Source organism: uncultured Gilvimarinus sp., from assembly GCF_963975215.1.
In the GTDB taxonomy this organism is placed as follows: domain Bacteria; phylum Pseudomonadota; class Gammaproteobacteria; order Pseudomonadales; family Cellvibrionaceae; genus Gilvimarinus.
In genome coordinates, this window is sequence record NZ_CAXBFW010000001.1 from 287,703 (window position 1) to 403,045 (window position 115,343).

At 54.7% G+C, this 115,343-nt stretch carries 99 protein-coding genes, 2 tRNA genes and 2 pseudogenes (2 of these 103 cut by a window edge); 74 read left to right on the forward strand and 29 right to left on the reverse strand.

Translation table 11 applies throughout. The features are described 5' to 3' along the window. From AAC019_RS01150 to AAC019_RS01165, 4 genes are all read left to right on the forward strand, one after another. On the forward strand, positions 1–927 hold the 3' portion of the coding sequence (locus tag AAC019_RS01150; protein ID WP_339896722.1) for an ABC transporter ATP-binding protein. It extends 87 nt beyond the left edge of the window; only the last 927 of its 1,014 coding nucleotides appear in the window; the start codon falls outside the window, past its left edge; it ends in the stop codon at positions 925–927. A 31-nt stretch (positions 928–958) separates the two neighbouring features. Further along, on the forward strand, positions 959–1,411 hold the full coding sequence (gene azu, locus AAC019_RS01155; RefSeq protein ID WP_339896723.1) for an azurin: 453 nt from the start codon (positions 959–961) through the stop codon (positions 1,409–1,411). A 153-nt stretch (positions 1,412–1,564) separates the two neighbouring features. Then, positions 1,565–2,476, forward strand: coding sequence for an ROK family protein (locus AAC019_RS01160; RefSeq protein ID WP_339896724.1), 912 nt, complete (start codon positions 1,565–1,567; stop codon positions 2,474–2,476). After that, the gene (locus tag AAC019_RS01165) at positions 2,477–3,205 is read left to right on the forward strand and encodes a copper homeostasis protein CutC (protein WP_339896725.1); all 729 of its coding nucleotides are present in this window, start codon (positions 2,477–2,479) and stop codon (positions 3,203–3,205) included. 299 nt (positions 3,206–3,504) lie between these two features. Here the strand turns inward: AAC019_RS01165 and AAC019_RS01170 are convergent. Beyond that, positions 3,505–3,591 (reverse strand) — tRNA-Leu (locus AAC019_RS01170). A 373-nt stretch (positions 3,592–3,964) separates the two neighbouring features. Between AAC019_RS01170 and AAC019_RS01175 the strand changes: the two genes are divergently transcribed. The 4 genes from AAC019_RS01175 to yjfF are packed head-to-tail and all read left to right on the forward strand — an operon-like array spanning position 3,965 to position 8,422. After that, positions 3,965–4,909 (forward strand): ABC transporter substrate-binding protein, encoded by a 945-nt coding sequence (locus tag AAC019_RS01175; RefSeq protein ID WP_339896726.1) that lies wholly within the window; start codon positions 3,965–3,967, stop codon positions 4,907–4,909. 49 nt (positions 4,910–4,958) lie between these two features. Further along, entirely contained in the window at positions 4,959–6,458 is a 1,500-nt protein-coding gene (locus AAC019_RS01180) for a sugar ABC transporter ATP-binding protein (protein WP_339896727.1), read from the forward strand. Between the two features lie 13 nt (positions 6,459–6,471). Then, entirely contained in the window at positions 6,472–7,485 is a 1,014-nt protein-coding gene (locus tag AAC019_RS01185) for an ABC transporter permease (RefSeq protein WP_339896728.1), read from the forward strand. After that, positions 7,478–8,422, forward strand: a complete 945-nt coding sequence (yjfF, locus tag AAC019_RS01190) for a galactofuranose ABC transporter, permease protein YjfF (protein WP_339896729.1) — start codon at positions 7,478–7,480, stop codon at positions 8,420–8,422. Before AAC019_RS01185 ends, yjfF begins: the two co-directional genes overlap by 8 nt. 97 nt (positions 8,423–8,519) lie before the next feature. On the opposite strand, the gene AAC019_RS01195 is transcribed toward yjfF, so the two are convergent. Next, on the reverse strand, positions 8,520–9,848 hold the full coding sequence (locus AAC019_RS01195) for a hypothetical protein (protein WP_339896730.1): 1,329 nt from the start codon (positions 9,846–9,848) through the stop codon (positions 8,520–8,522). Between the two features lie 231 nt (positions 9,849–10,079). Between AAC019_RS01195 and AAC019_RS01200 the strand changes: the two genes are divergently transcribed. Continuing rightward, positions 10,080–10,679: an HAD-IA family hydrolase gene (locus tag AAC019_RS01200; protein WP_339896731.1), complete on the forward strand. Its 600-nt coding sequence runs from the start codon at positions 10,080–10,082 to the stop codon at positions 10,677–10,679. Positions 10,680–10,699: 20 nt separating this feature from the next. Here the strand turns inward: AAC019_RS01200 and AAC019_RS01205 are convergent, their stop codons facing one another. Further along, positions 10,700–11,143 carry a CBS domain-containing protein gene (locus AAC019_RS01205; protein WP_339896732.1) on the reverse strand — a complete coding sequence of 148 codons (444 nt, stop codon included), beginning with the start codon at positions 11,141–11,143 and terminating at the stop codon, positions 10,700–10,702. A 343-nt stretch (positions 11,144–11,486) separates the two neighbouring features. Here AAC019_RS01205 and AAC019_RS01210 point away from each other — a divergent pair, with 343 nt between their 5' ends. The 6 genes from AAC019_RS01210 (at position 11,487) to AAC019_RS01235 (ending at position 20,250) form a co-directional block, all read left to right on the forward strand. After that, positions 11,487–13,154, forward strand: coding sequence for a ribulokinase (locus AAC019_RS01210; RefSeq protein ID WP_339896733.1), 1,668 nt, complete (start codon positions 11,487–11,489; stop codon positions 13,152–13,154). Further along, the gene (locus AAC019_RS01215) at positions 13,151–13,846 is read left to right on the forward strand and encodes an L-ribulose-5-phosphate 4-epimerase (protein ID WP_339896734.1); all 696 of its coding nucleotides are present in this window, start codon (positions 13,151–13,153) and stop codon (positions 13,844–13,846) included. The genes AAC019_RS01210 and AAC019_RS01215 overlap by 4 nt, the downstream gene beginning before the upstream one ends. Positions 13,847–13,872: 26 nt before the next feature. After that, on the forward strand, positions 13,873–15,375 hold the full coding sequence (gene araA, locus AAC019_RS01220) for an L-arabinose isomerase (RefSeq protein ID WP_339896735.1): 1,503 nt from the start codon (positions 13,873–13,875) through the stop codon (positions 15,373–15,375). 86 nt (positions 15,376–15,461) lie between these two features. After that, a complete protein-coding gene (locus AAC019_RS01225) occupies positions 15,462–16,835 on the forward strand; it encodes an MFS transporter (protein ID WP_339896736.1) in 1,374 nt (457 codons plus the stop codon). Positions 16,836–16,850: 15 nt separating this feature from the next. After that, entirely contained in the window at positions 16,851–17,798 is a 948-nt protein-coding gene (locus tag AAC019_RS01230; protein WP_339896737.1) for a glycoside hydrolase family 43 protein, read from the forward strand. Positions 17,799–17,889: 91 nt separating this feature from the next. Next, positions 17,890–20,250: a glycoside hydrolase family 127 protein gene (locus AAC019_RS01235; protein ID WP_339896738.1), complete on the forward strand. Its 2,361-nt coding sequence runs from the start codon at positions 17,890–17,892 to the stop codon at positions 20,248–20,250. A 79-nt stretch (positions 20,251–20,329) separates the two neighbouring features. Here AAC019_RS01235 and AAC019_RS01240 read toward each other — a convergent pair whose 3' ends face one another. Further along, positions 20,330–20,779, reverse strand: coding sequence for a MarR family transcriptional regulator (locus AAC019_RS01240; RefSeq protein WP_339896739.1), 450 nt, complete (start codon positions 20,777–20,779; stop codon positions 20,330–20,332). An 83-nt stretch (positions 20,780–20,862) separates the two neighbouring features. Between AAC019_RS01240 and AAC019_RS01245 the strand changes: the two genes are divergently transcribed. Next, entirely contained in the window at positions 20,863–21,636 is a 774-nt protein-coding gene (locus tag AAC019_RS01245; protein WP_339896740.1) for a siderophore-interacting protein, read from the forward strand. Positions 21,637–21,754: 118 nt separating this feature from the next. Here the strand turns inward: AAC019_RS01245 and AAC019_RS01250 are convergent. Both AAC019_RS01250 and AAC019_RS01255 read right to left on the reverse strand, forming a co-directional pair. Continuing rightward, positions 21,755–22,714 (reverse strand): annotated as a pseudogene (locus AAC019_RS01250) (glycoside hydrolase family 11 protein); the annotation flags it as partial. Between the two features lie 523 nt (positions 22,715–23,237). Beyond that, on the reverse strand, positions 23,238–25,349 hold the full coding sequence (locus AAC019_RS01255) for a glycoside hydrolase family 11 protein (protein ID WP_339896863.1): 2,112 nt from the start codon (positions 25,347–25,349) through the stop codon (positions 23,238–23,240). 431 nt (positions 25,350–25,780) lie between these two features. Between AAC019_RS01255 and AAC019_RS01260 the strand changes: the two genes are divergently transcribed. The 3 genes from AAC019_RS01260 (at position 25,781) to AAC019_RS01270 (ending at position 28,165) form a co-directional block, all read left to right on the forward strand. After that, the gene (locus AAC019_RS01260; protein ID WP_339896741.1) at positions 25,781–26,032 is read left to right on the forward strand and encodes a DUF1244 domain-containing protein; all 252 of its coding nucleotides are present in this window, start codon (positions 25,781–25,783) and stop codon (positions 26,030–26,032) included. 88 nt (positions 26,033–26,120) lie between these two features. Then, entirely contained in the window at positions 26,121–27,281 is a 1,161-nt protein-coding gene (gene pelA / locus AAC019_RS01265) for a pectate lyase (RefSeq protein ID WP_339896742.1), read from the forward strand. A gap of 152 nt (positions 27,282–27,433) precedes the next feature. Further along, on the forward strand, positions 27,434–28,165 hold the full coding sequence (locus tag AAC019_RS01270; protein ID WP_339896743.1) for a MauE/DoxX family redox-associated membrane protein: 732 nt from the start codon (positions 27,434–27,436) through the stop codon (positions 28,163–28,165). Between the two features lie 31 nt (positions 28,166–28,196). Here AAC019_RS01270 and AAC019_RS01275 read toward each other — a convergent pair whose 3' ends face one another. Then, complete coding sequence (locus AAC019_RS01275; protein WP_339896744.1) at positions 28,197–28,481, reverse strand: hypothetical protein; 285 nt, start codon at positions 28,479–28,481, stop codon at positions 28,197–28,199. 133 nt (positions 28,482–28,614) lie between these two features. Next, positions 28,615–29,658, reverse strand: a complete 1,044-nt coding sequence (locus AAC019_RS01280) for an arabinan endo-1,5-alpha-L-arabinosidase (RefSeq protein WP_339896745.1) — start codon at positions 29,656–29,658, stop codon at positions 28,615–28,617. Between the two features lie 165 nt (positions 29,659–29,823). Here AAC019_RS01280 and AAC019_RS01285 point away from each other — a divergent pair, with 165 nt between their 5' ends. The 7 genes from AAC019_RS01285 to AAC019_RS01315 all read left to right on the forward strand — a co-directional run bounded on the left by AAC019_RS01285 (position 29,824) and on the right by AAC019_RS01315 (position 39,503). Beyond that, a complete protein-coding gene (locus AAC019_RS01285; RefSeq protein ID WP_339896746.1) occupies positions 29,824–30,828 on the forward strand; it encodes a family 43 glycosylhydrolase in 1,005 nt (334 codons plus the stop codon). A 37-nt stretch (positions 30,829–30,865) separates the two neighbouring features. Then, a complete protein-coding gene (locus AAC019_RS01290; protein WP_339896747.1) occupies positions 30,866–31,936 on the forward strand; it encodes an aldose epimerase family protein in 1,071 nt (356 codons plus the stop codon). A gap of 53 nt (positions 31,937–31,989) precedes the next feature. Then, entirely contained in the window at positions 31,990–33,906 is a 1,917-nt protein-coding gene (locus tag AAC019_RS01295; protein WP_339896748.1) for a glycoside hydrolase family 97 catalytic domain-containing protein, read from the forward strand. A 20-nt stretch (positions 33,907–33,926) separates the two neighbouring features. Next, positions 33,927–35,714, forward strand: a complete 1,788-nt coding sequence (locus AAC019_RS01300; RefSeq protein ID WP_339896749.1) for a family 43 glycosylhydrolase — start codon at positions 33,927–33,929, stop codon at positions 35,712–35,714. A 91-nt stretch (positions 35,715–35,805) separates the two neighbouring features. After that, on the forward strand, positions 35,806–37,338 hold the full coding sequence (locus AAC019_RS01305) for an alpha-L-arabinofuranosidase C-terminal domain-containing protein (RefSeq protein WP_339896750.1): 1,533 nt from the start codon (positions 35,806–35,808) through the stop codon (positions 37,336–37,338). A gap of 226 nt (positions 37,339–37,564) precedes the next feature. Next, entirely contained in the window at positions 37,565–38,086 is a 522-nt protein-coding gene (locus AAC019_RS01310) for an RDD family protein (RefSeq protein WP_339896751.1), read from the forward strand. 43 nt (positions 38,087–38,129) lie between these two features. Next, the gene (locus tag AAC019_RS01315; RefSeq protein ID WP_339896752.1) at positions 38,130–39,503 is read left to right on the forward strand and encodes an ADP-ribosylglycohydrolase family protein; all 1,374 of its coding nucleotides are present in this window, start codon (positions 38,130–38,132) and stop codon (positions 39,501–39,503) included. Positions 39,504–39,561: 58 nt separating this feature from the next. On the opposite strand, the gene AAC019_RS01320 is transcribed toward AAC019_RS01315, so the two are convergent. Next, positions 39,562–41,412, reverse strand: coding sequence for a lytic polysaccharide monooxygenase (locus AAC019_RS01320; RefSeq protein ID WP_339896753.1), 1,851 nt, complete (start codon positions 41,410–41,412; stop codon positions 39,562–39,564). A 711-nt stretch (positions 41,413–42,123) separates the two neighbouring features. On the opposite strand from AAC019_RS01320, the gene AAC019_RS01325 reads away from it, so the two are divergent. Beyond that, a complete protein-coding gene (locus AAC019_RS01325; protein ID WP_339896754.1) occupies positions 42,124–42,399 on the forward strand; it encodes a hypothetical protein in 276 nt (91 codons plus the stop codon). Between the two features lie 14 nt (positions 42,400–42,413). Here the strand turns inward: AAC019_RS01325 and AAC019_RS01330 are convergent, their stop codons facing one another. Continuing rightward, complete coding sequence (locus AAC019_RS01330; RefSeq protein WP_339896755.1) at positions 42,414–43,568, reverse strand: MFS transporter; 1,155 nt, start codon at positions 43,566–43,568, stop codon at positions 42,414–42,416. Positions 43,569–43,823: 255 nt separating this feature from the next. Here AAC019_RS01330 and AAC019_RS01335 point away from each other — a divergent pair, with 255 nt between their 5' ends. After that, complete coding sequence (locus tag AAC019_RS01335; protein WP_339896756.1) at positions 43,824–45,629, forward strand: adenylyl cyclase; 1,806 nt, start codon at positions 43,824–43,826, stop codon at positions 45,627–45,629. Between the two features lie 129 nt (positions 45,630–45,758). On the opposite strand, the gene AAC019_RS01340 is transcribed toward AAC019_RS01335, so the two are convergent. After that, positions 45,759–47,063: a PAS domain-containing methyl-accepting chemotaxis protein gene (locus tag AAC019_RS01340; RefSeq protein ID WP_339896757.1), complete on the reverse strand. Its 1,305-nt coding sequence runs from the start codon at positions 47,061–47,063 to the stop codon at positions 45,759–45,761. A 441-nt stretch (positions 47,064–47,504) separates the two neighbouring features. On the opposite strand from AAC019_RS01340, the pseudogene AAC019_RS01345 reads away from it, so the two are divergent. After that, positions 47,505–48,500 (forward strand): annotated as a pseudogene (locus AAC019_RS01345) (sialidase family protein); the annotation flags it as partial. A gap of 81 nt (positions 48,501–48,581) precedes the next feature. Here the strand turns inward: AAC019_RS01345 and AAC019_RS01350 are convergent. The 9 genes from AAC019_RS01350 to AAC019_RS01390 form a co-directional block, all read right to left on the reverse strand. Then, positions 48,582–49,931, reverse strand: coding sequence for a DUF418 domain-containing protein (locus AAC019_RS01350; RefSeq protein WP_339896758.1), 1,350 nt, complete (start codon positions 49,929–49,931; stop codon positions 48,582–48,584). Then, positions 49,919–50,752 (reverse strand): sugar phosphate isomerase/epimerase, encoded by an 834-nt coding sequence (locus AAC019_RS01355; RefSeq protein ID WP_339896759.1) that lies wholly within the window; start codon positions 50,750–50,752, stop codon positions 49,919–49,921. Before AAC019_RS01355 ends, AAC019_RS01350 begins: the two co-directional genes overlap by 13 nt. Beyond that, positions 50,749–52,011 carry a DUF6005 family protein gene (locus tag AAC019_RS01360; RefSeq protein ID WP_339896760.1) on the reverse strand — a complete coding sequence of 421 codons (1,263 nt, stop codon included), beginning with the start codon at positions 52,009–52,011 and terminating at the stop codon, positions 50,749–50,751. Before AAC019_RS01360 ends, AAC019_RS01355 begins: the two co-directional genes overlap by 4 nt. Then, complete coding sequence (locus AAC019_RS01365) at positions 52,008–53,297, reverse strand: AMP-binding protein (protein WP_339896761.1); 1,290 nt, start codon at positions 53,295–53,297, stop codon at positions 52,008–52,010. The genes AAC019_RS01360 and AAC019_RS01365 overlap by 4 nt, the downstream gene beginning before the upstream one ends. Then, positions 53,278–55,164 (reverse strand): IucA/IucC family protein, encoded by a 1,887-nt coding sequence (locus AAC019_RS01370; protein ID WP_339896762.1) that lies wholly within the window; start codon positions 55,162–55,164, stop codon positions 53,278–53,280. Before AAC019_RS01370 ends, AAC019_RS01365 begins: the two co-directional genes overlap by 20 nt. Further along, positions 55,157–56,986, reverse strand: coding sequence for an IucA/IucC family protein (locus AAC019_RS01375; protein ID WP_339896763.1), 1,830 nt, complete (start codon positions 56,984–56,986; stop codon positions 55,157–55,159). The genes AAC019_RS01370 and AAC019_RS01375 overlap by 8 nt, the downstream gene beginning before the upstream one ends. Positions 56,987–57,094: 108 nt before the next feature. Continuing rightward, positions 57,095–58,441, reverse strand: coding sequence for an MATE family efflux transporter (locus AAC019_RS01380; protein WP_339896764.1), 1,347 nt, complete (start codon positions 58,439–58,441; stop codon positions 57,095–57,097). Beyond that, entirely contained in the window at positions 58,438–58,722 is a 285-nt protein-coding gene (locus tag AAC019_RS01385; protein WP_339896864.1) for a DUF2218 domain-containing protein, read from the reverse strand. The genes AAC019_RS01380 and AAC019_RS01385 overlap by 4 nt, the downstream gene beginning before the upstream one ends. Positions 58,723–58,784: 62 nt before the next feature. After that, a complete protein-coding gene (locus tag AAC019_RS01390; protein ID WP_339896765.1) occupies positions 58,785–59,528 on the reverse strand; it encodes a response regulator transcription factor in 744 nt (247 codons plus the stop codon). Positions 59,529–59,851: 323 nt separating this feature from the next. Here AAC019_RS01390 and AAC019_RS01395 point away from each other — a divergent pair, with 323 nt between their 5' ends. After that, on the forward strand, positions 59,852–61,831 hold the full coding sequence (locus AAC019_RS01395) for a TonB-dependent receptor (protein ID WP_339896766.1): 1,980 nt from the start codon (positions 59,852–59,854) through the stop codon (positions 61,829–61,831). Between the two features lie 234 nt (positions 61,832–62,065). Further along, positions 62,066–62,692, forward strand: coding sequence for a hemolysin III family protein (locus tag AAC019_RS01400; RefSeq protein WP_339896767.1), 627 nt, complete (start codon positions 62,066–62,068; stop codon positions 62,690–62,692). 9 nt (positions 62,693–62,701) lie between these two features. Here AAC019_RS01400 and glpK read toward each other — a convergent pair whose 3' ends face one another. After that, the gene (glpK, locus tag AAC019_RS01405; RefSeq protein ID WP_339896865.1) at positions 62,702–64,198 is read right to left on the reverse strand and encodes a glycerol kinase GlpK; all 1,497 of its coding nucleotides are present in this window, start codon (positions 64,196–64,198) and stop codon (positions 62,702–62,704) included. Between the two features lie 110 nt (positions 64,199–64,308). Here glpK and AAC019_RS01410 point away from each other — a divergent pair, with 110 nt between their 5' ends. Next, a complete protein-coding gene (locus tag AAC019_RS01410) occupies positions 64,309–64,623 on the forward strand; it encodes an antibiotic biosynthesis monooxygenase (RefSeq protein ID WP_339896768.1) in 315 nt (104 codons plus the stop codon). Between the two features lie 41 nt (positions 64,624–64,664). Next, positions 64,665–64,931: a hypothetical protein gene (locus AAC019_RS01415; protein WP_339896769.1), complete on the forward strand. Its 267-nt coding sequence runs from the start codon at positions 64,665–64,667 to the stop codon at positions 64,929–64,931. A gap of 26 nt (positions 64,932–64,957) precedes the next feature. On the opposite strand, the gene AAC019_RS01420 is transcribed toward AAC019_RS01415, so the two are convergent. Beyond that, positions 64,958–66,589, reverse strand: coding sequence for a sodium:solute symporter (locus tag AAC019_RS01420; protein ID WP_339896770.1), 1,632 nt, complete (start codon positions 66,587–66,589; stop codon positions 64,958–64,960). A gap of 473 nt (positions 66,590–67,062) precedes the next feature. Here AAC019_RS01420 and AAC019_RS01425 point away from each other — a divergent pair, with 473 nt between their 5' ends. The 16 genes from AAC019_RS01425 to AAC019_RS01500 all read left to right on the forward strand — a co-directional run bounded on the left by AAC019_RS01425 (position 67,063) and on the right by AAC019_RS01500 (position 85,095). Continuing rightward, positions 67,063–69,864 (forward strand): TonB-dependent receptor, encoded by a 2,802-nt coding sequence (locus AAC019_RS01425; protein WP_339896771.1) that lies wholly within the window; start codon positions 67,063–67,065, stop codon positions 69,862–69,864. A gap of 430 nt (positions 69,865–70,294) precedes the next feature. Further along, positions 70,295–71,014, forward strand: a complete 720-nt coding sequence (locus AAC019_RS01430; RefSeq protein ID WP_339896772.1) for a FadR/GntR family transcriptional regulator — start codon at positions 70,295–70,297, stop codon at positions 71,012–71,014. A 96-nt stretch (positions 71,015–71,110) separates the two neighbouring features. Beyond that, positions 71,111–73,702, forward strand: a complete 2,592-nt coding sequence (rnr, locus tag AAC019_RS01435) for a ribonuclease R (protein WP_339896773.1) — start codon at positions 71,111–71,113, stop codon at positions 73,700–73,702. 72 nt (positions 73,703–73,774) lie between these two features. Beyond that, positions 73,775–74,518: a 23S rRNA (guanosine(2251)-2'-O)-methyltransferase RlmB gene (rlmB, locus tag AAC019_RS01440; protein WP_339896774.1), complete on the forward strand. Its 744-nt coding sequence runs from the start codon at positions 73,775–73,777 to the stop codon at positions 74,516–74,518. A 75-nt stretch (positions 74,519–74,593) separates the two neighbouring features. Continuing rightward, on the forward strand, positions 74,594–75,070 hold the full coding sequence (nrdR, locus tag AAC019_RS01445; protein ID WP_339896775.1) for a transcriptional regulator NrdR: 477 nt from the start codon (positions 74,594–74,596) through the stop codon (positions 75,068–75,070). A gap of 43 nt (positions 75,071–75,113) precedes the next feature. Then, positions 75,114–76,259 carry a bifunctional diaminohydroxyphosphoribosylaminopyrimidine deaminase/5-amino-6-(5-phosphoribosylamino)uracil reductase RibD gene (ribD, locus tag AAC019_RS01450; protein WP_339896776.1) on the forward strand — a complete coding sequence of 382 codons (1,146 nt, stop codon included), beginning with the start codon at positions 75,114–75,116 and terminating at the stop codon, positions 76,257–76,259. 10 nt (positions 76,260–76,269) lie between these two features. Next, positions 76,270–76,926: a riboflavin synthase gene (locus tag AAC019_RS01455; RefSeq protein WP_339896777.1), complete on the forward strand. Its 657-nt coding sequence runs from the start codon at positions 76,270–76,272 to the stop codon at positions 76,924–76,926. Further along, the gene (gene ribBA, locus AAC019_RS01460) at positions 76,926–78,062 is read left to right on the forward strand and encodes a bifunctional 3,4-dihydroxy-2-butanone-4-phosphate synthase/GTP cyclohydrolase II (protein ID WP_339896866.1); all 1,137 of its coding nucleotides are present in this window, start codon (positions 76,926–76,928) and stop codon (positions 78,060–78,062) included. The genes AAC019_RS01455 and ribBA overlap by 1 nt, the downstream gene beginning before the upstream one ends. An 11-nt stretch (positions 78,063–78,073) precedes the next feature. Continuing rightward, on the forward strand, positions 78,074–78,541 hold the full coding sequence (ribE, locus tag AAC019_RS01465; protein ID WP_339896778.1) for a 6,7-dimethyl-8-ribityllumazine synthase: 468 nt from the start codon (positions 78,074–78,076) through the stop codon (positions 78,539–78,541). Beyond that, positions 78,541–79,008 (forward strand): transcription antitermination factor NusB, encoded by a 468-nt coding sequence (gene nusB, locus AAC019_RS01470; protein ID WP_041524105.1) that lies wholly within the window; start codon positions 78,541–78,543, stop codon positions 79,006–79,008. Before ribE ends, nusB begins: the two co-directional genes overlap by 1 nt. A gap of 17 nt (positions 79,009–79,025) precedes the next feature. After that, complete coding sequence (thiL, locus tag AAC019_RS01475) at positions 79,026–80,015, forward strand: thiamine-phosphate kinase (protein ID WP_339896779.1); 990 nt, start codon at positions 79,026–79,028, stop codon at positions 80,013–80,015. Positions 80,016–80,040: 25 nt separating this feature from the next. Beyond that, positions 80,041–80,514, forward strand: coding sequence for a phosphatidylglycerophosphatase A (locus tag AAC019_RS01480; protein WP_339896867.1), 474 nt, complete (start codon positions 80,041–80,043; stop codon positions 80,512–80,514). A 40-nt stretch (positions 80,515–80,554) separates the two neighbouring features. Beyond that, entirely contained in the window at positions 80,555–81,196 is a 642-nt protein-coding gene (locus AAC019_RS01485; RefSeq protein ID WP_339896780.1) for a TIGR02281 family clan AA aspartic protease, read from the forward strand. A 203-nt stretch (positions 81,197–81,399) separates the two neighbouring features. After that, a complete protein-coding gene (gene ribA, locus AAC019_RS01490) occupies positions 81,400–82,005 on the forward strand; it encodes a GTP cyclohydrolase II (RefSeq protein WP_339896781.1) in 606 nt (201 codons plus the stop codon). Between the two features lie 18 nt (positions 82,006–82,023). Then, on the forward strand, positions 82,024–82,830 hold the full coding sequence (dapB, locus tag AAC019_RS01495) for a 4-hydroxy-tetrahydrodipicolinate reductase (RefSeq protein WP_339896782.1): 807 nt from the start codon (positions 82,024–82,026) through the stop codon (positions 82,828–82,830). A gap of 63 nt (positions 82,831–82,893) precedes the next feature. After that, positions 82,894–85,095: a hypothetical protein gene (locus AAC019_RS01500; protein WP_339896783.1), complete on the forward strand. Its 2,202-nt coding sequence runs from the start codon at positions 82,894–82,896 to the stop codon at positions 85,093–85,095. A 25-nt stretch (positions 85,096–85,120) separates the two neighbouring features. Here the strand turns inward: AAC019_RS01500 and AAC019_RS01505 are convergent, their stop codons facing one another. The 3 genes from AAC019_RS01505 to AAC019_RS01515 form a co-directional block, all read right to left on the reverse strand. After that, a complete protein-coding gene (locus AAC019_RS01505) occupies positions 85,121–86,233 on the reverse strand; it encodes a hypothetical protein (protein WP_339896784.1) in 1,113 nt (370 codons plus the stop codon). Then, positions 86,230–87,702, reverse strand: coding sequence for a GMC family oxidoreductase (locus tag AAC019_RS01510; RefSeq protein ID WP_339896785.1), 1,473 nt, complete (start codon positions 87,700–87,702; stop codon positions 86,230–86,232). The genes AAC019_RS01505 and AAC019_RS01510 overlap by 4 nt, the downstream gene beginning before the upstream one ends. 392 nt (positions 87,703–88,094) lie before the next feature. Next, positions 88,095–89,855, reverse strand: a complete 1,761-nt coding sequence (locus tag AAC019_RS01515) for an LTA synthase family protein (RefSeq protein ID WP_339896786.1) — start codon at positions 89,853–89,855, stop codon at positions 88,095–88,097. Positions 89,856–90,002: 147 nt separating this feature from the next. On the opposite strand from AAC019_RS01515, the gene AAC019_RS01520 reads away from it, so the two are divergent. From AAC019_RS01520 to greA, 4 genes are all read left to right on the forward strand, one after another. Beyond that, entirely contained in the window at positions 90,003–91,043 is a 1,041-nt protein-coding gene (locus tag AAC019_RS01520) for an alpha/beta hydrolase (protein WP_339896787.1), read from the forward strand. 239 nt (positions 91,044–91,282) lie between these two features. Next, positions 91,283–92,446: a glutamine-hydrolyzing carbamoyl-phosphate synthase small subunit gene (gene carA, locus AAC019_RS01525; RefSeq protein WP_339896868.1), complete on the forward strand. Its 1,164-nt coding sequence runs from the start codon at positions 91,283–91,285 to the stop codon at positions 92,444–92,446. Between the two features lie 34 nt (positions 92,447–92,480). After that, positions 92,481–95,702, forward strand: a complete 3,222-nt coding sequence (gene carB, locus AAC019_RS01530; RefSeq protein WP_339896788.1) for a carbamoyl-phosphate synthase large subunit — start codon at positions 92,481–92,483, stop codon at positions 95,700–95,702. Then, complete coding sequence (greA, locus tag AAC019_RS01535) at positions 95,699–96,175, forward strand: transcription elongation factor GreA (protein ID WP_339896789.1); 477 nt, start codon at positions 95,699–95,701, stop codon at positions 96,173–96,175. Before carB ends, greA begins: the two co-directional genes overlap by 4 nt. 55 nt (positions 96,176–96,230) lie before the next feature. On the opposite strand, the gene yhbY is transcribed toward greA, so the two are convergent. Next, positions 96,231–96,533 (reverse strand): ribosome assembly RNA-binding protein YhbY, encoded by a 303-nt coding sequence (yhbY, locus tag AAC019_RS01540; protein ID WP_041524086.1) that lies wholly within the window; start codon positions 96,531–96,533, stop codon positions 96,231–96,233. Between the two features lie 216 nt (positions 96,534–96,749). On the opposite strand from yhbY, the gene AAC019_RS01545 reads away from it, so the two are divergent. The 7 genes from AAC019_RS01545 (at position 96,750) to AAC019_RS01575 (ending at position 102,809) form a co-directional block, all read left to right on the forward strand. Next, the gene (locus AAC019_RS01545; RefSeq protein ID WP_339896790.1) at positions 96,750–96,878 is read left to right on the forward strand and encodes an SAM-dependent methyltransferase; all 129 of its coding nucleotides are present in this window, start codon (positions 96,750–96,752) and stop codon (positions 96,876–96,878) included. A 287-nt stretch (positions 96,879–97,165) separates the two neighbouring features. Further along, positions 97,166–99,088 carry an ATP-dependent zinc metalloprotease FtsH gene (gene ftsH, locus AAC019_RS01550; protein ID WP_339896869.1) on the forward strand — a complete coding sequence of 641 codons (1,923 nt, stop codon included), beginning with the start codon at positions 97,166–97,168 and terminating at the stop codon, positions 99,086–99,088. 95 nt (positions 99,089–99,183) lie between these two features. Further along, the gene (gene folP / locus AAC019_RS01555) at positions 99,184–100,077 is read left to right on the forward strand and encodes a dihydropteroate synthase (RefSeq protein WP_339896791.1); all 894 of its coding nucleotides are present in this window, start codon (positions 99,184–99,186) and stop codon (positions 100,075–100,077) included. Then, positions 100,074–101,411: a phosphoglucosamine mutase gene (gene glmM / locus AAC019_RS01560; protein WP_339896792.1), complete on the forward strand. Its 1,338-nt coding sequence runs from the start codon at positions 100,074–100,076 to the stop codon at positions 101,409–101,411. The genes folP and glmM overlap by 4 nt, the downstream gene beginning before the upstream one ends. A 91-nt stretch (positions 101,412–101,502) precedes the next feature. Continuing rightward, positions 101,503–102,288: a triose-phosphate isomerase gene (tpiA, locus tag AAC019_RS01565; protein ID WP_339896793.1), complete on the forward strand. Its 786-nt coding sequence runs from the start codon at positions 101,503–101,505 to the stop codon at positions 102,286–102,288. A 21-nt stretch (positions 102,289–102,309) separates the two neighbouring features. Next, positions 102,310–102,711, forward strand: a complete 402-nt coding sequence (gene secG / locus AAC019_RS01570; protein WP_339896794.1) for a preprotein translocase subunit SecG — start codon at positions 102,310–102,312, stop codon at positions 102,709–102,711. A 13-nt stretch (positions 102,712–102,724) separates the two neighbouring features. Continuing rightward, a tRNA-Leu gene (locus AAC019_RS01575) sits at positions 102,725–102,809 on the forward strand. 367 nt (positions 102,810–103,176) lie between these two features. Here the strand turns inward: AAC019_RS01575 and AAC019_RS01580 are convergent. The 3 genes from AAC019_RS01580 to AAC019_RS01590 form a co-directional block, all read right to left on the reverse strand. Further along, positions 103,177–104,103 carry a hypothetical protein gene (locus AAC019_RS01580; RefSeq protein WP_339896795.1) on the reverse strand — a complete coding sequence of 309 codons (927 nt, stop codon included), beginning with the start codon at positions 104,101–104,103 and terminating at the stop codon, positions 103,177–103,179. Positions 104,104–104,177: 74 nt separating this feature from the next. Continuing rightward, positions 104,178–104,891: a 4'-phosphopantetheinyl transferase superfamily protein gene (locus tag AAC019_RS01585; RefSeq protein ID WP_339896796.1), complete on the reverse strand. Its 714-nt coding sequence runs from the start codon at positions 104,889–104,891 to the stop codon at positions 104,178–104,180. Between the two features lie 4 nt (positions 104,892–104,895). Further along, positions 104,896–105,327 (reverse strand): hypothetical protein, encoded by a 432-nt coding sequence (locus tag AAC019_RS01590; protein WP_339896797.1) that lies wholly within the window; start codon positions 105,325–105,327, stop codon positions 104,896–104,898. 40 nt (positions 105,328–105,367) lie between these two features. Between AAC019_RS01590 and AAC019_RS01595 the strand changes: the two genes are divergently transcribed. The 14 genes from AAC019_RS01595 to AAC019_RS01660 form a co-directional block, all read left to right on the forward strand. After that, on the forward strand, positions 105,368–105,661 hold the full coding sequence (locus AAC019_RS01595; protein ID WP_339896798.1) for a hypothetical protein: 294 nt from the start codon (positions 105,368–105,370) through the stop codon (positions 105,659–105,661). A 102-nt stretch (positions 105,662–105,763) separates the two neighbouring features. Beyond that, positions 105,764–106,510 (forward strand): beta-ketoacyl synthase chain length factor, encoded by a 747-nt coding sequence (locus AAC019_RS01600; RefSeq protein WP_339896799.1) that lies wholly within the window; start codon positions 105,764–105,766, stop codon positions 106,508–106,510. Continuing rightward, complete coding sequence (locus AAC019_RS01605; protein WP_339896800.1) at positions 106,500–107,282, forward strand: lysophospholipid acyltransferase family protein; 783 nt, start codon at positions 106,500–106,502, stop codon at positions 107,280–107,282. The genes AAC019_RS01600 and AAC019_RS01605 overlap by 11 nt, the downstream gene beginning before the upstream one ends. After that, entirely contained in the window at positions 107,275–107,532 is a 258-nt protein-coding gene (locus AAC019_RS01610; protein ID WP_339896801.1) for a phosphopantetheine-binding protein, read from the forward strand. Before AAC019_RS01605 ends, AAC019_RS01610 begins: the two co-directional genes overlap by 8 nt. 11 nt (positions 107,533–107,543) lie before the next feature. Next, the gene (locus AAC019_RS01615) at positions 107,544–107,792 is read left to right on the forward strand and encodes an acyl carrier protein (RefSeq protein WP_339896802.1); all 249 of its coding nucleotides are present in this window, start codon (positions 107,544–107,546) and stop codon (positions 107,790–107,792) included. Next, on the forward strand, positions 107,789–108,349 hold the full coding sequence (locus AAC019_RS01620) for a hypothetical protein (protein WP_339896803.1): 561 nt from the start codon (positions 107,789–107,791) through the stop codon (positions 108,347–108,349). The genes AAC019_RS01615 and AAC019_RS01620 overlap by 4 nt, the downstream gene beginning before the upstream one ends. Then, entirely contained in the window at positions 108,346–109,731 is a 1,386-nt protein-coding gene (locus AAC019_RS01625) for an AMP-binding protein (protein WP_339896804.1), read from the forward strand. The genes AAC019_RS01620 and AAC019_RS01625 overlap by 4 nt, the downstream gene beginning before the upstream one ends. Further along, complete coding sequence (locus AAC019_RS01630; protein ID WP_339896805.1) at positions 109,731–110,078, forward strand: hypothetical protein; 348 nt, start codon at positions 109,731–109,733, stop codon at positions 110,076–110,078. The genes AAC019_RS01625 and AAC019_RS01630 overlap by 1 nt, the downstream gene beginning before the upstream one ends. Then, on the forward strand, positions 110,075–110,842 hold the full coding sequence (locus AAC019_RS01635) for a glycosyltransferase family 2 protein (RefSeq protein WP_339896806.1): 768 nt from the start codon (positions 110,075–110,077) through the stop codon (positions 110,840–110,842). The genes AAC019_RS01630 and AAC019_RS01635 overlap by 4 nt, the downstream gene beginning before the upstream one ends. Further along, complete coding sequence (locus AAC019_RS01640) at positions 110,835–111,785, forward strand: hypothetical protein (RefSeq protein ID WP_339896807.1); 951 nt, start codon at positions 110,835–110,837, stop codon at positions 111,783–111,785. The genes AAC019_RS01635 and AAC019_RS01640 overlap by 8 nt, the downstream gene beginning before the upstream one ends. After that, positions 111,775–113,334 (forward strand): aromatic amino acid ammonia-lyase, encoded by a 1,560-nt coding sequence (locus AAC019_RS01645; protein ID WP_339896808.1) that lies wholly within the window; start codon positions 111,775–111,777, stop codon positions 113,332–113,334. Before AAC019_RS01640 ends, AAC019_RS01645 begins: the two co-directional genes overlap by 11 nt. After that, positions 113,324–113,773, forward strand: a complete 450-nt coding sequence (locus tag AAC019_RS01650; protein WP_339896809.1) for a thioesterase family protein — start codon at positions 113,324–113,326, stop codon at positions 113,771–113,773. The genes AAC019_RS01645 and AAC019_RS01650 overlap by 11 nt, the downstream gene beginning before the upstream one ends. A gap of 104 nt (positions 113,774–113,877) precedes the next feature. Beyond that, positions 113,878–114,441: an outer membrane lipoprotein carrier protein LolA gene (locus AAC019_RS01655; RefSeq protein ID WP_339896810.1), complete on the forward strand. Its 564-nt coding sequence runs from the start codon at positions 113,878–113,880 to the stop codon at positions 114,439–114,441. 4 nt (positions 114,442–114,445) lie between these two features. Continuing rightward, a protein-coding gene (locus tag AAC019_RS01660) for an MMPL family transporter (protein WP_339896811.1) crosses the window boundary here: on the forward strand, positions 114,446–115,343 show its 5' end (the start). 1,436 nt of this gene lie beyond the right edge of the window; the window shows 898 of its 2,334 coding nt (coding positions 1–898); its start codon is at positions 114,446–114,448; the stop codon falls past the right edge of the window.

The following is a 115,343-nucleotide window of genomic DNA, read 5'->3' on the forward strand; positions in this document are numbered from 1 at the left end:
CTAATGCTGGTGGGCCCCACCGGTTGTGGTAAAACCACAATTTTGCAAGCGTTGGCCGGCTTAATCCCCATCACCGAAGGCGAAATCACTTTGGGTGCCTGGAGCGCCAGCGCCAAAAACCAAGTCCCGCCAGAGAAGCGCAATGTGGGTATGGTGTTTCAGGACTTTGCGCTTTTCCCGCATTTAACGGTGCAGCAAAATGTTTGCTTTCGCTTAAAAGACCCGGCCCTGGCCGATCACTGGATTGATTTGCTGGGGTTAAGCAGCTTGCGCAATGCCAAGCCCGACCGGCTCTCGGGCGGACAAAAACAGCGGGTGGCATTGGCGCGTACTCTGGCTCACGAGCCGGTGTTTATTCTGCTGGACGAGCCCTTGTCTAACCTCGATGCCGCGCTTAAAGATAGCCTGCGCTGGGAAATTCGCAGCGCCCTGAAAACCGCCGGCGTGCCCGCCATTTGGGTGACACACGATCAAGAAGAGGCGTTGTCGGTGGGTGACCGGGTCGGTATTTTAAACGGCGGAAAACTGGAACAATTGGACACACCAGAAACCTGCTTTTGTGAGCCATCAAGCCGCTTTGTGGCGCGCTTTTTGGGCGAGGCCAGTTTTATTCCCGGCCGTTTAGAGCAGGGTAAAGTGGTAACCGCTATTGGCGATGCGCCGGGTACGCCGGTCGATGGCGCCAACGGCGAGGTTGACCTTTTGCTGCGGCCGGACGATGTGGCGTTGGCGCCGGTATTTGAGGGCGGTAACGGCGAAATTAGCTGGGTGCGCTACGAAGGCGGCGCCCGTCTTTTTGCCGTAAACTTAGACGATGGTACGCAAGTTAAGGTGCGCGTCAGTCACGAGGTGCGCGCCGAGCCCGGTAGCCGGGTGCAGTTAAACGTCATCACCACCCATCCATTGGCCGTCTTTAACCGGAAGTAATATTGCTTCCTAATCCTTGAAGGAGATGTTTATGAACGCGGTAAAACAAGTGTTTTCAATTGGTTTTCTTGCGCTGCTAGGCTCAGCGGTTCAGGCCGAGGAGTGTTCAATTACCATCGACAGTACCGACCAAATGCGTTTTGATACCGACGCTATGACCATTCCATCCTCCTGCGAAGAGTACACCGTTAACCTGACGCACTCCGGCAACATGGCTAAAAATGTCATGGGTCACAACTGGGTGCTGTCAAAAACGTCCGACCTGCAAGGCGTCGCGATGGACGGTATGAGCGCAGGCCTGGAAAACGACTATATCAAGCCCGGCGACGAGCGGGTGATTGCCCACACCAAAATCATTGGTGCCGGCGAGACCACCTCAGTCACCTTTGATCCATCGGTACTAGAGGCGGGCGGTGACTACAGCTTTTTCTGCTCATTCGCCGGTCACTATGCGCTGATGAAAGGTTCGGTTACGGTTGAGTAACCCTTTTTAACCGCGCACAATTAAAAGCCCCGGCCGCAAGGTTGGGGCTTTTTTGTTGGCTCGGTTACGGTTGTTGTTAAAACAAGCCTTATCGTTGGTTAGTGTCATCCCAACCAGCCCGGAGCTTAATTAGCGCCCAAGAGGAAAACATTAATGCCCGTTTGTTTTGATATTGGCGGCACCAATATTCGCTCTGGCTGGCCCGACCGGGACGGTATTGTGCAGATTGCCGGAAAGTGTGCCACGCCAGGTGATTCTTTGGCGGCATTTTTAGACGCTGTGGTGGCAATGGTGCAGTGCGCCCCTCCAGAGCAACAAGATTTTGTTGCCATCTCGATTACCGGTTTTGTTAATCCGCAAACGGGCCTACTCACCATAGCCAATATCCCGTGTTTAAAGGATAAAAACCTTACCGAGCTGTTAGCGGCACGTGTTCAGGTGCCGGTATTGGTGGCCAATGATGCAGATTGTTTGGCGCTTGCCGAGGCTCATGTGGGCGCCGCGAAAGGTGAGAGTAATGTTTTTGCCATTATTTTGGGTACCGGCGTGGGCGGCGGTTTGGTGTTAAATGGTCAGCTGGTGACCGGCTTTGGCGGTATATCCGGTGAGTGGGGGCACGGCCCCATTGTCGACCCAAGCGCCGGGGCTCTGGTAGAGCCTATGGGGTATTTTCAGTGCGGCTGCGGTCAAAAAGGTTGCCTCGATACCGTTGGCGGGGCGCGCGGCATAGAGCGCGTACACAAAGCGCTAAACGGGACCGCGCTGGCGGCGCCGCACATTTTAAATCACTGGCGCAATAACGATGCTGCCGCCATAAAAACGGTAGACGTTTGCACTGAAATTGTCGCTCGTGCGCTTAGCGTTGTGGTGAATACTTTTGGCCCGGGTTTGGTGCCCGTGGGTGGCGGCCTGGCCAACGAGCAAGATTTAATCGCGCTCATCGATGCCAAAGTGCGTTCCATGGTATTGCCGCACTATAGCCGCCCGCTGGTTGTGCCGGCGCACTACGTTAAAAATGCGGGGCTCGTTGGCGCTGCCTTTCTAAGCCCGGGCGGGGTGAGGTAAATGCCAAAGGTCACGTTCGAAGTCTGTGTTGATACCCCGCCGTCACTCGTTAATGCCCAACAAGGCGGGGCTGACCGGGTCGAGCTTTGTTCTGCGCTTAGGCTCGGCGGGCTTACGCCAACACGCTCATTGATGCGCTTTGCGGCGGCTCAAACAATGCCTGCCCATGTGATGATCCGCCCGCGCGACGGCGATTTTTGCTTTGATGCGGCTGAGGTGCAGCTTATGCTTGATGATATAGCACTGGCGCAAGACGAGGATATGCAGGGTGTGGTGCTGGGAGCGACACGCCAAGATGGCTCGCCCGATCTGGAAGTGCTGGAAAAGTTGGTGTCTGCCGCTAAAGGTATGGACATCACCCTGCATCGCGCCTTTGATGTGGCGCCTGACCCATTTGCGGCGCTAGAGGCGGCCATTGCGTTGGGATTCAACCGGGTTTTAAGCAGCGGACAACAACAAACTGCCCTGCAGGGCAAAGACTTACTGGTAAAGTTCGTCGCCAAAGCCGGTGGCCGCATAGAGGTAATGCCAGGCAGTGGTATCAATGGTGCAAACGTGCATCAACTGACAGCGCTAATGCCGTTAACCTGCGTGCACGCCTCTTGCGCTGAGCCTATACCGCAAGCACCCGAAACGGTATCTAGCCTTGGATTTTGCGTGCCCGAAGGGCGCCGGGAGACCAGCTTAGCGATGGTGCGGCAAATGGCGCAAGCCTTGGCGCAGTTGTAAAGCGCGCGGCCGCTCACAGCCCATAAAAGGGTTTGGTTTGGTGGCTGTACTGTTTTTTTGGGAGGGGGTGCGAATTTCCGGTGTTGATCGCTGTGTTTCGAGCCGCACACAAAAAAAGCCCCGATCATCGATCGAGGCCTTTTAATGTATGGTGCCCAGGACGACGTACATGGATGTACTAGTGTCGCGGGAGGCAGGATGCCGGGAGCGATGCAGGACGTAGTCCTCGACGACGGGTAAGGGATGGCAGCTGACCAATAAAAAAGGCTGAACCCTGCGGATTCAGCCTTTTTCAAATATGGTGCCCAGGAGAGGACTTGAACCTCCACGGCCGTGAGGCCACTAGCACCTGAAGCTAGCGTGTCTACCAATTTCACCACCTGGGCAGATGGTTAGCGGTGTTTTAAGCCCGATTGGTTTCGCGCTGTGAGCGGTCTTGCCGACACGCTACACGTGGTCACTTACAGCGTCCTGCTTTTCGTGACACTTGTACATCCTGTACGCCGTTTACCAATTTACCACCTGGGCAGTGCTTTTGAAACGGGTCAAAAGCTAAGGAGGCGCACTATACGGTTCGCCTAAATGCTTGTCAATGTTTGATTTAAGAAAAGTGTAAAAAATAGTGTAATTCTCCAAGTTGATGATTTCGTAAACATTTTTCTTGTTTTTGGGGCGGGATTGCAGCTAATGACGTATTATAATACAATTAATTTAATGCGATACTTTGCTTAATAAAGACAATAGACAGAAGAGGCAGATATGAATAAGAAATTAATGGGCCTGGCGTTCGCGTCTTTGCTGGGCGCTTCTCAAGTGGCTTCGGCGTTAACCGTGGGCTTTTCGCAGGTTGGCTCGGAGAGCGGGTGGCGTACTACCTTCTCGGAGTCGGTCAAAGCTGAGGCGGAAAAGCGCGGTATCGATCTGAAGTTCTCCGATGCGCAGCAAAAGCAGGAAAATCAAATCAAGGCGGTGCGCAGCTTTATTGCTCAGGGCGTCGATGCCATCGTTATTGCCCCGGTGGTGGAAACCGGCTGGCGCCCGGTGCTGATGGAGGCGCGTCGCGCGCGCATTCCGGTGGTTATCGTGGACCGTAACGTAGCGGTGGAAGATAGTCGTTTGTACATCACCCGTATCGCCCCGGATTTTACCGACGAGGGCCGCAAAGCCGCCAATTGGTTAATGGATGCCACTGACGGTGACTGCGATATTGTTGAGTTGCAGGGTACTGTTGGCTCAAGTGCTGCTATTGGCCGTATGGAAGGCTTTAATGAGGTGATTGGCGAGCACCCGGAAGCCGAGATTATTCGCTCGCAAACCGCCGAGTTCACCCGTGCCAAAGGCAAAGAGGTGATGGAGAGTATTCTTAAAGCTGAGGGCGGTGGCAAGCAGGTCTGCGCGCTGTGGTCGCACAATGACGAAATGGCGCTGGGTGCGATTCAGGCTATCAAAGAGGCGGGCTTAAAGCCCGGAGAAGATATTCTGGTGGTGTCGGTTGATGCCGTTGATGATATGTTCCCGGCGCTGGCGGCCGGCGAGGTCAATGCCACGATCGAGATGAGCCCTCATATGGGCGGCCCGGCGTTTGACGTTATTGAGTCTTATCTTGACGGTAAGCGCGACTTTGAGAAATGGAAGGTGATGGACGGTCGCATCTTTACTCAAGAGAACTACCAGGCCGAGTACGAAGTACGTAAAGCTAATTAATAAAAAACAGCACCGGCGCATCCACGGCGCCGGTTTCGCGGATGATTCTATGACTACTGACGATACCCTTCTGGCGCTGCGGGGCGTAGATAAAGTATTCCCCGGTGTTAAGGCGCTGAATGGGGTGGACTTTACCCTGCGCAAAGGCGAGATTCACGCGCTTTTGGGTGAAAACGGCGCGGGAAAATCTACCCTGATTAAAGTCATGACCGGTGTCTACCGCCGTGATGGTGGCCAGATTGTGCTGGATGGCGCAGAGATCTCGCCCGCTAACACTGGCGAGGCGCAAGATCTTGGCATTAGTACGGTTTATCAAGAGGTAAACCTGCTGCCCAACCTGAGCGTGGCGCAAAACCTGTATCTGGGGCGCGAGCCCATGCGCTTTGGCTTGATTCACTGGCGCAAAATGAACCGCGATGCCCGCGAACTGTTGGCCGGGTACGATCTGGATATCGATGTTACCGCGCCGTTAACCACTTACTCGGTAGCGATTCAGCAGCTTATTGCGATTGCCCGGGGTGTGGCGATGTCGGCCAAAGTGTTGATTCTGGATGAGCCCACGGCGAGCCTGGATGCCGATGAAGTGGCCTCGCTGTTTAACATTATGCGAGAGCTGCGCGATAAAGGCATTGGTATTGTTTTTGTGACGCACTTTCTCGATCAGGTGTACGCCGTGTGCGACCGGATTACGATTTTGCGTAACGGCACTTTGGTGGGCGAGTACGAGGCGGCCACCTTGACTCAACAGCAGCTGGTGAGCCATATGCTGGGTAAAGAGTTAGAGAAAGCCGTGCACGCAAAAGTCGATCACGCCGAAGAGCAAAACCGCGAAAAACTGTTGGAAGTTAACTCGGCCTCAAGCGAGGTGCTGCAGCCGCTGAATGTGTCGGTCAGCGCCGGCCAGGTGGTTGGCTTGGCAGGTTTGCTGGGGTCTGGGCGAACCGAGCTGTGCCGTTTGGTGTTTGGCCTGGATGCAGTAAAAGAAGGTGAAGTTAAATTATCGGGTAACCCGGTTAAGTTTACCAATACCCGTCAGGCCGTGTTGGCCGGTATGGGCCTGTGCCCGGAAGACCGTAAACGCGACGGTATTTTTGGTCCCATGTCGATTCGCGAAAACATGGTTATGGCGCTGCAAAACAAGCGAGGCTGGTGGCGTTATATCCCCATGAAAAAACAACGCGAATTGGCCGAGCACTACGTTAAAGCGTTAAAAATTGCCACCAGTGATATCGAAAAGCCGATCAACCAGTTGAGCGGTGGCAACCAGCAAAAAGTGATTTTGGCGCGCTGGCTGGCAGCTGAGCCACGGCTGCTGTTACTTGATGAACCTACCCGCGGTATCGATGTGGGCGCTCACGCCGAGATTATTCAGCTGATTCGCAAGCTGTGTGAAGACGGGTTGGGTTTGTTGGTGGCCAGCTCGGAGCTCGAAGAGCTGGTTGAATTTGCCGATAAGGTTGTGGTGATGCGCGATCGGCGCAAGGTGGCTGAGGTAAGCGGTAGCGACATCTCTCAGCAAAACATTATGCAGGCCATCGCGGGCCAATAAGTTAGGTTTCCTCATGCGTTATAAAGATTTATCGCCGCAGGTGCGGCGCAGCATTTGGCCGTTACTGGGCCTTGCAGTATTGCTGTTGGCAAACGTGCTTATCGCACCGGAGTTTTTCAGTGTCGAGATAAAAGACGGGCGCCTGTACGGCAGCTTAATTGATGTACTGAACCGTGCCGCGCCTGTGGCCTTACTGGCAATCGGTATGACTCTGGTGATCGCCACCGGCGGCATTGATTTGTCGGTGGGCTCGGTGATGGCCATTGCCGGTGCGGTGAGTGCGGGCTTGATTGTCAGCGGCGTGGACAATATTGCCCTGGTTGTTGGCGGTGGCCTGCTCGCCGGTGTTGCGGCGGGTTTCGTCAACGGCTTTTTAGTGGGGTACTTTGGCATTCAGCCTATTGTCGCCACTTTGATTCTTATGGTTGCCGGCCGGGGTATTGCTCAGCTGATTAACTCGGGGCAAATTGTGACTTTCCATCACGATGCGTTTGAGTTTCTCGGCGTTGGCTATTTCTTTGGTTTGCCGTTCCCTATCATTCTGGTGATTATTGCTTTTGTGTTGGTGCAACTGTTAATGCGCCGCACGGCGTTAGGTATGTTTGTGGAGGGCGTGGGTGCCAACGCTAGCGCCAGTCATCACATTGGCATTAATGACAAATTAATTAAATTGATGGTCTATTGCGTATCGGGCCTGTGCGCCGCTTTGGCGGGTATGATAGCGGCGGCCGATATCGGTGGCAGTGACGCCAATAACGCCGGTCTGTGGCTTGAGCTTGACGCAATTTTGGCGGTGGTGATTGGCGGTGCTTCGTTAATGGGTGGACGCTTTTCGGTATTTTTGTCGATTATCGGTGCGCTGATTATCCAAACGCTGACCATTACGATTATTTTAAGTGGGGTACCGCCTAAGTTTAATTTGCTGATTAAGGCGGCCGCGATTGTCATTATTCTGTTGTTGCAGTCCCCTGAGTTTCATCGTCAAGTGGCGCGCCTGAAAAAAATGCGGGGGCCTAAGCATGTTTAATAAAAAGTTTTTGCCTCTGTACGTTACCAGCTTACTGTTTGCGCTGCTGTTTTTGGCGGGCTCTATTCAGTTTGAAAACTTCGGTACGCTGCGCGTATTTATGAACCTGTTTACCGATAACGCGTTCTTGATAATCGTCGCTATCGGTATGACGTTTGTTATCTTGTCCGGCGGTATTGATTTGTCGGTAGGCTCAACCATTGCGTTAAGTGGCGTTATTATCGGTGTGTTGCTGGAGGCCGGCTGGCACCCGTTACCGGCTTTTGCGGTTGTACTGGTGTTAGGCACGCTGTTTGGTGCGGTGATGGGGGCTATTATTCACTACTACCAGCTGCAGCCCTTTATCGTTACCTTGGCGGGGATGTTTTTTGCCCGTGGCTTAAGCTCGGTGATCAGTGAAGAGTCCATTCCCATCATGCACGAGTTTTACGACGATGTGGCCATGTTTGGTTTTCAGTTGCCCGGGGGCGCCTGGTTGGGAAGCTCGACCATTATTGCCCTAACCGTGCTCGTGCTGGCGGTGGTGCTGGCTAACTTTACCCGCTTTGGTGGCCGGGTGTATGGCCTGGGTGGCGATACCCAGTCGGCGGCGCTGATGGGTGTGCCTATTGCCCGCACCACCATTGCGGTATACGCCTTAAGCTCATTTTTGGCCGCTTTGGCAGGTATTGTGTTTAGCTTTTATACCTTCTCGGGTTATTCGCTGGCTGCGGTTGGTGTCGAGCTGGACGCGATTGCCGCGGTGGTGATTGGCGGCACTTTGCTGACTGGTGGCTACGGTTATGTGGTGGGCACCTTGTTTGGTGTGCTGATCATGGGTGTGGTGCAAACTTATATCTCGTTCGATGGCACCTTAAGCAGTTGGTGGACGAAAATTGTGATTGGTTTGTTGTTGTTTATTTTTATCGCTATGCAGCGCTTTTTGGTGCGCCGTTAATTCGGCGCATTCAAGCTGGTTGTGGTTACTTAAGCAACCCTCGATACTGAGTAACAAAGGCGCCGGGCGGCGCCTTTGTTACATCTGGCGCCCTGATTTACCAGTGGTCAGCCCCTTGCAACGTCAGTAGCTTTTGCTTGTGTTCGCGTTTTAGCGTGATGTTGATTAGCAGGGTTCGGTTTGCCACAAATAGGGTTTTAATGCTCTGGTGGTTTAACTCCAGGTGGCCGGCCAGAGTTTTCTCGTGATGTAAATCTGGCATAGCCGATAAGCTAATGCGCAGGTTCTCGCCTTTCTCGTTAATCATTGCGTGCAGTTGAGTGCAGTTAATCATAAAGCTGCGGTAGGATGCGTTGTCTTGGTAGGCGTGGACTTTAGCAATGGCTTTGGCATTTAGCTCGCGGGTTTTTTGGTTGAGCACGCCCCGGTGAGTTTTTTGATAAAACTCAATCACGTAATCAGTCGCCTCATTGCCTTGATCGTCGCGTACCCGAAACACGGTGTTTTGATAGCCGTGTTTATAGTCATCGCGCCGCTTGGCGTACTTATCCATCAGTGCGTCGGTACGTGACTGGCACTGCTTAACCCAGGCGCGGTAGTCGGTGCCATTGCGAATCGCCAGGGCTGTTGCAATGGCGTCAATAAGCTCGGGGTTGCCTTTGTGGCGCGGTTCTTTTAGTGCGATAGAGCTGTGGTCATGCTTATCTAACACTAAAAAGGCGCACTCGTCGGCTGGGGTTGCCATTGTGCGTAGCGTGGGCTGCTGCGGGTTGCTGGCAAAATCGGCCTCTACCCGGGCGCAGTTTAAGCTGGCGCCCGCAAGATAAATGGTTCCGTCCGAGCCGCGTTCATTGGCGATGGAGCTAATGCCATCGTAGCCGCAGTTGCCGATGATAACGGTGGTGCGCACTTGGGTTGGGTTGTATACGGTGTGTGTTATGCGATCGGCTTCGGCCAGTTGCCAGCTAAAAGGGCTGGCGATCTCCAGCGCTTTAAGTATGTGCTCGCCGGTTTCAAGAGGTTTGTCAGAGCCAAAGCCTTTGAGTACCCGTCCGTAAAAAGCCCGGCCTTTATGCGCCAGAGGCGAGCCAAAGTTGGCCGGTGCCAGCATCACTAAGTTATTGATGGGGGGTGTTAGCCCAATGCCGGTATATTGTTTGGCAATCCAGCTGCGCAGTATTAGGCCGCCGGTGGAGTGGACAATGACATCGACCGATTTGGCTTTGTCGGGCAGCTGGCTGCTAACCCAGGCGCGGCCGAGCGCTGCGACTAAATCACTGATGTGCACATCGTCATCCAGCGATGTGTAATTGCCCAGCCAAATGTGTTCGACTTTGCGCCCGGTGTGTTGCAGCAGCGCGTTGGCGAGGGCCGTAAATGATTTTGCCTCATCGTTCCAGCCGTGAATGATGACCAGTGGTTTCATGTCCTTAGCTCCTGGGCGCAGGCCCATCGTCAATCCTTGTGCGAAGGGGTGCTATTAATAGTAAATCAGCTTGCTTGAGATGCAAGGCGCGGCTTCATAGGCGACGGCTAAAGGAAGGTAAAGCGCGCGCCATTAGGTTTAATCATTAAGGGCGCAATGGTATTCTTTTGGTCGTTACGCGCGTTACCGTACTTTCTTAATCACCCACCTCTAACCTAAATAGGCACTCCTTTGTACGATCAGTATCAAGCCATCATCTTTGATATGGATGGCACCCTGGTAGATAGCGGCCAACTGCACGAAGTGGCCTGGACCGAAACCCTAAATAAGTTTGCCATCCCAATTGATCGGCCGTTAATGCGCTCGCTGGCCGGTGTGCCCACCAAAGGCACCATCGAGATACTGCTTAAGCATTTTGACTGTAAGGTCGAGGCGTCGCTGGATGTGATGAATGATTTTAAAGAGGCCGTGGTACGGGACAAGATTAACGATTACGTTAAACCCACCGCCCTGGTCGAGCTGGCGGAGCGCTACTATGGTAAAAAGCCCATGAGCGTGGGTACCGGTGCCTATACCGATGAAGCCAAAAGTATTATTGCGCAGTGCGGCATTAGCCACCTGATTGACCATGTGGTGGGCGCCGATTTGGTGGCCGCTCCCAAGCCTGCGCCGGATACCTTTTTGCGTTGCGCCGAGTTGATGGGCGTGGCGCCCGAGCACTGTGTGGTGTTTGAGGACGCCAAGCTGGGCTTGGAGGCGGCGCGCCGCGCTGGTATGGCGGCGGTGGATGTGCTGGATGTATTAGGTATCGAGAACGACTACTTTCTTTAATAGTAGGGTGCGGCGGCCTGTTAGGTGGTGGCCGCCAGAATATCCAGCGCTGTCACAACCCCCACCAATAGGCCGGCCTCCGTCAGATAAATAGCGTGGGTTTGCTCCTGCAGGGCAAGCGCGCGCAAAGCCTCGATGCTGGTGTCGGCCTCGGCACTGACGGGGTTGGTACGCATAATCTGGTGCGCCGTACAGTACACCTGGGCGCGCCTGACCCACTGGGTGAGCTCATCGAGGTTCTCTATCTCGGTGCCTGTCGCCCGCCGGAAGCTGTCGTTAACCGCCTGGGCGCGGTAGGTCTCATCGCTGTTTAAGAAGCCGGCGATCCGGGCGCTGCTTAATACCCCAACCAGTTGGTGGTCGGAGGCAATAACGGGGGCCTGGCTGAGGTTGTGGCGCGCCAAAAAATGCCGGGCGCGGTCGATCGACCAGCCCTCGTAAATACAGGCTACCTGTGTGTTCATGATGGCTCTGGCGGGAGCGGCTAGTGCGGGATTGGGCATAGCTATTCCGGTGTCGCTATTATTTTCATCCCCGAATGTTATCCCAATTCTTGCTGTAAACGAACTATGTCAGCGCTGTCTTTTTTATTGTAATATAAAACTATGAACCGATCGGCGGGGGCTGGCGTACTCTTTCTGTGGTAGGTAGCCTAAGCATTGGATAAGGCGGCGTGCTTTGTGGCGGTTGCCAGCGATTCCCGGTGAGGTAGGGGAAAAGTGTTTGACAAGCGCGCCGGCGGTTAGGATAATATTATAATACAAAATAAAGATGCGCTCGAAATCCGTGCGCTTGGGATGATGTCTTATGAATTCTTATGCCTTGGGCCTGGATTACGGCTCAGATTCAGTTAGAGCACTGTTGGTAGATACCGTCACCGGTGCAGAGGTGGCCTCGCATGTTGTTCATTACCCCCGCTGGGCCAAGGGTCTTTACTGCGAGCCGGCAGCGGATCAGTTTCGTCAGCACCCGCTCGACTACCTGGAGAGCCTGGAGCAGGTGTTGGACGGGCTTTGGCAGCAGGCTCCGCAAGGCGCCGCGCAGTCGGTGGTGGGGCTGAGTTTTGATACTACCGGCTCGACCCCGATTGCGGTTGATGCCGAGGGTACCGCGCTGGCGCTTAAGCCGGAGTTTGCCGAAAACCCCAACGCCATGTTTGTGCTGTGGAAGGATCACACCGCTGTGCGCGAGGCGGCCGAGTTTACCGCTGCCGCCGGGCAAGCGCCCGAGAACTACCTTAAATACGAGGGCGGTATTTACTCGTCCGAGTGGTACTGGTCTAAGGCGCTGCACGTTATGCGCGTGGACAAAGCCGTGGCCGAGGCCGCTTATATGTGGGTTGAGCACTGCGACTGGATGTCGGCCATGTTAACCGGCACGACTCATCCGGACGTATTCCGCATGGGGCGCTGCGCAGCGGGCCACAAGGTGATGTGGCACGAAAGCTGGGGCGGGTACCCACCTAACGAGTTTTTTACCGGAGTTGACCCGCTGTTGGATGGCTTTAGCCAGCGCCTGCCCGCCGAGACTTTTTGCTCTGACGAGCGTGTGGGCGGCTTAACCGCCGAGTGGGCTGAGCGTTTAGGCCTGCCCGAGGGCATCGCTGTCGGCTTTAGCGCCTTCGACTGTCATATGGGCGCGGTTGCCGCCAATGTGCAGCCGGGTGTTTTGACTAAAATTATGGGTACGTCTACCTGCGATATCACCATCGCCAGCCACGAGGCGATTGGCGATAACTGCGTGCGCGGTATTTGCGGTCAGGTTGATGGTTCGGTGATTCCCGGCATGGTTGGCCTGGAGGCGGGGCAATCGGCGTTTGGCGATTTGTACGCCTGGTTTAAGCGCTTGGTTAACGGCCCGGCGATTCAGGTTATTGAGCAGTCCGAGCACTTAGATGCCGCTACCCGCGAGCGCCTGCTGGCCGAGCTCGAAGATAAAAGTTTGATTGCCATGAGCGCGGCGGCGGCCAAACTGGAGCCGGGCAAAAGTGGCGTTACCGCACTCGATTGGGTTAATGGTCGCCGTACCCCCGATGCCGATCAAACCGTGTCGGGCGCCATTACCGGGTTAAAAATGGGTAGCACCAGCGCCGAAGTATTCCGTGCACTGGTTGAGGCAACCGCCTTTGGTGCGCGCGCTATTATCGAGCGCTTTCGTGCCGAGGGCGTTGCAGTAGATAGCGTTGTGGCGATTGGCGGCATCTCGAAAAAGTCTGACTTTGTGATGCAAACCTGTGCTGACGTGTGGAACTGCCCGATTGATGTGCTGGAAAGTGAGCAAAGCTGTGCGCTCGGTGCCGCGATTTTTGCCGCCACCGTCGGTGGTGCTCACCCGAATGTGGCCAGCGCGCAAAAGGCGATGGGCTCCAGCGTCACTCAAACCTATCAACCCAACGCGCAAGCGGCGGCTATTTTTGATGAGCTGTACCAACAGTATCAGGCGCTGGGTCACTATGTGGAGGCAGGCAAATCGTGAGTAAGTATCTCGAGCTAAAACGTCAGGCCTTTGAGGCCAATATGGAGCTAAACGCTCGCGGCCTGGTGGTGTACACCTGGGGCAACGTGTCGCAAATCGATCGCGCCGAGGGCGTGATCGCGATCAAACCCAGCGGTGTCTCTTATGCCGATATGAAAGTCGATGACATTGTGGTGGTCGATTTGGAAAACAACGTGGTCGAAGGGGCTATGCGGCCGTCATCGGATACCCGCACCCACACCCACTTGTATCGCCACTTTGACAGCATCGGTGGGGTTACGCACACCCACTCGACCTACGCCACAGCGTGGGCACAGGCGCAGGAGTCGATTCCCTGTCTGGGCACGACTCACGCTGATTACGCCTACGGCTCGATTCCTTGCACGGCGGTTATGACCGACGCGCAAATCGAGCGCGACTACGAAGAAGAAACCGGTGTGCAAATTACCGACTGCTACAAAGATCGCAACCCGGTTGAGTCACCGATGGTGATTATCGCCGGGCACGCGCCTTTTACCTGGGGCAAAGATGCCGCCCAGTCGGTTGCCCATGCCGTTATTCTGGAAGAAATTGCCAAAATGGCCTATTTAACCCGCACGTTAAAACAAGACGTGCAGCCTTTAAAACAAGGCATTATCGACAAACATTATTTACGCAAACACGGTAAAAATGCTTACTACGGCCAGAACTGAGCCGGCCCTAATAAAGTGAGGTAGTTATGAAAGTTTTTGGTGAAAAGAAAGTATGGTTTGTGACCGGCTCGCAGCACTTGTACGGCCCGGCACTGTTAAAAGAAGTGGCCGATAACAGCGCTAAAATTGCCGCCGGTCTTACCGCGTCTGAGAATGTCTCGGCGGAGATTGAATCGAAAGGCGTGGTGACCACTCCGGAAGAGATTCTGGATATTTGTCAGGCCGCTAACAGCGATAAAGATTGCGTTGGCTTGATTTTGTGGATGCACACCTTCTCGCCCGCCAAAATGTGGATTGGCGGTCTGTCGGCGCTGAATAAGCCCTACATGCACCTGCATACCCAGTTTGGCGCCGAGTTGCCCTGGGACAAAATCGACATGCACTACATGAACCTGAACCAAAGTGCGCACGGTGACCGCGAGTTTGGTTACATAGGTACCCGCTTGCGCCAGGAGCGCAAAGTTGTGGTGGGCCACTGGGAGCGCGAAACTGTTCAGGTGCAAATCGACAACTGGGTGCGTGCCGCCATGGGCTGGAACGAAGCGCAAAATCTGCGTGTTGCTCGCTTTGGCGACAACATGCGTCAGGTGGCGGTTACCGAAGGCGATAAAGTATCGGCGCAAATCCAGTTTGGCTATGAAGTTCACGCCTATGGCCTGGGTGACTTGGCCAAAGATTGCGACGCTGTGAGTGACGAGGATATTGCCGCACAGCTGGAGTTGTATAAGGCCGATTACAACATCGCCGCTGAAGTGTTTGACGACGCCCACCAGCTGGAAATGCTGCAAAACGAAGCTCGCCTAGAGTTAGGCATGGAGCGCTTTTTGGAAAAACGCGGTTGTAAGGCGTTTACCAACTGCTTTGAAAACCTGACCGGCTTGTCTGGTTTACCAGGCTTGGCGACTCAGCGCTTAATGAGCAAAGGCTACGGCTACGGCGGTGAAGGCGACTGGAAAACCGCCGCTATGGGGCGCATTGTTAAGGTGATGAGCAAAGGCCGCAAAGGCGGTACGTCTTTTATGGAAGATTACACCTATCACTTTGGAGCCAAAGACCAGGTGCTGGGCGCGCACATGCTGGAAATCTGCCCGTCTATTGCCGGTGATAAACCAGAAGTTGTTGTGGCGCCGCACACCATTGGTATTAAGAAGGACATCGCGCGGCTATTGTTTACCGGCGCGACTGGCCCGGCACTGAATATCTCGACTATCGATATGGGCACTCGTTTCCGTATTATCGTCAACGAAGTGGACACCGTATCGCCGCCGGCCGATTTACCAAACCTGCCAGTGGCCAAAGCGCTGTGGGAGCCTAAGCCCAGCTTGGAAGTGGCCGGTGCCGCCTGGATCCACGCCGGTGGTGCTCACCATAGCGTCTACACTCAGGGCATCACTACCGATCAAGTGGTGGACTTTGCCGAGATGGCGGGTGTAGAAATGGTCGTTATTGATGAAGACACTAATGTTCGCGAGTTCAAACAGGAGCTACGCCATAACGCGGTGTTCTATCATTTAAGCCAGGGGATCTAAGCCTGCGCTATCGATAAAGGGCGCTGCGGCGCCCTTTGTTTTGTCTGCCCCTGTTGGGGAAAAAATAACAAGAGTCAGTGACAACCATGAAGACAGAAAAGTTATCCGTATTGGAGAAAGTAGGCTTTGGTGCCGGCGATATGTCCGTGAATGTGATGATCGCGGCCATGTTCTACTTTATGCAGTATTTTTATACGGACATTTTTGGCCTTAAGCCTGCCCACGTGGGCACCTTGTTTCTGGCGGCACGTTTTATCGATGCCTTAAGCGACCCGCTAATGGGGATGCTAACCGACAAAGTAAAAAGCCGCTGGGGTCGCTTTCGCCAGTACTTTTTATACCTATCGATACCCTACGGCTTTGCCGTCTTTTTGCTGTTTACCACGCCGGACTTAAGCTACAACGGCAAGCTGGTGTGGGCGTATTTAACCTATTTGTTTGCCACCTTAATGTTTACCGGTGTGGCGATTCCCTATATCTCTTACATCGGCGTGCTAACCAGCGACCCGCAAGAGCGGCTGTCGGCTAACGGCTACCGGATGTTTTTTGCCAAAATTGCCAACGTTATTATTGTCGCCTCGGTGCCGGCGCTGGCCTCTATGTGGGGCGATGGCAGCCCCGCCAAAGGCTATCAGTTGGCGATGGGCTTTATGTCGTTTGTCGGGGTAGGGCTGCTGCTGTTTTGTTTTGCCACAACCCGCGAGCGGGTAGAGCATGAGGTGGATAAAAAATCGTTCCGCGAGCAAGTTAAGTTGCTGGCAAAAAATGATCAGTGGTTGGTATTGGCCGCCAGTTGTATTCTCGGCACCCTGGGTTATGCCATGCGTGGCAGCGTGGCCTTTTATTACACCATTTACTATCTGGGTGGCTCCGAGTCTATGGCGGCGATGTTTACCAGCGCCGGTATTGCCGCCTCTATTGCCTCGATGGTCGCCTCTACCTGGATTACCAAGCGCTACTGTAAAGTTCAGCTGTTTCGCTGGTCGCAAATATTGGTGGGTGTACTCAGTGCGCTGATGTTTTTTGCCGTATCGCCGGGCGATATTGCGCTGGCGTTTGTGCTTTATGTGATCTTGTCGTTTGTGGTGGATTTACACGCACCAATCTTCTGGTCGGCCATCGCCGAGGCGGTTGACTATGGCCAGGCAAAAACCGGCAAGCGTGTGTCTGGTTTGGCCTTTGGTGGTATTTCATTTTGCCAAAAAGCCGGTGCCGGCCTTGCGGGTTTTATCACCGGGTTGCTGCTGACGTTTTTTGGTTATCAAGCGGGCGAGCAACAGAGCGAATTTGCGCTTACCGGTATTGCCCTGATGCTGACTATTATCCCCGGTTTATTCCACGCCTTTTTGGGCTTTGTGATGTTTAAGTACAAAATCACCGATCGCTTTTACAACGAGATGAAAGCCCGTGGTGAGATTGCGACTGAAGCACCGGAATACACTGTTGAAGAGTTAACCTAACATTCGGAGAGAACCGTGACTGTATTAAAACCGTTAATCGAACAGCGGGCCGACCCGCATATTTACAAGCACACTGATGGCTATTATTACTTTACCGCCAGCGTGCCCGCCTACGATGGCGTCGAGCTGCGCCGCGCGCAAACCATCGCCGAGCTGGCCACTGCCGAGACGGTTATGGTGTGGCGCAAGCCCGATACCGGCCCTTACAGCGATTTAATTTGGGCGCCGGAGATTCATTTTAATCAGGGAGCCTGGTACGTGTACTTCGCCGCAGCGCCCTCACGCGAGATCAAACACGATTTGTTCCAGCACCGGATGTACGCCATCTCGTGCAAAGACGACAACCCGGTGGCTGGCGAGTGGACTTTTGAAGGCCAGGTAGATTCGGGTATCGATACCTTTTGCCTGGACGCTACCACCTTTACTCACAACGACGTACTTTATTACGTGTGGGCGCAAAAAGAAGAGGGCATTCGCGGTAACTCGAACCTCTATATCGCCCCTATGAAAACGCCGACCGAGATAGAAGGCGAGCCGGTGCGCTTGACCATCCCCGAGTACGACTGGGAAACCATCGGCTTTTGGGTAAACGAAGGCCCATCAATTGTTAAGCATGGCGGTAAGATTTTTATGACTTACTCCGCCAGTGCCACAGACGAAAACTATGCCATGGGTTTGCTGTGGGCCGATGAAAACGCCGACCTATTGGATCCTGCCAGCTGGCACAAATCCAAAGAGCCGGTGCTGCGCTCGAGCCCTGAGTACAATATTTTTGGCCCCGGCCACAACAGCTTTACCAAAGCCGAAGACGGTGTGACTGACTTACTGGTTTATCACGCCCGCACCTACACCGAGATCGAAGGCGACCCTCTGTGGGACCCTAACCGTCACACTTTTGTTAAAAAGCTTAAGTGGGGTGAGGATGGTATGCCGATCTTTGGTGATGCGGCTCTCGACGATTAATTTAATGTGGTTAATACAACTTTAGGCTCGCTTTGCGGGCCTTTTTTTGAACTGTTTCTCCGCTGTTTACTGTTTGTTAGGTACTAAAACTATGATAAAAAAAATAGCCATTAGCGCCGCCATTGCGCTAGCCAGTGTCAGTGCCCAGGCCGTCGATTATTTTGCTTTGGATCAGGTGCGCATTACCGATGGGCCCTTTGCCCATGCGCAACATAAAAACCTAGAGTATGTCATGACGATGTCGCCGGACCGGTTGTTGGCGCCTTATTTGCGCGAAGCCGGACTAACCCCCAAAACAGCCAGCTATGAGAACTGGGAAAACACCGGGCTAGATGGGCACATCGGCGGGCACTATGTAACCTCTCTGAGTCTTGCTTATGCCGCTACCGGCCGCACGGATGTTAAGGCGCGGTTGCAGTATGTGTTGGACGAGCTCGAGCGCGCGCAAAAAGCCAACGGCAATGGCTATTTAGGGGGTGTGCCCGGCAGCGATAAACTGTGGCAGCAGATCGCCAAAGGGGATATCCGGGCCGACTTATTTGCCTTAAATGACTCTTGGGTGCCCTGGTATAACCTGCATAAAATATTTGCCGGGCTGCGCGATGCGTACCTGTATACCGGTAGTGAGCAAGCCAAACGCATGATGATTAAGTGGGCCGACTGGGTAGATGCTTTAGTGGCCGATTTATCGGACGAGCAGATCGAGCAGATGCTAACTACCGAATACGGCGGTATGAACGAAACCTTTGCCGATGTTTATCAGATTACTGGCGATAAAAAATACCTAACCCTTGCTAAGCAGTTCTCGCACAAAAAAGTGCTTAGCCCGTTACAGCACGAGCGTGATGAGCTCACCGGTTTGCACGCCAATACGCAAATTCCCAAAATTGTCGGCTTTGAGCGTGTCGCGCAAGAGAGCGGCGATGACGCTTGGCATGAAGCGGCCGAATACTTTTGGGATACCGTGGTTAACGAGCGCAGTGTGGCGATCGGCGGTAACAGCGTGCGCGAGCACTTTCACGATAAAAACGACTTTGGCACCATGATCGAAGAGATCGAGGGGCCCGAGACCTGCAACACTTACAACATGCTAAAACTGACGAAGTTGTTGTATGGCCGCGATACCTCGCTCGATTATGTTAGCTACTACGAGCGCGCACTCTACAATCACATACTGTCATCGCAGCACCCGGATACCGGCGGCTTGGTTTATTTTACCCCCATGCGACCTAACCATTACCGTATGTACTCGCAAACGCATCAGGGTATGTGGTGTTGTGTGGGCTCGGGTATCGAAAACCACTTTAAATATGGCGAATTTGTTTACGCTTACGAAGACGACGACCTGTTGGTTAACTTGTATATCCCCTCGACCCTCAACTGGGAAGAGCAAGGCGTCGTGTTAACCCAGAGCACGGGGTTTCCTGACAGCTCCAGCACTCGCCTGACGTTTGAGTCTGCCGGTGATGTTACCTTAAAGCTGCGCTATCCGAGCTGGGCGGTGGGTGATGCCGAGCTAAGCGTTAATGGTAAATCGGTAGCGGTTAACACCTCAGCGGGGCACTACATTACGCTCGATCACGATTGGCAGCAAGGTGATGTGGTCGAGCTTAAACTGCCCATGCAAACGCACCTCGAAGCCTTGCCCGATGGCTCAGATTATTTTGCGGTTATGTATGGGCCCATCGTGTTGTCGGCCAAAACCTCACCCTTTAAAGATGAGGTTTTAAACTACTTTAGCGATGCCAGCCGCATGGGGCACATTGCCAGCGGTGAGCGCTGCCCCATTGAGCAAGCGCCGATGCTGGTGGCCAATAACACCGACTTTGCCGATCAAATTGAGCGAGTCTCAGACGAGGAGTTGCGCTTTAAGGCCTCGGGTGTGATTCAGCCCGAATCCTATAAAAACCTGGAGTTAATTCCGTTTTTTCGGGTGCATGAATCGCGCTATATGCTCTACTGGCCCTACAGTACCCCGCAAAATATCAATGCGCTTCGCGAGCAGCGCGCCCTTGATGAGGCCACACAGTTGGCGCTGGAAAAAGTCACCGTGGATAAAGTCGCCCCCGGTGAGCAACAGCCTGAGTCAGACCACTTTTTTAAAGGAAGCGAGAGCGAAGCGGGGGTTAACTTTGGCCGTCACTGGCGCCACGCGCGCGATTGGTTTAGCTACCAGTTAAACGACCCTGAGGGTGAGGCTAAAATATTGCGCATTACCTATTTTGGCGGTGACGCCGGGCGCAACTTTAGCATTGAATTTAATGGCGAAACATTAGCCGAGGTTGAGCTCACCGTAGAGCAGGGCGCTGAGTTTTACACAGTCGATTACCCGATCTCTGAGGCACTTTTGCAGCGGGGTAAAGAGGGTAAGCACGAGTTAAAATTTGTCGCAGGTAGGGGCTCTGTGGCCGGTGGCATTTACGGGGTACGGTTACTGAAGGCAACACCTTAATCGTGTTTTTTATAGTAGCCAAATACGTATTGCTGGCAATATAAACCCGGCGCCAGTAAGAGGGCGGTGGTTCGCCTTGTTATTGGCGCCGGGTTGCCGCAGGCTTTAAATTGCCCAGCATTTTTTGCCCGATGGCAATAAAAGCCTCGCGCTCTTGCGGCGATAACCCCTGCACGTATTGAGCTTCTACTTCTTGCTCGGCCGAGCGAATTTTTTTTAGCAGCGCCCTGCCGTCAGTGGTCAGTAACAGTATCTGACTGCGGCCATCGTTGGGGTTTGGGCGTCGTTCAATCAGCTGTTGATCTTCCAGGTCCTTCACAATGCGTGTGATTTGCGCTTTGTCCCGCCCGCTAACCGCGCATAAGTGATTGGCGGTGCATTGCTGTGGCTGGGCCTGTATCAGCAGTAGGGCGCGCACATGCATGCCTCCGAGCTTAACCCCAAACTCCTGCACAGCGCGTTTGCATTGCACTTTAATGTGAAAGGCGAGCTGCCACAGGGTGTCGTGTATGTTAGGTGATGCGCTCATGGTTATATGGTTGACTTTGTCAACTAAAAAGAATAAGGTTGATATTGTCTACTATATGGCGATGCGCCACAAGAGGTATTGTTATGGCCCGACCTGCTCCGCGATTATTGCGTGTTGTCCGAGCACACTTAGTTACGCCGCATATGCGCCGTATTGTTTTGACCGGCGATGACTTGGGGGACTTTCCCGAAGGCCATGAGAGCGCCAACTTTAAACTACTGCTACCGCCGGCCGATGGCAGCCCGTTAAACCTTGAAACCATTCGGGATGGGCAGGGGCCGCGTCCTATTGTGCGCACTTATACTTTGCGGCATTACGATGCTGTGAATCAGGAGGTTACGGTGGATTTTATGATGCACCGTAAGCATGGCCCGGCGTCCGGTTGGGCCGCACAAGCCAGCGCGGGCGATGCAGTCGGTTTCGCCGGCCCCGGTCAACCTAAGTTTGTGGACTTTACCGCCGATTGGTTCTTTTTTGCCGGTGATATGTCGGCGTTGCCGGCTATTAGCGCCAATATCGAACGCCTACCCAGCGATGCCAAAGGCCACGCCGTGCTGGAAGTGCTGAGTGAGGAGGATTGCCAGACACTGGCGTTCCCCAAAGGGTTAACGGTTACCTGGGTGATTAACCCAACCCCCGAGCAGGTGAGTGACCGATTGCTTGATGCCGTAAAACGCCAGCCTTGGTTGCAAGGCCAGCCATCGGTGTGGGTGGCGGGCGAAAGTACTGCCACACGAGCGCTGCGCCATTATTTTAAGCACGACCGGGAGGTAGACAAACACAATATGTACGCCAGCGGCTACTGGCAAGTCGGTATGACCGAGGATGTTCATCAGGTTGAAAAGCGTAAAGAGTAGCGCCGTGGAATAAAAGAGCGGGTTTTATAAAGGCGCGTGAAGGCGATATTGACTCTAGAAGCGCAACCAGAGACGAGTTGCCCGCCCCTGGTTGCACAGCGTTTAAAACGCTTGTTTAGTTACAGTTTCCGCTAAAGCAATCGTCGGTATGACCAAAGCCAATCACGCCGCTGCAGTGCATGGTCTCGGAATAAGAGCCGCCGCCGCATTCGCCGTTGGCATAAGTAGCGGTGTTGTACTCCATGTCTTCCGCCTGACGATTTTCACCGTTGACGGTGACGTAATCTAAAATTACGTCGCGGCCAGAGGTGTCGTTGTCGTACTCAACATTTACGTCGCCGTTGGCGCCACCGTTGTAGGTGTAGCTTTGGTTGCTGGTGCTTAGTGTCCAGTCAGCCACGGTTACACCGCCCACGCGCAGGTTAATATGCTCGCTGCCACTCACGCCACGAGCGCGCACGGTGATGGCGCCGCCATTATTGCCGCCGTTGCCGCCACCGGTACTGCCAAGGGTAATGTTAGAGTTACCGCTGCTTTGGTAGCCTTCGGTCGCCATGACCATGTAGTCGTGGTTGCCGAGGTTTAAACCGTGGCTGGCCCAGGCATCAAAGTGATTGCCGGTGGTAATGGTGCCGCCGGTGCGTTTTTGCTGGCGCACGCTCCAGTATTGATAGAAGGTGGCGGTGCCCTGAATCGAGGGCTGGTTAACCCGCTGGGTGCGGTAGATATCATAGGTGCCACCGTCGGTATTAACGGTACCGTAATAGTTGCCGCTCTCGCCCGGGCGATAGCTGCCCCAGTTATCAACGATGTAATATTCAACCAGTGGGCTGGTGGTCCAGCCGTACAGCGTTAGGTAGCCGTTACCCGAGGGGTTAAAGGTACCCGAGTAACTTACGGTACGGCGCCCGCCCGGGTTCCAGCCTTTACCGCCCACCCAGTTGCCGGTGTTGCTCCACTGCGATGTGTAATTGCCGCCGGAGCCCAGCGTCATGGATACGGTGCCCGGGGCATCGGTCCAAAACGAGTAGTAGTAACCGTTGTGAGTACCGGTCTGGTTAGAGGTTAGGGTTTGCGCGTCGGTTGCGGTCATACACAGCGCGGCGGCTGCACCGATAAACGCGGTTAAGCCTTTTTTTGCGTGCACTTTTGTAGCTCTCATTATTGTCATAGTGATTCTCCAGTGTCGCCTCTCAGCCAATACCGCCTATAGAGGTGGAGGCTGGTTCAAGGTTGCCTGATATGGGCGATCAGGCGCTTTTACGTGGCCACTTAACCCAAATGTTTATTGTTAAAAAGAGTTAAGTGGTTCGGACTATACGAACCTAAATTATTACTGTCAATATGACTATAAGCATCTGGTCAAAAACACTATAAGATGCTGATGCGATATAGCAATGTGCGATATCGATAGCGTTAACGCAGGGCTAACAATATCGCTGACGATAGGCCCCTATAGTTAGCTTGGCAGTAGCGTCACAAGATTCATTAAGCGAGAATCCGTAGCCTGCCGCTACCGCCGGAGCCCCCGTGCCGGTGTAAGTTTTTACGCCAACACGGGGCCTTACTGAAGGCCGGATAAATCCCCCGGCCCAAACCCGTTAGGGCGCTACGGCTTGCCCGCTGTTGGGGTCAATCCGCCCGGGGCACAGCCCTTTGGCACTGAGGCTGCTGGCGATTTGCGCAATGGCGTTATTGGTGTTGCTGTAGCCATCGTGCATTAAAATCACCTGACCGTTTTGCAGCTGGTTGGCGGCATTCACAATCGCACTGGTGCTGGCGTTGTTCCAGTCCTGTGAGTCCACATCCCAGGTGATTACACGCATACCAAGGTTTTGTGCGGCCTGTTGGATAGTCGAGTTAACCTCACCGTATGGCGGCCGGTAGAGCGTTGGCGCGGGAGCACCGGCATTTTGAATGGCCTGGTTGGCCTGACTTAGCTCATTGACCACTTGCTGATAGCTGTAGCTGGTCATGTGGGGATGGGTGTAGCTGTGATTTTGTACCTCGCCCACGTTTTGCATTTGCGCTACCAGCGATGGGTTGTTGCTGGCGCGCTGCCCCCAGACAAACCAGGTAACCGGCGTGAGGTTATTTTGCTGCAGTAAGTTGATGAGGGTGCCGGTGTTGCTGCCGGGGCCATCGTCAAAGGTGATGCCAACGTAACCGCTGCAAGAGGAGCCGTTATTGCCACCGCTGTCACCGTCGCCACTGCAGTTGCCGCTAAAACAATCGTCGGTATGACCAAAGCCGATAACACCGCTGCAGTGCATGGTCTCTGAGTAGGAGCCACCACCGCACTCGCCGTTGGCATAAGTAGCGGTGTTGTACTCCATGTCTTCCGCCTGCCGGGTTTCGCCGTTGACGGATACGTAATCGAGGATCACGTCGCGGCCGCTGGCGTCATTGTCGTACTGCACATCAACATCGCCCGAGGCGCTGCCGAGGTAGGTGTAACTTTGGTCGTTGCTGCTTAAGGTCCAATCCGCGACCACGGTGCCGCCCACGATTAGGTTAATGTGCTCGTCGCCATTGACCCCGCGGGCACGTACCACAATACCTCCACCGCTGTTGCCGCCAGAATCACTGCCGCCCGAGTCACCTGAGTTGTTGCCGCCCGTGCTGCCTCCGGAGTTGCCGCCGCCGGAGCAGCTGCCGCTAAAGCAGTCGTCGGTATTGCCAAAGCCAATCACGCCGCTGCAGTGCATGGTTTCGGAGTAGGAGCCACCACCGCACTCGCCATTGCCGTAGGTGGCGGTGTTGTACTCCATGTCTTCGGCTTGTCGGGTTTCTCCGTTGACGTAGACCGAATCGAGGGTGACATCGCGGCCCGAAGCGTCGTTGTCGTACTCGATTTGTACATCACCTGCCGCGTTGCCACTGTAGGTGTAATCCTGAGCACTGGTGCTTAGGGTCCAATCAGCCACTGGGTTGCCGCCAATCAGTAGGTTGATGTGCTCCTGCCCGCTGGCGCCCTGCGCCCGTACTACGATGTCGGTACTGCTCGGGCCGCTGTTGCCGCCGGTGTCGCCGCCGCCATTATGGCCGCCACTGCTGCCCAGCGTGATATTCGAGCTGCCGCTGCTTTGATAGCCCTCGGTCGCCATGACCATGTAATCGTGGTTGCCGAGGTTTAAACCGTGGCTGGCCCAGGCGTCAAAGTGATTGCCGGTGGTAATGGTACCGCCGGTGCGCTTTTGCTGGCGCACGCTCCAGTATTGATAGAAGGTGGCGGTGCCCTGAATCGAGGGCTGGTTAACCCGCTGGGTGCGGTAGATATCATAGGTGCCACCGTCGGTATTAACGGTACCGTAATAGTTGCCGCTCTCGCCCGGGCGATAGCTGCCCCAGTTATCAACGATGTAATATTCAACCAGTGGGCTGGTGGTCCAGCCGTACAGCGTTAGGTAGCCGTTACCCGAGGGGTTAAAGGTACCCGAGTAACTTACGGTACGGCGCCCGCCCGGGTTCCAGCCTTTACCGCCCACCCAGTTGCCGGTGTTGCTCCACTGCGACGTGTAATTACCGCCGGCGCCCATGGTCATCGAGACAGTCCCGGGGGCATCCGTCCAAAAAGAGTAGTAGTAACCGTTGTGGGTGCCGGTTTCATTTGAGGTTAACGTTTGCGCTTGTGCCGTTGGTAGGCATAGTGCAGTGGCTGCAAAAGTCAGTGCCGTTAAGGTTTTACGGGTGTGCTGTATTGTGGCTCTCATTATTGTCATGGTGTTTCTCCATGTTTTTCTCTACCAATACCGCCTTTAGAGGTGGAGGGTTAGTAGGGCAACTGAGCGTCGTGTTCGGTTGCAACTTGTGTGGCGCAATTCGCCGGGTTTTTGTTAATAAAGGTTAAGCCCAACGGAATATAGGAATCCAAAGTTATTGTGTCAATGTGACTATAAGCTTTTGGTCAAATTAACCATATGACATCGCTGTCAATGGTGGTTATGTCACATTTACCGCTGTTGCAAAGGCCGGGTGTGCGCCTGCCAACTTTTTTCTTACACCGTTAAATCGCCAGTGTGCGCAGTGGGCACTGCAGCGTTAAAATGCTGGACGGTTACACATCGGGCCCGTTATCGTGGCTCTTTTAAAGATACTTGGCGCCACTACTGGCGGTACTGACACTGATAATTGGTTGGATTTTATGGACCCCCAAACGCAAACAGACATTGAGGCGGCGGCGTTTCGCCGTTTACTCGAGCACCTTGATAACCGAAAAGATGTACAGAACATCGATTTAATGGACTTAGCCGGCTTTTGCCGCAACTGTTTAAGCCGTTGGTACCAAGAGGCAGCCGAACAGCGTGGCGTCGCAATGGATAAAGAAGCCGCCCGCGAGGTGGTGTACAAAATGCCTTACGATGAATGGAAGGAAAAACACCAAACGCCGCGTTAAACGTTTTACGGTACAACGCCGGCGTTGTTTTGCGGCAAGTTAAAAAGCAGGCTAATGCGGGTTAATAATACGGAGGCAACACTAAATCGTGAGACTTTTTTCTTTTGCCGCGCTGCTTTTGACGGTGATCGCGCCCCCGGTACTGGCAGCACCCTGCGTGTCAGAAGCCTCCGACGTGCCGGGCAGTAACGCTATTTCGCTGGCGGGCTTTTCTGATGCCATGCATCACTGGTACAACCGCACGGATCAGTTCGATGCTCCGCTTTATGATATTGCCGACACCGTCGCCATTGCCGATAATATTTTGCTCTATCAGCGCGACAGTGGCGGCTGGCCGGAAAACAAACATCCCCAGCGCGTATTAACGCCGGCAGAAATTGCCACTATTACGGCCAATAAGGCGCAAGCCGACGCCAGTTTTGATAACCGCAACATCTACCCGCAAATTACTTACCTTATGTGCGCTTATGAGCAAACAGGTAACGAGCATTATCGTAGCGCTGCGCTAAAAGGTTTAAGGTTTACGTTGGATGTTCAGTACGCCAACGGCGGTTGGCCTCACTCCCCCGGCCGCGCCGATCGCCCCTATGGTGATTACATAACCTTTGCCGATGAGGTCATGCCGGGTGTGCTGGGTTTTTTGCGGCGCGTGGCCGATGCGCAGCCGCCCTTTAGCGATATTCCGGCGCTCTTGCGTCAGCAAGCCGCGGCCGCTGTGGCAAAGGGGGATGCGTTGGTGCTTGACTTGCAGGTGGTGACACAGGGTAAGCGATCCATTTGGGCGGGGCAGTATCATCCACAAACACTGGCGCCGATGGCGGCGCGCTCCTATGAGCTGCCGGCACTGCAAACCTGGGAGAGCGTTGCCGTGGTGGAGTATTTAATGTCGATTCCCAACCCCACGCCCGAGATGATAGCGGCCGTCGATAGTGCGGTGGCTTGGTTTACCGCTCGGCGTATCCCGGGTGTACGCATTGAGGAGTTTGCCATTGACCCCGTTCGGTTTACGTACCACACCGCACGCGTCGACCGAAAGCTGGTGGTAGACGCAACAGCGCCGGGCTTATGGGCGCGGTTTTACGATTTAAAAACCAGTGAGCCATTTTTTACTAATCGCGATGGCACGCGAGTCGAGGCGCTGGCCGATGTGGCGCTCGAGCGGCGCAGTGGTTATGACTGGTACGGCACCTGGCCGGAGGAGCTTGTCCGTGAGGCTTACCCACAATGGCGTTCGACACTCACGGAATAACACGCTTATTTGTAACAATGACAATACCATTGTGGGTATCGCAACAAACGCTGCCAGTTTGTCGTTTATGTCTTGCCGTATAGGCGCCAGGAGGCTGGTTTAAATTTTGCTTTTACTTCTACTTTAGGTTTGTAGGGTAGAAGGAGTCTGGCATGAAACCAACGGCAACGCTTTATCGCATGGTTACCCCCGAGCATATTTGCCCTTTTGGGCTAAAGTCGCGCGCGCTACTTAGGCGCAAAGGCTTTAAGCTGGAGGATCATAAGCTCAGCTCCCGTGAGCAAACCGATGCCTTTAAAAAAGAGCATAACGTCGATACCACGCCACAAACGTTTATCGGCGGTGAGCGCATCGGTGGTTACGATGAGCTGCGAAGCTACTTTGGTTTACCGCAAGAAGGCAGCGAGGGCACCAGCTACACTCCGGTAATCGCCATTTTTGCGAGCTGTTTTTTACTGGCGTTAGCAGCGGTATGGGCCAGCGGTATCAGTTTGGTCTCGCCCCGTACCTTAGAGGTTTTTGTCGCGCTGAGTATGACCGTATTGGCGATTCAAAAGCTGCAGGATCTAACCGCGTTTTCCAATCAGTTTATTACTTACGATTTACTCTCGATGCGGTTTGTGCGTTACGCCTATGTGTACCCCTTTGCCGAGGCCTATGCGGGTATTGCTATGTTGGCCGGGCTTAGTGCGTGGCTGGTGTCGCCGGTAGCGCTGGTGATTGGCTCGCTGGGTGCGGTGTCGGTGATTAAAGCCGTCTACATCGATAAGCGCGAACTTAAATGTGCCTGCGTGGGCGGTAACAGCAATGTACCGCTGGGCTTTATTTCGCTGACTGAAAATCTGTTTATGGTCGGTGCCGCGATTTGGATGTGGGTTAAGTGAAGCGGGGTTGTTCACCCCGCTTAGGTTGCCCCTACTGGGCCTGCGTATTCTCGGCGGTGCGGCGGGTGTTGTCTTCCACGGCTACGCAAAAGGCGATAAAAGCCGACAAAAAATACAGGCTTAATGCCAAGGAGGTAAACAGTACGATGTTTACGTATGGGGGGATAATATTAAAGTCTGCGCCAAGGGCTAGCAGAAAAAAGACGATGCCCACTACGCCTAAAATGACACTGAGATAAAGCAATGCTCTTGCAATCCACAGCAGTGCCGTAAAGCGTTGGGTGGTGATGGTGCGATAGGGTAAAAACTTTCTCATACTAGCTCCTGTTATTTAATTAGGTCCTTTAGCTTTATCGATAATAACAAAAAAGGGGGCTAAGCCCCCCAAAAATGACAACACAGTCACGCAAAAAATTTTACGCAGTCACACGTCGTGTTACGGGCCTTTTTTAATCGGCAACAATTTCACTGGTGTAGCTGTCCAGTCCGGCCGGGTCTAGCTCGGGCCAGCCGTCGTTCCACTCAATGGGTAATATCTTCAGTTTTTGCAAACCGTTATCGGCCGCTTCATAGGCGTGAAAGACCAGGTAGTCTTTGCCCTCAAAAGTGTAGGCACTGTTGTGCCCAAGGCCTGGCCATTCTTTATTGCCTTTTAAAATCACAGTAGCGCCGCCCTGGGCGAGATCGCGGCCGTCTTTATCCAGATAGGGGCCGGTGACGGATTCACTGCGGCCCACGGCAATATGATAAGTGCTGTCGGCGCCGCGGCAGCATTTACCCAGCGAGATAAACTGGTAGTAGTACTCGCCGTGCTTAAAGATAAAGGGTGCTTCCAGCTCCACCGGGCCGGCCTCGTGGGCGGGAACGCCGGCTGGGCGAGTGCCGGCGGCAATGCTGTACCACTGCTCGGGCTCGGCTGGAGCAGACCAGTCATCGTTAAGCTTAAACAGTTTGTGCCCGCTCCAGAAAGAGCCAAAGGCCATCCAGCCATTGCCGTCTTCGTCCTCAATGACCGCCGGGTCAATCGCGTTCCAGTTGTCGCGGTTGGGTACCGATTGAATCACGATGCCCTGATCCTCCCAGCCGTAATCGGGGGAGTTTGGGTCGAGTGTCTCGGTGATGGTTAAGCCAATGGCTGAGGTGTTTTTGCCAAAAGCGGATACCGAGTAGTACAGCAGGTACTTACCGTCTTTTTCCACGACATCGGGGGCCCACAGGTGGCCGCCAAACTCGGGTGCGACGTCTTTAGCCCAGCTGGGCTCAGTCTCAAAAGCGCGGCCCTGATGCTGCCAGTGCACGCGGTCGTCCGAGCGGTAAATAGTAATGCCGGGGCCGGTACTAAACAGGTAGTAATGGCCGTCTTCTTCGGCCATTACCGGGTCGTGAATGCTTACTTCCTGACCGATCCGGTTAACGTCGGGCTTGGCGCTGGTGCAGCTGGCGGCCAGCAGAGTGCTAAAAATCAGGCCGGTGGTAAGTGTCGTTTTATTCATCAGATACTCTTATATTTTATGGCTGTTTACGCTTCTTGATAGTGTGTGGCTCTGCCTGTGGGTAATTAAGCTTCCATGCGCTTGTACCAATTATTGTATTATAATAGTATTCAAATGCAAGCGGATCTACCGCCTCCCAATAATAGTTGCTAACAAGGGGTTTCCATGGCTGTTAAGTTGCCAATACTGTTTTTACTTGGTCTGTTAAGTTGCGTCGGTATCGCCCAGGCGGCCGGGCCCAGCTACCAAAATCCCATTGTTGAGCAGCGCGCCGACCCCTGGATTCATCGTCACAGCGATGGCTATTACTATTTTATCGGTACTGTCCCCGAGTTTAACCGTTTGGTGCTGCGCCGCGCTAAAACCATCAACCAATTGTCCAGTGCCAAAGAGCACACGATTTGGCAGCCAACGGACAGCAGTACCATTGGCATTAATATCTGGGCGCCCGAGCTACACTATATTGATAACCAGTGGGTGATCTACTTTGCCGGGGCCCCCGTGGATGAGCCCTGGTTTATTCGGATGCACGCGCTTACCGCCGAGGGTGATAACCCCATCGCGGCCGACTGGAGCAAGCCCATCCGCATGCACATGAGCTGGGATGACTTCTCTCTGGACGCCACCAGCTTTGCGCATAACGGCAAACGTTATTTAGTGTGGGCGCAAAAAGACCGCGAGAAAAAGTACAACTCGGCTATTTATATGGCCGAGCTCGAAACCCCGGTAAAAATTAAAGAGCCGGTGATTATGCTTACCGAGCCCAACTTAGACTGGGAAGTGGTGGGTTATAAAGTCAACGAAGGCTCGGCGTTTATTAAAAAGCACGGCCGTATTTTTATGACGTATTCGGCCAGCGCCACAGATCATAACTACGCCATGGGCTTGCTGTGGGCCGACGCCGATGCCGACCTGATGGATCCGGCATCCTGGCAGAAATCGCCCGAGCCCGTGTTTTACTCCAACGAGTCACTAAAACGCTTTGGGCCAGGGCACAACAGCTTTACGGTGGCCGAAGATGGCGTCACCGACGTTTTGATTTATCACGCCCGCGATTATCGCGACTTAAAAGGCACCCCGCTGACGGATCCCAACCGCGATGCCCGCGCCCGGGTGCTGGAGTGGGATGATCAGGGGATGCCCCTATTTAACCAAGAAAAAGCCGACTAGCTCGCTAAGCATACGATAACGGAGAACTCCTCGCGCCATGACTGAGACGTTTAACATTACCCAATCACCCTTTGGCACATTACAGGATGGCCGCGCGGTCGAGCTGTATACCCTGCAAAACAATCGCGGCATGAGCGTGGGGATTATTACCTTTGGCGGCATTATTACCTCGCTGGTGTGCCCGGACCGTGACGGACGCTGTGAGGACGTCGTACTGGGTTTTGATTTTCTGGCTCCTTACGAAACCGACTCGCCGTATTTTGGCGCCCTGATCGGCCGGGTGGGTAACCGATTAGCCCGTGGGCGTTTTGAGCTGGATGGTCAATCCTACCAGCTGGCCTGCAATGAGAATAATGTGAGCCATCTGCACGGTGGTGAGTGTGGTTTTGACAAAGTGTTGTGGCAGGCCGAGTCGCGCATTACCGATGATGCTGCGGAACTTGTGTTGCGCTATTTGAGTGTCGATGGCGATCAGGGTTATCCAGGCAACCTCAGTGTTGAGGTGGTCTACCGTTTGACCGAGGACAACCGCTTGTTTGCCGAGTATCACGCCACAACCGATGCGCCGACACCGGTTAACCTGACGCAGCACAGCTATTTTAATTTGGCCGGTAAGGGTGACGTACTGAATCACGAGCTTACCCTTAACGCCAAAGCCTATACCCCGGTTAATGAGCAGCTGATCCCGACCGGAGAGATTGCCTCCGTAGCCGGTACCCCGTTTGATTTTCGTCAGGCAAAAAGCGTAGGCGCCGAGATAACACACGACGATGCGCAGTTAACCCTCGCCGGTGGGTACGATCACAACTTTGCGATTGATCAGGCCGCTGCCGGTGAGCTAACTCGCGCGGCACGGGTTTACGAGCCGAGCAGTGGCCGGGTGATGACACTGCACACCACAGAGCCCGGGGTGCAATTTTACTCTGGCAACTTTTTGGATGGCAGCTTGACGGGTAAAGGCCGGGCGTTTGCTCATCGCAGTGGCCTGTGCCTGGAACCACAACATTTTCCCGACGCGCCCAATCAGCCAAATTTTGCTGATATTACGGTGCGTCCGGGGCAAGAGTACCGCTCAACATTATGTTTTAGCTTTACAACCGATACATAACTTTAGGCAGCGTCGCGCGTAGTGTTTAGTGGCGCCTAACGGAAGGAACTATAATGAAAACTTGGATAATAGTGACCTTGAGTATTTTACTCGGCGCCTGTGGTGGTCAATCTAATTACACACTGACAAGCCCCGACGGCGATCTGGTATTAACCCTCACCCAAACCTCTGACGGCGCGGCTGTCTACGAGGTTAGTTTGCGCGGCCAGCCGGTATTGCAGCCATCGCCACTGGGCATAACCTTAAACAGTGCAGAATTTACCCGCGAGCTTACGGTCAGCGCCGTTGGCGAGCCGTCGCTGGTTAAAGAGCACTACACCATGGCGCAGGGCAAACAACGCGCTATTGATTACCAGGCGCAAGAGCAACGCTTTGCCGTTAGCAATGCCGATGGCCAGTCACTGCAGGTGGTGTTTCGGGTGTCTAATGATGGCGTCGCGCTGCAATACAGCTTTGCCGGTGAGCAAACCACGCAAGTCAGCATGATCGACGAGTTAACTGGCTTTGCCATGCCCGAGGGCACAAAGGCCTGGCTGCAGCCGGTCGCGCTGGCGCAAACCGGATACAAAAACACCAACCCCTCTTATGAAGAGCACTACCAGATGGGTATTGATGCCGGAACCGCTAGCCCAACCGAGGCGGGTTGGGTGTTTCCCGCACTGTTTAAAACACCGTCTGCCTGGGTGCTGATTACCGAGGCGGGTATGGATGGCCGTTTTCACGGTTCGCGGTTGCGCCAGCACAGTGACGAAGGCGTTTACCGCATTGGCCAACCCATGCAGCCGGAGGTGACCACCGGCGGCGCGCGATTGGCGAATGCCCCGGGCGAGCTTCACTCTCCGTGGCGCATTATCACGGTGGGTGATTTGGCCACCGTAACGGAATCCACACTAGGTACCGACCTTGCCGATGCCGCTGTACAGGACATGAGCTGGGTTGAACCCGGTATTGCCTCCTGGAGTTGGGCGCTGTTAAAAGACGACTCTGTTAACTTTGCCACCAGCAAAGAATTTGTCGATTACGCGGCCGACATGGGTTGGCAGTACACGCTTATTGACGCCGATTGGGATCAAAAAATTGGTTGGGAAAAACTGGCCGAGCTAGTGGACTACGCCGCTGAAAAGGGCGTTGGGATTTTAGTTTGGTACAACTCTTCGGGCGCCTGGAACGAAACAATCTACACGCCTAAAAGCGCACTGTTAACGCAGGCCGATCGCGAGCGAGAGTTTTCTCGCTTAGCCAAAGTCGGTGTTAAGGGCGTAAAGATAGACTTCTTTCCCGGTGATGGTCAGTCAGTGATGGCCTACTACCTGGGGCTGGCCCGCGATGCGGCAAAACATCAACTGCTGCTCAACTATCACGGTTCATCACTGCCGCGGGGGTTGCATCGCACGTATCCTAATTTGATGACGATGGAGTCGGTGCACGGCTTCGAGATGATCACCTTTATGCAAAACTCGGCGGATCTGGCGGCCTCGCATATGGCGATGTTGCCGTTTACCCGCAACGTATTCGACCCGATGGATTTTACCCCCACTACGTTTGATGAAATTCCCAATATCGAGCGCCGCACCAGCAACGGGTTTGAGTTAGCGCTGCCGGTACTGTTTACCAGTGGTATTCAACATATTGCCGAAACGCCGGCGGGTATGGCCAAAGTGCCCGACTATGTTAAAGCCTATATGAGCGACATTCCTGTCCTATGGGATGAAACCCGTTTGCTCAGTGGTATGCCTGGCGAGCACGCGGTAATTGCCCGTCGCCGTGGTACTGATTGGTTTATTGCCGGCATTAACGGCACTGATACAGAGCAATCCCTGACGCTTGATCTATCGTTTATAACGGCGAGCAAAGGCCAGCTAATAACGGACGGTGAAACCAACCGATCGTTTACTAAGCGGCAGGTGGCCGGCGGTAAAACACTTGATATTACTTTGCGCCCGCGCGGTGGTTTTGTCCTAAATTTTTAATAATGAGGTAAAAGGTAGCTATGAAACTTTGGAAAAAACTTATCGGTGTCTGTGCCCTTGCGGCCGCTGTTGCCGCCTGTGCACACACCGAGCAAAGCGCCACTAACGCAGCGCAACAGACGCTGCCCGATGGCCACTTTACCAACCCGCTGTTTGCCAATGGCGCGGACCCCTGGTTGGAGTACTGGGACGGTAATTACTACCTCACCACCACCACCTGGACCTCGCAGCTGGTTATGCGTAAATCACCGACCCTGGCGGGTTTGTCCGAGGCGGCGCCTATCAATGTGTGGTCCGATACCGACCCCGCGCGCAGCTGGAACTTTTGGGCGTTTGAATTTCACCGTTTAAACGGCCCCAACGGCTGGCGCTGGTACTTGATGTACACCGCGGGTGTACACGGCACGCTGGATCACCAGCATTTGTCGGTACTGGAAAGCGCCGGCGATGACCCCATGGGCCCCTACGAGTACAAGGGCCACTTTATGCCCGACGAGTGGAACATCGATGGCACCTACCTTGAGCACGACGACAAACTTTATTTGTTGTACTCGCAGTGGCAGGGCGATGAGCAGCTAAACCTGATTACCGAAATGGAAAACCCCTGGACCCTCAAAGAGGGCTCGCCCAAGGTAGTCATTACCCGCCCCACATTGGAGTGGGAAACCAGCGGCCGCAAAGTGACCGAGGGCGCGGAAATTTTGAAGCACAAAGATCGCACCTTTATGATCTATTCGGCGAGCTACTGCGATACCCCCGACTACAAACTGGGTATGAAAGAGTTGATTGGCAGTGACCCGCTTAACCCAGATCACTGGAAGCAGTATGACGAGCCGGTATTCCAGCGCGGCAATGGCGTGTTCGCACCAGGCCACAACGGCTTCTTTGTTTCGCCCGACGGTACTCAGGACTGGATCGTATACCACGGCAACTCTAAAGAAGAGTACGGCTGTGGCTCTACCCGCTCAGTCCGTGCACAAGAGTTCACCTGGACCGAAGAGGGCCTGCCCAACTTTGGCGAGCCTATCCCGGAAGGTGAGCCGGTGAAAATGCCGTCAGGCGAGAACGGTCCCATCAAAGTCTCGGTACAGGGTGTACAGCAGCAGCTGGTGAACCGCGATGGTCAATGTCTGGTAGCCAATGGCGGCAAAACCTCGTTGGCAGCCTGTAGCGGTAATAGTGCCAACTGGGTGCTGGATTCCACCGCCGACGGCGCTTACCGTTTGGCCCACGTGGCATCCAGCACTTTTGTGGATGAGAATGAAAAATCCAGCCCTTGGGTGAATACCGATACTCAGCGCTGGAGTGTGGCTACGGATGAAAATGGTTGGTTGACGATTAACAATCGCGATACCGGCGCAACCTTGGGCGGTGAGAATAGTCAGTGGCGTTTAGCGCCGCAGGGCGATGTGGCCGTTATGAGTGTGCAGAGCGGTAAAGCCCTGACGGCCGATGGCGATAACGCGGTGCAAGATGCCTGGACCGGCGTTGACGCCCAGCAGTGGCAGTTTAGCCATACCGAAGAGGGCTTCTATCAACTGCATCTGGCGCAAAACGCCGATCAGTGCCTGACGCTTGAGGGCAACCCTATTGTCCCCGGCGCCAATGCGGCCCTCGGCAGTTGTGATGAGGCCTGGGCCGAGTGGGCGGTAGAGCCCCTGGGCGACGGCTCGGTGCAACTGCGCAACCGCCACAGCAGCCTGGCGCTGAACGTGGACAGCTGCGGCCTGGCCAATGGTGCGAATCTGGCCCAGGCGCCCTGGTTGGATACCGATTGTCAGAAGTTCCAGTTACGGGAACCTCATTAAGTAATGTAAAAGCCCGCTCTTGTAGCGGGCTTTTTTGTACTATATAACGATAAATACCTTTGTATACATAATGACTAAATAGGGAGCCCACATGAAAATAAGAAACCTCATTGCCGCCGGTGTTTTACTGGCAAGCCATCCTCTGCTGGCTAAAGACCACAAAGTCGAGATCGAATTTGACGTCGACCAATCCGGCCCGCTGATTCACAAAGATATTTACGGCCAATTTGCCGAGCACTTAGGGCGCGGTATTTACGAGGGCGTCTGGGTCGGTGAGGATTCCGACATTCCCAATACCCGCGGTTTTCGCAACGATGTGCTAAACGCCTTGCGCGACATTAAAGTGCCGCTGGTGCGCTGGCCCGGCGGCTGCTTCGCCGACGAGTATCACTGGCGTGAAGGCATCGGCCCGCGCAATGAGCGCCCGGTTAAAGTAAACACTCACTGGGGTGGGGTAGAAGAGCCCAACACCTTTGGTACCCACGAGTTTTTTGAGTTCGTCGAGTTGCTCGGCGCAGACGCCTATGTAAACGGCAACCTGGGCAGTGGCAGCGTGCGGGACATGGCCGAGTGGATGGAGTACATGACCGGCGAGAAAGGCTCAACGCTTGCTGAAGAGCGCCGTAAAAATGGCCGTGAAGAACCCTTTGAAATTGCCTACTTTGGTGTGGGTAACGAAGCCTGGGGTTGCGGCGGCAATATGCGCCCCGAGTACTATTCAGATTTATACCGTCAGTACTCGACCTTCCTGAAAGCGCCTAAAGGCAATATGCCCAAGTTAGTGGCCAGTGGAGGTCACAGTGAAGACACCAGCTGGACCGATGTGCTGAGTAAAAACATCGAGCAAAAAATCGATGGTATCAGCTACCACTATTACACCTTGCCCAACAGTGATTGGGACAACAAAGGCCGCGCGATTAAATTCAGTGAAGACGACTGGTTTAAAACCATGACGCGCACTTACAAAATCGATGACTATATTCGCGCAAACCTGGCCAAGCTGGAAGAAAACGATCCAGAGGGTGATATTAAATTTTACGTAGACGAGTGGGGCACCTGGTACGACCCAGAGCCCGAGCGCGACCCGGGCTTTTTGTATCAGCAAAACACCTTGCGCGATGCCGTCGTAGCGGCGGTGAATTTTAATATTTTCCACGAGCACGCCGAGCGGGTCACCATGACCAATATCGCGCAAATGGTGAACGTGCTGCAGGCCATGATTCTGACCGATAAAGAAAAAATGGTACTGACGCCGACTTACCATGCGTACGGCATGTACAAGGTGTTCCAAAACGCTACGTCTATTCCGTTTGAGATTGATTCGCCCGAATACAAAAAAGGCGATGAAAGTGTTCCAGCGGTCACCGCATCGGTAGCCCGCGGCGAAGATGGCAAGCTGTATCTCGCGCTGGTGAACATGGATCCGGAAAATGCGGCCGAGATTGAGCTGGATATCGACGGCGTTAAGGCCAAGCGCGCCGTGGGGCAAATGCTAACGGCTGACGCCATGGACGCCCTCAATACTTTTGATAAGCCCGATGTTTTGCATCCGGTGGCTTTCTCTGCCGACTTAGATGAGCTGGAAATTCCGGCAAAATCGGTGGTGGTGGTTGAGTTGCAATAACGACCGGCCTCTTCGGGTAGCCTTTGGGCTGCCCGCGCTCACAAAAGCCCACACAGCGCTTAGTTGTGTGGGCTTTTTTTATGCCGGTTGGCAACTGGGGCTTGGCGGGGCTGGTGTTTAGGGGCTGGTACTTAGGGCTGGCACTTAGGGATTAGTTGCGAGGCTTAATACACATCGTTATGCTTAGCCCCCTTAATCGTCCATCTTTCAACGGTAGGGTAGCCACTTGCAAACCGATCAAGAGCACACGCACGAGCCAACAGCAACCATCGCCGATACCTCTTACACTCTCGCCCCTCGTGCGGCGCGGCTGTTTGCCGTTATTATCGATACGGCACTATCACTGTTAGTGGTTGTGCCGGCTACGGTGTATTTTGGTGTGTGGGATAACATGCTGGAGAACCCCGAGGCAGGCTCGGCACTGCCATGGACGACTACTGCGCTGCTGGCTTTATTCGGTTGGGGGGTGTTTTTGGTACTCCACGGCTGGCTGCTGTACCGTCGCGGGCAAACCATTGGTAAGCACTGTGTCGATATCGCGATTGTCACCCTAGATGGTAAAACGCCAGCCTTTGTCCCACTGCTGGCAAAGCGCTATTTTCTAGTCGCTTTAATTGGCGGTATTCCTTTTATTGGTGGGTTTCTGATGTTGGTTGATGTGTTGTTTATTTTCCGCTCAGACAAACGCTGCGTGCACGATTTAATTGCCGGAACGCGAGTGGTAAGCGTGGCAAAAGTGTCGGAATAAATACCTACCGAATAACACTGCAATTGTTGACATTGAAGGGCCTATGAAAATAATAACTTCGCTAAAATTAATAGCCTCTACCAGCCTGCTGCTTGTCTGTGTTAATTCAGCAGGCGCCGAAACCGTCGAGATAAAAACACCAACTCTAAACATCTCTAAGGCTGACTACCAACAGCAACTTTACGGCTTTTGGTTGGGGCAGTGCATTGCCAACTGGACCGGGTTGGTTACCGAGATGGACAAGGTTGGCAATATCGGTGATATTAAAACGGGTGACTTTTATACTCGCGATGATTGGGGTAAGCCTGATCAGCCCAGTATTTGGGGGCAGGGTGTTCCGAGTGATTTATCGCCGACCATTGATTTTGTATTTGAGGGCCCGGAAGGTATTTGGGGCTCGGATGACGATACAGATATCGAGTATATCTATCAGTATTTGTTGGCTGAGGAAGAAACCAGCTTATTAACCGCCAAGCAAATTCGAACTGGTTGGCTTACGCATATTTACCCCAGCACCGAGCCAACTCCCTTTGGCAAAGACCCCGACGGAAACTACGAGAACTTTTTGTGGGTATCTAATCAGCGAGCCTACGATTTGATGGCGCAAGGGATGTTGCCCCCCGATACCAGCTTACCCAGCAATAATGAACACTACGACATGATTGATGCGCAGCTAACTACCGAGATATTTGGTTTGTTTGCGCCCGCGCGGCCCGATGTGGCGCTCGCCATGGCGCACCTACCGATTCGCACTACGGCCAGTGGTGCCGCCGCTGAAATTGCAGAGTTTTATGTCACGATGTATTCATTAGCGGCGGGTTTCTCCCTTGGCAAGCCCTCGGCTGAAGATACGCAGTGGTTAGCACAGCAGGCCCGCGCACGGTTAACCGAGGGGGAGTATCCGGCCGCCATGTACGATTTTGTCTGGCACCAGTACCAAAGTGGAGCGAGCTGGGAGGCCACGCGTGATGCTGTCTATCAGCGCTATCAAGTTGATCAGGCAGATGGTTACGACATTACGTCAAGAGAGCTGTATTGCAACGGTTGTTTCGCCGCCGGAATTAATTTTGCGGCGAGCTTAATCAGTTGGTTTTACGGCGAGGGGGATTTTAAACAGACGCTAAAAATTGCCGCTCTTACCGGGTGGGACTCAGACAACCCCGCCGCTACCTGGGGCGGATTGCTAGGCTTTATGTTGGGGCGTGAGGGAATTGAAAACGCATTTAATCAGTCCTTTTCTGAACGCTTTAATATTCACAGAACACGTCGTAACTTTCCCGCTGACGGCATCGATAACTTTAACGCGATGGCGCAAGTGGGTGTCAGTATTGTCGATCGGGCAGTGACCGGACTGATGGTGAGCGAGTCGGACGAAAGCCACTGGTTTGTTTCCAATCCGATTGTGCGTTCAGAGTAAACCCATATTAAGCCCACCGAGGTTATCCCGGTGGGCTTAACTACTCTTTGATGTTTAGTTACTGACAAATATCGCCGGTGACATTAACGGTTTCGGCGCTGCCCGAGCCCTGAAAGCCAAAGCTAACCGATTGCCCTGGGTTGATGACGCTATTGCGGCCAATATCGCTGGCGGTAAATGGTCCGCTGCCGCTAACGTCGGCTTCCCAGCTGTTTACGATGCTCACTGCATTGCTGTATTGCCACTGCACCTGCCAGCCATTCACGGCGGTATCGCCCTCGTTGGTGAGGGTGATGTTCGCGGTAAAGCCAGAGCCCCAGGCATTTTGCGTTTCATAGTCGCAGCTGACTTCGCCGCCACCTGCTGCACTCGATGAGCTGGACGAGCTGGATGACGTGCTAGAGTCGCTGCTGGATGATCCGCCGATAATACCGTAGGGCGCCGGTTGTGCCGCGCAGGTATTGGCGCCGACACAGCTCTGGTTGTTTTCATAACCCCAGCCGTCATCGCTGTTGCTGCAAAGAGGCGTAGTCGTACCGTACCAGTTACAGGCGGTGCCGGTGGGAGTCGAACTGTCGGAGCTGCTGCTGGATGAACTGCTTGAAGAGCTGGCCGTGTCGACTTGTAAGAAGGCGCTGGTGTAATTGGCCGGAGACTCGGCATAGACTCGATTAGCCGTGGCGCTTTGGCTGGCAACCACGTCGCCTTCGGCATTTAACACACCCACCTGCACATCGGTATTCTCATCGTTAACCGCTTGTGCCAGGGCAAAAGGCCACTCGCTGGCACCGGCGTTAGTCGCATCCAGCACCAGTGCCTGCTCGGGTAAATACACATCGGTGCCGTTGCTTTCTACCAAACGCAGACTGACTTCATAACCTACCGCTAACGTTTGTGCGGTGTTACTGAGAGGGCCTAAGTCCTCCCAGTTGGCACCAGCGGCGGGTAGGTGAACAATATCGATCGAGGTGGTACTGGTGGCGTCGTCGTTACTGACTTGCAGGTTTACCGTCACTGTTTGCTGGGCATCGGGCTCGGTTAAGGTTAATACCGTGCTGCTGCCGTTGCTGGCACTTAAGCTGTAGAGCGAATCGTTATCGGCGTTAAGGCTCCAGCTGTAGCTTAGGTTGTCGCCCTGAGACCCTGATGCATCAAAACTAATACTGCCGGCGCCGGCAAATGTGCCGCCATCGGGGGTGGCGGTAATATCCGCAACAACGGGGATGGTGCCTGTGTCGCCATCAAAACTTACGTCAACACAACCGTGAAAGCGCTCGTAGGTGTACTCGTTGCGGCCCCACTCGCCGTAAATAACGTGGCGCCCGGTACGCTCTGGCACATCGCAGCTGGTGTGAAACAGTGCGTTGCCTTTATCCGGCACAATATTGGGGTTGGCGTTGGGGTTGCTGTCGTCGTACTCCAGCACGCAAAAGGCCTGGCTTTCAAAGTCGTCCCAGGTTAATGGCTGGCCCACCTGAAATTCAAAACCGGGTTTGGTGATCCAGTAGCGAAACTCTTCGGTGTCATCAAAGTGCGGCCCCCAGGAAATGTTCCAGGTAATGGTTTGCTCGCCGGCGCTCATGGGGTTGGTGGGCCAGTCGATGGCTTTGTCCCACGGGGTGGCGCCGCCCTGCCAAGTTTCGCTATCAAAACCGCAGACGTTGTCCGGTAGCGGTGTTACCCCAGCGCGGCCGACATCGTGAGTCAGTACACTCATAAACGAGTAGCCGCCGGTAAAGTCATCGGCAAACGCCTCGGCACAGGCGCTACCGGGTTCGGCGGTGTCGGGTTTGGTGCTGGCACCGCAAAACCAGTTGCGCGCCGGTGGGTCGGACATTAAGCCGTGGCCCAGTGCGTTGCTGCTGGCTAGCAGTATTAATGAGCTGAGGAGTAATCTGTTGCTACGCATAAAAAATCCTTCTAGTGTTTTTAGTGTTGTATTAACCGCTGACTTGTCGTTTATGTGTCGGCTAATACGCGGGCAATCAAGCCGGTAAATTATCAGAACTCCTTTTCATTTTATTCCGGCCTGAATAGGCTCTCCTTGGTTTCTTTGCATCTTAGTTTTATCGGTAGAGTCGGCCTTATGGCAGCGCTATCATTTTTTGCTAAAAATAATGGCGATGTTATCGATAAAGCTAGATTCATCATTTTTGTTTTTTCGCGACCTAAACATTATTTTTTTGGTGCTCGGTTCGGTAAAAATAATCACCCGGGTTTCATTGTTTTTTTTGCAAAAAAAATGAATCAACAAATCCGCTAAAGCACCGGGTACTTTGGATCGGTATCATTGATTAGTGTGATTGGCCCTGTAATTCAATGTCCGCTCGCTGGAAACGAGAACCGACGCACGCGATAGAGTTAATTTGGCTTCAAAATCATTGCGTGATAAAAATGAATAATTATTTTTATTTAAATTTTTGCGCCACGATTTTTTGCATAACAAGCCTTTGGTGCAAAATAATAAGCGCCAAAAATTCACGGCTTTAAAAATTCGTTGTCCGCTGCAGTTACCGATTCTTGGTTGCGTTTGGTGGTGCTCTGGTGCGTCAAAAACGTGCCTTGACCTTGCGGGCAACAAGTGGTTCTATTAAGTGGATTTTTGCGACGGAGAAGAAAGGTGAAAAACTGTAGCCATTGTCATGCGCCGCTCAGTTTTGGCGATGTGGTCAAGTCGGTGAATCCGGCCCGTATTACCTGTTCTAATTGCAAGGCCAAAACGCCGGTTAAGCTGGTGCCGGTAGTGGTGCTTATTGTGCTGACATCGCTGGTGTCGGTCGCGGTGGTGGTGGCAACGATAGCAAACACCCTGGTAATGCTGGTCGCGCTCACAGCCGTTGCTTTGGGGGGCGAGTATGTTTACTACCGGCTTATGCGGGCGGGGTATTTAGAGTAAAAGTGCCTAAAGCCTCAGTTGCCGTTGGCAAAGGCGCGCCCAAGTGCCGGCCCGACGGCGGCCACTGTGAGCAGAAACCCCGCAACCAGTAAAAACGCCGCCGTCAGCCCTGTGAGATAAGCGACAAAGCCAATCATCGCCGGCCCCACTAAAATGCCGGCGTAGCCGATCGTGGTGAGCGCCGGAACCGCCTGCGACTCGGGCATTGCAGTCTGCTTGCCCACTAGCGAGTACATAATGGGCGCAATATTGGCGCCGCCCAACCCCACCAGTGCGTAACCCGCCAGTGCCACTTGCCAGCTTGGCGCCAGCGCAGCCAGTGTCAGACCCAGCGCGGCCAGCCCGGCACCTATCACCAATACCGCTATTAAACCCACCCGCTGAATGATTGCATCGCCGGTTAGGCGCCCCAGAGTCATGGTGATGGCAAAGGCGACATAGCCAAGCCCGGCGTGCGCGGTGGCCATTTGCTGCTGTTGGTGTAGGTGTACGGCGCTCCAGTCGAGCATGGCGCCTTCGGCTAAAAAGGCAATAAAGCACAACAATCCCAACAAAATAACAATGCCGTGGGGCAAGGCAAAGCGCGTCGTGTCCGATGCTTCGCGGGTGTGACTGAGTAAGTGCCGCTTGGTGAGCGCAATGGCGAGTAGCAGCAATAGCGCAATACTCACAGAGGCATAGAGAGGGGAGAGCCCGGCACTGAGCAGCGCACTGACGCTTAGTGCCCCCACGATGCCGCCCAGACTAAATAAACCGTGAAATCCCGACATTAGCGCACGGCCACTGGCCTTTTCTACGGTTACCGCCTGAATATTGGCAACGCAGTCGGCCGTACCCAGCCCGGCCCCAAAAATAAAAAGTGTCACGGCCAGTAACCCGCTGGAGGGCGTGCACGCCAAAACCGGCAGGGCGACGCACAGTGTAAGGGCCGCGGTGGTGAAGACTTTGCGGCACCCGAACCGCCCGGTTAATAAGCCAGATAATGGCATCGCGATCAGCGAGCCAACCCCCAAACACAGTAGCAATAGCCCTAACTGAGCTTCGTTGAGGTTTGCCCGAATCTGGGCGTAGGGCACCAACGGCGCCCAGGCGGCGAGTGAGCTGCCGGCAATAAAAAAGGCGGCGCGGGTGGCGTGTTGTGCCTGCGAACTGGCTGGGTGTGGCGACATAAATAGGCTGTGTGGTTGCTGGGCTTACAGCATACCTAAAGTTTGTACTTAGTGACGAAAAGGTACGACAAATAGTGTAAATGACTACTATTTGAGCGTATACTGCAGTCCATTAAAGAGGCCTAAGAGCCTTTGATGTGCTAAACGGCACACTATAAAGATGCCGTAGCACGCAACAGTAAAATCAACGGCTGCCCTGTCGTTCAAATCACATGAAGCATACTCAAACTCTAATAAACCAGTGAGTCGTGCTCTATGTTTCGCAAACGTTTCTTGACCCCTGTGTTGGGGGTAAAACTGCTGCTCGTTGCAGCGTCGGCGGCGGTTATTTTAAGCTGCTATCACAGTGATACTCCCCCCTCTCTCGATACGTCACCCTATCGCTCGGTGTTTGGTGATCATGTCCTGGTGTTTGATGACACGATGGATCAGCGAGCGATTCAAAACACTCTGGATGCGCTGCATCACCAACAAAAATACAATGAGTTTGGCTCTGAGCGTTATGCACTGCTGTTTAAGCCGGGCCAGTATGAGTTAAACGTTACGGTGGATTACTATGTTCAGGCGCTGGGCCTTGGCCGAGTGCCGGCGGATGTCAGTATCAACGGAACCGTGCAGTCGATTGCTTCGACCGAAGGCAATAAAGTCACCACCATGTTCTGGCGCGGCGCGGAGAATTTTAAGGTAAAGCCGCACCACGGCAACACCTTATTGTGGGCGGTATCTCAAGCCTCACCTTACCGACGTATGCACGTCGAGGGCAGCGTTAACTTTGATAAAGGCAGCTGGGCCAGTGGCGGCGTGTTGGCCAACTCGGTGATTGAAGGCCGGGCCGGGCTTACCACCGGGCAGCAGTGGTTTACCCGCAACTCGGAGATCGGCCGCTGGGCCGGGGGCAACTGGAACCGGGTGTTTGTTGGCGTCAAGGGGGCCCCGGTGGATCAGTGGCCGGAAGAGCCCACCACCATTATCGAACAAACCCCGGTGGTGCGTGAAAAGCCTTTTTTGACGCTGGATAACCGCGGTGCGTATGCGGTGTTTGTACCGGCGGTTACCCGCAACACTGCGGGCGTAAGCTGGCGCGGCGAGTCAGAGGCCGGAGAGTTAATTCCCTTAACGGACTTTTATGTGGCGCTGCCCGATACCGACACCGCTGACAGTCTTAATCAAGCCTTGGCGGCGGGTAAGCACCTGCTGCTTACGCCGGGTATTTACCCGCTTAATAGCGCACTTAACATCACTCAGCCAAACACGGTTGTACTGGGGCTTGGTTTACCCACTCTGGTGCCACAGCAGGGCGAGGCAGCGATAAGCGTGGCGGATGTTGCCGGCGTTAAACTTGCCGGGGTGATGGTGGATGCCGGGCCGGTTAACTCACCGGTGCTGATTGATGTGGGCCAACCCCGTGCGGCGCAAACCTCTGGTACTAAGCATGGGGCTAACCCCAGTAGCCTACACGATGTGTACTGCCGGGTAGGTGGCGCGATCGTGGGGCAGGCTGACATTTGCTTGCGAATTAACAGCAACCAGGTTTTGGTCGATCACGTATGGTTGTGGCGCGCCGACCACGGCACCGGTGCCGACTGGAACGTAAATAAAAGCCGCAACGGTTTAGTGGTGAACGGCGACGACGTGACCATTTACGGTTTGTTTAACGAGCACTTTCAAGGCTATCAAACCCTGTGGAACGGTGAGCGCGGCCGCACCTATTTTTATCAGTCTGAGATCCCCTACAAGCCACCGAGCATCGATGCCTGGAACGATAACGGCAAAGCCGGGTTTGCCTCATACAAAGTGGCCGATCATGTGCAAACTCACAATGGTTGGGGCTTTGGTATTTACAGCTTTTTTCGCGGTGAACCCACGGTAAGCAATAATGTGCGGTTAGAAAATTCGATGGAGGTGCCCAATAATCCGGGCATCGCTATTAGCCATATTGCTAACTTCGCCGGCTTAAATGGCGGCATTAATCATGTGATTAACGGTGAGGGGCCAGCCACCGAAGTGGGCGAATTAAATTTGCACTCGGGTTTTGAGGGCGGTGCGCAGCAGGCGGAGTGATAGTCCTGGCTGGCCTGGCAAGAGTATAAAAACGGTAAGGTCAAAGTAGGCTGACGGCTCCGACCGATAGAGCAAAACCGATAGCGCAAAAGAGGGGGCTTATTATTGTTAGTCCCCACTGTGACGCTTTTATTGGCTCTCTAGTGAAAGTCCGGCTACGGTTTTTGATACCTGCTCGGCACTTTCTGTGATGCTTTTAATGGCCTTGGCGACTTGTACGTTTAACTCGCCACCGGCGGATACAGAGTTTGATACCGCGTCGATTTGAGTGGTAATCGCTTGGGTCAAGCCTTGGTTTTGTTTCACGACTTTTTCAATTTCCTGAGTCGACTGTGAGGTGCGCGCCGCCAGTTGCCGCACTTCGTCGGCGACGACGGCGAAACCGCGTCCCGAGTCGCCGGCGCGGGCGGCTTCGATCGCGGCGTTAAGGGCGAGTAAGTTGGTTTGCTCGGCAATGGCGCTGATAGTTGAGACGATCGCAGTAATGTGGGAAGACTGCTCGTTAAGCTTATCGATCAAATTAACGGCATCGGCCACATGCTGATTGATGGCGCCGAAGTTGCCCACGGCCTGATCCAGAACTCTGGCGCCCGTTGCGGCGTTGTCGGTGGTTTGTAACGCACTGTCGCGGGCGATGTGGGCCGCTTGCGCGACCTGACGGGCGTGCTCGACGCGCTCGCTAATATCCGTGGCAAACTTGACCACTTTATACACCTTGCCGTCGTGGTCGACGATGGGGTTATAGGTGGCCTCAAGCCACAGGGTGTCGCCGTTTGCGCTACGCCTTTCAAATCGCCCCGACTTAAACTCCCCCTTCGCCAGCTCGCGCCAAAAATTGGGTTGCTGACGATAAAAATCGGGCATACAAAATAGCTCGTGGTGCTTGCCCTGAATATCCGCCAGGCGATAACCCACGGTGCGTAAAAAATTATCGTTGGCGGTGAGAATGATGCCGTCCGGGGTAAACTCGATGACCGCTGATGAGCGGTTAAGGGCCGTGGTTATGTCGGCCTCGGCGCTTAGGCGCAAGTGCTCGCGGGTAACGTCGGAGGCGATTTTGGCCACTTTAATCACTTTGCCGTCTAGCACAATGGGAAAGTAAGTGGCCTCTAGCCATATCGGATCGCCGCTTGCGGTAACGCGCTCGAAGGTGCCACTGGTGCTTTTGCCTGAGGCCAGCGCGCGCCAAAACTCGCGGTAAGCGGCGCTATTCGTATAACCTTTGCTACAAAAAAGGCTGTGATGTTTACCCGCGATGCGATCATGGGTGTAGCCAACCGTATTAAGAAACCGCTCGTTGGCCTCGATAATCGTGCCCTCTGGGGTGAACTCTATATAGGCCATATGGCTCTTTAAAGCGTTCACCACCGCCTGGGCCTGCTCAGCGCTTTGCTGGGTGTCTTGCAGTTGTTTTTTGAGGGCTCGGTTTAGCATATCGGGCAGTTACCTTGTTGTGTTAAGCGTTAGTGTCCTGTCCGGTTAATTCACATGCTTTCAGAGCGCCGTTGCGAGGCAAGGTGCGCAAAGCCGTAATAGTGCCTCCACGACGCTCCCGCAGGGTGTGCCCTACAAGGGCCCTGGCTGTGTTGCGATTCTTGCAAAGGGCTACGGCCATTCGCGGCGAACCGCGCCTTGCCAGAGCCCTTGTATGACACGCTGAAATAATGCGAATTAACCGGACGGGACACTCGCTTTGTGCGTGTTCATGGTGTGTATACGCAACTTATGTTGATATAGATGCCACAATTTGAAAGGTTTTGTTAAGGGCGCGGGGGTAAATCGGTGGCGCAAGGTGAGTGTCTGGGTTGCTTTTTGACATCAGCAAAAGCGCTTGCCAAGCTACCGGCTATTCATTTGGGCGAGTAGGTCGGTGTTATGCGATGGTTTTATAGTGCGTTTTTGGTTCTTTTAACAGCGTGTCAGTCGGTTGCTCCGGTACCCGCCGGTGAAGGGCTTGCAAACGCGGCCATCGTCCACGCGGAGCTCATCAACCCAGCGGCGGATTACCCGCAAAGTCACGCCTCCAGCATTGCCGAAACCTCCGATGGTACTTTGGTTGCCACTTGGTTTGGCGGCCTGCACGAGCGGCACCCGGAGGTAGCCATCTATGTGGCTATCCAGCGCGACGGCCAGTGGCAACCTGCGGTTAAAGTCGCTACCGGTAAGCAGGCCGGCGGTGCGTCGCTACCGACCTGGAATCCGGTACTGTTTCAGCCCGACGGGGGCGATTTACAACTATTTTACAAAGTCGGCCCCAACCCGCGCGAGTGGTGGGGCATGGTGATTAGCTCGGCGGATCAGGGGCGCACCTGGAGTGAGCCCCGGCGCCTTCCCGACGGGGTGCTGGGGCCGATAAAAAACAAGCCGGTGATGACCGGCATGGGAGCCTGGCTGTCACCCTCCAGCACCGAGGGGCCCGAGGGCTGGCGGCTGCATTTTGAAATGAGTAAAGATCAGGGCCGTCACTGGAGCCGGACCGAGCCAGTTGATCCAGGGCCTGGGTTGGATGCGATTCAGCCCAGCGTGCTGCACTACCCCGATGGCCGGTTGCAGGCGCTGGCCAGAACCAAGCAGGGCGTGATTGCCGCTACCTGGTCAAGCGATCGCGGCAAGTCCTGGTCGCCGTTGTCGGCCATTGATCTACCTAACCCCAGCTCGGGCACCGATGCGGTAACCTTGCAAGATGGTCGGCAGCTGCTGGTGTACAACCACACGGCGCACAATCCCGCCACTCCCGGTAAAGGCTCGCGTTACCCTTTGAATATTGCCTTGTCCGATGACGGCATTCACTGGCAACCGGTATTAACGTTAGAGCAACAGCCGCTTAAAGAGGGCTACGCGTATCCGGCTGTGATTCAAAGTGGCGATGGCCTGGTGCACATTACTTATACCGTCGGGCGCAAACGCATAAAGCATGTCGTGGTGGACCCACAGCGATTGCCGGGCAGCACACTAGTAAATGTTGGGGCTACTTGCCTGCAGCGGTTGGCGCGGCGACTTGCGCATGGGTTGAGGCTGCCAATACACCAGCGAGCGCCACAGCCACTCGAGCGGGCCAAAGCGGTAATGGCGCAACCATAGTTGGCTTGCCAGCCACTGCAAGAGCCAAATTGCCAGCACAACGCCATACAGCTGAGCGCGCTCTAATTGGCCGTACCAGCCAAGTCCAAAACCGTAAAAGATAAAGGCGCAGAGTATGGATTGGCTGACGTATAACGTAAGCGCCATTTTGCCGCAGAGGGCAAGTTGCCTACGGGCGTACTGAAACCAGCCCAGCTGGCACAGCCAGAGTACCAGCCCGACGTAGCCAAGCGTGAGTGGCACGCGGCCCACATCGTAGTACAAACCAAGAAACCCCCACTTTAAGACCGCCACGATACTAAACTCGTGCCGCACCAGGGCGATTAACTCCAGCGCATTAACGCTTAGCCCAAGCCCGATACCTGCTAGCGCAAGGCGTGCGTAAAATCGGCGTGAGCGCTCGGCGGTCAGTACCCCGGTTTTAAGAAGCGCCATACCGAGCAACATCATGCCCAGCGCATCGAAGAAGCCGCCACGGTACAAAATGGTCGATTGGTAGGCGATTATGGTTGGCTTAAGCTCGGAGAAAACCGACAGGTATCCGCCGCGCAGAGCGTCGATCTGGCGTTGCACCTCTGTGCTATCGGGTTTGCGCCAGCGCTGAATATCCGCCCAGTGCTCGAGCGCGCCCTGTTCTTGTTGGCTTAGCTCGTGCCCGCTACTTAAGCGCAGCTCGGCGGCCCGGGCCTCGCGTTCGGTGGTGCTGGCATCCACGACTTTAATAATGCTACGCGGTATCAGGGTGGCCAGTAACAGCACGCCGATAACCATTAGCCAGCGCGCTCGCATTTTTCGCAGCGGATACAAAAACATGCCGGCTAATGCGTACCAGTACAAAACATCGCCGAACCACAAAAACAGCCACGCGTGCATAATGCCGAACAAAAATAACCAGATCATACGCCGGTAATAAAGATCGGCCATATCCTGCGGCGCGGTAGAGCGGCGCCAGTCGCCAGTCAGTAGTAATACGCTGGCACCAAACAGCAGAGAAAACAGCCCGCGCATGGTGCCCTCAAAAAACAAATGTGTTATCCCAAAGGCCGTTAAATTCCACCCCTGGTAGCCACCGTAAACACTGGGGTCTATGTAGGCGCGAGGCAAACTAAAACTGACAATATTAAGCAGCAGTATGCCCAGCACGGCGATACCCCGCAGGGTGTCGATGGCCTGAATACGCTGTGGCGGGTTACCCGCGGCGGCGTTTATTACGCTTCGCATAAGCGCCCCGCACGCAGGCGGCGAATTTGTTGACAGTCTTCGGCGATAACCGCCTGTGGCTCATGGCCAAACCACTCGAGCGAGGCGCTGTGGATTCGGTCTTGCGGCAGCATACTGATAAAATCCGCAAAGTCGTAAGCACCTTCAAACAGTGGCACCATTCCTTCACGGTTGCCGGCGGCAGAGTAAACATTGGCCGGGGCAAACACGGGCAGGTGTTGCCGCTGGCTGATGTTTTTAAAGTGCAAATGGTGAATGTGCGGCGCCATTAAATGCCAGGCTTTGATGGGGTCTTCATGGGCTTCCCAGATGTGCAGTACATCCAGGTTAACTTTTAGTGCCGGGTGATTTACCGCCTCGATCAAATCCAGTGTGGACTGAATGGTATCGGCCTGAGTGTTGGGGTGAGTTTCAATCAGTAACTCACAACCACACTCGTAGGCTTGTTGGCAGTAATCGCGCAGGCGCGAGACTAATGCCTGTAGCTCTAAAGGGTTGGTGTCGGCACTGGCTTTTTGCCCGGCAAAGGTGCGCAGTTTTTGCGTGCGCCAGTGGTCGGCCATGTCGCATAGCTGCGCTAATTTTGTCTGGCCTTGTCGGGCGCTTCCGGTAAAGGGTAGGTAATCGCTCAGCATAGACACCTGCAGGTTCATCGCATCCAGCCAGCGGCCGTTTAACGCCGGCTGATCGCGCAGGCTACTGGCGTGCGCGGCCCACAACTCAATACCATCCAGCCCTGCACGGGCCGCAAAGGTGGCAAGCTCGGGCAGTGATACTAAATGATGGCGAAAGCTAATAGTGCATAGGGATAAATGCATCATTGCAGTACCTCTTGCGGTTGTGGTGTCGTTGCCAGTGTAGCTTGCCAATCCTTGTAAGCGTCGAGCATCGCCGCTTTAATACGATTCTCACGCCGGTGTTGCTCGGCAATAGCCTCGGTTAATGCGGTGTAGTCCGAGTGGGTTTCGGTTATTGCCCACTTGTTGGCAAGGTAGAGCACCTGCTCGTAGCCTTTGGCCAGCGCTTCGATGACCACACACCAACTTTCAAACTCATCCATGGGGCGGCCCATGGCGCGGTAAAAATAGGCGAGCCCGTGCTCATACGCGTATTTACGGATGGCGAGTACCGGTAACTCGGCGAGCGCCTGCCCTAAATGTGCCAGTGGCTCAGTGCCGGTGGCGGGGTGATGGGCGTCGATTACCCGCTCGACCGCTTGGGTTAACACGTTGTCGTTTTGCATGCAGGCGGTAAAGTACGCAGTAACCTGTTCGGCCGCAGGCTCGTGCAAATTCCGTGTGTCTAGTGCGTAGCCGCCGGCGACGGCGGGAGATTCGATGGCGTAGAGTACTTTGCGGCGCTCCAGCTCGCCCTCCCAACGAAAGTCTGGATCCCACATCCAGACTTTGTCGGGCTGTTGTCTGTTTTCAAGCAACACGTAATGGGGAAACGGATTTAACTCAAAGCGGTTCTCACGTTCCGGCAAACGATACATATCAATCATCACCATCAGATGTTCGCGTGCGCTGCGTTCGGTCATCAGCGATTGTAAGCGGGCGATGTTGTGCGCTTTGCTTAGGGTGGTGTCGTACCACTGGGTGACTTTTGCGCCGTACAGTGTGGCAAACCACTTAAAGAAAAAATCGTGATCGACATCATCGGCGTGATAGCGCAGCCGCGACGCATCATCGATAAACACTTCGGCATCCCATACCCCAAAATACAGGGGCCGATGGTCGATCTCGGCTTGTTTAATTGGGTGGCATAAACAGCTAACCACACAGTGCACTTTTACGTCGAGCTCGGGTTCGCCTACAGGTTGTTCGCTATCTGTGGTTAAGATTCGCTCCAGATCACCAAGGGTTTGTAAGGTCTCTGGGTTGAGCGCGTAATCGGGGATGGTAAAACCCGCTTCGGTTTCGAGCAGCACTAAAAGTTGCATAAGATCGACCGAATCCAGATTTAAATCGTAGCTTAAGTGTGCATCGCGCGTGAGAGCGTCTTGCGGTACGCGCGGTAAGTGCTGCGCGATTAATCGCTCAAGTTGCGGCCAGAACTTGGGTTGTAATTCATCGCTCATGCGGGCGCCCCCTCGTTATTGGTTGTGCCTGGTTGCTGCGCGGCCTGATTGAAAAAACGTTGCGTGAGTTGCCGGCGGCTAATTTTTCCGTTGGCGAGACGCGGGATTTTATCGACCCGTTGAATCCAACTTGGCTTTTGGTGACTGTTAAGGTGTTGTTGGTAGAGCTCGCGTAGCTGCTCGTCAGTTAGCGCGGTAGCGGCCATATAAATAGCGGCGACCCGCTCGCCGGCCAGCGGGTCGGGCATGCTGAATACCACCGCCTCGGCAATGGCTGGGTGCATCGTGAGCGCGTGCTCCACCTCTTGGGGGAAAACGTTGAAACCTGCCGTGATGATGGTGTCGTCAATACGGCCACAAAAGTGCAGTTGCGGGTTATCGGTAGAATCTAAGTAACCGGCGTCGCCGGTATGAATGTCGCGTCCGTTCTGGCGTACAATCACCTCGGTGGGGGCGACGGGATTACGGCTTGTTACTAATTGGCAGTGGCCCAATGCCCGGCCCATAACACCGGCGTTGTCCGGTTGGTAGGCAAGGGCGACACAGCCGGCCTCAGAGCAACCGTACTGTTGCCAAATATGCCGGGCTTTCTTTTGTAACACGGCAAAGTCTTGCTCGGGCATCACCGCGCCCGACGTCATTACGCCGTACAAAGGCTGCGCGTCGCGCCAGAGCATTAAGAGGGTTTTAATAAATACCGGCGAGCTGTACAGCAAGGGTTTGGAATACTGCTGCAGCGTGCGCAGCAAGTGTTTGGGGTTCCAGCCGGTAATGATGTGTGGTGTTGCGCCGCGCGCCATGCTCGCCAGCAAGCCACAAATAAATCCGTAGGAGTGAGTGATTGAGCAGGCCACCACGGGAACTACGTCGGGCTCTAGCTGAATGGTTTGGTTGTAATGCTCAATCTCGATATCAATATCAGCCCAGCGGCGCTCAATTTGTTTGGGGGCGCCGGTGGTGCCGGAGCTAAATTGTATCAAGGTGCCGCCGGGCTCTGTGCTTGGCTCGAGCGTTTGCAGTTGCTCGGCATGTTGCCAGATAAGGGCGTCGCATCCAAAAGCAGTGGCTTTTTCGAAGGCAACGGCATGAGGTGTGTCGGGGTGAATGGGCGCGACCGACAACCCTCGCTCGCGACAGTAAAGTGCGATCGCCAGCCACTCGAAGGTGTCCTGGGTGCACACGGCAATGCGGCGGCAGGGTTTTAGGGCGGCTATACCGTCTAGTATTGTCCAGCGCTGTTGGATGGCGGCTTGATCGTAGGGTTTATCATCGAGGTAAAACAGCATCGGGCACCTCTTGGGTAAAGGAGTGGCAGTGATCTTGCGATAAGGGGTTAAACACACGGTGGTGATATTCTTGTCCGTCGGCGCACAGCTTTTTACGCAGCAGTGATTCGACGTTAATCATCGGTGCCTGATAACCGAGTTGCTCGAGCCGCTCGGCACTGCAGTAGCCCGCCTTTCGGTAACGCGCCAAACAGTCGCTTACCATCGCCCAAAAGCGGGCTTCGGCTAAGCCGTAGTGCTCGTCTAGTAACAGGGCAAGCTCGGATAAATGAAAAACGAATAAAGTATCCATGGCCAGCTCGCGTAGCGCCTCAATGTTTTGCATCCAATAGTATTCATCGGGTTTGGCGTGGGCGTAACGCGCCTGTTGAGAAAAATCTGGTGCGGCTTCGGGGTTGGCTAAAAACTCTTCGACGTACTCGACGCTTTCGTGAAAGTCTCGCGCGGCTAAGCGCACAGGCCAGCCGTCTTGATGCAACAAGATGGTGTTTTGCCCGTGTGCCTCAAGACCAATGCCGTGGTGCGCCAGCAGGTGCCACACAGGCAAAATGACCGTATCGAGCAGTTGGCTCAGCCAGAGGGTTAAACCATAGCGCTGCACCCACGGGTCGATAAACGGTTTGCCATCGCGCTCGGTCAGGGCGAGCGCCATGAGGGGCGCGACCGCTTCGTGAGGCTGTTGGTACAAGGCGATACTCTCACGCCAGAGCGCGCCCAGCTCGCAAATAGTCGGGTCGCAATGAGTAAACAGCTCGGACTCTTTGACTTTTATGCCGGCGTACTCGCGCAGTATCAGCAGCGGATATTGCTTAAAGAAATCATCGGCGGCCACGGTAGCGGCAAGCCATTGCGATAGCGCCGGGGCAGACTCTATGCCATGACTGAGCAAGTGTCTGGGGGCAGATGTGTTAACAATACTTACAGGCAGTTTAAGGTCTGCTTTATGGGGCTGTTGACGGTTTAAGAGTGTTCGTACCGATTGGCTGGCCCAGTAGTCATCGCCGGGTTGACCCAGATCGATAATAACAGCGCCAATGCGGTTAAAGCGCTCGGCTAAACGCTGTTGCCACTGCCAGGGGTGCACAGGTACAAAGGTAATTGTCTGCGGGTCTAAGCCGCGCGCTTTAGCGCGCGCTTGCAGAGTTTTAAAACCCGCATCGCCCAGTTCGCTGCGATAAAAAGCTTCGCGATTTTCCGCGCGCCCCGAACACACCGCAAAGCGATTGGGAATAGCAAGCCAGTGGGGCGTAATAGGTGAGTTGGATTCCGGGCTGTAGCGAAGGTGGTCTGCTTCGTTAAAGCCGATGCGCGCTTTAAAGCTCGGGTGATAGGGGTGGCCTTCGCTCATTGCCATTTCTAACTGAGCAAAATCTAACGGGCGCCGGTCGGCGGGGGGCGCTGTACCATGTTCTGTATTCCAGTCGCACCAGCGGAGCGTGTGGGCCAGCTCTTGCGCAAAACGGGTGCGGGCTTGGGGCTGGGCCGGGAGTGCCTCTAACAGCTGTGTCTGCAACTGCTCGGCGCTTATCGGCGTGCCGGCGCGATGAACCCGTTGTAACGTTGCGATGGCCAGACGTATGCGGCCAAAGCCACGCACCCGGCCCCGGCAGCGGTAATCGGTACTCTTCAGGCTGAAATATACAGTGCCCCACAGCTGATGCCCGGTGGGTACGTAAATGTAATCGACGAGTCCTTCAAATAACGCCGCCTCTAGTGCCTGACGAACAATGCGTTGTGCGTTGCTCTTGTCAGCCACCGGTAATCTATTGCTCGGGGCGCCACACCGGTGTTGGTCACTGGCCCGACTGACATCGGGTGTTGACGATTTGTGGTGGGCCGCCTGCTCCGTCTTTGCCGCATCAAACATAAGCGCGCTCCTTAAGGCGTTGATCGAGCTGAGCGGCGTCGTACAACGGGTTGGCAATCGTGCTGTAGGCGGCCAGCTCTAAATCGGCCTCTAGCTCATCAATGTCTTCGACACGGGTGAGTAAGTTGGCTTTAGCCGGTAACAGCGGCTGCGTTAACCAGGTTTCTATAAGCTGGCGCCCGCTGCCGGTTAGCGCATCGCGCAGCGCGTTTAGCTTTTGTCGCAGGTGCTCGATAAGCTCGTCTTCACTGACAATGGCATCGGCCCCTAAACGGTAAATAACGGCAAATAGTTGGTTGATTAACAGGTAGTAACCAAAGCGGTCATTAATGTCGCCGGTGGCATAAAAAAGCTCGCTGTCGGGGCTAAGCCTTGGTTGCCATTGCAGTAGTTGTTTTTGGCGCGCTTGGTCGAGGTAAAAGCCCTGATTGTCACGGTAGTAATAGGTGTCGGGGTAACCCGCGGATAAACGCAGTAAACTGTTTTGCTGGTGTGCCTCAAGGGCGATACCGTACTGATCGTACAGCGTTATGCAGGGCTCGATCGCGCACTGCCAGTAAGCGTCAAACCAGTCTAAGGCGACGGCGCGGGCGGGGCGCTGCTCGTGCGTAGCTCGGCGCTCAATAATTTCGCCTAGTAGGGTTTGCGATTGCTCCGGGTGCCAGACGTCTTGCACTAAAGCGGCAATGCAAAACACATCGCGACCCGACTGGGCGCCAAAGGGGTTGTCACGCAAAATGGTTTCAAACCCTGTCTCGGGGTGATCGGGGTGCTGCAGCGTTAAATACGCGGGGTCGGTAATAAGCTGAAATTGCGGAAACGTCTGACAAAAGCCTAAGCTCGTCACAAGCTCGGCCATCAATACACCGGCGCGCAACTCGTGGGTTTTATTTTGCCGCAGGGAGTTAGTGATTTTTACCGGCAAAGAGACTTTGTACATCCAGGGGGTATGGCGGTGGTATACCGAGCGCACCGAAGAGGTGGCCGAGAACAGTTGCCCCTGCGGCCCTAAATAACGCAGCTCGCCCGCGGCTAACCACTGCTGCACATGGGGCCGGGTTAATAACCACTGAGCCTGCAGCGGATGTGTCGGCAGCAGGACTTCATTGTAAGCCAGCGCTATGGTGCCAGGCTCGCCGTCAAAGGCATCGATAATTAAATCTTCGGCACTTTTTAACGCAAGCGAGTCTTGCGTAACCAGTGGGCGGGCGGCGGCAAAGTAATGCATTTGAAACTCACCCTGTAATTCCGGGGTGACCATTTCGTGTTGCCAATCTAAAATTCCCTGACGGCTCTTGGGGGTGGGGTGCAGCCAATGACCCAGCAGTAAACTTTGCTCGGCGCCGATAAAGTCCTCGCAGCTTTGGTAGGGCGATTGCCAGCGCGCTTCTAAATAGCGGATGGTGTTTTGCAAGCTGTCTGTTAGCCGGTGGGTTAACTCCAGCTGGCGGTGTTTTAAACCCTGGCCGTGGCCGTCCTGGCGCTCGTGAAATAACTCTTTAACCAATAACAGCAAGGTGCTCCAAAAGCCCTCGCGCTTAAAAGTGCCACTGGTGGTGTCGTGCTCTGGCAAAAATACCGCCTCGATATGATGCCGCCCCACGCGCGAGCGGTAGCCAATGGCGAGCCATAAGGTGATGCTTTGGTGCGGTAACTGCAACTGTAACAGGGCTGTGCCGGGTGCTGTGGTTGTCGTTAATAACTCCTGTATATGAGGGGCGTCAGGGCGCAGCCACTGGCCCGGGTTCACTTCACGTAAGTAGCAATTGATAAACGCCTGAAAGGTCGTGTGCTCTGCAAGATGTCGTGCAAAATCGGCCATAGCAAGTTCCCCGTTACGAGTCCTTTGAGGAGAGTGTGTGACCGATTATATGAGAGTGTTTCTCATTGTCATTTGGTTTTACGGTTGTTACACAAGCTTGTGCGGTTTTTATCTAAAGGCAAGCTTTGCGCGCCAAAGCGATGAATACTGCGCCTTAAGGGTCGTGGCAATCAGCAGTGTTACCAGCTCGGCAAAGGGCAGGGCCCATAAAAACGATACACTTATTGAGTGCGCGTGCAGCGCCCACAAAAACAGCAAGGGCAAGATTAAGCTGCGCGACAAAGCGATCAAGGCCGAGCGCCCAGGCAGTTGTTGCGCGGTAAACCACGCCGAGATAACGAGGTTGGCCCCCGTGAGTAAAAACACCGGCGCGATCACGGGCCAAAATTGTTGTGCGTAATGGGTGGCGTTTGCATCGGAAAAAAACCACTGACTGAGTGCCTGGCTGCCCCACTGGCTTGTGCACCATAGCGCGGTACCGGTGATAACGGCGAGGCCGAGCCCTAAGCGAAAAAATAATTGGCTGCGAATTGCTTGGCCGGCACCGTTGTTTTGGCTGACTAACACATGCACCACCTCGGCGATGGCGCAGGCGAGCATAATGTTCAGCAGTAGGGCGTAATGAATCAGCGCAAAGCCTGCCACCGCGCCCACGCCAAACTCGCGGCTTAATAACCAGTGAATAACCAGCAACACAATGCCGGCCGACACCTCATTGACAAACTCTGATAGCCCGTTAGCGCAAAACTGCCATAACCGTCGCGCGCTTAAAAAAACCGGGCGCCACTGCAGCGCTGGCGAGCGGCGTTTGTAAGTGAGCAGCAGCAAGCCACACTGGGTGAGTTGCGAGGCAAGAGTGGCGAGTGCGGCTGCGCGGATATCCCAGTGCAGCACGCCGAGCAATAAAATATCCAGGGCGATATTCACCAGCGCCCCCAGTACTAAGGCCCGGCTGGCGCGTTGTGGTTGGCCGGCAACGCGTAAAAAATAATACAACACAACAGCTACATACTGTGGCGCCAACCCTGCCAAAACAATTAAAAAGTAAGGCCGAACCAGTGCTTGTAACGGTTCCGGTACGGCGAGCAGTGTTAACATCGGATCGCTTAACAGGCCGACAACAAGCGTCAATGCCAGCCCGCTTATGCCGGCAACACAAACCGTGCCTGAGAAAATCCCACTGGCCGCCCGCAAGCGTCCGGCGCCTAAAAAGCGGCTGGCGACCACACTGGCGCCAATGGCCAGCATAAGCACCAAACCGAACAGTAAAATCCACAGGGGGATAAGCAAGTTGACGGCGGCTAATGCCTCGGCGCCAAGCCATTTGCCCACCATAAAGCCGTCGACAATGGCGGCACCGGTGAGCGCTAATAACCCGGCGACCGAGGCGCCCATAAAACGCAAGAATGTGCTTACGACTGGCGCGCTAAGGGCGGCGTTAGTTTGCGCGTTCATCGTTGCCAAATAAGTTTGGGTGGGTTTTGCCCTTGGCCGCTCAGGGGCCCTATGTGCCGCTCCAGGGTTTGCTCTATTTCACGCAGCGCATCGCACGAGCGCGCCCAGCAGGTTAATTGCAGTTGCTGTGCGGTGGCGTTTAGGGTGCATGCGCCCACAGTAAAATCGACCTGACCTTTGGTCCCCTGCCATTCGGCGGTTACTTTGTGGCTAAAATGTTTGCACAGGCGGTGCAGGGTGCGCTCGGGGGCGGTGAGTATTAGCGACGCGCGCGATGACATTAACACAAAGACTTCCTTATAAATTTGGTATTGGCCGCCGGGCGGCGCGGGGTGAGCAGACCTTAGCAAACGGATAAGGTTTGTGGCTCAAGGGATAACTGATAGCCGTGGCCGCGCACGGTTTGTATGGCATCGGGTGGCATGCCGGCGGCCTCGAGCTTTTTGCGAATTCGGCTGAGGTGCATATCGATACTGCGATCGTCACGGCAGTAAGATTTATTAAGTACCCAGCGATGCAAATCGGCTTTGTGCAGCAGGCGATTGTGATTGCGGCTCATGCACAACAACAGCTTAAATTGGATCGCGGTTAGCTGAATAGGCTGTTCATTATAGGAGGCCAACCGCCGCTGGCGGTGCAGCACGAGCGGGCCAATGGCGAGCTCCGCGTCTCCGGCTGGGGTGCCGGCCCTGTTGGTTGGGCTGCTTGCCCGGCGCAGCAAAGCATTGCAGCGCATCAGAAGCTCAAGTGGATTAAAGGGCTTGGCTAAAAAGTCGTCGGCACCGCGGCGAAAAGCATTGACGCATAAGTGGCGGTTGCGCGCGAGCATCACAACCGGCACTGGTTGCCATTGATGTAGCTGTGCCAATTGCTCCCAGGGGTTTGCTACGGCATCGGCGTCCAAGAGCAATACACACAGCTTACTAGCGGGTAAGTGCTCCGCCATGCAGGGGTTGCCGTTCTCTAAGCAGGGGGTGATTTGCCAGCCCTCGGCCCTAAACTCCACCTGTAATAAGCGGAATAACTCGTCCTGGGGGCCCACCCATAAAGCGTTAGGGATGGGTAGCTCGGTAGGGGTTGGGTTCACGTTAACTCCTGCTGATATTCAATCCTTAATGATAACGATACTCATTATTGTATTTTTCTGCAATTCAATTTTGCGCCAAGTGTGCCCAAATTAGTAAAAACCGGTGTCGGTAGGCGGCCATGTAATGTGTCTGTTGGTGCCCGTTAGCCCGCCGGATAACCGCTAAACACCTTCAGGGTTTTATTGTGCCGGGTGGGGCTGCGCCGCCCCGGGCATTCCGGCGCCCAGAGGTGGATTTGTAACGACTGTAACAAGAGTTTACTTTCGTTTTTATGAAAATGATAATGCTTCTTTTTTAGGTTAACCAAAAGGACGTCGTTATCATGCAATGCTTGTTTAAGCCCGCCCGTTATGTCGGGCCCATCTGCCTAGCTCCGTTTTTGGTGCTACCCGTCAGTGCTCTGGCGCAGTCGGATACCAGCTCGCCTGCCGAGAAAGAGAAAAAAGAGATTATTGAAGAGCTGGTGGTGATTGGCGAGCCAGTCGATAGCCTGCTGACCTCCGCCGAGCTGGACCGCAAACAGGCCAATGACCTGGACGATGTGTTCTCGGGTGTACCCACGGTATTGGTGGGCGGCTCTGTGGGAGCGGCGCAAAAAATCTATGTGCGCAACTTAGGTGAAGATACCCTAAACATCAGCGTGGATGGTGCGACCCAGTCGGGGGTGACCTACCACCACACGGGCCGTGTTTCCATCGAGCCCGAGCTGCTTAAACAGGTGCATGTACAGGTGGGCGCGGGCGATGCCACCAGTGGCCCAGGTGCACTGGGTGGTGCGATTAAGTTTGAAACCAAAAACCCCGAAGATCTGTTGGGCAGCAAAGATTTTGGCGCAATATTAAAGGCCGGTTACTTCTCTAATACCGAGGGCTATAAAGGCAGCGGTACTGTATTTGGCCGCCTGGGCGACACCTTTAGCGCCATGGCCAGCTACGTCACCTCTGATCAGGACGACATGCAAGACCCCAACGGCAACAGCTTGCCGGGCACTAACTCGGATCAGGATTTAGGGTTTGTGAAGTTAGTGGGCGATTTTGGCGGTGGCCACAAAGCCAGCGTTAGCTACGAAAACCTAACCGAGGAAGGCGAAAAACTCACCCGCCCAGAGTGGGGCGAAGGCCCGCGCAACCCGCTGCGCGATTTAGAGTTTGAGCGCGAAACCACCACGGTTAAATACTCGTGGGACAAGCCCGGCAGTGATTGGGTGTTGTTGGATGTTAGCCTGTATAACACCGACTTTGATATTTATCGCCCCTGGGATGATTACACCAGTGCGGTTAATACTCAGGGTTATGTGTTGAGCAACACCAGCCAGGTGGGCGAGCACAGCATTATTTACGGCTCGGACTATCGCGATGACGAAGTCACCGCCGGTGAGGCAGCGCTGGGCGGTAACGTTTTTGTAGAAACCAGCGATGTATTGGGCTTTTTTGTGCAAGACCGTTTTCAGGCCACCGATGCCTTGCTGTTAACCTTTGGCACCCGCTGGGATGACTTTAACGCGGTAGATAAAGAAAACAACGAGTTTAGCTCGGATGGTTTTAGCCCCAACGTGGGTTTTGCTTACGACATTACCCGCGATTTAACCGTCAGTGGTGGCTATGCCGAGTCTCTGCGAGGGGTAGAAACCAACGATGGCTTTAAGCTGTTTGGCACAACCAACGATCCGGATTTAAAAGCCGAGCGCGCCAAAAACTTTGAGTTGGGTTTGGATTACACCTTGGGCTCCTTTTTGTTAAGTGCCGGTTATCATGACACCGCTATCGAAGACGCCATTGGTAACGATTTGCCCTGGTCGCGTCACTACGAGAATCTGGGCGAGCTGGAAACCAACGGTTACTCATTGGGGGTTACCTATAACGGTGATCGTCTGTTTTCTAAATGGACTTACGTGGATACCGATGTCGAGCTCGATGGCGAGCCGCTAACGCGTTACTCCTATGGTTACCTGGGTACCTCAACCGGTAATACCCTGACCATGGATACCTCGTATCAGTTGAGCTCCAGCATGGATATCGGCTGGATTATGACGCTGGTGCAAGATCTGGACGATTTGTACGTTGAGTCTGCCGCGGCCAGTATTAGTAAACCCGGCTATAACGTGCACGATGTGTATGCCCACTGGGAGCCCAGCGGCTGGAGCGGCTTCAGCATGACGTTAACCGTGAAAAACGTGTTCGATGAAGAGTATCTGGATCACGGCAGTGTCGAGGACTTTACCGCCCTTGAGGGCTATGCCGGCGTTAAAGGGTATCCGGCTCCGGGGCGTGATGTTCGTGTGAGCTTAGCGTATCGTTTTTAAGCCAGGCTAAGGCCATTAAGTCTCAGGGCCAAAATATTCGGCTCTGGTACAAAAGCGCCATCGCGTATCGCGGTGGCGCTTTTTTTTGTGTTTAACGGGGCCGTTGGCGAGATAAAGTGGCGTTCATCTAAAGGTAAAAGTGGCGTGCAATTGTAGTCAGATGTGTCGTATCTTATGATTTTGCTAAAAGAGGGCAACACGCAAAGGCCCGAGCCGTACAGTTAAGGGGGCATTATGTACGATGGCGAGCGGATCAACAGTATTACCCATTTGGTGGGCGCCGTACTGGCGCTGGTTGGTTTTGGTGCCTTGTTAACCATCAGCATTCAGCAGTGGGATGCCGCGTTAATCGCAAGCTTTGCGGTGTTTGGGGTTACCCTGATTTTGCTCTACACCATGTCTACGCTCTATCACAGCTTTCGCTCGCCCAGGGTGAAAGCGGTGTTCCGCAAGCTCGATCATGTGTGCATTTATTTACTGATTGCCGGCACCTACACGCCTTTTATGCTGGTTACCATTGGTGGCAGCACTGGTTGGCTTATGCTCGGCATTATTTGGGCGCTGGCGGTAGCGGGTTTGCTGCTGGATATTCTGCCCAAAAAACGCATCAAATGGCTGCAAATTATTATCTATCTGGTGATGGGCTGGGTGTGCGTGGCGGTGTATCAGGACCTAGCCGAGGGCTTTCCCGCCGCCGGGCTTTACTGGTTGCTCGCCGGCGGGATTACCTACACCGTGGGGGTGATTTTTTACGTGCTCGACGGCCTTAAAAAACTGCGTCACGCCCACGGTATCTGGCATTTGTTTGTACTGGCCGGCTCGTTTTGCCACTTTGTTTCTATTGTGGCGTATGTGCGTTAGTTGCGAAGCCTAATCAAGCAGGCTTCGCTCTACGGCTTTGTGCCAGCCTTTGATCATGGCCTTTCGAGTGTCGTCGGCCATAGCCGGCTCGGTGCGTCGCTCCAGCTCCCAGCTGGCGGCAATATCTTCTAAATTGTTAAAAATACCCAGTTGCAAGCCCGCTAAGCGTGCCGCGCCCAGCGCCGTGGTTTCGATCATGGCGGGGCGCTCGGCGGGCATGGCGGTGATATCGCTGAGCATTTGCATAAGCCAGTTGTTGGCGATCATGCCGCCGTCGACGCGCAGGGTGTCGGGGCGTTTGCCGGCGTCGGCAGTCATCGCATCGAGTAAGTCGTGAGTTTGATAGCACACCGCCTCAAGCGCGGCGCGAGCCAGCTCGGCACGGCCGGTGTCGCGCGTCATGCCGCAAATAATGGCCCGTGCGTCAGGCTCCCAGTGGGGGGCGCCCAGGCCGGTAAAGGCGGGCACCAAATACACGCCGTTGTTGCTGTTAAGCGATTCGGCCAGCGCCTCGGTTTCGGCGGCCTGCTGAATGATTCCCAGTTTATCGCGCAGCCATTGCACCGCGGCTCCGGCAATAAAAATAGAGCCTTCCAGCGCATACTGCGGCTTGCCGTTTAAACGGTAGGCGAGGGTGGTAAGCAGCCGGTTGTCAGAGTTAATGGGGGTGTCACCCGTGTGCAATAAGGCAAAACAGCCTGTGCCGTAGGTGCTTTTAATCATGCCGGGGCTAAAGCAAGCCTGACCCACCATGGCGGCGTGCTGGTCGCCGGCGACTCCGGCTATGGGCAGCTCAGTACCCCCGAGGCTTTGCGTGGCGGTACCAAAATCGGCGGCGCAATCGAGCACCTCGGGCAGCATGGATTTCGGAATATTAAACAGCGCGAGCAGCTCGTCGTCCCAGCACTGATCGTGAATATTAAACAGCAGGGTACGGGCGGCATTGGTGGCGTCGGTGGCGTGTACTTTGCCGCCGGTAAAGTTCCAGATCAGCCAGCTGTCGATGGTGCCAAAGGCCAGCTCGCCGCGCTCGGCCTGCTCGCGAGCGCCGTCGATATTGTCCAGCATCCAGGCGACTTTGGTGGCCGAAAAATACGGGTCGAGCAATAAGCCAGTGCGTTCGCGTACAGTCTCTTCGTGGCCGGCTTTTTTTAAATCGCGGCATACTTTTGCGGTGCGCCGGTCTTGCCAAACGATGGCGCGACCAATGGGCTTGCCGGTGTCGCGCCGCCACACCACGGTGGTCTCGCGCTGATTGGTGATACCAATACCGATAACCTCGTCGGGCGCCTCCAGCTCGGCCAATGCCTCACGGCATACACGGGCGGTCACCTGCCAGATCTGCTCGGCATCGTGCTCGACCCAGCCATCATTGGGAAAGTGCTGGTCAAATTCGCACTGGGCGCTGGCGAGTGCGCGGCCCTCGGGAGAAAAAACCATAGCCCGACTGCTGGTGGTGCCTTGATCGATAGCCAAAATGTGTTTGCCCACGGGGACCTCCGTCAGTTTTTATAGCTCAAGCGTAACACGAGAGGTACATTATGCGCTTGTAACCGGTAAGCTGTCGGGTAAGTGTGCATTAGATTTCGTGAGCTGGCTTTAACAAGGATGCTGTTATGATTTTAGAAAAAGCGACGCTGGATGTGATACCTGGCCAAAGGGCGGAATTTGAGCGCGCCTTTGCCGAGGCGCAAACGATTATTGCCGCTATGCCCGGTTATCGGGAGCATCAGCTCCACCGCTGTATCGAGCAGCCCGATCGCTATTTGTTGTTGGTGTGGTGGAGCAGGTTAGAAGATCACACGGAAGGGTTTCGTCAAAGTGCCGAATACCAGCGCTGGCGGACGTTGCTGCATAAATTTTACGACCCCTTCCCGGTGGTTGAGCACTATAATCAAGTTGGCGAAACACTTAGCGGGGCACAGGTGTGAAGGCTAGGGCGATAGCTGAGATTAGGTGGCAGCGAAGGTTAATGTTGCTAGTGATTGTGTTGTTAGCGGCCTGCGCCGCCCCGCGACAGCCAACGGTCGCGAAGCTTGCCAATGATACTGGCGATTGCATTCGCACTCAGCCGCAAGTGGATGACCCGGCAAAGCCCGATTACTTATCGCGCTGCCTTAAGCGGCAATCTGATTTGCGCAACGCCGGGCAGTCGGTGGCTTTTACCTATTTCGATGGCGTTGTGGGCGCCGTGCTCAATAACCTTTTTAATAATGCGTTTGATCGCCCGTACGAGTAATGAGCTACCGGCACGGGCGCAGAACACTACCAAAATCGCACGTAAATACCCACGGTAATCGCAATAATCACTACAGTGTGGAAAATATCCCACTTGGTGATGCCCGCTTTAATTTCCGCTCGTTGCTCGGCGCTGATTGAGCCGTAGGTAATGCCGGCAATCTGGCTGTCGGGAGCGCGCTTGGTAAAGCAGCTGACGCCGATAACGATAGCGCAGGTCGCAAGGAACAAGCCGACGCAGTAGTACAGCCAGTTAACCGTAACCAGTGATTCCAGAAAGCCACCGGCGGGCAGGCTGTCAGAAAAGATCTGTAGTACCAGACGCAGCATGCCCAGAACAAAGCCACCCACCAGACCGATAAAGCCCGCCGTCGGGGTAATACGCTTAGAAAATACCCCCAGCAGGAAGACCACCGCAACGCCCGGTGCGATCAGAGACTGAACTAGCTGCAGGTATTCGTAGAGTACATCTGCTACCAGCTGCATCACCGGAATCCAGATAACACCTAGGGCAACCACCACCAGGGTGGCCATGCGGCCCACTTTCACCAGGTGTTGCTCGGAGGACTCGGGCTTAAAGCGCTTGTAAAAATCGATGGTGAACAGAGTCGCCGACGAGTTAAACAGCGATGCTAGTGAGCTCATCAGCGCGGCGATCAGGCCACCGATCACAATCCCCTTAACACCCGCAGGCAGCAGGGTTGAAACCAGCGTGGCAAACGCCTGGTCGGGGCTGTCCATTTGGATAATGCCTTTCTCGTGCAGAGCGAAGGCAATCATACCCGGGAACAAAAAAATAAAAACGGGCAGTAGCTTCAGGTAGCCGGCAAAAAATGTACCGCGCCGTGCGGCCTCAATGCCCTTGGCCGATAGCACCCGCTGAACAATGTACTGGTCGGTACACCAGTACCAAAAACCGATGATCAGCGAGCCAAAGATAACGCCCGGCCAGGGAAAGTCGGGATCAGAAGCTGGGCGGAACAAGCTCATCTTCTCGCCATTAATACGCTCCAGCTCGGCAAAGCCGCCCAGTGCATCCAGGCCCGCGAACAAAATAACCACCGAGCCGATAATCAGCACCGGGGTTTGAATCACCGATGTCCAGAGGATGGCCTTCATTCCCCCCAATACGGTATAGATACCGGTAATCACGACCAGGCCAATAGCGGCAACCCAGAAGAAGTCAAAGCCCCACAGGGTGTCGATGCCCAGTACCGTCTGCAGCACTACGCCTCCCGCGTACACGGTTACCGATACTTTGGTCAGTACGTAGCTAATCAGCGAGATAATGGAGAGAAAAGTGCGGCTGGAAGGGCCGTAGCGGCGCTCCAGAAACTCGGGCATGGTATAGATTTTACTGGACCAGTAAAAAGGCACAAACATCCAGCCGAGCAAAATAATAATAAAGGACTGCAGCTCCCAGTGGGCCATCGCCATACCGGTTTGGGCGCCGGCGCCCGATAAACCTACCAAGTGTTCCGAGCCGATATTTGAGGCAAAAATAGAAGAGCCAATAACCAGCCAGCCGGCATTGCGCCCGGCCAAAAAATAGTCCGTGGTGTCGCGCTCTTTTTGCTTCATGGCCACCCCAACGACTACGGCCAGAAGCACAAAGAATAGCCCGAGTACCCAGTAATCCAGTGCTGCGAATTCAATCATGCTGACTCCTTTTTTGACTATTATTGTTAAAAGTAGGGCCGAAAGCTATCTGTGATTATATTGTACTATAATAGTTCATCTGACTATAAGGGTGACTCGTTATTGCTCCAAGCTTGCTCCGGGCCCTGTCATTGCTCGTAATCGGGCCTGTCGCCGGCCAGAAAGCGTTAACCCCTTCATTTAAAGGGGATTTTCGGTTTTTTCTTCAGTAATTTCAATATTGCCTATAAAATCATTCGCTTAGCGTTGAGCTATATAAGTAGGATAATTGTTTTGTTTTGAGGGCTTGACTACCGCTTTGCAAGGTATTAGCATTCAAATTGTAATACAAATAACGAGGAGAGTCGTGATAGTACGCAAAGTGCTATCGCCCGTGTTGGTCGCATCAGCGCGGTTTGTATTTACTGATAATAATCGAGTTACAGGCGTGAGCGACAATAAAGCCTGTCAAAATAATGTACGGAGAATAAGATATGTTCAAGCGAAGTGTGCTCAGCTCATCCATCGCCTTGGTTGCTGCTCTAGGGTCAGCTCAGGTTGCCGCTCAAGATGACGAAATGTTACTGGAAGAAGTGGTCGTCACCGGCATTCGGGCCAGTCTGAATAAAGCCATCGATATCAAACGCGACTCCATGCAGGTGATGGACGCGATCATTGCCGAAGACATCGGCAAGCTGCCCGATAATAACGTTGTAGAGTCTTTGCAGCGTGTTCCTGGTATTCAGGTAACCGACCGCGCCGACGGCGAAGTGAACACGGTAACCATTCGTGGTTTGACTGACGTTAGCACTACCGTTAATGGCCGCACTATCTTTACCGCCTCAGGCCGTTCTATGGCCTTGGCTGACCTGCCGTCTACTCTGGTATCGCGCATCGACGTGATCAAAAACCGCTCTGCCGGCCAGTTTGAAGAGGGTATTGCTGGTCAAATTGATGTGCACACCTTCCGTCCGTTTGATTTTGATGGCTCAAAAGTGTCACTGGCGGCTCGCGGTGTATACAACGAAGAGTCTGAAGAGACAGATCCCATTCTTAGTGGTTTGTTCAGTAACGTGTGGGAAACCGGAGCAGGTGATTTTGGTGCTTTGGTGAACGTTTCGTACGCCAAAACTAACTTTCGTACGCAGTCTGTGACCCCGGGTGCTCAGGTTCCTTTTGTGAACGAAGATCCGATTGCGGAAGGCTATACGCCGCTGCAGCGTATTTTTGATACCAATGTGTGGACCCCTGGCCTCGAGAATGGCCTGCCTTCAGAAGCTGGCTCGACACTGACTATGGGTGGTGTCGAACAAGAGTACTACCTGGGCCGCGATGCCTTTATTATTAGCGACTTTACTGGCGAGCGCGAGCGTACTGCCGCAAATATCTCGCTGCAGTACGCTCCTAATGACTCGTCTACTTATACCTTCGAGTCTATGTATACCGGCTACCGCAATGATACCTTCAACAACATGCACTTCTCTTTTGCTGATTGGTGGGGTGATTTGGCTACGTTGGGTGATATTGGTGAGACATTTTCGGTGTATGAAGGCACCAATATTATTAAAGAGCGCACCGTTGCCAACCCGCTAGGTGGCTTTGTTAGTGGTGATTTTGCCACTAACGCTACTGACTCCTTTATGCACGCTGTGCGTGGGGAGTGGGATATTTCCGATAACTTTACGCTAGAGTCTGAATTGGTTTATCAGGATAGTGAGTTTGAGACTGACTTTATCGCAGCGCGTGGCATCAACCCTTATCGTTATCAAATGCTTCTAGACTTTAGCGATGACGCTTCTCAGGTCTTTTTGGATAATCCGGACACCCCCGACGTCGATGAGAGCGATCTAACCGATCTAACTCAGTACGGTATGGGCCCCTTGTACGACAATGGTGCTCGCACCGAGGGCTCGGCAGTAACTTTTACGGCCGATGGTGAGTATTTGAACGAAGGCGGTTTCTTCCACACCTTTAACTTTGGTGTGCGCTATGACGATCATGACGCTGCGGAGTATGGTCGTGATCAGTGGGCAGAGTTTTGTCAGGGCACGGCAGAAGAGTGTCAGTTCTCTACTTACTTGGATGACGGTATTGCCTACGTAAACAGTGGCTTTATGGAAGGTGAGTACGATGTGCCGAGCACTTGGGCCAATGTGAATGGTAAGTTTCTGTTTGACAACCGTGAGCAGTTCATCAACCTTTATGATGATGGCACTGAAAATGCCATGGATGTTAACCAGCAAAAAACTGAGCAGTTTAACCTCAACGAAGTGAATACTGCTTTTTACGCCACAGCTCAGTTTGAAACCGAGTTGGCAGGTATGCGCTTTGATGGTGAAATCGGTGGTCGTTACGTAAACGTACAAACGGATACTGAGTTTGTGGATAGCATTACCGATGAGCGTAGTCAGGGTTCTACCGAGGTCTCTGAGTTCTTGCCGAGCTTGACTGCGCGCTGGCACTTTACCGAAGGCTTGTTGTTGCGCTTTAACTACGGTGAAACCCTGCGCATGCCGCTGTTTACCGATCTGAACCCGACATTCACCTACACCGATGACCTGTCTAATTTAGGTTATGGAACTGGTAGCGGTGGCAATCCAGACTTGGAGCCAACCACCTCGCAAAATATGGACTTATCGCTGGAGTGGTACTTCGGTGATGCCAGCTCGGTTTATTTGACTGCATTCCAGCGTGATATCGAAGGCTTGGTTGTAGGCTTCCGCAATATGATTGAGCAGGATGTTCCTGGATATCAAGCGGATCGGTTTGTTGTGTCGCAGCCCGATAACGCCTCTGACGGTGAGCTGAGCGGTATTGAGCTGGGGGCAAGCTACTTCCCCGAGAACTTGCCGGGCGCATTAGATGGGTTTGGTGTTCAGGCGGCGTTGACTTTGCTGGATTCTGAGCAAACTATTCCTTTACTGAACAGCGAAGGTGAAGTCATCGGCACCGACACCACCGATATCATTGGTGTGTCTGATACCTCTTACAACATTACACTGGTGTATGAGCGCGAAGCGTTTGATACACGTCTGGGTTATGTGTGGCGCTCCGATTTTTACAACAACAACGAAGCTGCTGGTTTTGCGAACCCGCTGGCGATTTATCGCGATGCTCAGCAATCGCTGGACTTCCAGTTTAACTACAACGTCACCGACGACTTAACCGTATCGTTTGACGCAACTAACTTGACCGATGAGACGTCGCACAGCCGCTACGGCAACAGCGAATATCACACCTTCGGTAACTGGAAGATTGCGCGCACCTTTGCACTGGGTGCCCGTTACAGCTTCTAACTAGGAGAGGGCGGCGGCCTTTGTGTCGCTGGCCCTTCTAAAATGTAGTGAATTTGAGTTTCCCGCCGGTCGCCTATCCCGTTTGATGGCCGGTGGTGTTAATCGGGCTTGTCCCGTTTTCGGTTGCCAGCCAACTCCCGGCAGCCGGAGTGACGCTAACGCGTCACATTGTTCCGAATAAGCACGGAACAAGTGTTTAGCTGTAAGGCGTGCGCCGGCTATGGGCAGTCGGCCACAGAGTAAATTTGCAGTTATGCATGGTCTCTTCTTTTTGCCCCCGCTATGCGGGGGCTTTTTTATGCCGGTCAGTTGTGCTCTATTCCCGCCTGTTGCGCCTATTTATCGTTAAATGCGCTTGATTCAAAGTCCTCTAGCCGATACCTTTAGCGTTTAAGGGTGCCGTGATGCCCTGCATAGAGTGAGAGAATACATGGCTGTACTTGAGAGAAATAATAACCTGTCACAACGCATGACCCAGCAGCTGGGCCGCGCTATTGTCTGTGGCGAATATAGTCAAAACGAAAGCCTGCCGACTGAGGCCGAGTTATGCGAGCAGTTTGGGGTAAGCCGTACCGCTGTGCGCGAGGCGGTTAAGATGCTGTCAGCCAAGGGGCTGATCTCCAGCCGGCCGCGTCAGGGCATTCGCATTATGCCCGAGGAAGACTGGAACATCTTCGATTCGGACCTGCTGCGCTGGTCGCTGGAGGGCAACCCCTCGCTAAAGGTGCTAAAAGAGTTTTTGCAGATGCGCATTGCCATCGAGCCCGAGGCGGCCGCCTTGGCGGCGCGTTTTGCCCGGCCCGAGCGAATACAGGCGATTGGCGACGCGCTGGAGCGTATGCGCTTGGCCGCCGAAGGCGATGAAGACGGGCTGGAGCCGGATATCGACTTTCATATCAGCATTCTATACGCCAGCGAAAACCGCTTTTATATTCGTATGCGCGATTTTACCCGCACCGCTCTTAATGTCAGTATCAGTCATACCAATGTCATTAAGGGTAATCCAGACGGTGTTATCGACGATCACGCTAAGGTGTATCAGGCCATTGCCAGTGGCAATGCCGAGCGCGCCAAAAACGCCATGTTTTTGCTGATCGATGAGGCCCTAAGCTTTATCGAGCAGGAGCTGGCCAAGGCCGATTTAGCGTAAAACTGTTTTAAACCTCTATATACCCTATAATGTCTGGCATCGGGCCGCCCATACGGGGTGGCCGTTTTAATTTTGCTAATTTATGGGGCAAATCATTTGAGTAAACGCCAAGGTCCACCTGTGGACCCTTTCGCCGAGCGAGAGGCGCAGAAGTACGACAATCCTATTCCCAGCCGTGAAGTTATTCTGGAGTTGCTGGATCGACAGGACGGCCCTGTCACCCACCCCGAAGCCTGCGACCTGCTGGGCATGGTTACCGAAGACGATATCGAGGCGCTGCGCCGCCGACTTATTGCCATGGCCCGTGACGGTCAGCTGATCAGCAACCGCCGTGGCGCTTTTGCGCGGGTAGACCGCATGGATATGATGCGCGCCCGTGTACAGGGCCACCGCGACGGCTACGGCTTTGCGGTGCCCGTTGAGGGCGGCGAAGACCTTTACCTGCACAACCGCCAGATGCGCAAAGTGTTTGATGGCGATGAAGTGCTGGTTAGGCTGCAGGGCGAGAACTACCGCGGCCGCGAAGAGGGCGCCATTGTCGAGGTGCTGTCGCGTAATACCAGCACCTTGGCGGGCCGTTTTATCAAAGAAGACGGCGTGCAATTTTTGCGTCCTGAAAACCGCCGCATTACCCAGGACATTATGATCGCTCAGGGCGCCGAAATGGGCGCCACCTCGGGGCAGATCGTGGTGGTTGAGATTACTCGCCAGCCCGAAAAACAGCGCCCGCCGCAAGGCAAGGTGATCCAGGTGCTGGGCGATCATATGGCTCCGGGTATGGAGATTGAGCTGGCCATTGAGGCGCACTCGATTCCCAATCAGTGGAGCTATAACGCACTTAGCGAGGCCGAAGCGCTACCCGTAGAAGTCGACGATAACGACAAGGGCGGCCGAATCGATTTGCGCGATTTACCCTTTGTCACAATCGATGGCGAAGACGCCCGCGACTTTGATGATGCCGTACTGTGTCAGCCGCGCAAAGGTGGCTGGCGCTTGTTTGTGGCCATTGCCGATGTGTCGCATTATGTGCGCCCCGGTAGCGGTTTGGATGACGATGCCAAGCGCCGCGCCACCAGTGTCTACTTCCCCGATCACGTAGTGCCGATGCTGCCGGAGAAAATCTCCAATGGCCTGTGCTCGCTAAATCCGCACGTCGACCGCCTGGTGATGGTGTGCGAGATGAACCTTAACACCAGCGGTAAAGTGACTGGCTACAAATTTTACGAGGGTATTATTCACTCGCACGCGCGGATGACCTACACCCAGGTGGGTGCGATCATCGATGGTGACGAGGCCATGCGCGCCGAGTACGCCGATCGCTTAGGTGATATCGAAGCGCTGCACAACCTGTACAAAGTGTTGCGCGAGTCACGCAGCGAGCGCGGCGCCATCGATTTTGAAACCGTCGAAACCCGTATTGTGTTTAACGACGAGCGCAAGATCGACGATATCGTGCCGGTTAAGCGCAACGATGCGCACAAACTGATTGAAGAGTGCATGTTGTGCGCTAACGTCTGTGCGGCGCGCTTTTTAGAGCAGCATAAAATCGCTTGCCTGTACCGCGTGCACCAGGGCCCAACTGCCGAGAAACTGGAAAACCTGCGTGAGTTTTTAGGTGAGCTAGGGTTAGGTCTGGGCGGCGGCGATGAGCCCACATCGGCGGACTACCAGGTATTGATGGAGGCCATCAAAGGTCGCGCCGATGCCAATATGATCCAAACCGTCATGCTGCGCAGTTTGCGTCAGGCTGTGTATCAGGCTGAAAACGAAGGCCACTTTGGCTTGGGTTACGATGCCTATGCGCACTTTACCTCGCCCATTCGTCGCTACCCCGATTTATTAGTGCACCGCGCGATTCGCTCGGTGGTACGCTCGGCGCAAGACTCGAGCCATGTGACTCGCGTCGAAGGCGTCAGCGATATCCCGCGGGGTAAAATCTACCCCTACGAAGTGGCCGACGTTATCGCCTTAGGTGAGCATTGCTCACTGGCCGAGCGCCGCGCTGACGAGGCCACACGCGATGTGGTGAGCTGGCTTAAGTGTGAATATCTGGAAGACAAAGTCGGCGATGTGTTCGACGGCATCATCAGTGCCGTGACAGGTTTTGGCGTGTTTGTCGAACTAAAAGACATCTACGTCGATGGCTTAGTACACATCACCGCGCTGCCGCAGGATTACTACCGATTTGATCCGGCTAAACACCGGTTGGTGGGCGATCGTACCCGGCAGGTGTTTGGTTTGGGCGACGAGCTGACCGTAAAAGTCGTGCGTGTGAGCCTGGACGAGCGCAAAATCGATTTCGAGCTGGACTCGGTTAAATCCGGTCGGCGCGCAGCCGCTAAAGATACCCGTGGTTCGGGTAAAGGGGCGGGTAAGTCCGGCGCTAAAGGCAAAAAGTCGGCGAAAAAACCTGGCCAAAAACCCGCTGCACGCTCGGGTAAAAACGATGATCGCCAGGGTAAGCGCGGCGGTGGGCAAAAGTCTTATCCGGATTCTCAGGGCAATCGCAAACCACGTAAGAGGAAGCGTTCTAATGGCTCTAAAACCGACTCGTCGGTTCGTCAATCGGCGCAAACTGCAGCAGTTCGACCGGCGCAAGATGGCTCAGCGAAAACGGGCGGATCTTTATTTGCGAAGGCAGCAGCTGGATTTAAGAAGACGCTGGCGAAGTTTAAAAAGAAGTCTTAGGCGCACCAATGCCATGCTGTTCTGGTGTGATAAGTACAGCGGCGGCGCGCCTCCATTGGAGAGCGATGATTCGTGAGTAAAACCGAAACCTTGTACGGCCTGCACGCCGTAACCACGGTATTAAAAAGCGCCCCCGAGCGAGTGTTAAGCTTGATGGCGCTGCAGGGGCGGCAAGATCAGCGGGTGCAAAAAGTACTGCAGCTGGCGGCGCAAAACGGTATATCCGTCGAGCAAGTGGCGCGTAAAAAACTGGATGCCCTGGCTGGTGATGGTAATCACCAGGGCATTATTGCCCACTGTCGCCCGGGCCAGGCCCACGACGAAAACTTTTTGTACGCCTTGCTTGATAACCTAGACGAAGCGCCGTTTTTATTGGTGCTCGACGGTGTAACAGACCCTCACAACTTAGGTGCCTGCCTGCGTTCAGCCGATGCCGCCGGTGTGCATGCGGTTATTGCTCCTAAAGACAACGCCGCCGGACTTAACCCCACGGTGCGCAAAGTGGCGTGTGGCGCGGCCGAATCGGTGCCTTTTATTCCGGTGACCAACCTGGCGCGCACCTTAACTCAGCTGCAAGAGCGTGGCTTGTGGTTGCGCGGCGCCGCCGGTGAGGCCAAAGCTACCGTTTACCAGGCCGATTTAACCGGCCCGCTGGTGCTGGTAATGGGGGCCGAGGGCACCGGTTTGCGCCGCCTGACCCGCGAAACCTGCGACGAGCTGATTAAAATCCCCATGGCGGGCAGCGTTAGCAGTTTGAATGTTTCGGTGGCCACCGGCATCTGCTTATTTGAGGCCGTGCGCCAGCGCGCCAGCTGAGTCTATGTGGGCGCACTTTGTGCCGCTTTTTTGTGCTAATATGCGCGCAAATTGCGCCAAGCGAGGCTGAACTTCATGCATTGTCCATTTTGCGGTGCCGATGAGACCAAAGTGATCGACTCACGGCTGGTGGCCGAGGGCGATCAGGTGCGCCGGCGCCGTGAGTGCTTAACCTGCCACGAGCGCTTTACCACCTACGAAGTCGCCGAGCTGGTTATGCCGCGCATCATTAAGCAGGACGGTACCCGCGAGCCGTTTGATGAGGCTAAGCTGCGCGCCGGTTTACAGCGCGCGCTGGAAAAACGCCCGGTCTCGGTAGAGTCTATCGAGAGCTCAATCAATAACATCAAGCACTTTTTGCAGGCCACCGGCGAGCGCGAAGTTGGCTCCCGACGGTTGGGCGAAAAAGTGATGGATGAGCTGCAAGGGCTGGACGAAGTCGCCTACGTGCGCTTTGCCTCGGTTTATCGCAGCTTTAAAGATCTGCATGAGTTCCGCCAAGAGATCGACCGATTGGAAGCCCACGAGGACGATCCGGCCGTCGAGCAATAGCCGTTTTTTGCCCTGATTCGGGCCAGTTTTCATGACACAAGATATGACAATCACAGACCGTGCTTTTATGGCCGAAGCGCTGGGCCTTGCCCGCCGTGGCTTGACCACCACCACACCCAACCCCATGGTGGGCTGCGTGCTGGTGCGCGATGGCAAGGTTATTGGCCGTGGCTGGCACGAGCGTGCCGGCGGCCCCCACGCCGAGATCAATGCCCTGCGCGATGCCGCCCGCAGCGCCGGTGGTGACCCGGACAGCCCCGACGCCTGGCGCGCTGCGGCCAATGGCGCCACCTGCTATGTAACGCTCGAGCCCTGCAGCCACACCGGCCGCACCGGCCCCTGTGCCGAGGCGCTGGTGGATGCCGGTATTAGCCGGGTGGTGTACGCCATGGAAGACCCCAACCCAGAAGTCTCCGGCACCGGCTTTATGCGCTTGCGCGAGGCGGGTATCGAGGTGTCGGGGCCGCTGCTGGAGGATGATGCGCTGGAGCTAAACGCTGGTTTCGTCCGGCGTATGCTGCGCGGCCGCCCTCGGGTGCGCTGTAAGTTGGCGATGAGTTTGGATGGCCGCACCGCCATGCAAAGCGGTGAGAGCCGCTGGGTTACCAGCCGCCGCGCGCGCGAAGACGTACAGCGCTTGCGTGCCGCCAGCTGCGCCCTGATTAGCGGTGTCGATACCGTACTGATGGACAACGCGAGTTTAACGGTACGCCGCGAAGATTGGCCCGAGGCGCCCGAGGGCGAGCTGCGCCAGCCGCTGCGGGTAATTCTCGACTCCAAAGGGCGCCTTAAGCCCGACTGTGAGCTAGTCAAGAACCGCTCGCCTATACTGGTGGTTCATACCGGCGCCGATATTAACGACGAGTGGCCGGAACATGTCGAGCATCTAGCGCTGCCGGCGTTTGAGGGCAGGGTACGGTTAGAGGCCGTGCTGGATGAGCTGGGCCGTCGCGGCTGCAACAATGTATTGGTTGAGGCCGGCGCGACTCTGGCGGGTAGCTTTTTGCGCCGCGCGCTGCTGGATGAAATTATTATTTATATGGCCCCCAAGCTGATGGGTAACAATGCCCGTGGGTTATTTGATTTGCCGGTGGATAAAATGTCTGGCCAATTGCCGCTGCACATTAATGATATCCGTGCGGTGGGGCAGGACTGGCGTATCACCGCCGTCCCGGACGTAGACAGTTAAGAGGCGCAGCATGTTTACCGGAATTATCGAAGCCATCGGTGAGGTCGTCGAACTTACCCCCAACAACGGCGATATTAGCCTGCGGGTGCGCACCGGTAAGTTGGATTTATCCGACGTGGCACTGGGCGATTCGATCGCTACCAACGGCGTGTGTTTAACCGTGGTGGATTTGCCCGACGATGGCTTTCGCGCCGATGTATCCCGCGAGAGCTTGTCGCTAACCACCATCGGGCAGTGGCGTACCGGCCAGCCGGTTAACCTCGAGAAGGCCCTGACCCCTACCACCCGTTTGGGGGGGCATATTGTCAGTGGCCACGTCGATGGCATTGGCGAGGTGGTGAGCCGTGTGGCTGACGCTCGCTCTGAGCGGTTTCGGCTGCGTGCGCCGGCCGGGTTGGCGCGCTATATTGCCCACAAGGGCTCAATCACTATTGATGGCACCAGCCTGACCGTTAACAAGGTGGAGGGCGCCGAGTTTGAGCTCAACATTGTGCCGCACACTTTGGCCGAAACCATTATGGGCCACTACAGTGCCGGCTCAAAGGTTAATCTTGAGGTGGACGTGCTCGCTCGCTACCTCGAGCGCTTGCTGCAAGGCGACCAAGCCGCGGCAACCGATGGCGATATCACCCTGGAATTTTTGACAGAGAACGGCTTTAACCGATGATGGAATTAAATACAGTTGAAGAGCTGATCGACGACCTGCGTCAGGGCAAAATGATCATCCTGATGGACGACGAAGATCGCGAAAACGAAGGTGACCTGATTATGGTCGCCGAGCAAGTGCGCGCCGAAGATATCAACTTTATGGCGAGCCACGCACGCGGCCTTATTTGCCTGACGTTAACCCGCGAGCGCTGCGAGCAATTGGGCTTGCCGCTTATGGTGCAAGACAATAAGGCAAAGTATTCCACCAACTTTACTACCTCAATTGAAGCGGCCGAGGGGGTGACCACAGGTATTTCGGCGGCCGACCGCGCTCGCACTATTCGCGTGGCAGCGGCTGAAAATGCAGTGCCTGATGATATCGTGCAGCCGGGACATATTTTTCCGATTATGGCGCAGCCCGGTGGTGTGATGGTCCGCGCAGGCCATACCGAGGCAGGTTGCGATTTGGCGCGGATGGCCGGTTACGAGTCCGCCTCGGTGCTGGTGGAGATTATGAACGCAGATGGCTCTATGGCGCGCCGGCCAGATCTGGAAGAGTTTGCCCGAACTCATGAATTAAAAATTGGCACCATCGCCGATTTAATTCACTACCGCGCCACCAAAGAGCAAACCGTCGAGTGCATTAACAAGCGCTCGGTAACCACTGAGTACGGTGATTTTGAGCTGCACACCTATCGCGATTTAGCCCGCGGCGATTTGCATTTTGCGATGGTAAAAGGTGAGCTAGACGCAGAGGATGACACTTTGGTGCGCGTACACGTGATGGATACCGCGCGGGATTTATTGGCCATTAAACGCCCCTCGGTGGATGGCGTGTGCTCCTGGACTTACGCCGAAGCGCTTAAGCGCATCGAGCGCGAAGGCAAGGGTGTGCTGGTGCTAATTTGCCACGATGAGGCCACCACCGATGTCGAAGAGTCTATCGATTGGTTGTTGTCTGGCCGGCCCCAGCGCCGCAGCCCGGATGTGGTTTATAAACAAGTGGGCACCGGCTCGCAAATTTTGCGCGATTTAGGCGTGCGCAAAATGCGTGTTATGTCGGCCCCGATGCGCTTTTCAGCGCTGTCGGGTTTTGATTTAGAAGTAGTGGATTACGTCGGCCCCGATGCCGACTCAGAGAATATTACCGAGTAAGAGAAGCGATTATGAATAACACTATTGTTGAAGGTGATTTTTCGGCATCGAGCGGCAAGTACGCCCTGATTGTCAGCCGTTGGAACAGCTTTGTGGTCGAGAGCTTAAAAGACGGGGCGCTGGACACCCTGCGCCGCCACGGCATTAGCGAAGACAATGTCACCATTTACTACGCGCCCGGCGCGTTTGAGTTTCCGCTGGTTGCGCAAAAAATTGCCGCCAAAGGTGAGTTTGATGCAATCATCGCTTTGGGCGCGGTTATTCGCGGCGGTACGCCGCACTTTGACTATGTGGCTGGCGAGTGCACCAAAGGGTTGTCGCAAGTATCTTTAAACGCCGGCGTGCCGATTACCTTTGGTGTGTTAACTGTCGATTCTATCGAGCAGGCCATCGAGCGCTCGGGCACCAAAGCCGGTAACAAAGGCGTCGAGGCGGCCGCTACGGCACTCGAAATGGTTTCACTGCTAGGTAAGATTTAATGAGCACAACCGATAAACAAGGCCCGTCACCTTCGGCGCGGCGCAAAGCACGTCACTATGCGCTGCAGGGTTTGTATCAGTGGAAAATGTCGGGCAATAGCGTCAATGTTATTGAAGCGTCGTTTCGCGCCGAGTACGACATGAAAAACGTCGACGTGCCTTACTTTCATGAGATCTTACATGAAGTGCCGGCACGCTTAGACGAAGTGCAGGCCGTGTTTGAGCCGCACCTGCAAGATCGCTCGCTGGCCGAGCTGGACCCGGTCACCGAAGCACTGTTGCGTTTGTCCGCCTACGAGCTTAAATACCGCATCGATGTGCCCTACAAAGTGGTGATCAACGAGGCTGTGGCACTGGCGAAAAAATTCGGCGCCACCGATAGCCATAAATTTGTTAACGGTGTGCTCGATCGGGCCGCCGCCGACGTGCGCGCGCTGGAAGTAAAAGCGCAGCGTCAGTCGCGCTAAACACTTAAGGGGTAAATGTGAGTGCCGGCGAGTTTGAGCTGATTAATCACTACTTTAAAGCGGCCCCGGATGCGATTACCCCGGCCTCGGTGTTGCTGGGTATTGGTGATGACGCGGCGCTGGTACAGCCTAGCTCCGGGCAGGCTTTGGTGGTGGCGGCCGATACTCTGGTCAGTGGTATTCACTTTCCCGCCGACGCGCCCGCCGAACAAATCGGCCAGCGTGCGCTGCGGGTAAACTTAAGCGATATCGCCGCCATGGGCGCGCAACCGCGCTGGTTTACTCTGGCCTTAACCCTGCCGGCAGACTGGGGCCCGGATACCCGGCGCGAGTGGGTGGCGGAGTTTAGCCGCGGCCTAAAGCAATGCGCCGACGAGTATCAATGCACCTTAATTGGTGGCGATACCACTAGCGGCCCGCTTTGCATCAGTATTCAAATGCTGGGCGAGGTGACAGCGGCCAAAGCATTGCGCCGCGATGGCGCTAACCTGGATGATTTTGTGTTGGTGACCCATACTCTGGGCGATGGCGCGGCAGCGCTGGATGTGCTCGATGAAAGCGTGGTGCAACATGCGTGGACAGAAGACGATCGCGCCTACTTGCGCGCGCGCTACTACCAGCCCGAGCCGCGCATTCAGGAAGGGCTGTTGTTGCAAGAGATCGCCAGCAGCGCACAGGATGTATCCGATGGCTTACTGGCTGACTTGGAGCATATTTGTCAGGCGAGCGATGTGGCCGCCGAAATCGACGTGGCCGAGCTGCCTCTAAGTGCCAGTTTGCAAAAGGTTGATGTGTCCCAGGCGCAGCGCTGGGCGCTTACCGGCGGTGACGATTACGAGCTGGTGTTTACCGTGCCCGAGCACAATATGCCCAAGCTTGCCATGGCGCAGGCGCAAGGCCAAATTCAAGCCACGGTGATTGGCCGTATTGTAAGCGGCGCCGGCGTTCACTGCGAATTAGACGGCGCACCTTTCAGCGTCGACTCAACAGGTTACCGACACTTTTGATATGAGCCAGTCTAAAACACTCCCTATGCCCACCCGCCGCCAACTGTTTAGCAACAGCAACCATCTGTTTGCGTTTGGTTTTGGCTCAGGCTTTGCGCCCAAGGCACCGGGCACCTTTGGCACCTTGGCCGCTATTCCCATTTACTGGCTGATCAGCGATTTAAGTTTACCTCTGTACGCTTTGTGGCTGGTGGTGACGTTCGCGCTTGGCGTTTATTGGTGTGAGAAAAGCTCCCGTGCGCTGGGTGTGCACGATCACCCGGGCATCGTCTGGGACGAAATGGTGGGCTACTGGCTAACCATGCTGTTGGCACCCCCCGAGTGGTACTGGATGCTGGCGGGCTTTGTGTTGTTTCGAATTTTTGATATTGCCAAGCCCTGGCCGGTATCGCTGGCCGATCGCAAAGTGTCGGGCGGCTTGGGCATCATGATAGACGATGTTTTGGCGGCCGGTTACGCCTGGCTTGCCATGCAATTATTAATTTGGTTATTGGTGTAAACGCAACTCGTAAAATGGATTAACGAGCAAGGAGAGGGATATGTGGCGTGCGAAACTAGCGGTTGTTTTAAGTGGCGTGTTGTTAACGGCGGCGGTGCAGGCGGTAGATTTGTCGGCCCACATGCTCGCCAAAGGCACAGCGCTTATTGGTGTTAATGGTAAGCAGCATATGTTGCGCGCCGGCCAAACAAGCCCCGAGGGCGTCACTTTGCTCAGCGCCTCGCGCGCGGGCGCCGAGGTTGAATACGAGGGGGAAACTTACACCCTTACGCTGTCGAGCCATATTGCCACAAGTTTTGTCGAGGCCGAATCGATCGAGGTGCGCTTAAATCAATCCCACGGTGGGCACTACCGCACCTCGGGTATGATTAATGGCCAAAGCGTTAACTTTATGGTGGATACCGGCGCAACTGCCATCGCCATGGGCGTGGGTCACGCCGAGCGCTTAGGGTTAAATTACCAAAGCGGCGACCAGGGCATGGTGAACACTGCCAATGGCCCGGCTCACGCCTATGGGGTGTGGCTGCGCAGTGTCGCGGTGGGGGGCATAACGCTCAGCAATGTTCAGGCGATCGTCATTGGTAATTTTGGCAGTCAGGATATTTTGTTGGGCAACAGCTTTTTGGGCAATATCGATATGAGTACCGAAAACGGCGTGCTGGTGCTGCGCGCGGTGCAGTAGCTTTTTTCGGTGTGACAAGCAAGTCGGTTGGACGGCAAAGACACTCGCTTAGATTTTGTCATCCCCGCGAAGGCGGGGATCCAGTGGCGTTGGGTACCGAGGTTTTTGCGTTAACTCAGTGCCATTAAAACCAGAGCGACCCGTTTGTTTATTAGGCTAACCGTAATACGATCAAATAGATTTTTATATTAAGAGAGACGTGAGTGACCATACAATTTGTCGAGTCTTCCAAGCTGCCAACCCCCTGGGGCATGTTCGTCATGCACGGGTTCTCCGACGATGGCATGGACAAAGAGCACCTGGTGCTAACCATGGGCGATATCTCCGGCCCCGAGCCGGTATTGGCGCGGGTGCACTCGGAGTGTTTAACCGGCGATGCACTGTTTAGCATGCGCTGCGATTGCGGCCCGCAGCTGCAGGCGGCGATGCACAAAATATCCATTGTCGGGCGCGGCGCCATTTTTTATCTGCGCCAGGAAGGCCGCGGTATTGGCTTGCTGAATAAAATTAAAGCCTACCACTTGCAAGATTGCGGCGCCGACACCGTCGAGGCTAACGAGCAACTGGGTTTTGGCGCGGATATGCGCGACTACAGCATTTTAAAACCCATGATGGATCATTTAACCATTCACTCGTTGAAGCTAATGACCAACAATCCACGCAAAGTCAAAGCGCTGGAGGATATGGGCATTACCATTGCCGAGCGTATCCCACACCAAACCGGGCGCAACCCGCACAACGCCAAATACCTTGAAACCAAAAAAGGTAAACTTGGCCATTTGTTTGAAGACGACAACAGCGCAGACTAATTCATAATAGGTTTACTCATGACAGTACGTATTGCCGTGACCGGCGCCGCCGGCCGTATGGGAAAAATTTTAATCGAGGCGGCGGTTGCTGCCACAGGTGCTGAGCTCACCGCCGCAATTGTGCGTCCCGGCAGCTCACTGGCGGGTGCAGATGCCGGCGAGTTGGCGGGTGTCGGCAAACAAGGCGTCACCATTGCGACCGACTTGGCTGACGTAATCGATAGCTTTGACGCCTTAATCGATTTTACCTCGCCGGCGGCCACACTGGCTAACGCCGAGCTTTGCGCCAAGCACGGTAAAGCGATGGTGATTGGCACCACCGGTTTTACCGACGCGGAAAAAGCCCAGCTGCTCGGCTATCAAAGCCAAACTCAACTGTGCCTGGCGGCTAACTTCAGCACCGGCGTCAACTTATGCTTTAAGCTGCTCGAAACCGCCGCGCGTGTGATGGCTGAAGAATCAGACATCGAAATCTACGAGGCGCACCATCGACATAAAGTGGATGCCCCCTCGGGCACCGCTTTGCGCATGGGCGAAGTCATTGCCGACACCACCGGGCGAGACTTAAACAAAGTGGCCGTGTACGGCCGCGAAGGCCAAACCGGCGCGCGCGTGCACGACACCATCGGCTTTGCCACCGTGCGCGGCGGCGATGTGGTGGGCGAGCACACAGTAATGTTTTTAGCCGACGGTGAGCGTGTCGAGATCACCCACAAAGCCTCGAGCCGGTTAGCCTTTGGCAATGGCGCGGTGCGCGCGGCAGGCTGGCTGCTGAGCCAAAAGCCCGGGCTTTACGATATGCAGGATGTGTTGGGGCTGCGCTAAATAGTAAATTGTGGCTGAGCTGCTAATGTTTGTCAGGATGTAGTAAAGGAGAAAGCGTTGTCCTTGAGTGTTAAAAAGGAAAACCGCGGAAGCAAAGAGACGATACAACTCATTTTTCTCAGTGCACTTTTGTGCGCCCTCACCGTCGTGTTTATTTACCTTGTGGCGTACGATTTATTGGTCAACGGGCCATTTGAGTGGCACCTGACCAGAAGCTCCGCCATCGAGGGCGGGGTGGAGGCCTTACTGTTAACAGCGGTCCTGTGTACGGCAATGATATGGCGCAACCGCTGGGCTATTGGCTTTGCTGTAATCTGTGCGCTGCTGTATGTGAGGCGCCACAACGCCGAGTTGACCCTGCTTGTGGGGTGGCTTTATTGGGAGCTACTACTTGCTCTTGGTCACCTTTTTCTAAATCGTGCCGTCAAAAGCAAAGTCGATAACAGCGCTGCAATTTTAGCCGGGATAGCGCTCTGGCTAATCATTACCTTTGTACTTTCGATGGTTAACCTCGCTTACCCGCGTGTATTGCTGATGGTATTGTGCTCCCTTGGCGTCGTATCTTTGCTGGTCAATCAGCGCGGCCTGGGGGTTGTTACACTGTGTCGCAATGTTCGGCCTGATGATGCCATGCAGGGAGCTCTGTTGGGTGGCGGCCTGGCATGGTTGCTCGTATTGGCCGCTCGTTCCCAAAATGTTATTGGCCACGATACTGTGTGGTACTTAAGTCGTAGCGATACGCTTTTGGCCCCGATGGGGTCTGTGTTTCAAAACCTAAATTTGGTTTCTCCAGTACATTACTTTCCAAAACTGTGGGAGTCACTGCTGTTACCTGTGACGGCATTTGATCAGCTGCGCCTGCTTGAAGGTGTTGCTATAGCACTTTTAGTGATTGCTAGTGCTGTTGTGTGGCAGCTGTGTGCCAAGCTTTCGCTGTCCAAGTTTTGGCGCATTATCGCGGCTTTCCTGCTGTTTACAATTCCTGCGTGGGCAAATACAGCATTGCAGATTAAGAGCGATGTGATTGCTACCTTTTTTCTACTTTTGATGCTGCTCAAGTTGGCGCCTTGGTTTTCGGAGCGATGTGTCGCCGGTCTGCTTTACGCGATGGCGGCAGCAGCTCTCGCCGTGTCCTGCAAATATACGGCGATTCCCTATGTTTTTGTTAGCATGGTTTTCGTTTTGCTGGAGTATTGGGGGCGCGGTAATGCCCGTTTACTGCAAATAGATCGTCCGCGGTTTTTAGCCTCTGCCAGTGTACTTGTCCTGGCGATTTGTGTGGCGGTTGTATTGCTGGTGCGAACTTGGTTGTTAACCGGGGTGCCAACAGTGGGGCCCGACCCGCTATTAAAGATTTGGCTTTGGCTTGGTTTTACTCAGCAAGAGCCCGCGGGCACTTTAAACTGGACGCGGCCACAAGTGTGGTCCGATGTGCCGATGCTTTTCTACGATTGGCTTTGGGCGCCCAGTAACATGAACAAAATTCGTATCAGCTGGCAGGGTAATTACTGGCTGCTATTTCTATTGGTTGGCGGCCTGTCCGCTCTGCTCGGCATGAAGGGTCGACCTCGAGCTTTAGGTTCTTTAGGTTCTTTAATGTTGGCTCTGTGTGGGTTAGGCCTGGTTGTCGCTGTCGCTTGGCGTTACCATTTTAGAGGTGGCGACGGTAATTACTATATGTACCCGCTGGCCCTGGCGACTTGTTTGTCGCTTGTCTGTATCGCTACGCGGCTAGATCACAGTGCGTGCTTCCGGCGAGTTTTAACGCTTGTGGTTCTGATGTTTGGTATTTTTCATGCGGGTCAAAGCTTTATCGCGGCTGCTTGGTCTACGCCGGGTACGCGCACGTTTGATTGGGATTTAGCAGCATCGCCCTTGGCTGGCGGAGATTGGCGCACGCGTAAATTACAGCGATTGGGGCTCTATAAAATCAGCTTGTATTTAGAGTCTCTGCCAGCCGATGCTCGGGTTGTGGCGCATGGTTTTGGGCAAAATGCATCGCTCTTGCCTGTGCCGACCGAAAATTTATTGTCGATTAAGTACGCCCGCCGTGAATATGTGAGTGATGTTGATAATGTCGCGCTGTTTTTACAGCGGTTTGATGTTGAGTATTTGCTTTTATCTTCTGAGCCAAAGCTGTTAAAAGAACTGCCTATGCTGAAAGAGCTGCATCACTATGCGCAATCCGGGCAGTGGGATCAGGTTGAAGGAGGCGGGGCAATTTTATATAAATTGCCCGCTCAGGTCGCTGGCTTACCTCGCTAGGCCAGCGCGGGTTGTGCCAAGGGTGCTAGATCTCGATGAGCAGCGTGCCAATTTTGACTTTCTCCTGAGAGACTTGGTCAAAAAAGTAGAGCGTTCTTTCGCCGGGTGACTCGAGTAGTGCCATGGGTATCGAAGTGGTGGCGCCGAATTCTCGGGCGGTGGTAGGCAGCAAATCGTCTTCGAGCATAATCTGTGCGTTTGAAGGTAGGCAAGAGGTTTTAACCCAAATACCTTCTGCTCCGTCTGGTTGTTCGTTGTTGGGTTTGCCGATAGTGGTCTTTCTCGGGCCCCAGTCACTCACGCTGCAAAATACCGAGTCGCGTTTCCCTTGCCTTTTAGCCATCCGTGGGTCAGCTTTTACCGTCAGTGAGCCAATAGGTTGTTTAATGTTTTTAATCGGATCCACCAAGGCGATATCGTACTCACCCGGTGTTGCCAGGATTCGCTCTTGCATCTCACCGAACAGCCCAGAGGTGACGACGCTTTCGTTGACCACGGTTCGTACTAGCTCGCCATCAATCATAATCTTGGCGTGGCTTGGCGCGCCGGAAAACTGAAACCACAATCCGCTGTGACCGTCGGACTGCTCGTTAAATTTTTGCCCTTGTGTGGTTTTGCGCGGGCCCCAGTTTTTGAGAGGGGCAATTTCACCTTCTTTGAGCCCAGCCTGAAGTTTGGCCTTTTCCTGGGCGCGTAAAATGGCGACATTGTCCGGGTTGTCGGCGATTACCAAATACCGCAATGCAGCGAGTTGGCTCTCTGTTTCGCTCAGGCTCCAGCCTTCAATGGCTACAGTCTTGTTTGAGCTGAAATCCTGCTGTATCAGTTTGAACAGTTGTTCGTCTAACGCTGCGTTATTGAGGTCGAGTTTGTTTTTTAAGGCATTTGCTAAACTGGCAATGGTTGGTTTAGTGCTTTGCTGTTCCAGCCAGGCGGCGGCGAATTTATCGCTACCCTCTACGGCGCGCAGGGCATTATCCAGTGGTTGGCCGTAGCCCGATTCAATAATCAATGAGTTAGGGGGGGCTGTAGACGCTGGTGTCTCCGCCGTTAGGGAGCGGGTGTAAAATACATGCATGGCGCCCGCGGTGATACCGGCGCTAACACCGCCTACCAACAAATCCCGTCGATTGATCATGCCGCCACCTCGCTTTTATTGGCTAAGTGCTGTGCCAGACGCACCGATAGCGCCACGATGGTTAAGGTTGGGTTAGAGTAGCCGTAACGTGGAAACACGGATGAACTGGCTACGTATAAGTTTTGTTGGCCAAACACTTTAAGGTTGGAGTCGACCACTCCGTCGCGGCTATCGGCGGCCATACGCGTTGTTCCCAGGTGATGGCAAGCGCCACTGACGTTTGCCCGAATACTGTTACTGTTAGGGCGGCTTAGGTTCAGCCGCCCTAACCCTGTTTGCCCAAGCTCATCGCCAAGGGCGTTAAAAAGCCGGTAGGCCGAGGCAAAGTCGTCTTCGTGAGGCTGCCAGTCGAGCTTCATGCGGCGCAGCCCTAAAGCGCACCGTTCATCCGTTAGGGTAAGCGTACTCGTTGGGTTGGGGCGTGGCTCGATAATCATTTGGGTCGAGTAGTGCCAGTATTGGCCCGGGTAAAAGCCTGCGGCTTTGCTGCCGCCATACCCTGCCAAGAGTGATTCGGGGGCAGCGCTTGCCTGTAGAGTCATACAACTGTTGTGCTCGCCGTTGTTGCGAATGTTACCGGCGGAAAAGGTTAACACTGGCATGATCGGGCCGCTTTGGTCGCCGAAGCGGCTGTACTTTAGCCCTTCTGGGGCGAGAATTTCGCCTGGGCGCACACCGAAGTGGTCGGCAAAATAACGGCCTAAGTGATCGGAGTAGATGCCTTCGCCATCGGCGTTTTGATCGCCGCGTAAATTCATCAGTAATCGTGTGGTTTCCATGCCGCCCATGGCTAAGGTAAAAGTCTGGGCGGTAATCTCCAGGGTGTTTCCATTGAGTGGGCGCACTTTGGCCGAGGTGACTTTGTCGCCGTCCCGGATTAGCTCATAACAATTGGCGTGCAATAGACAGGTTAAATTATCTTGTGCTTTTAGCTCGTCGTAGTATTTATCGCCAAAGCGGGTAGGCGGACTAAAGCGAAACAGCTGTTCGTTAATGGCGCCGTCTTTTCTCAGCGGGAGTAGTTTTCCGTTGTGTGTTTCGCGAATACTGCTAACGTCAAAATCGCCGCTGTCAATTTCGGTCCATTGACGAGCCCGGGGCATATGACTGCTGATTTCTTGCTTAGAGATAGGCCAAGCGGGAACGTCCCAGGAGTTATTGTCCTCAAAGTCTGTGTCGTCCAGCGGTTTGCTCCAGCCGCCCCAGTGTGCCGTGGTGCCACCGAGCTTGCGGCGCCGGGATACATCCAGTACGCCATAGGATTTATCGCCCAGATCGACTTTGTATATATCGCGCTCAGCTTGTGAAGCGTTTTGTGGGCCGCCGGCCTCGGTGAGTACGATATGCCAGTCGGGTCGCGCTCTGGCCAGTTCCAGCGCGAGTGATATTCCGGCGGGCCCCGCCCCGATAATGCAGACATCAGCCGTTAGTGACTGGGTGGTAAGGCCTTGTTCCAGGTCTTGTATCACTGTGTTCTCCTATTCGGGGCTTGTGGCTGTCTCGGACAAGTCGAATGTGTTGTGACATACGCTGGCACTTAGGTGCCATGTCTCGTTTAGAGCAGCATCTTCGATTGCTTCGTTTATTGGCCAGGTGATGTCGTCACCGACTTTCACGCCAAAGTGTATACTTGCTACACCGGCCTTTGCCGGCAACCATTCTGGCGGGCGTTCGGGTGCGCCTGGACCCGGGTTCCAGACCGCGAGCCACGCTTTGGTATGCTCTTGGGTGGGTATAGTGCCAAGTTTTTTAATTGCTTTCGATGTTTTTTCAAACTGCAGGTTCTGGATAGCCCCGGCACTGTTAAGCCAAATCAGTGCCAGGCCCTTTTCTTTTTCCGGGAGGGGGCGCCCTGATAGGGTCAGGCGCGATGTGATGCTTTGACCTCGACGGTAATGTAGGGTTGCTTATCGTCGCTTATGTAGCGCACAGCGATAGAGTTACCTTGCTCGCAAGACGCCACTTGTGTTTGCTGGGAGAAATGCTCAACTTGGCGGCGTAGAAAATTAAACAAATCATGTTTCTGGCAAGCGCTGATCGGAGTGTCTAGATTGTGTGGCGCCGGCTCGGGCTGCTCGCATGAGCCGGTCGAGCGAGAGAGCAGGACGTCGTTTACGTAGTCGCCGTAGCGATTGATAAAATGAAATGGCCTGTCCTGGGTGGTAACCAGAGAGCGCCCCATGGAGAACTTTGCATTGTGGTCAATGCCCAGTAAGTCCAGTGTGGTGGGGGCCAAGTCATAGCCGCCGCCCACGCTGCTGTTAAATTGCACCGCGCCTTCAGGCTTTAAAACCACAAACGGTACGCGGCGGTCATACACAGCCTCACCAAACAAATCTTTCATTTGTGGGTTGGGGAATACGTGATGATCGGCGGTAATGATGACCGTTGTGTCGTCTAGCACGCCAAGTGCGTTCAGCTCATCAAGCCAGCTTGCCAGCAGTTGATCGCTGCAGTGCAGGGCATTAAGAAACGGGTTGTCATTTTTATCGTAAGGTTGACACTCGTCGTAGGTAAAGCCGGGAATATGGGATCCAATCGTGAGCAGCGTTAGATTGTAAGGTTGCTCATCCCTCTGGTGCTGTTTGATGAGGTTGCTCGCCTGCGTAAAAAGATCCGGGTCGCTAATGCCCCACGTGCCAGGGCGTGGCTCAAGGCCTTGCTCATGCCAATAAGATGCCCCCAGCGTTTTGTTAAAGCCATGGGCGCGTAAAAAGTTTCCTTTGCCGGCAAAGTCTAAGCCCGCGCCACCGAGAAAATAATTTTGATAGCCTGCATGAGTCAGAACGTCTGCCAGGCACGGCATGTTCTCGCCTAATTGCTGACCGTTGGCCAGGCTGTCGCTGCCGCGGTCAAACGGAAATAACGTGCCACACTGGGTATTAACAATCCCCTCAATGGTAATAAATGAGCTGGCGTACATGCTGTCGGCGGGGCTGTGAGGAGCTACCAGCTTTTCCAGGTTGGGCATTAGTCCTGGCCACTGGGGGGGGCTGATAACCGGCAGGCCTACCGACTCTAGGTACACTAAAATTAAGTTTTGTGGTTTATCCGGTAGTGTGGCGTGCAGTTGTGTTTTGGGGGTGATTTGAGTTTCCACCAATGGGCTGTTTTGCCAGTGCTGTCGCAGTTGTGCGTAGCCGGGTATTGGCGTTGGGGTGAGCACGGTGTGGCTGGCACTAATCAGCTCTGCTTCGGGTAGTTGTGCTCGTGCGCTAAAAATAAGAAACGGTGTGGTTAAAATAAGCGCTAAAGCGGGTAGTGGCCTGGGCCGCGGTAGTCGCAGAGCAAGCGTACAGCTAAGTAGCAGGTAGCAACCTATTGCAGTAAAGCCGACCACAAGCCAAAGGCCAAACATGTGCCACGCGGCCACGGCCGAGTCGCCCCCTAAGTGAAGAAAAAACTCGGTGTTAAACCCTGCCCCGCTAAACTGGATAAGCCCGAGGTAGGTGAGCCGAACGAGTAGGCAGGTGCTTAGCAGCGCAATGATACAAAGGCTGCCAAGTCTACGGCCCACTCCGCGCAGGGCGTAAACTAGCAGCGCAATGCCGGCGGCCCCCAAAGCGATGGTTGTGGTTGCTGTTAATGTTAATGTTTGCAATACGCCTGCGGCATAAATCACGGGTGCGGCTATTAGGGCAGTTAAGGCAATAAATAGTCCAGCGAGTTTCTGTGTGTAAAACTTCGGCATACGTTTGGGTCTTAGGAAGGTGTATGGCATCGATGTGTCGATCAATGTATCGAGCTTTCATTAAAATGAAACAAAGCCGTGAATGTTACCATAGGGCAGGGGTGTAAACGTATTGAAGTGTTACAGGTGGCTATGATGGGTGTGAAAGGTGCGGCTTGGCTGATAGTCAGTGTTTGCTTAATGGGTGGTGCTGTCGCCGCGGCTCAGCACCCGGTTGATGATAGTTTTACTGTGGCCAAAGCGTTTGCCAAGGCCCGGCAGGATCATCCCGATATTCAGATTGCGAGCGTGGTACCTGAGGCTGGTGTTTCTGTTGTCCGTGATTTGGTGTATCGCGATGATGTCGGGCGGGCGCTGCATGTAGATGTGTACACGCCTAAAGCCAACAAACCAGCGCCGGCTGTCCTGTTGGTCCATGGTGGCGGCTGGATGTCAGGTACTCGGTCGCACCAGGAGCCAATGGCCACCCACCTGGCTAACAGCGGTTTTGTGGCGGTGACGGTTGAGTATCGGCTATCGCCTGAGGCTAAGTATCCGGCGGGCATGAGTGATTTGCATGCGGCGGTGCGCTGGTTGCGCGCGAATGCAGGTGAGTACGGGATCGATGAGGAGCGCATAGCGATTCTTGGCTGTTCGTCGGGGGCGCAAATGGCTGCGCTGCTGGGGGTGATGACCCATGCGCCAGATTACGTGGCCGATGGTCCGAATCCGTCAGTATCGTCACGGGTGCAGGCGATTGTGAATATTGACGGCATCGTCAGTTTTACTACGCCTATGGCGCTTAAGCATGAGAACGACCCGGCGAAACAGCCCTCAGCCGCCGAGGCGTGGTTTGGTGGGCGCTATGAGCAGGCCACCGGGTTGTGGGAGCAGGCCTCGCCGCTGGCCTATGTCGGGAACCAAACGCCGCCGACGCTGTTTATTAATAGCTCGCAGCCGCGGTTTCACGCCGGGCGAGATGATTATATTGCCCGGCTGGAGGGCGCGGGGGTGTACTCTGAGGTGCATACGCTGCCCAATACCCCGCACCCGTTTTGGCTGTTTGACCCTTGGTTTGAATCGACGGCTTTTTGGGTTACTACCTTTTTGGAGCGGGTACTAACGCCACCGGGCACATAGAGTGGTGATTTAGCGTTGGACAAATTGGCGGTTTTCGCCTAAAATTTGCGGTCAGATTGGCTGTAACCTAAGCCGCGCCAATGGTCGCCAGATTAATGAACGATAAGCGAGATGAAGCTACTTTGTTTCATCTCGCTTTTTTGCAACTTGTGACCGGGCTTTTATTTCCGAGCAGATGTATCTAAATCAGCGACGCACCCCGGTTTGTGTGGTCGTTTCGCTCGGCATGAAGAAAGTGAATTGTTGAGGAGGTTGACTTGATTACTGGGGCTCAAAGACCCGCGCTACTGGTGCTTGAAGACGGTAGTGTCTTTCGCGGTACAGCTATTGGTGCCGACGGCCTGTCGGTTGGTGAAGTGGTGTTTAACACCTCGATGACCGGTTATCAGGAGATCTTGACCGATCCCTCCTACGCCCGTCAGATTGTTACATTGACGTACCCACACATTGGCAATACCGGCACCACGCCGGAAGACGAAGAGTGTGCCACCATCTGGTCGGCGGGCTTGGTCATTCGTGATTTGCCGCGTTTATCCAGCAACTTTCGCCAAAGCCAGAGCCTGGACGACTACCTCAAGCAAAAAGGTGTTGTGGGCATTGCCGACATCGACACCCGCCGCCTGACTCGCCTTTTGCGCGACAAAGGCGCGCAAAACGGCTGTATCGTCGCCGGCGATATCGACGAGGCGAAGGCCCTGGAGGCCGCTAAAGCCTTCCCTGGCCTTAAGGGCATGGATTTGGCCAAAGAAGTCAGCTGCGAAGCGCCTTACAAGTGGACCGAAGGCACCTGGAGCTTAGGTACTGGCCACTCGGACATTGTTGAAACCCGCTTTAAAGTGGTGGCCTACGATTACGGTGTGAAGCGCAATATCTTGCGCATGCTGGCCGACCGCGGTTGCGATATTACCGTGGTGCCGGCTAAAACACCGGCCGCCGATGTGCTGGCGATGAAGCCCGATGGTATCTTCCTGGCTAATGGCCCGGGCGATCCGGAGCCCTGCGATTACGCCATCGCCGCCATTAAAGAGATTTTGGCCACCAATATCCCGGTGTTTGGTATCTGCCTCGGCCACCAGCTGCTGGCTCTCGCCGCCGGTGCCAAGACCGTTAAAATGAAATTTGGTCATCATGGTGGTAACCACCCCGTACAAGATACCGCCACCGGCCTGGTGATGATTACCGCGCAAAACCACGGTTTTGCGGTGGATGAATCTACCTTGCCCGCCAACGTCAAAACAACCCATAAGTCGCTGTTTGATGGCTCACTGCAGGGCATTCACCTGACCGACAAGCCGGCCTTTAGCTTTCAGGGGCACCCCGAGGCCAGCCCTGGCCCGCACGATGCCGACGGCTTGTTTGACCACTTTATTGAATTGATTGAGGCGCACAAAGCGGCCCAGTGATCCCTCGGGATTGGCAACAGATTTTGGAGAGAAAATGCCAAAGCGTACCGACATTAGCAGTGTATTGATTCTCGGCGCAGGCCCGATTGTGATCGGCCAAGCCTGCGAGTTTGATTACTCCGGCGCTCAGGCGTGTAAAGCGCTGCGCGAAGAGGGCTACCGGGTGATTCTGGTGAACTCAAATCCGGCCACCATCATGACCGACCCGTCGATGGCGGATGCCACCTACATCGAGCCGGTGGAGTGGCAAACCGTTGCCAAAATCATCGAGAAAGAGCGCCCCGACGTGGTGTTGCCCACGATGGGGGGGCAAACCGCCCTGAACTGCGCGCTCGATCTGGCCAAGCACGGCGTGCTGGAAAAGTACGGCGTAGAGCTGATTGGCGCCAATGAAGCCGCCATCAATATGGCCGAAGACCGCGACTTGTTTGACAAGGCGATGAAGAGAATCGGCCTTGAGTGCGCCCGCGCCGACATCGTCCACTCGATGGAAGAGGCCAAAGAAGTCCCGAAAAAGTTTGGTTTCCCGGTCATTATTCGCCCCTCATTTACCATGGGCGGCTCGGGCGGCGGTATCGCCTACAACTGGGACGAGTTTGAAGAGATTTGTGCCCGCGGCCTGGATTTATCACCGACTAATGAGCTGCTGATCGACGAGTCGCTGCTGGGCTGGAAAGAGTACGAGATGGAGGTTGTGCGCGACAAAAACGACAACTGCATCATCGTCTGCTCGATTGAAAACTTCGACCCCATGGGCGTGCACACCGGCGACTCTATCACCGTGGCGCCGGCGCAAACGCTCACCGATAAAGAGCTGCAAATTATGCGTAACGCCTCTTTGGCGGTACTGCGCGAAATCGGTGTAGAAACCGGTGGCTCGAACGTGCAGTTTGCGGTGAACCCCGAAAACGGCCGTTTGGTTGTGATTGAGATGAACCCGCGGGTGTCGCGCTCCTCGGCACTGGCCTCTAAGGCTACCGGCTTCCCGATCGCTAAAGTCGCGGCCAAGCTGGCGGTGGGCTACACGCTAGATGAACTGCAAAACGAAATTACCGGCGGTGCTACCCCGGCCTCGTTTGAGCCGTCTATCGATTATGTGGTAACAAAAATTCCACGCTTTACCTTCGAGAAATTCGGCGATGCCGATGCTCGCTTAACCACTCAGATGAAATCCGTGGGTGAGGTGATGGCCATTGGCCGTACCTTCCAGGAGTCGTTGCAAAAAGCATTGCGCGGTCTGGAAGTGGGTTCGGCTGGCTTTGAGTCTAAGCTGGATTTGTCCGCCGAAGAGACCCCAGCGCGTATTCGTCGCGAGCTGACCACGCCGGGTGCCGAGCGTATCTGGTTTGTGGGTGACGCCTTCCGCCTGGGTATGACCGTCGATGAGGTGTTTGAAACCTCTAAAATTGACCGCTGGTTCTTAGAGCAATTGCGCGAGCTGATTGAGCTTGAGCAAAAAGTGCGCGCCGCTAAACTGGCCGACTTAACCACCGAAGACTTATACATGCTGAAGCGCAAAGGCTTCTCTGATAAGCGCCTGGCGCTGCTGCTGGGTGTTAAAGAGGCCAAAGTGCGCGCGGCGCGTCATGCGCAAAATATCCGCCCAGTGTACAAGCGGGTTGATACCTGTGCGGCCGAATTCTCCACCTCAACGGCTTATATGTACTCAAGCTACGATGAGGAGTGCGAGGCGCAGCCCTCGGGCAAGCCAAAAATTCTGGTGATTGGCGGTGGCCCCAACCGTATTGGTCAGGGCATCGAGTTTGATTACTGTTGTGTGCACGCGGCGTTGGCCATGCGTGAAGACGGTTACGAGACCATCATGGTTAACTGTAACCCCGAAACCGTATCCACTGACTACGACACGTCTGACCGCCTGTACTTTGAGCCGGTGACATTGGAAGATGTGTTGGAAATTGTGCACAAAGAGCAGCCAAAAGGCGTGATTGTGCAGTTTGGCGGCCAAACACCACTGAAGCTCGCGCGCGCCCTGGAGGCCGAAGGCGTGCCGATTATCGGCACCAGCCCTGATGCCATCGACCGCGCCGAAGATCGCGAGCGCTTTCAACAAATGATCGAAGACCTGGGCTTATTACAGCCACCCAATGCGATTGTACGCTCGCTCGAAGAGGCGCTGATTAGCGCCGAGAAAGTGGGCTACCCGCTGGTCGTGCGTCCGTCCTACGTGCTGGGCGGACGGGCTATGGAAATTGTTTATAAAGAAGAAGAGCTGCGCACCTATATGCACTCGGCGGTAAAAGTGTCCGAAGATGCACCAGTGTTGCTGGATCACTTCTTAAGTGCTGCGATCGAGGTAGATATCGATGCGGTGTCTGACGGCAAAGAAGTCGTGATTGGCGGCATCATGCAGCACATTGAGCAGTGTGGTGTTCACTCGGGTGACTCAGCTTGCTCGCTGCCGCCGTACTCGCTACCCGCCGAGGTGCAGGACGAGATGCGCGAGCAGGTAAAAGCGATGGCGTTAGAGCTAGGCGTGGTTGGCTTGATGAATACTCAGCTGGCGTATCAGGACGGTAAAGTCTACGTGATCGAGGTTAACCCTCGCGCCTCACGGACCGTGCCCTATGTGTCCAAATGTATCGGTGTGTCTTTGGCCAAAGTGGCAGCCCGTTGTCAGGCCGGCGTATCCCTGGCTGAGCAAGGCTTTACCAAAGAGATTGTGCCCAAGCACTTTCACGTTAAAGAAGCGGTGTTCCCGTTTAATAAGTTTCCGGCGGTTGACCCAATTTTGGGCCCCGAAATGAAATCCACCGGTGAGGTCATGGGCGTTGGCGCTACCTTTGGCGAGGCTTACGGCAAGAGCCAACTGGGTGCTGGCAGCAAGTTGCCCATGGGTGGGCGCGCGTTTATCAGTGTGCGCGATGTCGATAAGAACGGTGTGGTTGATGTTGCCAAAAACCTGCTGGAGCTGGGTTTTTCTATTGTGGCGACCCGTGGCACGGCCAAGGTGCTGAGCGCCGCCGGTATTGAAGTGGATGTGGTTAATAAAGTAGGTGAGGGCCGCCCGCATGTGGTTGATGTAATCAAAAACGATGAGATCAGCCTGATTATCAATACTACCGAAGGCCGTCAGGCAACCCGCGATTCATCGTCAATTCGTCGCAGCGCCGAAGCCCGTCGCGTGTATTACACCACCACACTGGCTGGCGGTGAGGCGGTTGCCATGGCGCTGCGCGCCTGTGGTGAGATCGAAGTTCGCCGTCTGCAAGATCTGCATAAGGAGGCCGCGCAATGAAAAAAGTACCAATGACGGTTGAGGGTGCCGACGCTCTGCGCGCTGAGCTGGAAGACCTGAAAAAGGTTCAGCGCCCGCGTATTATCGAGGCCATTGCCGAGGCCCGCGAGCACGGTGACCTTAAAGAAAACGCCGAGTACCATGCTGCGCGCGAGCAGCAGAGCTTTTGCGAGGGGCGTATTCAGGAGATCGAAGGTAAGCTGGCAGATTCACAGGTTATCGATGTTAAGTCTATCCCGGCGACGGGCAAGGTGATTTTTGGCACTACTGTGACCATTGTTAACGTGGAAACGGAAGAAGAAAAAACCTACCGTATTGTCGGCGACGACGAGGCGGATGTGAAAGCCAACAAAATCTCTATCAGCTCGCCTATCGCCAGGGCGCTAATCGCTAAAGAAGAGGGCGATGTGGTGGTGGTGAAAACCCCGGGTGGCGAAGTCGAGTACGAAATCGACAAAGTGGAGCATATTTAAGGAACGGGGAACGGGTAACGGAGAACCTTTTCGTTCTCCGTCTGCGGTTGCCCGCTTAGCGCAGTAAATTCGACAGCTTAGGGTTGGGCTTTTTCGCGCCGCGATACAGCAACAGCACCTTGCCAATTTGTTGAATAACTTCGGTTTTGGGCAAGTTGCGGATTTCTTCAGTAATTTGCTGACGGTCTTCGCGCTCAGTCAGCGCCAGTTTTACCTTAATCAGCTCATGGTCATCCAATGCGCGGTTTAGCTCCGACAGCACGCCCTCGCTGAGGCCATTGTCGGCGATGGTCACAATCGGTTTTAAATTGTGGCCGAGCGAGCGAAACTGTTTTTTACGTTCGGAGTTTGAGGACATAGCGTAGGTTACCTTTTACGAGACTTCGTGCCACCCATTGGCGGGCGGCTATTGTACCCTAAATCCAAATTATTATGGCTAGATCAAAAAGTAGCAAACGCTGACTGGAAGAGTATTTCTCAGGCCGGCACATCAAGTGGTCGCAGCAGGACGGCTACCGCGCGCCAGGGATAAGCTGATTGAGATCGACAAGAAAGGGCGTCTGTTTCGCCCGGGATGACCGCGGTCGATTTAGGGGCGGCGCCCGGTGGTTGGGCTCAGGTTGCCGCCCGTGATGGCTCGCCGGTGGACCTTGTAATTTCCGATATGGCCCCCAATATGGATGAAGTAGGGGCGGTAGATTAGCCTCGCGCCACGCGTTTGGTTGAACTGGTGCCGGATATGGCCTGCGATATACTCAGCCTGGGTGGTGTAAATCGTCGATAAAGGTTTTAAGGGCTAAATTTCGGTAGCCTAATAGAGTACCCTGTGAACTAAACGGGGATTTTACAGCCCAAGTGTGATCTACAGAGCTATACTGTAAGACCATTGTCATTATTATGAGTCTGCGGGTTTTATTCGTTAAACCAGCGGCTACGCAGCGGCGCCAGGCGCCCGATTCGATGTAAATTGAGGGTTATACCTTGAACGATATGACGAAAAATCTGATTTTGTGGCTGATTATCGCCGCTGTTTTATTCAGCGTGTTTCAGGGCTTTCAGCAGCCGGCGCAATCGCAAGCCATGAGTTACTCGGAGTTTGTGACGGCCGTTGAGCAAGACCGTGTGCGCGAAGTCACCATACAAGAGTCAGATATTCGCGGCGTGACGTCGGATGGCACCGAGTTCGCGACCAAAATGCCCTCTATTCCCGATAACGGCTTGATGGAAGATTTGCGTCATCACGATGTGAAAATCACCGCCCTTGAGCCCGAAAAACCCGGCTTACTGTATCAGCTGCTTATCGCCAGCTTCCCGATCTTAATTATTATTGCTGTGTTTTTGTTTTTTATGCGCCAAATGCAAGGTGGTGCCGGCGGCGGTCGCGGCGGCCCTATGAGCTTTGGCAAATCAAAGGCGCGCTTGTTGGGCGAAGATCAAATTAAAACCACCTTTGCCGATGTGGCAGGTGTGGATGAAGCGAAAGAAGAAGTGCAGGAGCTGGTTGAATATCTGCGCGACCCGAGCAAGTTTCAGCGCCTTGGTGGGCGTATTCCGCGCGGTGTGTTGATGGCCGGCCCTCCGGGTACCGGTAAAACCTTGCTGGCCAAGGCGATTGCCGGCGAGGCGAAAGTGCCGTTCTTTTCGATTTCCGGCTCTGACTTTGTCGAAATGTTTGTCGGTGTGGGCGCCTCGCGCGTGCGCGATATGTTTGAGCAGGCCAAAAAACAGGCACCCTGCATTATCTTTATCGACGAGATTGATGCTGTAGGGCGTCATCGTGGCGGTGGTCATGGTGGCGGTCACGATGAGCGTGAGCAAACCCTAAACCAGTTGCTGGTTGAGATGGACGGTTTTGAAGGCAGTGAAGGCGTGATTGTTATTGCCGCCACCAACCGTCCGGATGTACTGGATAAAGCGCTGTTGCGCCCCGGCCGTTTTGACCGTCAGGTGGTGGTTGGCTTGCCCGATATTCGCGGCCGTGAGCAGGTGCTGAAAGTGCATATGCGTAAAGTGCCAATCTCAGAATCCGTCGAGGCGTCGGTAATTGCCCGCGGCACACCCGGTTTTTCCGGCGCCGATTTGGCTAACCTGGTCAACGAGGCGGCGCTGTTTGCCGCCCGTGCTAACAAGCGCCTGGTGAGCATGGAAGAGTTTGAAAAGGCTCGCGATAAAATCATGATGGGCGCCGAGCGCCGTTCGATGGTGATGAGCGAGAAGGAAAAAGAAAATACCGCCTATCACGAGGCTGGCCACGCGATTATTGGTCGTCTGGTGCCCGAGCACGACCCGATTCACAAGGTAACCATCATTCCCCGTGGCCGCGCGCTGGGTGTGACCCAGTTTTTGCCCGAGGGCGATAAGTACAGCATGAGCCGCCGATCAATTGAGTCCAGTATTTGTACTTTGTTTGGTGGCCGTATTGCCGAGCAAATGACTCTGGGCGACGATGGTATTACCACAGGGGCATCCAACGATATTGAGCGGGCCACCGAGCTGTCGCGCAATATGGTGACCAAGTGGGGGCTTTCGCAAAAACTTGGCCCGTTGCACTATGGTGAGGACGAAGGCGTGATGCCAGGGTCGGGCCAGATTAACTACTCGGGCGAGACATCCAAGCTGATCGATCAGGAAGTGCGCCAGATTATTGATGGCTGCTACAAGCGTGCCGAACAGCTTTTACACGAGAATCGCGATATTCTCGAGGCAATGAAAGACGCTCTGATGGAGTACGAAACCATCGACGCCGAGCAAGTGGATGATTTGATGGCTCGCCGCAAAGTGCGCCCACCCCGGGATTGGCACGATGGTGACTTTAACAGCCACATCGGCGGTGGCGGTGTAAGCGACAGTGCTGACGAGACGCCCAAAGAAGGTAAAACTGGCCCGATTGGCGGCCCGGCTGAAGATCACTAATCAGCTAGGTCGCCCCATAACCCCGCTTTTGCGGGGTTATTTGTTTCTGGCTATCGCCCTTTACGCCACATAGATACTCACCAAACACGAATCACATGCTGCAATCCTCGCTTACTCCCGCTTCTGTTAGCTGCGCCGGCCATAAGCTCGTTTTTACGCGCCCTCAGGTGATGGGCATTCTTAATGCTACCCCCGACTCGTTTTCCGACGGTGGCCGTTATCATCACAGCGGCTCCCTCGATATCGCCTTGGTATTAAGGCGCGCGCGGCAAATGCTGGCCGAAGGCGCCAGTATTATCGACGTCGGGGGCGAGTCCACCCGGCCGGGCGCGAGCCCAGTAACTCAGTCGGAGGAGCTGGATCGAGTGATTCCGGTCGTCGCGGCAATTACCCGTGAACTGGGGGCTTTGGTGTCGGTGGATACCAGTTGCCCGGTGGTGATGCGCGAGGCGGCCGCCGCCGGTGCAGGGATGATTAATGATGTTAGAGCCTTGCGGCGCGAGGGTGCTCTGCTGGCCGCGGCGCAAACCGGTCTGCCGGTGTGCTTGATGCATATGCGGGGCGAGCCCGGTACTATGGCGCGCGAGCAAACGTACCCCGATGTGTTAACTGAGGTGCATGACTTTTTTGCCGAGCGTTTGTATCAGTGCACGCAGGCGGGCATAGCGCGATCTAATATTATGTTGGATCCGGGATTTGGTTTTGGTAAGTCGCTCGAGCAAAACTTAGCCTTGCTGCGCAACCTGGCCGAGTTTCAGCGTTATCAGGTGCCGCTGCTTGTGGGCCTGTCCCGCAAATCGCTACTGGGTAAATTGCTTGGGCGAGAGGTCGACGAGCGTTTGCCAGGATCGCTGGCCTTGGCTCACGAGAGTGTTGTGCGTGGCGCTAATATAGTGCGTGTCCACGATGTGGCCGCGACGCTTGATATGATTAATGTTCACCTGGCCTTGCAAGACGGGTGGGGTGAGAAGGAGACAAAACAACAATGAGCCGCAAATATTTTGGTACTGACGGAATCCGTGGGCGGGTGGGTGAATCGCCCATTACCCCTGACTTTATGCTCAAGCTTGGCTGGGCAGCCGGACGGGTTCTGGTGGACCGGTACGATGGACCGGGTTTGATTTTAATTGGTAAAGATACCCGTATTTCAGGTTACATGTTTGAGTCGGCGTTGCAGGCGGGCCTGATTAATGCCGGTGTGGATGTCGGCTTGCTGGGGCCCATGCCTACGCCCGGCATTGCCTATCTAACCCGCACTTTTCAGGCGCAGGCGGGTATTGTTATCAGTGCCTCTCACAACAGTTATTTTGACAATGGCATTAAATTCTTTAGCGCCGAGGGCACCAAGTTGCCCGATGATATCGAGCAGGCCATCGAGGAGCAGCTCGATCAGCCCATGATTACCGCCGAGCGGTTGGGTAAGGCGCGGCGCATTACCGATGCGGCCGGCCGCTACATAGAGTTTTGCAAGGGCACCATGCCCTGGGGTTTTAAACTCTCTGGCATGCAAATAGTGGTCGATTGTGCCCATGGCGCGACTTACCACATCGCCCCCAGTGTATTTAGCGAATTGGGCGCCAAAGTTATCCCCTTTGCCTGTGAGCCCAACGGCACCAACATTAACCGCAGCTGCGGCTCGACCAACCCCGAGGCGCTCAAAGAGAAAGTCCAGGAGGTGGGTGCTGATTTGGGTATCGCCTTTGATGGTGATGGCGACCGGTTGATATTTGTCGATCACAAAGGCGAGGTGGTTGATGGCGACGAGCTGCTTTACATTATCGCCGCTTACCAGCAACAGTTTGGTGGTGGTTGCCCCGGTGTTGTGGGGACATTAATGAGCAATTTTGGCTTTGAGCTGGGCCTTAAAGAGCTGGGTATACCCTTTGCCCGGGCGAAAGTGGGCGATCGCTACGTGATTGAAACCATGCGCAACAACAGTTGGTCGCTGGGTGGTGAGTCTTCGGGGCATATCGTCTGTGGCAATGTCACTACCACCGGTGACGGTATTATTTCGGCGCTGCAGGTATTGCTTGCGATTAGCACCATGGGCAAGAGTTTGAATAGCGCGAAACTGGGCATGACTAAGATGCCGCAAACCATGATTAATGTGCATCGGGTTAAAAAAGTCGACTTGGACAGCGACCCGGCGGTACAAAGCGCGGTGGCAGCTACAGAGAAGCAGTTGGGCGAGCGCGGCCGGGTTTTGTTGCGCCCATCGGGAACCGAGCCAGTGGTTCGGGTGATGGTCGAGGGCGAAGATCGCGCCGAGGTAAAGGCGCTGGCCCAGCAGCTCGCCAAAGAGGTGGAAAAAGCGCTCAATTAGTCACGTAAGCTGCGGATTATAGGGCAATTTGCCGTTGTATCTTGAAGGCTGTTCGGATACCATTGGCGGCCGTTTTACGGAGGACACCAAAGTGGGATTGCAGTCCAGAGGAGATCGACGCAAGTTGGTCGTCGGCAACTGGAAGATGAACGGCTCGCGCGCCGTTAACGACCAGCTGCTGCAGGCAATTTTATCTGCTTGGTGTCCGCTACAGCACGTCGATGTAGCGCTTTGTCCGCCGTTTTTGTATTTGCCGCAAGTGGCAGAGGCGCTTACAGCCAGCGCGCTGGTTGTCGGGGCACAAAGCCTTAACCCGCGCTCAAACGGTGCTTGCACCGGTGAGATCTCGGGGCAGATGCTGGCGGATGTCGGCTGCAAATATGTGATTGTTGGGCATAACGAGCGCCGCCGCATGCAGTCTGAAACCGACTTGTATGTGGCCGAGCAGTTTCTGGCAGCGCAAGAGAGCGGCTTAACCCCCATTTTATGTGTGGGTGAATCCGAGCAGGCACGTGCTGCAGGACACGCACTAGACACCATTGGCCAGCAGTTGCGGGTGGTGATTGAGGCCGCAGGCCTTGAGGCGTTTAGTCGCGCCGTTGTGGCATACGAGCCTATTTGGGCCGTGGGTACTGGTAAAACCGCTACTCCGCAGCAAGCCCAGGAGGTTCACACCTTTATTCGCGACCAGTTTGGCGCGCAGGGTGATAGCTTAGTAATACTTTATGGCGGCAGTGTTAAGGCCAGCAATGCACTGAGCTTGTTTGGTGAGCCGGATATCGATGGCGCGCTGTTAGGTGGCGCCTCGTTAGACGCAAAAGAATTTATCGCGATATGTCAGAGCGCCGAACAGGTTGCTACTGGCATTACACAGTAAGCTCGTAAAGAGAGCGGAGTAATGGAAAAAATAGTACTTATTATTCATATCTTAACGGCACTCGCCATTATTGCATTGATCCTGATGCAGCAAGGTAAAGGTGCCTCAGCGGGCGCTTCTTTTGGTGCCGGTGCATCGCAAACGGTATTTGGTAGTGAGGGTGGCGGCAACTTCTTCACCCGGGCCACTGCTGTTTTTGCGTTTGTGTTTTTCTGCACCAGTTTTGGCCTGGCGATTATTGCAAAAAACAGCTCATCGATAGCTGACGACGCAATTCCAGCCGTGATAGAATCCGGCGCCGCTGTAAACGATGTCCCGGCTGCAGACGCTGACTCCGATGTGCCTGCCACCTCTGACGTGCCAGCCGTAGAGCAAAGCGAGCCGGCCAATGAAGTTCCGGTAGCACCGGCCAGCGAGCAGTAAGCAGACAGTATTTGCCCAAGTGGTGGAATTGGTAGACACGCTATCTTGAGGGGGTAGTGGCGTAAGCCGTGCCGGTTCAAGTCCGGCCTTGGGCACCATCTTAAAGGAAAGCTCTTCACGAAAGTGAAGGGCTTTTTCTTTATGTGTGCCAGACCGGACCAAGGCCCGGCGTGGACTCGCCACCCCCGAGTGGTTCGGCTCTGCGAGCCAGCTCATTCGAGCTGTCCTGATTCGCTCCCGACGAATCGGTGGGCACCATCTTAAAGGAAAGCTCTTCACGAAAGTGAAGGGCTTTTTCTTTATGTATGTCAGGTCGGACCAGGGCCCGGCGTGGACTCGCCACCCCCGAGTGGCTCGGCTCTGCGAGCCGGCGCATTCGCGCTATCTTGATTCGTTCCCGCAAATCGGTGGGCACCACCTTATAAGAAAGCTCTTTACAAAAGAGGAGGGCTTTTTTGTCGGCGATTAATGATTTTTGAGTTCTTTGCGGCCCAAAAAATACGGTTTGTATTGCGGGTTAATGTTGTTTAAGTAGGGGTTGCGCAAAATAAATATGCGCCGGCTGCTTAGATCAGTGGCCTTCATGGCGTCTTGATAATGGCGCTGCCAAAGCTTAAGGGCCGAGCCGTCGGTGTAGGCGAGTTGTAAGCCGCGGTTAATTCGTGCGTACGCCTCCGGCTTGCTTTTATGAATCCAGAAAAACCGGGGCAGTGGGTAGTAGAGGGCGAAGGTTTGGTTGATGGCAAAGCCACCTATCTGGCCAAAGTTGTTCCACTCGGACTGTACTTCGCTGATGCCGCGGCAGAATAAATCGAATCGCCCACCGGCGAGCATAGGGAAAAGGTTTTCATAGGTGGTGGCTTCAATAACGGTAAAGCCGTTATGGGTGAGTATGTCGTTATCCAGCCAGCCCACGCCCTGACCAATAGTAAGTTGTTGTAGCTGCGATAGCTGCGTAAGCGCGCTGGTGTGTTGCGCGGCGGCTTTATTTTCAAAACAAACCCGGTAACTGAAAATACCTCTGTCGATCGGGTAGGGCGGATAATAAAAATTTTTGGTGAGCGATTCAGTGTAGCTGGTTTTGAATATCAGGTTGTCCTCGCCGTTGGCCAGTGCCATAGCGCGGGGAAGGTTCATTGGTGCTGCCGGTGTCAGCTCATAGGGGCCAAACTCGGCAACGGTTTTTGTTAGGGCGAGCTTTAGTAGCTCCATCTCGTAGTCAAAACGGTGATCGGCGGATGTCCCTGGGGTGCGGTACTGATAACTCGTTACCTTTGCAGGCGAGAGGTTATCGGCGTGGCTGTAGGTGGCCGGGCAGGCAAGCAATACCCACCAGCAAAGTTGCCATACTCTTGTGGCGATTTTTGTATTAAGGCGGCGGTATGAGTGCATTGGCGGTTGGCTGTGATCCCGATGATTGATCTTACCCCTACAGTGTAGTGGAGTGCTAACCGCGCTGCTGACGTTTAAATGATTAAATGGTTGCTCGAAAAAATCGCTATCTCCGGCGCGCTGGATGCCTGGGGGCGGGCGAGTGCTAAATGCACATTTTGAATTCCGGCGGGCTGAAAGCGATAGTAAAGATGCTCTGGCCGGGGCGCACCGAGTGCAGGAAGATCGAATGATGCCGTCGGTACCCCTGCGCCCGGGTTGATACAGATGCGGTGTAACCCCTCGGATATACCTGTGCCCCGGGCTTTAAAAAAAGCCTCTTTGAGCGTCCACAGACGGTAGAACTCGCGGTTGCGGGCGGGCTCGTCAAGCTCTGCCAGGCGCTGCGTCTCTTGCGGGTGATAGTAGTGGCGCGCAATGGCCATAATGTCGCGAGTTTTTTGCGGGTGCTCCAAGTCCAGGCCAATGGGCTGCTGATCATCAATGGCCAGCGCCATCCACTGACCGCTGTGGCTCAGGCTGAAGTGTGGTGATTGGTCGAATGCTAGCCGGGGCTTGCCTGCGGTGTTGGCGGTAAAGCTCAGCTCTGCGGGGTGCATGTTGCAAACCGTGCCTAGTGCGCTGCGGAGCAGGGCCCGGCTGCTTAAAAAGGCGTGTTTTTGTGGCTCCGTGCGGTAGCGCGCCAAGCGCTCGCGCTCTGGCTCGCTCAGTAACTGAAGCCAGCGCCCGGCCAGAGCGCTATCTGCGGTAAGCAAGCTGCTAGGGCTAAGCCAAATTCTGGTTGGCATAGCGTTAGCTCTGGCTGCTAAGCGCGGTTAGCTGGCCGCTGAGCAGCTGGCTGGTGTCGCTGGCGATTTGAAATTGGCACATAGAACTGGTGGTGTTGCTCGCTAATAGCTCGACCCGCACCGAAAGTGGCGCGGGGTACTCGTCTAACCACTGGCACGCTGGGGTTAACCTGGAGGCGGTTGCAATCATGCCGCGCTGGGCGGGTTGACCGTCGGTGCGCAAGCTCGCGTGGGCTGCCATGGCTTGTGCGGCGTACTCCACGCCCGCAAAGACTGACAATTTGCCAGCATCACGGAGGGGGTTGTCCGACTGGGTGTGAGATAGTGCGCGGCAGAGAATATACCCTTCATCCCAGCGGATGATAGAATCCAGCAGCACCATGGGTGCTTGGTGAGGGATGAGATCGGCGATGTTGGGCGCGATTGTCGCAGTCATAAAATTCACAGCAATCTGAGTGATAGGGGCATGATAACCGATGTCAGAGAAATTTCGTGTTGTGGCGTCTGATTTATGCGTGCAGGGCCATTTTGCTGGCTACCCATTGGTGCCGGGTGCGTACCTGCTGGGTAAAATACACGCTTATTTGCTCGGGCGTTTTCCGGCCAGCCCGGTTATCGAGATAAGGAAAGTTAAGTTTATTGCCCCGGTGTTGCCGGGCCAGTTGGTTAGCATTAACGTCGATGATCAGCGCTGGCCTCGCCTGAGTGTCCGGCTCAGTCATGACGAGGGGCGGGTGCTGGAGGCTTCGGTAGTGCTCGCAACGGAATAAACATGCCTTTAGGTGCTGTGCCCGGCGTGCCAATAAGCCCCAAGGTGGTGTAAAATGTCGCCCGATTTGCCCGTTGTGGCGGGTGAGAGGAGGTGGCGACAATTGAGTGATTCAATGCTTGTGTGGGTGTCAGACGTCAGAGCATGGGCGCCGGGAATAGAAAACCCCGCCGCCTGGTCTATCTGGTCGGATAACCCCTGCCCGGTAACCTCCGATGAGCGTCCGGCCGCTGCTGACGTGCCGGCTATGACCCGGCGGCGATTGACTCGCTGGGGGCGTCAGGCGCTAGAGGTGGCGGGGCCCTGTGCAAAACACCTAAGTGCAGAGACTCCGGTAATTTTCAGCTCCCGTCACGGTGATACGCAGCGCACGCTTAGCCTGCTTGAGTCGCTGGCGGCGGGGCAGACGCTGTCACCCAATGCTTTTAGCCTCTCTGTGCACAACTCGGCGCTGGGCTTATTTACAATTTTGCACGAGCTACACATGCCATCGGTGGCGCTGGCCGCAGGACGAGAGACACTGGCGCAAGCGTGGATAGAGGCGGTTACACATTTAGCCACCGGAGCACCGCGTGTTTTGTTGGTTCACACGGACGAGCCTCTGGGTGGCCCTTACACGCCATTTGCCGATGAGATTGATATGCCCGCGTCAGTGGCCTTAGTGCTGGAGCGTAAACCGGTGGAAGGGGCTGTGCCCGTGAGCTTGCGCTGTGAGGCCGACACCGGGGCCGATGATGAGCGCTCGATGTTGCTGGCGTTTCTCGCCTGGTGGTTTTCGTTTGAGCCGCAAATGCGCTACCACACCGGGGGCACTACCTGGAGCTGGGGCCGGCGCGATTATGTGGTTTAAAACTCGCCTGGACAGATGCTGGCGGGTTGCGGCTACGGGTTTTTGTTTTAGCTTTTTTTTTGCCGGTGGGCTGTTGCAGTCGCTGTTGGTTTTTCCGGTAATTTACGCCTTGCCGGGGGCTAAAGATAAAAAAGCACGCCGGGTGCGCAGCCTGCAACAGCGCACCTTTGCCGGTTTTGTACAGCTGATGCAGCTGTTTGGGTTAATTCGGGTCACATTACATAACAGCGAATTGCTGGCCCAGTCGCCCGGTTGTTTAGTCGTTGCTAACCACCCGACGTTAATTGATGTGGTCATACTGTTTGCCAAACTGCCTCAGGCCAATTGCGTGGTAAAGGGGGAGCTGTGGCGCAACCGCTATTTAAAGGGGGTTATGCGCGCCGCCGGTTTTATCAGTAACGACAGTGGTGAGCGCCTGCTGCGCGGTTGCCAGCAGGCGCTCAGTCGCGACGAGGCGGTATTGATCTTCCCCGAGGGGTCGCGTACCGCTGCGGGTAAGGCCCCGAGTTTTAAACGCGGCTTTGCCAACATTGCAGTACGTACTGGCGCGCCGATACTGACGACGTTTATCACCTGTAATCCTTTGACATTAACCAAGGGAGCACCCTGGTACCGGATACCGCCAAGGCGGGCCGAGATCAATATTTATTTTGCCGAGCTGTTACAGCCGCAGACACTGGTTGATGACTTTGAGGATAAGCCTCGGGCAGCGCGGCTGCTTACAAGGCATCTAGAAAGCTATTTTGAGGAAGGATTAAAGCGTTATGGCTGATATGGCTGAAGACATTAAGCGGATGATCATCGAAGAGTTGGAGTTGGAGGATATCACCGTGGCCGATATCGATACCGATGCGCCGCTGTTTGGTGAGGGGTTGGGGTTGGACTCAATTGATGCGTTAGAGCTTGGCTTGGCGCTGCAAAAGCGCTTTGGGGTAAAGATCGATGCAAACTCAGAGCAAAATAAAGAGCACTTTCGCAGTGTTGCCTCGCTGCGTGATTTTGTGATGGCGCAACAAGGTTAGTAGAGATTTTCATGACAAAAGACGAAATTTACACTGAATTAAAATCCGTTCTGGTTAAATCGTTTATGATTGACGAGGATGATCTCTCGCTGGATGCTGATCTGTACGCGGATTTAGATTTTGATAGCATCGATGCCATCGACTTGGCCGCCAAAATTCACAGCGTTACCGGTAAGCAGTTAAAGCCCGAGCAGTTTAAGGGAGTGCGCACCATTGGCGATGCGGTTAATGTTGTCGATGAGCTTATGAGAAAGGGTTGATGCGTTTTCTTGGGGTAATAGTCGCATTAATACTGCTGCTGTACCCGCCGCTGGTGTACTTTGGTGCCCAGTGGTTTGAGCCGCGCTGGCTGGGGGTAATATTTGCCTGTGCTTACCTCTTGCGGCTAGTGTTGGTGGCCCGTGCCTGGTGGCAGCGCGGCTTGCTGTTGGCCTTTATGTTGGCCGGGGCAGCTTTGCTCTGGTGGGTAAATAGTGAGACTTTATTAAAATTATTACCCGCTGGTATCAACATCGGGTTAGCGAGTTATTTTGCTTACACCTTGTGGCGCCCACCCAGTATTCCAACCCGCGCTGCCACCTTTGAGTATCATGGCAACCTGCCCTCCGTGGTTGAGCGCTATACCATCGCTGTTACCCGTTTGTGGTGTGTTTTTTTTATTGTTAACGCCAGTATCGCGCTGGTTACGGCGCTGTTTTTTAGCCGCGAGATTTGGGCGCTATACAACGGTTTGCTCGCCTATTTTGCGATAGGCTTATTGTTTGCCGTTGAATACGCTTATCGAATATTGATCTTCCATAAAAAACACGCGCTATGAACAGCTCGGTAAATTTCAGGGAAATCGGCTTGGGGGGCGGCTCGCAAGTGGTTGCATGGACCGCACAAGGGGCGGTCACGGCCGATCAGTTGCGCCAGCGCGTCCTGACCTTGGCCGCGGCAGTCGCACCGCTAGCTGCGTGCCGGGTCGCCCTTTGGGCGTCCGATAGTTACGAGTTTTTAACGGCTTTTTTAGCGCTTGCGCTAAGTGGTAAGCACATTGTTTTGCCACATAACTTACACGCCGGCAGTAGCGTGCAAATGGCGCAACACTTTGATGCGTTAATCAGTGACCAGCCGCAAGCCGCACTCGATTGCCCTCAATGTTTACCCAGCGAACTGATCAGTCAGGCACAGGCGTCCGACTGCGCGCCGGCTAACATTCACTCGGCGCCTGTAACCGGGGTTGTGGATATTACGTTATTTACCTCGGGTTCTACCGGTGCGCCGCAACCGGTGCATAAAACCTTGGGCGAGCTTGAGGCTGAGGTTGCTGTGTTACAGCGGGATTTTCCCGCGCTTGGTACGACGCCGGTGGTGACCAGTGTCTCCCATCACCATATTTACGGCCTGCTGCACGTGCTTTTATGGCCACTCGCGCGCGGTGCGGCCTTTGTTGTTTCGCCGGTGCAGTTCCCCGAACATTTGATCGAGCAGCTCGCCCACTATGGCCCGGCTGTGTGGGTGGCAAGCCCCACCCATCTGGGCCGTATTCCGGCTTCGCCACACTTTAGACGGGTTGTGCCGCAGTTGCGGGAGGTTTTTTCTTCCGGCGGTTTGTTGTCCGGCCTGACAGCTAAAAATGTTGCCAGTGAGCTCGGGTATGCGCCTATTGAAGTGCTGGGCAGTACCGAGACCGGTGGCGTTGCCTGGCGGCGGCAAAATGGTTCGGCGCACTGGCAACCGCTGAGTGATGTGGCGCTGTCCCAGTCGCCGCGGCAGTGTTTGCTGGTTAAAAGCCAGCACTTAAATGCCCCCGAGGGCTTTGAGATGGGCGATAAAATTCGCCTGCTGCCCGGTGGTGGATTTGAATTGTTGGGCCGGATTGATACGGTGGTTAAGGTGGAGGGCAAGCGTCTGTCACTGACCGAGCTGGAGGCGCGGCTTAACGAGTCGCCGTGGATTGATCATGCCCGTGCGGCGGTCATCCGTGGGCGGCGCGATGAGGTGGGCGTATTGGCAACCTTAACCGCTTGTGGTGAGCAACAGCTACGCGCCGGGAAACATCAGTTAAACACCCTGCTGCGGCATTATTTGGCCGATTTTTTTGATCGGCCACTGCTGCCGCGGCGCTGGAGGTATTTTGATAACTTACCCAGTAATGCTCAGGGCAAACTGCCCATGGCAGACATTGTCCGCTGCTTAGAGGAGCGCCAAAAGTAATGCTGTTACCGCAACCTGTCACAAGCTCGCTAAGCGATCACGAGTTTTGTGTCAGCCTAAAACTGCAGCCACAAGACGCTTGTTTTGCGGGTCACTTTGATGGCTTACCCGTTTTGGCAGGGGTTATTCAGGTGGGGTGGGTATTCGGTTTTGCCGAGCAAATGCTGGAGCGGCGGTTTGAGTTTTTGGGTTTAGCGTCCAATAAGTTTTTGCAGCTTGTGCGCCCGCCCGTTACCTTGCAGTTAACCGTGCAATACCAGCGCGATCAAGGTCGTTTAAAATTTGTCTATCGTATGCCCAATGGTGTTTGCTCGCGCGGCGCCATTAATGTTCGGGAGCTATCGTGAGCGAACCTGGCCTTAACTTTTGCGCCGTGATTCCGGTGTACAACCACGCCCACTTAGTGGGGCCCTGTGTGCGCCAGCTGCGTGAACAGGGTATTTGTTGCGTGCTGGTGAATGACGGTGGCGACGCCGAGGCCAGCGCCACATTGCGGCAGTTGTGTCAGCAAACCGGCAGTGAGCTGTGCGAGCAGTTTCCCAACGGCGGTAAAGGCAGCGCGGTTTTGTTGGGTATGCAACACGCGCAGCGTTTGGGGTTTTCTCACGCGCTGCAAATCGATGCCGATGGTCAGCACGATGTGAAGGATGTGCCCCGATTACTTGCCGCAGCCAACAGAGCCCCCGGGGCGATCATCGCGGGTGTGCCGCAATACGATGGCTCGGTGCCAAAGGTGCGGTTGTACTGCCGTTATTTAACCCATGTATGGGTGTGGATCGAAACCTTATCGCTGGATATTCGCGACTCTATGTGCGGTTTTCGGGTCTACCCTATAGCGCCCACATTAGACCTTGCCCGCGCTGTTACCCTGGGCTCGCATATGGATTTTGATACCGAGGTATTGGTGCGGCTGCATTGGCGCGGGGTCGCCATCGTCAATGTGCCTACCCGGGTTGTCTACCCAGAGCATGGTGTGTCTAACTTTCGCCTGTGGGGCGATAACCTGGCGATAAGCTGGATGCACACGCGTTTGGTTGTGGGTATGTTGGTGCGCTCTCCGGCATTACTGGGACGGCGCTTATACCGCTGGCTGAGGGGCGCACATGACTGAGCCACACTGGTCCCAGGCGAGTGAGCGCGGCAGTGCCCTGGGTATGCAGTTGCTGTTTTCTGTGTATCGCTTTGGCGGCCGGGTGCTGGTGTACCCGGTGGTTTGCCTGGTGGTTTCTTATTTTTATATTACCCGCGCCTCGGTGCGGCGTCACAGCGCCCGGTATTTGGCCCGTGCTACCGGCAAAAAGGCCAGTGCCAGGTTGGTGTGGCAGCATCACCTGGCGTTTGCCCGGGCGTTAATGGACCGGCTGGACGCCTGGATGGGACGCATTCAACGCCATGATGTGGATTTTTCCGGGCATCAACAGTTGCTGCAACTGCAGCGTGAAAAAAAAGGCGGCATTTTACTCGGGGCACACTTCGGTAATTTAGAGATGTGTCGCGCGGTGGTAGAAAACGATGGCTCGCTGAAACTGAATGTTATTTTACACAACGCCAATACCGCCAAGTTTAATAAATTGATGGAGCGTGCCAGCGAACAGTCGGGCGTGCGCCTTATTCAGGTAAGCGATATTACCCCCGCCACCGCGATTGCCTTAAAAGAAAAATTGGATGATGGCGAATTTTTAATTTTACTCGCCGACCGTTTACCGCCGGGTAATAGTTCGCGCTATTTTACAGCGCCGTTTTTAGGTGCCGAAGCGCGCTTTCCCTCGGGGCCTTTTTGGCTGGCTTTGCTACTGGATGCGCCGGTGTTTTTTTTGGCGGGGTTTGATCGTGGCAACGGCTATTGTGCCGAGTTAGTGCCCCTGCGCGAAGGGGGCCGTGTGCGGCGCGCCGAACGCGAATCGGTGTGTCAGGCCATGTTGCGCGACTATATCACCGAGCTTGAGCGGCTCTGCCGCTGCTACCCTTTACAGTGGTTTAACTTTTTTGATTACTGGGGCGATGAATGCCCTATTGATGATCGTATCAGGAGTGATGTACCCAATGAGCCATAAACAGCCCCGCGATAAAATTGAGTTTGGCGCTCGGCACATCACTATTGAAGATATTGTCGCCATTGCCAACGGCCATGGTGCCCGGTTAACCGACGATCCTAAAACACGCCAACGCATTAATGCCAGTGCCAGCTTTGTGCATAATTTATGGCGTGAAGAGGGCGTGATTTATGGCGTTACCACCGGCTATGGCGATTCTTGTACCGTCTCTATCCCCCCTCACTTAGTCGAGGAGCTGCCGCTGCATTTAACTCGCTTTCACGGTTGCGGGTTGGGGCGCGAGTTTGACCCAAGCCACGGGCGCGCGATTCTCGCCACCCGGTTAGCGTCACTGTGTCAGGGTTACTCGGGGGTACGCGAGCAATTACTTGAGCAGTTGGTGAGTTACATCAACGCCGATATTGTGCCGGTGGTGCCCGAGGAAGGCTCAGTAGGAGCCAGCGGCGATCTTACGCCATTATCTTACGTGGCCGCCGCCTTGGTGGGGGAGCGCGAAGTGACGGTGAAGGGGCAAAAGCGCGCTACCGCTGACGTGTTGCGCGAGCACAATTTGGCCCCGTTAAAGCTTATGCCTAAAGAGGGGTTAGCGGTTATGAATGGCACCGCCGTTATGACGGCGGTGGCCTGTTTGGCGTTTGATCGCGCGCAGTATTTGGCCCGCCTGGCCACCCGCGTGACGGCCATGGTGAGTGTCGCGTTAAAGGGCAACACCAATCACTTTGATGCGCGTTTGTTTGCGGTTAAACCCCACCCGGGGCAGGGGCAAATTGCCGCATGGATTCACTCGGATTTAAATGCCCACGAGCTAGAGCGCAACTCTGACCGGTTGCAAGATCGCTACTCGGTGCGCTGTGCGCCGCATATTATTGGCGTGCTGCAAGATTCCTTACCCTGGCTGCGACAGTTTATTGAGACCGAGCTTAACAGCGCCAACGATAACCCGATTATTGATGGCGAGGGCGAACACGTATTGCACGGTGGGCATTTTTACGGCGGTCATATTGCCTTTGCCATGGATTCACTCAAAGTGGCCGTGGCCAATTTGGCCGATTTGATCGATCGGCAGATGGCGTTGCTGATGGATGTTAAATTTAATAATGGTTTGCCGTCGAATTTGTCAGGCGCGACCGCCGAGCGCGCCATGATTAACCACGGTTTTAAAGCGGTACAGATTGGCACCTCGGCCTGGACCGCCGAGGCGCTAAAAAACACCATGCCCGCCAGTGTCTTTTCGCGCTCCACCGAATGCCACAACCAGGACAAGGTGAGTATGGGGACTATTGCCGCTCGCGACTGCGAGCGGGTGTTAGAGCTTACCGAACAGGTAGTGGCGGCCGGCGTGTTGGCCGCGACCCAGGCGTTGTACTTGCGCCAGCAACAAGACGATTTTGATCAGAGTGCAATTACTCAGCCGTTAGCCGATATGATGACAGCCGTGCGCGAGGACTTTGCCATCGTCACCGAAGATCGCCCGCTGGAGAGTGTACTGCGGCAAACGGTAAATGCCATTCGCGCGCAGCGCTGGGAGTTATACCGCAATGAGCCATAAAGAGTGTGAGCAAAGCCCGGTAACGGCGAGCGTGGTTTTACGGGTGCCGTTTTACGACGTCGACAGCATGGATATTGTTTGGCACGGTCACTACCTTAAGTATTTTGAAGATGCCCGCTGCGCACTGCTGGATAAAATTGCCTATAACTACCACGCCATGCGCGAGTCTGGCTATGGCTTTCCCGTGGTCGATGTCCGTTTAAAATACGTTAAACCCGCCACCTTTAACCGGGCCATCCGGGTCGAGGCGACTTTGTCAGAGTCGGATGTGCGCTTAAAAATAGACTACCGAATTGTCGATGAAGAAACCGCCCAGGTGCTGACCAAGGGCTATAGCGTGCAGGTGGCGGTAGCGCTCGATAGTGGCGAGATGTGTTTTGCGTTGCCCGATATCCTACAACAAAAGCTAGCGCGCTACCGGCGCGAGGGAGATCAATGATGCACACGCGTACTTTACGGTTTTCGCCACGCGTTGTTTCAGCCTTCGCGCTGGCTGTCGCGCTGCTATGGTGCTTGTTATCAATGGGAGTTAAGGCGCAAGGGGTGTTTGAGCATCCAGTTGTCGCCGGTACCGCCGAGGCCCGCGCGCTCAATAGCATTGCCGATCAGTTGCGGGAAAATCTACCCGTTGCCGGGACGATAGAGCAGCGTAAGTACTTGGCTATATTGCGCGAGCCGATGATTTCCACCGGACGATTTAACCTGACGGCCGATGGTCATATTCATTGGCATATTGAAGAGCCGTTTGCCGTGGCTTACGCCATGGCCGAGGGCGAGTTAACCCGTACAATGGAAGGTAAAACAGAAATCATCAGCGCCGCCTCCGAGCCCTCGTTATACGGTTTTTTTCAGATGTTTAGTCGGTTGTTTGAGCTTAGCCTAAAAGATTTGAACAGTTATTTTGCGGTGTCGTTATTAACGCCCGAGCAAACGGGCGAGCACTGGGTGATCGGTTTGACTCCCGAGGATTCACGTCTGCAAACGCTTTTAGCGCATATCATCGTGCAGGGTCGCGAAGGGCTTATTAATCAGGTGACGCTGACCGAGCCTGGTGATGATTACACTGTGTTAAATTTTTCCTACCCGCGCAAACCTCAGGCTGAGTAGCCTGGTGAATAGCTTACTGCTCGCGCGTCGTTTAAGTGGCTTGTGGTTGCTGCTGATGCTGCTGTTGGCCGTTTGGCAATTGCCGCAATTATCGCTCGACAGTAATATATTGGCGCTGTTTCCCGATGGTGATTCACGCAGTGCCGAGGCCCGGGTTGAGCAGGCGTTTTCCTCTCGTTTTGAGCGCCGGGTGGCGCTGTTATTGGGGGCTGACGATCCGGACGCCGCCCGGCAGCAGTTGCCCGAGGTTCGCGCAGCACTTAGCGCGTGCGAGTGTTTTCAGTTAACCGAGGCCGCTAATGCGCCTGCGTCGCTCGCCTCGCTTTATCAGGGGCGTAATGCCCTATTGTTAACCCCTCTGTGGCGCCAGCGGCTGCAGCAAGACAGTACTGAACAGCTGGTTGAGCAGGCAAAGCGCCGTCTGTTTACCCGCCCAGGCGGTGTGAGTGCCGAGGCGTTGATAAATGATCCTCTGGGTTCTCTGGCCGACTTCACCCGCGCGACTCAACCCCAGAGTAATATTCAAATCGATTCCTCCGGCAACCCTTATGTTGTGCTCGATCAGCGGCGTTATTTTGTGCTGGCGCTTGAGTTAACCGGCTCGCCCTTTAACGTTACAGTCCAAAATCAGGCCCGCACGGCGATACAAGCGGCCGAGACTCTCTGGCGTACATTGCCGGGCGCTGAAGTGCTTAAAACCGGCGCGCTGTTTTACACCCTTGCGGGCACCGATCAGGCGCGCCGCGAAGTCTCCACCGTGGGGTTTGGCTCGCTGCTGGGGATTGTTGCTTTGTTATTGCTGGTATTTCGCAGTCCGGCGCTGCTGCTGCTGGCCTTTGTGCCACTGGCTGCCGGTGTGGTGGCGGGCCTGGCAACCAGCGCCTTGGTGTTTGGTGCGGTTC

Coding starts and splice junctions, on each gene's coding strand:
- azu (WP_339896723.1), top strand. CDS start 959: ATGAACGCGGTAAAACAAGTGTTTTCAATTGGTTTTCTTGCGCTGCTA.
- AAC019_RS01160 (WP_339896724.1), top strand. CDS start 1,565: ATGCCCGTTTGTTTTGATATTGGCGGCACCAATATTCGCTCTGGCTGG.
- AAC019_RS01165 (WP_339896725.1), top strand. CDS start 2,477: ATGCCAAAGGTCACGTTCGAAGTCTGTGTTGATACCCCGCCGTCACTC.
- AAC019_RS01175 (WP_339896726.1), top strand. CDS start 3,965: ATGAATAAGAAATTAATGGGCCTGGCGTTCGCGTCTTTGCTGGGCGCT.
- AAC019_RS01180 (WP_339896727.1), top strand. CDS start 4,959: ATGACTACTGACGATACCCTTCTGGCGCTGCGGGGCGTAGATAAAGTA.
- AAC019_RS01185 (WP_339896728.1), top strand. CDS start 6,472: ATGCGTTATAAAGATTTATCGCCGCAGGTGCGGCGCAGCATTTGGCCG.
- yjfF (WP_339896729.1), top strand. CDS start 7,478: ATGTTTAATAAAAAGTTTTTGCCTCTGTACGTTACCAGCTTACTGTTT.
- AAC019_RS01195 (WP_339896730.1), bottom strand. CDS start 9,848: ATGAAACCACTGGTCATCATTCACGGCTGGAACGATGAGGCAAAATCA.
- AAC019_RS01205 (WP_339896732.1), bottom strand. CDS start 11,143: ATGAACACACAGGTAGCCTGTATTTACGAGGGCTGGTCGATCGACCGC.
- AAC019_RS01210 (WP_339896733.1), top strand. CDS start 11,487: ATGAATTCTTATGCCTTGGGCCTGGATTACGGCTCAGATTCAGTTAGA.
- araA (WP_339896735.1), top strand. CDS start 13,873: ATGAAAGTTTTTGGTGAAAAGAAAGTATGGTTTGTGACCGGCTCGCAG.
- AAC019_RS01225 (WP_339896736.1), top strand. CDS start 15,462: ATGAAGACAGAAAAGTTATCCGTATTGGAGAAAGTAGGCTTTGGTGCC.
- AAC019_RS01235 (WP_339896738.1), top strand. CDS start 17,890: ATGATAAAAAAAATAGCCATTAGCGCCGCCATTGCGCTAGCCAGTGTC.
- AAC019_RS01240 (WP_339896739.1), bottom strand. CDS start 20,779: ATGAGCGCATCACCTAACATACACGACACCCTGTGGCAGCTCGCCTTT.
- AAC019_RS01245 (WP_339896740.1), top strand. CDS start 20,863: ATGGCCCGACCTGCTCCGCGATTATTGCGTGTTGTCCGAGCACACTTA.
- AAC019_RS01255 (WP_339896863.1), bottom strand. CDS start 25,349: ATGAGAGCCACAATACAGCACACCCGTAAAACCTTAACGGCACTGACT.
- AAC019_RS01260 (WP_339896741.1), top strand. CDS start 25,781: ATGGACCCCCAAACGCAAACAGACATTGAGGCGGCGGCGTTTCGCCGT.
- AAC019_RS01270 (WP_339896743.1), top strand. CDS start 27,434: ATGAAACCAACGGCAACGCTTTATCGCATGGTTACCCCCGAGCATATT.
- AAC019_RS01275 (WP_339896744.1), bottom strand. CDS start 28,481: ATGAGAAAGTTTTTACCCTATCGCACCATCACCACCCAACGCTTTACG.
- AAC019_RS01280 (WP_339896745.1), bottom strand. CDS start 29,658: ATGAATAAAACGACACTTACCACCGGCCTGATTTTTAGCACTCTGCTG.
- AAC019_RS01285 (WP_339896746.1), top strand. CDS start 29,824: ATGGCTGTTAAGTTGCCAATACTGTTTTTACTTGGTCTGTTAAGTTGC.
- AAC019_RS01290 (WP_339896747.1), top strand. CDS start 30,866: ATGACTGAGACGTTTAACATTACCCAATCACCCTTTGGCACATTACAG.
- AAC019_RS01295 (WP_339896748.1), top strand. CDS start 31,990: ATGAAAACTTGGATAATAGTGACCTTGAGTATTTTACTCGGCGCCTGT.
- AAC019_RS01300 (WP_339896749.1), top strand. CDS start 33,927: ATGAAACTTTGGAAAAAACTTATCGGTGTCTGTGCCCTTGCGGCCGCT.
- AAC019_RS01305 (WP_339896750.1), top strand. CDS start 35,806: ATGAAAATAAGAAACCTCATTGCCGCCGGTGTTTTACTGGCAAGCCAT.
- AAC019_RS01315 (WP_339896752.1), top strand. CDS start 38,130: ATGAAAATAATAACTTCGCTAAAATTAATAGCCTCTACCAGCCTGCTG.
- AAC019_RS01320 (WP_339896753.1), bottom strand. CDS start 41,412: ATGCGTAGCAACAGATTACTCCTCAGCTCATTAATACTGCTAGCCAGC.
- AAC019_RS01330 (WP_339896755.1), bottom strand. CDS start 43,568: ATGTCGCCACACCCAGCCAGTTCGCAGGCACAACACGCCACCCGCGCC.
- AAC019_RS01335 (WP_339896756.1), top strand. CDS start 43,824: ATGTTTCGCAAACGTTTCTTGACCCCTGTGTTGGGGGTAAAACTGCTG.
- AAC019_RS01340 (WP_339896757.1), bottom strand. CDS start 47,063: ATGCTAAACCGAGCCCTCAAAAAACAACTGCAAGACACCCAGCAAAGC.
- AAC019_RS01350 (WP_339896758.1), bottom strand. CDS start 49,931: ATGCGAAGCGTAATAAACGCCGCCGCGGGTAACCCGCCACAGCGTATT.
- AAC019_RS01355 (WP_339896759.1), bottom strand. CDS start 50,752: ATGATGCATTTATCCCTATGCACTATTAGCTTTCGCCATCATTTAGTA.
- AAC019_RS01360 (WP_339896760.1), bottom strand. CDS start 52,011: ATGAGCGATGAATTACAACCCAAGTTCTGGCCGCAACTTGAGCGATTA.
- AAC019_RS01365 (WP_339896761.1), bottom strand. CDS start 53,297: ATGCTGTTTTACCTCGATGATAAACCCTACGATCAAGCCGCCATCCAA.
- AAC019_RS01370 (WP_339896762.1), bottom strand. CDS start 55,164: ATGTTTGATGCGGCAAAGACGGAGCAGGCGGCCCACCACAAATCGTCA.
- AAC019_RS01375 (WP_339896763.1), bottom strand. CDS start 56,986: ATGGCCGATTTTGCACGACATCTTGCAGAGCACACGACCTTTCAGGCG.
- AAC019_RS01380 (WP_339896764.1), bottom strand. CDS start 58,441: ATGAACGCGCAAACTAACGCCGCCCTTAGCGCGCCAGTCGTAAGCACA.
- AAC019_RS01385 (WP_339896864.1), bottom strand. CDS start 58,722: ATGTCATCGCGCGCGTCGCTAATACTCACCGCCCCCGAGCGCACCCTG.
- AAC019_RS01395 (WP_339896766.1), top strand. CDS start 59,852: ATGCAATGCTTGTTTAAGCCCGCCCGTTATGTCGGGCCCATCTGCCTA.
- AAC019_RS01400 (WP_339896767.1), top strand. CDS start 62,066: ATGTACGATGGCGAGCGGATCAACAGTATTACCCATTTGGTGGGCGCC.
- AAC019_RS01410 (WP_339896768.1), top strand. CDS start 64,309: ATGATTTTAGAAAAAGCGACGCTGGATGTGATACCTGGCCAAAGGGCG.
- AAC019_RS01415 (WP_339896769.1), top strand. CDS start 64,665: ATGTTGCTAGTGATTGTGTTGTTAGCGGCCTGCGCCGCCCCGCGACAG.
- AAC019_RS01420 (WP_339896770.1), bottom strand. CDS start 66,589: ATGATTGAATTCGCAGCACTGGATTACTGGGTACTCGGGCTATTCTTT.
- AAC019_RS01425 (WP_339896771.1), top strand. CDS start 67,063: ATGTTCAAGCGAAGTGTGCTCAGCTCATCCATCGCCTTGGTTGCTGCT.
- AAC019_RS01430 (WP_339896772.1), top strand. CDS start 70,295: ATGGCTGTACTTGAGAGAAATAATAACCTGTCACAACGCATGACCCAG.
- nrdR (WP_339896775.1), top strand. CDS start 74,594: ATGCATTGTCCATTTTGCGGTGCCGATGAGACCAAAGTGATCGACTCA.
- ribD (WP_339896776.1), top strand. CDS start 75,114: ATGACAATCACAGACCGTGCTTTTATGGCCGAAGCGCTGGGCCTTGCC.
- AAC019_RS01455 (WP_339896777.1), top strand. CDS start 76,270: ATGTTTACCGGAATTATCGAAGCCATCGGTGAGGTCGTCGAACTTACC.
- ribBA (WP_339896866.1), top strand. CDS start 76,926: ATGGAATTAAATACAGTTGAAGAGCTGATCGACGACCTGCGTCAGGGC.
- ribE (WP_339896778.1), top strand. CDS start 78,074: ATGAATAACACTATTGTTGAAGGTGATTTTTCGGCATCGAGCGGCAAG.
- nusB (WP_041524105.1), top strand. CDS start 78,541: ATGAGCACAACCGATAAACAAGGCCCGTCACCTTCGGCGCGGCGCAAA.
- AAC019_RS01480 (WP_339896867.1), top strand. CDS start 80,041: ATGCCCACCCGCCGCCAACTGTTTAGCAACAGCAACCATCTGTTTGCG.
- AAC019_RS01485 (WP_339896780.1), top strand. CDS start 80,555: ATGTGGCGTGCGAAACTAGCGGTTGTTTTAAGTGGCGTGTTGTTAACG.
- dapB (WP_339896782.1), top strand. CDS start 82,024: ATGACAGTACGTATTGCCGTGACCGGCGCCGCCGGCCGTATGGGAAAA.
- AAC019_RS01505 (WP_339896784.1), bottom strand. CDS start 86,233: ATGATCAATCGACGGGATTTGTTGGTAGGCGGTGTTAGCGCCGGTATC.
- carB (WP_339896788.1), top strand. CDS start 92,481: ATGCCAAAGCGTACCGACATTAGCAGTGTATTGATTCTCGGCGCAGGC.
- greA (WP_339896789.1), top strand. CDS start 95,699: ATGAAAAAAGTACCAATGACGGTTGAGGGTGCCGACGCTCTGCGCGCT.
- yhbY (WP_041524086.1), bottom strand. CDS start 96,533: ATGTCCTCAAACTCCGAACGTAAAAAACAGTTTCGCTCGCTCGGCCAC.
- AAC019_RS01545 (WP_339896790.1), top strand. CDS start 96,750: ATGACCGCGGTCGATTTAGGGGCGGCGCCCGGTGGTTGGGCTCAGGTT.
- ftsH (WP_339896869.1), top strand. CDS start 97,166: ATGACGAAAAATCTGATTTTGTGGCTGATTATCGCCGCTGTTTTATTC.
- folP (WP_339896791.1), top strand. CDS start 99,184: ATGCTGCAATCCTCGCTTACTCCCGCTTCTGTTAGCTGCGCCGGCCAT.
- glmM (WP_339896792.1), top strand. CDS start 100,074: ATGAGCCGCAAATATTTTGGTACTGACGGAATCCGTGGGCGGGTGGGT.
- secG (WP_339896794.1), top strand. CDS start 102,310: ATGGAAAAAATAGTACTTATTATTCATATCTTAACGGCACTCGCCATT.
- AAC019_RS01580 (WP_339896795.1), bottom strand. CDS start 104,103: ATGCACTCATACCGCCGCCTTAATACAAAAATCGCCACAAGAGTATGG.
- AAC019_RS01585 (WP_339896796.1), bottom strand. CDS start 104,891: ATGCCAACCAGAATTTGGCTTAGCCCTAGCAGCTTGCTTACCGCAGAT.
- AAC019_RS01590 (WP_339896797.1), bottom strand. CDS start 105,327: ATGACTGCGACAATCGCGCCCAACATCGCCGATCTCATCCCTCACCAA.
- AAC019_RS01595 (WP_339896798.1), top strand. CDS start 105,368: ATGTCAGAGAAATTTCGTGTTGTGGCGTCTGATTTATGCGTGCAGGGC.
- AAC019_RS01605 (WP_339896800.1), top strand. CDS start 106,500: ATGTGGTTTAAAACTCGCCTGGACAGATGCTGGCGGGTTGCGGCTACG.
- AAC019_RS01610 (WP_339896801.1), top strand. CDS start 107,275: ATGGCTGATATGGCTGAAGACATTAAGCGGATGATCATCGAAGAGTTG.
- AAC019_RS01615 (WP_339896802.1), top strand. CDS start 107,544: ATGACAAAAGACGAAATTTACACTGAATTAAAATCCGTTCTGGTTAAA.
- AAC019_RS01625 (WP_339896804.1), top strand. CDS start 108,346: ATGAACAGCTCGGTAAATTTCAGGGAAATCGGCTTGGGGGGCGGCTCG.
- AAC019_RS01630 (WP_339896805.1), top strand. CDS start 109,731: ATGCTGTTACCGCAACCTGTCACAAGCTCGCTAAGCGATCACGAGTTT.
- AAC019_RS01640 (WP_339896807.1), top strand. CDS start 110,835: ATGACTGAGCCACACTGGTCCCAGGCGAGTGAGCGCGGCAGTGCCCTG.
- AAC019_RS01645 (WP_339896808.1), top strand. CDS start 111,775: ATGAGCCATAAACAGCCCCGCGATAAAATTGAGTTTGGCGCTCGGCAC.
- AAC019_RS01650 (WP_339896809.1), top strand. CDS start 113,324: ATGAGCCATAAAGAGTGTGAGCAAAGCCCGGTAACGGCGAGCGTGGTT.